Origin of the sequence: Pseudomonas retamae (genome assembly GCF_043496865.1) — a bacterium.
GTDB classification, from domain to species: Bacteria; Pseudomonadota; Gammaproteobacteria; order Pseudomonadales; family Pseudomonadaceae; genus Aquipseudomonas; species Aquipseudomonas retamae.
On record NZ_JBIEIL010000012.1, the window covers coordinates 56776 to 169425 of the forward strand.

Here is a 112650-nt window from a genome sequence, read left to right on the forward strand (position 1 = left end):
CTTTTTCGGCGCAGTAATAGGCTTCGGTTTCGATGATCCGCGCGCTCAGCCACAGATCGCCGACGCGATGGCGGATGACTTTGCCGAGCAGATCCTGCGCCAGCACTTGGGCGTCACGCTCGAAAAAACTGTCCGGCAGGCCCACGGGCAGACGTGCGGGCTCGGGGCGTTGGGGCTCGTTGGTCATGATGGGCAAGGCTGATCCAGGCTCAAGAGGTCGTGATGATAACAACGCTGAGCTTAATTACGTCTGAACGAAGGCTATTCGCAGCTCATTTTGACCATCCGCCCGTCACCGCTGTTAGTCCCGGGACGTGACAGCTATAATCTGCCGCTTTCCTCTTTGCCAAGACCCCAGCAGACCATGACTGAGTCCGTTCTTGACTACATGACCCGATTGGGTCGCGCCGCCCGCAGCGCTTCCCGGGTCATCGGCCGTGCCAGCACCGCGCAGAAAAACCGCGCCCTGCAGGCCACCGCCAATGCTCTGGACGCGGCGCGTGCCGAGCTGGCTGCCGCCAATGAACAGGATCTCGCTGCCGGCCGCGCCAATGGTCTGGAGCCCGCTCTGCTGGAGCGTCTGGAACTGACCCCGGCGCGCATCGACGGCATGATCGTTGGTTTGCGTCAGGTCGCTGCGCTGCCGGACCCGGTCGGTGCGATCCGCGACATGAGCTTCCGTCCGTCGGGCATTCAGGTCGGCAAGATGCGCGTGCCGCTGGGCGTGATCGGGATCATCTACGAGTCCCGGCCCAACGTGACCATCGACGCCGCCAGCCTGTGCCTGAAGTCCGGGAACGCAACGATCCTGCGCGGCGGCTCCGAAGCGATTCATTCCAACCGGGCGATTGCCGCGTGCATTCAGCGCGGTCTGGCCGAGGCCGAACTGCCGGCCGCCGTGGTGCAAGTGGTGGAAACCACCGACCGTGCCGCCGTCGGCGCGATGATCAGCATGCCCGAATACGTCGACGTGATCGTTCCCCGCGGTGGCCGTGGCCTGATCGAGCGCATCAGCCGCGATGCCCGCGTGCCGGTGATCAAGCATCTGGACGGCATCTGCCACGTTTATGTCAGCGAGCACGCCGATCTGGGCAAAGCCCAGCGCATTGCCTTCAACGCCAAGACGTATCGTTATGGCATCTGCGGGGCGATGGAGACCTTGCTGGTCGATCAGACGGTTGCGCAGGCTTTCCTGCCGGCGATGGCCGCGCAATTCCGCGAAAAAGGCGTTGAACTGCGTGGCTGCGAGCGTACGCGGGCGATCATCGAAGCCGTCGCGGCCACCGACGACGACTGGAGCAGCGAGTATCTGGCGCCGATTCTGTCGATCTGCGTGGTCGACGGGCTGGATCAGGCCATCGAACACATCAACCATTACGGCTCCCACCACACCGACTCGATCGTCAGCGAAAACCTCGCCGACACCCGGCGCTTCGTGGCGGAAGTCGACTCGGCCTCGGTGATGATCAACACGCCGACCTGCTTCGCCGATGGATTTGAATACGGATTGGGTGCCGAGATCGGCATTTCTACTGATAAGCTGCACGCCCGCGGCCCGGTGGGCCTCGAAGGTCTGACCTGCGAGAAGTACATTGTGGTCGGTGATGGCCAGCTGCGCGGCCAGGCGACGGTCTGACTTGACCAACCTCGACCTGACAGCGCCGCACACCGGCAGCGAGTCGCGCCCACGACGCATCGGCGTTCTGGGCGGTACGTTCGACCCGGTGCACATTGGCCATTTGCGCGGCGGGCTGGAAGTCGCCGAAGCGCTGGCGCTCGATGAGCTGCGCATGTTGCCCAGCGCGCGTCCGCCACATCGCGGTGCGCCGCAGGTGTCGGCGCAGGATCGGCTGGCCATGGTCGAGTGTGCGGTGGCCGGTTTGCCGCCGCTGATGGTGGATGCCCGCGAATTGCAGCGGGATAAGCCGTCATGGACCATTGATACCCTGGAGTCGCTGCGCGCCGAAATGCCCGCCGAGACCCAGGTTTTTCTGCTTTTGGGCTGGGACGCATTTTGCGGCCTGCCCACTTGGCACCGCTGGGAAGAGTTGCTCCAGCATTGCCACATCCTGGTGCTACAGCGCCCGGACGCCGACAGCGAACCGCCGGATGCCTTGCGCAACCTGCTGGCAGCGCGTTCGGTGAGCGACCCGCTGGCCCTGAACGGGCCGAGCGGACAGATTGCATTCGTCTGGCAGACACCGCTCGCGGTTTCCGCCACCCAGATCCGTCAACTGCTGGCCAGCGGTAAGTCGGTACGTTTCCTGGTGCCCGACGCGGTCCTGGCCTACATCGATGCGCACGGTCTGTACCGTGCGTCGAACTGAACAAGGCGTGCTTCACGGATACGAATCACCGTATCGCCAAGCCGCCGAATACATGAGCAAAACGAGTTTTATATGACTGACAAAGATCTACCGAAAGTAAAGCGCAAAGGCACCTTCAAGAGCGCGCCGCTGCCGGAAGTCGCCAGCACCAACGAACCGCTCAAGGGCGATGAACTGGTCAAGCTGGCCGTCGCCGCACTGGAAGACGTCAAGGCCCAGGATATCCAGGTCATCGATGTTCGCGACAAGCAGAGCATCACTGACTACATGATCATCGCCACCGGTACCTCCAACCGCCAGATCAACGCGATGCTCGACAAGGTTCGCGAAGAGGTCAAAAAGCAGGGCGCCAAGCCGCTGGGCGAAGAAGGCAAGGGCGACAGCGACTGGGTACTGCTCGACCTCGACCTGGTCATCGTGCACATGATGACTGCCTCGGCGCGTCAGTTCTACGACCTGGAACGCCTTTGGGCCGGTGCCGAGCAGAGCCGTGCGGCCGACGCCAGGCACCACAGCCCGGAGAACACCCACGAGCATTTCACCAAGCTCAACAAAGACCAGCTGTAAGGGATTGCTGTGCGACTGCGCCTGATCGCCGTCGGTTCACGCATGCCCAAGTGGGTGGAAGAAGGCTGGCATGAATATGCCAAGCGTCTTCCGTCCGAGCTGGCGCTGGAACTGGTGGAAATACCGCTCAATACCCGTGGCAAGAATGCCGACGTGGCCCGATTCATCCGCCAGGAAGGCGAAGCCATGCTGGCCAAGGTCGGGCAGAACGAGCGGATCGTCACGCTGGAAGTCCACGGCAAACCCTGGAGCACCGAGCAACTGGCGGTCGAACTCGATCGCTGGCGGCTGGACTCGCGCACGGTCAATTTCATGGTCGGTGGCCCCGAAGGGCTGGCGCCGGAAGTCTGCGCCCGTGCTGATCAGCGCTGGTCCTTGTCGCCGCTGACGTTGCCGCATCCGCTGGTGCGCATCCTCATCGGCGAACAGTTGTATCGTGCCTGGACCGTGTTGTCCGGTCACCCTTACCACAAGTAAGCCTGCCCTCATGTCTCAGCCGATCCGCATCAAGGACCACGAAAAGGACGCCCGTCTGGTGCGCAGCCGTGTCGTGTTCGGTGCCATCACGATCATGGTGCTGATCGGTGTGCTGATTGCGCGGCTGTATTACTTGCAGGTGATCCAGTACGAATATCATTCGACCTTGTCGGAAAACAACCGCGTCCATGTGCAGCCGATACCGCCCACGCGCGGGCTGATTTTCGACCGCAACGGCGTGGTGGTCGCGGACAACCGTCCAAGCTTCAGTCTGAGCATGACCCGCGAGCGCTCCGGCGACTGGCAGCAAGTGCTCGACGTCATTGTCGAGGTGCTGGAGCTGACGCCCGAGGACCGGGTGATCTTCGAGAAGCGCATGCGGCAGGGGCGCCGGCCGTTCGAACCGGTGCCGATCCTGTTCGAGCTGAGCGAAGAGCAGATTGCCCGCATCGCGGTAAACCAGTTCCGCCTGCCGGGCGTCGAAGTGGTCGCGCAACTGGTCCGTCACTATCCGCAGGGCGCGCATTTTGCGCACTCGGTGGGCTACATGGGGCGGATCAACGAGAAAGAGCTGAAGAGCCTCGATCCGGTCAATTACAGCGGCACCCACCACATCGGCAAAACCGGCATCGAGCGTTTCTACGAGCCGGAATTGCACGGCCAGGTCGGTTACGAGGAAGTCGAGACCAACGCCCGGGGCCGCGTATTGCGCGTGCTCAAGCGCACCGATCCGATTCCCGGCAAGGACATTGTCCTGAGTCTGGACATCAAGTTGCAGGAAGCCGCCGAGGCCGCGCTCGGCGGGCGGCGTGGCGCGGTGGTAGCGCTCGATCCGAAGACCGGTGAAGTGCTGGCGATGGTCAGTCAGCCGAGTTTCGACCCCAACCTGTTCGTCACCGGGATCAGCTTCAAGGCCTACGCCGAATTGCGCGATTCCATTGACCGGCCGCTGTTCAACCGCGTGCTGCGCGGTCTGTACCCGCCGGGCTCGACGATCAAGCCGGCGGTGGCGATTGCCGGTCTCGATGCCGGCGTGGTCACCGCTTCCAGTCGGGTGTTCGACCCGGGCTATTACATGCTGCCCAACTACGACCACAAGTACCGCAACTGGAACCGCACCGGGGACGGCTTCGTCGACCTCGACACGGCGATCATGCGGTCCAACGACACCTACTTCTATGACCTGGCGCACAAGCTCGGCATCGATCGGCTGTCGGCCTACATGAACAAGTTCGGCATCGGCCAGAAGGTCTCGCTGGACATGTTCGAAGAATCCCCCGGCCTGATGCCATCGCGTGAATGGAAGCGGGCGACACGCAAACAGGCATGGTTCCCCGGCGAGACCCTGATTCTCGGGATCGGCCAGGGCTACATGCAATCGACGCCGCTGCAACTGGCCCAGGCCACGGCGCTGGTCGCCAACAAGGGCATCTGGAACCGTCCGCATCTGGCCAAGTCCCTCGACGGGGTGAAGCCGGTGGACGACAACCCGATGCCGAACATCGTGCTGCGCGATCCGTCCGACTGGAACAAGGTCAACCATGGCATGCAGCAAGTGATGCACGGCGCCCGCGGCACCGCGCGCAAAGCGGCGATCGGCGCGCAATACCGCATTGCCGGCAAATCGGGTACCGCCCAGGTCGTGGCGATCAAACAGGGCGAGAAGTACGACCGCTCCAAGGTCCAGGAACGCCACCGCGACCACGCCTTGTTCGTCGGCTTCGCGCCGGCCGAGGATCCGAAAATCGTCGTCTCGGTGATGGTCGAGAACGGTGAATCCGGTTCCGGCGTCGCCGCGCCTGTGGTGCGTCAGGTGATGGACGCCTGGCTGCTCGACAAGGACGGACATTTGAAGGCCGAGTACGCCAGCCCAATCACTGCGGAGGCCACGGCCCGTGATGAATAACTTCGATCGCATGCTCTCCAGCGAGGATGTGATGCGTCGCCGCGCGACGTTGCTGCAAAGACTGCATATCGATGGCCCGCTGTTGATCCTGTTGCTGATCCTCGCCGCCGGCAGCCTGTTCGTGCTGTATTCAGCCAGCGGCAAGAGCTGGGATCTGCTGGGCAAGCAGGCGACGTCGTTCGGCATCGGCCTGGTGGCAATGATCGTCATCGCCCAGTTCGAGCCGCGCTTCATGGCGCGCTGGGTGCCGCTCGGTTACGTGATCGGCGTGGTCTTGCTGATCGTCGTCGATATCATGGGCCACAACGCCATGGGCGCCACGCGCTGGATCAACATTCCCGGGGTAATCCGCTTCCAGCCCTCTGAGTTCATGAAGATCCTGATGCCGGCGACCATCGCCTGGTATCTGTCCAAACGCACCTTGCCGCCGCAGCTTAAACACGTCGGCATTAGCCTGATGCTGATTGGCGTGCCGTTCATTCTGATCGTGCGCCAGCCGGATCTCGGTACTTCGCTGCTGATTCTGGCCGGTGGCGCCTTCGTGCTGTTCATGGGCGGCCTGCGCTGGCGCTGGATCCTCAGCGTGCTGGCCGCAGCGGTGCCGGTGTCGGTGGCGATGTGGTTTTTCGTCATGCACGACTACCAGAAGCAGCGCGTACTGACCTTCCTCGATCCGGAAAGCGATCCGCTGGGCACCGGCTGGAACATCATCCAGTCGAAAGCCGCGATCGGTTCCGGTGGTGTGTTCGGCAAGGGCTGGCTGCTCGGCACCCAGTCGCACCTGGACTTTCTCCCTGAAAGCCACACCGACTTCATCATTGCGGTACTCGGCGAAGAGTTTGGTCTGGTCGGCATTTGCGCGCTGTTGTTGATCTATCTGCTGCTAATCGGTCGCGGGCTGGTGATCACCGCCCAGGCGCAAACCCTGTTCGGGAAATTGCTCGCCGGGGCGTTGACCATGACATTTTTTGTTTACGTTTTCGTCAACATCGGTATGGTCAGTGGCCTGTTGCCGGTCGTGGGGGTGCCGTTGCCGTTCATTAGCTACGGAGGAACTTCGCTGGTGACACTGCTGTCAGCGTTTGGGGTTTTGATGTCGATCCATACCCATCGCAAGTGGATCGCACAGGTTTGAATAAGGTGAACAGTTCAATGCAAGTCATGCGTGGCTGGGCGACTCGATGCGCGCCGCTGGTTGGCCTGATGGGCCTGCTGGGCAGCGTTCAGGAAGCGCTGGCCGGCGAATACGAAGGCTCGCCGCAGGTGGCCGAATTCGTCGGTGAAATGACCCGCGACTACGGTTTCGCCGGTGAGCAGTTGATGGCGGTGTTCCGTGAGGCACAGCGCAAACAGGCGATTCTCGATGCCATTTCCAGGCCTGCCGAGCGGGTCAAGCAGTGGAACGAGTACCGGCCGATGTTCATCACCGACGCGCGCATCGCCCGCGGTGTCGACTTCTGGCGTCAGCACGAGGCAACTCTGGCGCGTGCCGAGCAGGAATACGGCGTACCGGCACAGGTCATCGTGTCGATCATCGGCGTTGAAACCTTTTTCGGACGTAATACCGGTAATTACCGGGTAATCGATGCGTTGTCGACGCTCGGTTTCGACTATCCTCCCCGTGCCGAATTTTTCCGCAAGGAACTGCGCGAGTTCTTGCTGCTGGCCCGTGAAGAGCAGGTCGATCCATTGACCCTCAAAGGCTCTTACGCCGGGGCGATGGGCCTGCCGCAATTCATGCCGAGCAGCTTTCGCGCCTATGCGGTGGATTTCGACGGTGACGGCCACATCAATATCTGGAACAACCCGGACGATGCGATCGGCAGCGTTGCCAGCTATTTCAAGCGTCACGGCTGGGTCGCCGGCGAGCCGGTGGTCAGCCGCGCCGATGTCAGCGGCGAACAGGTCGATGAAGGCCTGACCAGTGGTATCGAGCCGACGAAAACGGTCGCAGAGTTGCGGGCGCTGGGCTGGTCAAGTCATGATGCGCTGCGCGATGATATGCCGGTTACCGCATTTCGCCTCGAAGGCGACAACGGCCCGGAGTACTGGATGGGTCTGAAGAATTTCTACGCAATCACGCGTTATAACCGCAGCGTGATGTACGCCATGGCCGTACATCAACTGTCTGAACAGCTGGTACAAGCACGGGGCGTCAAGTAATGCAGGCATTGCCTAATCATAAACCCCTGAAGCTGGTGGCTTTCGCTGCGTTGGCAGTTCTGGTCGCCAGTTGCACGACCAGCCGCACCCCGACGCAGAAAACCCCGTCCACTGCTGTCCGCGCCCAACCGGGCCTGGACATCAACCGCGCGCATAAAGACGGCGCGCCGTGGTGGGATGTCGATGTTTCGCGCATCCCGGATGCGACGCCGACCCTGCACACCGGGCCGTACAAGGCCAACCCTTATACCGTGCTGGGCAAAACCTACTTTCCGCTGCAGGAATCCAAGACCTACGTCGCGTCCGGCACGGCGTCCTGGTACGGCACCAAGTTTCACGGGCAGAACACCGCCAACGGCGAGGTCTATGACCTGTACGGCATGAGTGCCGCACACAAGACGTTACCGTTGCCAAGTTACGTTCGGGTGACCAACCTGGACAACAACAAGACCGTGATCCTGCGGGTCAACGACCGCGGCCCGTTCTATTCCGATCGCATCATTGACTTGTCCTACGCGGCGGCGAAGAAACTCGGTTACGCCGAAACCGGCACCGCGCGGGTCAAGGTCGAGGGCATCGATCCGCAGCAATGGTGGGCCGCCAAGGGCCGTCCGGCGCCGCTGATGCTCAACGAGCCGCAAGTGGCGCAGACCAGCGCTCCGGTGATCACGGCTTCGGCCGGCACCGTCGAGCAATGGACTCCGCCGCCGCAGCAGCACGCCGCGGCCGTAGTGCCGGTGCAGATCGACGCAAAAAAAAACGCTTCTGCAACAGCGTCTGGCCAGTATCTGCAGGTGGGCGCGTTCGCCAACCCGGACGCTGCCGAACTGCTGAGGTCCAAGCTCAGCGGGATGGTGAGCGCTCCGGTGTTCATCAGCTCGATCGTGCGCAATCAGCAGACCCTGCACCGGGTACGCCTGGGGCCGATCGGCTCGCCGGGTGAAATCGCCCAGGTGCAGAACAGCGTGCGCCTGGCCAACCTGGGTTCGCCCAGCGTGGTCACCGAGTAATACGTAGAACTTGATTGACGGTTCACTTGCGGTATCGGGGGGTGAACCAGGTTGTTGGCTCGTCGAAGAACAAAAGCCCGGCAAGGGTGACTGGAGTGAGCAGCTGAACACGCGATGGCCCGTTAGAAGGCTGTCTGAATAAGTTTTGCCTTCGGGCAAGTTTCCATTAGCGATTTCGAGAGACGGATGAACATCACCACCTTTGCCAAACGCCTGTGTCTGCTAGTCCCGCTGCTCCTCTCGCCAGCCGCCTTCGCGGCCGAGATGATGCCGTCGCCACCGCAACTGGCCGCCAAGGCCTACGTTCTGATGGATGCCAGCAGCGGCAACGTGCTGGTCGAGAACAATGGCGACCAGCGTCTGCCACCGGCCAGCCTGACCAAGCTGATGACCGCGTACATCGCGACCCTGGAAATCCGTCGCGGCCAGATCGGTGAAAACGATCCGGTGACCGTCAGCGAAAACGCCTGGCGTACCGGCGGTTCGCGGATGTTCATCAAGGTCGGCTCGCAGGTCACGGTCAGCGACCTGCTGCACGGCATCATCATCCAGTCCGGCAACGACGCCAGCGTGGCGCTGGCCGAGCACATCGCCGGCAGCGAAGATGCGTTCGCCGACCTGATGAACAAGACCGTCACCGAACTGGGCATGACCAATACCCACTTCATGAACCCGACCGGTCTGCCGAACCCTGAGCACTATTCCTCGGCGCACGACATGGCGATTCTGGCCCGCGCGATCATCCACGAAGACCCGGCTCACTATGCGATCTACTCGCAGAAAGAGTTCTTCTGGAACGGCATCAAGCAGCCGAACCGCAACCTGCTGTTGTGGCGCGACAAGACCGTCGATGGTCTGAAAACCGGCCACACCGACGAAGCCGGCTACTGCATGGTGTCTTCGGCGGTGCGTGACGGTCAGCGTCTGATCGCCGTGGTGTTCGGCACCAACAGCGAAGTGGCCCGTGCTGCTGAAACCCAGAAGCTGCTGACTTACGGCTTCCGCTTCTTCGAAACCCAGACCTTCTATCAGAAGGGCACCGAACTGGCTCAAGCGCCGGTGTGGAAAGGTACTACCAATCAGGTCAAGGCCGGCCTGGCGCAAGACCTGACCATGACCCTGCCAAAAGGCCAGCTGAAGAAGCTCGCAGCCAGCATGACCATGAACCCGCAACTGACCGCGCCTATCGCCAAGGGCGATGTGATCGGTAAAGTCGAAGTCAAACTGGAAGACAAGGTCGTGCACAGCGCTGACCTGATCGCTCTGGACGGCGTCGAGGAGGGTGGTATCTTCCGCCGCATGTGGGATAGCATCCGTCTATTCTTCTACGGCTTGTTCAACTGATTTTGTGTTGACCTGCATGGCCCCGCCCCGATCCGGAGCGGGGCCATGTGCGTTACCACGGCTTGTGCTATTAGAGGCCGTTACGCCATGACCGATACCGAAGTAAAGGCGCCAAAGATCGAATTCCCTGTTACGGATTATCCCGTCAAGGTGATCAGCGATACGGGCGTCGGTCGCAAAGACCAGATCATTGAAATCGTCAAGAAACACGCGACCATCAACGACGAGCGCATCGACGAGCGGCAAAGCAGCACTGGCAAATACACCACCATTCAGCTGCACATCGTCGCCACCGATCAGGATCAGCTGTACAACATCAACAGCGAACTGCGGGCGACCGGTTTCGTGCACATGGTGTTGTGATGCCCGGCACGCTGGGCTTTCGTGAACTTGGCCGGATGGCTTACGAGCCGGTCTGGCATGCCATGCAGCGCTTCACCAATGAACGCGGCAGTGCTGCCGCCGACGAAATCTGGCTCGTCGAGCACCCGCCGGTGTTCACTCAGGGCCAGGCCGGCAAGGCCGAGCACTTGCTGCTGCCGGGAGATATCCCGGTGGTGCAGGTCGATCGCGGCGGCCAAGTGACTTATCATGGTCCCGGCCAACTGGTGGCGTATCTGCTGCTGGATGTACGCAAGCTGGGTTTCGGCGTACGAGATCTGGTCACACGCATGGAACAGTGCCTGATCGAACTGCTGGCCAGCTACGGGGTGACCGCAGCGGCCAAGCCGGATGCTCCCGGCGTTTACGTCGAAGGAGCGAAAATCGCGTCTCTGGGTTTGCGCATTCGCCACGGTTGTTCCTTTCATGGCCTGGCCCTGAACGTGGATATGGACCTGGAACCGTTTCGACGGATTAATCCCTGCGGCTACGCCGGGCTGGCGATGACCCAGCTGAGCGATCACGCAGGATCGATTGAATTTGCCGAGGTAAGTGCCCGGCTGCGTGCGCAGCTCGTCAAACACCTCGACTATGCTGAGCAGACGACCCTCACGGGCGGAATCGACTGATATGACTACTGATGCAGTGCAAACCATGATCCCGACGCTCGACGTGACCGAGCGCCCGGCCCCGCGTCCCAAGGTCGAAGCCGGCGTCAAGCTGCGCGGCGCCGAGAAGGTTGCACGCATCCCGGTGAAGATCATTCCGACCACCGAACTGCCGAAGAAGCCCGACTGGATTCGTGTGCGCATTCCGGTGTCGCCGGAAGTCGACCGGATCAAGAGCCTGCTGCGCAAGCACAAGCTGCACAGCGTCTGCGAAGAAGCCTCCTGCCCGAACCTCGGCGAATGCTTCTCCGGCGGCACCGCCACGTTCATGATCATGGGCGACATCTGCACCCGTCGCTGCCCGTTCTGCGACGTCGGCCACGGTCGTCCGAAGCCTTTGGACGTCAACGAGCCGGAAAGCCTGGCCATCGCCATCGCCGACCTCAAGCTCAAGTATGTGGTGATCACCTCGGTGGACCGCGACGACCTGCGTGACGGCGGTGCCCAGCACTTCGCCGACTGCATCCGCGAAATCCGCAAGCTGTCGCCGAACGTGCAACTCGAGACCCTGGTCCCGGACTACCGTGGCCGCATGGACATCGCTCTGGAAATCACCGCCGCCGAGCCGCCGGATGTGTTCAACCACAACCTGGAAACCGTACCGCGTCTGTACAAGGCCGCGCGTCCGGGTTCGGATTACCAGTGGTCGCTGACCCTGCTGCAGCGCTTCAAGCAGATGATGCCGCACATTCCGACCAAGTCTGGTCTGATGCTGGGTCTTGGCGAAACCGACGAAGAAGTCATCGAAGTGATGAAGCGCATGCGCGAACACGACATCGACATGCTGACCCTCGGTCAGTACTTGCAACCGTCGCGCAGCCACTTGCCGGTGCAGCGTTTCGTGCACCCGGACACCTTCGCCTGGTTCGCCGAGGAAGGTTACAAAATGGGCTTCAAGAACGTTGCCTCGGGCCCGCTGGTACGTTCCTCGTATCACGCCGACGAGCAGGCGAAGCTGGTCAAGGCCGAGCTGCTGGGTTCCTGATCCGCGGCTGAATGAAAATTGCCCGCCGAGGTTTTAACGCCCGGCGGGCATTTTTTTGCCCGTCTCACATCCGATGCTGACTTTTCCTGCAACTTGCGGCGGGGTCGACCCTCTTCTGTTTGCCCGCGTTCCTGACTACTGTGTGTGCATGAATTCATAGAGAGATCCAAGGATGACCATTCGACCGACTCACACGCTTTGCCCGCACCGAGCCGTACCCGCGCTGCCGGCAGAAGGGCTTATCGGCGTCATTGCGCCCGCCGGGCCTGGCGCTCTGGACACGGAAAAGGCGCTGCAATGGATGCGCGCCCGTGGCTATGGGCTGAAGGTGTTTCCTGGTGTTTACGAGAAGGACGGCTATCTGGCCGGTAGCGATGACGTGCGCCTGCGTGACCTGCATGCGGCGTTCGCTGACCCCGAAGTCGACGCGATCATTTGCCTGCGCGGCGGTTACGGCACGCCGCGGTTGCTTGACCGGATCGACTACGACTTGCTCAGCCGCCACGCCAAGCCCTTCGTTGGCTACAGCGACATCACCGCGCTGCACCTGGCGATCAGTCGCTATGCCGGCTTCGTAACCTTTCACGGGCCGTTGCTCAACGCCGATCTGCTGGGGGACAAGGAGCCGCCGACCGTCACTTCATTCTTCGCCATGTTGCGCGGGCAGTCGAAGGCGGGAAGTGTGCTCAGCCACCCAGTGGCGTATCCGTTGACCACCGTCGAGCCGGGCATCGCGCATGGGCGTTTGCTGGGCGGCAATCTGGCGATGATCGCCGCAACGCTGGGTACGCCTTATGAAATCGATGTCGAAGGCGTAATTCTGCTGATCGAGGACATCAACGAGCCGTTGTATCGCATCGACCGCTTGCTGACGCAGATGCGTCTGGCCGGCAAGTTGGCGAGATTGCGCGGGGTGTTGGTGGGGGATGTGGCGGGGGTCGATATGCAGGCCCTGAACGGCTTGCTCAAGCAGACCTTCGAGCCGCTGCGGATTCCGGTGCTGTCAGGCTGGCGCAGCGGGCATTGCGACCCCAACCTGACGCTGCCAATGGGCGCGCTGGTACGGCTGGATGCGGGGAAGCAGGAGTTGATGCTGGAGCAGGATGTGGTGATCAAGGTTTAGAAATCAGTCGCCTGACAGTAAGTCTTCGCGAGCAGGCTCGCTCCCACATTTGATTGGCGGCGCGCACATAACCACTGTGGGAGCGAGCCTGCTCGCGAAGGCGCCATCAGCCATACAACCTTCCCATTACTGGGCGCGCAGGCTTTCCAGCAATTTGTGCGTCGGATAACCATCCGCCGGCCAGCCCAGTGACTGCTGCGCGCTGCGAATCGCTTTGCGCGTGTTGGCGCCGATGATCCCGTCCGCGGTGCCGGCGTCGAAGTTGCGCGCACTCAGCAAGGTCTGCAATTCCATCCGTTCGGTGCGGCTCAACGGCAGGTCGTCCTTGGGCCAGGTTCCGTTGATCAAGCCACCGCCATTGAAACGCTCCGACAGCAGACTCACCGCCAACGCATACGACGAGGAGTTGTTGTACTTGAGGATTGCCCGGAAGTTGTCGAGGATCAGGAACGCCGGCCCGCGGTAACCGGCCGGCAGCAGCAGGGCGGCGGACAGTTGCTCGGAGCCGACCGGCACTTGCGCACCGTTCGGCAGGCTCACGCCCAATTGACGCCATTCGGCGACGCTTTTGCGAATCGTCCCATCGGCCAGGGTGTAATCGAATGTGCCCGGCAACTGCACTTCAAAGCCCCACGGCTGGCCTCGCTGCCAGCCCGAGCTCTGCAGATAGTGAGCAGTTGAGGCCAGCGCATCGGCGGGGCTGCCCCAGATATCGCGGCGGCCATCGCCGTCAAAGTCCACGGCGTGGGTGTTGTAGGTGGTCGGAATGAATTGGGTCTGCCCCATGGCGCCGGCCCAGGAACCGAGCATTTTCTCCGGTGTGATATCGCCCTGTTGCAGGATCTGCAGCGCAGCGATCAGTTGCGCATGGGCGAAGCCCGGGCGGCGGCCTTCGTAGGCGAGGGTGGCCAGCGAATTGATCACCGACTTGCTGCCCTGGAACTGGCCGAAGTTGCTTTCCATGCCCCACACCGACACCAGTGCCTGGCGATCAACGCCATAGCGTTGTTCGATGTCGCGCAGGATGTCGGCATATTGATTGACCAGCGTCTGGCCTTTGCGCACGCGCAGCGGCGACAGTGCGCCGTCGAGGTATTCCCACACCGGGCGGGAAAACTCCGGTTGACTGCGATCAGCGCGAATCACGCTGGCGTCGAAACTGACGTCGGCAAATGCACGATCGAACAGCTCAGGGCGAATGCCGGCGGCCACGGCATCCTTGCGGAAACCCGCCTGCCATTCGGTAAAGGTCTGGGTGGGTTGCAGATCGAGAGGGTCGGCGGACGGCACTACCGGCGGGATGATCGCTGGGGCCGTGGCGACAGGTGCGGCTTGCAGGGGTTGTGCATCGGCGGCGGTGGGTTTTTCCGCGCAGGCAACAAGCAGAATGAAGCTGGAGGCAGCGATCAGTTGGCGAACAGGCCAACGATTGGAAAGACTGAAGGGCATGCACGGTTCCAGGGAATACGAATCAGGTGCAGACCTTAACATGAGCGAGGGGTACTGCGCTTCAGGCAGCCAGAAAGTAAGAAGCCTCCCAGCTGTCAGACTGGAAGGCTTCGCGGCGGTAGCTGCCTTTGCCCTTGGAAGGTCGTTCCTGACGACTGCGGAACAAGGGCTGGGCGACGATGGATTTGGCCTTGTTGGGGCCATGCTTTGCTGGCTTTTTGCTCATGAGGATGCTCTCGGTAAGGTGGTTTTTGCGGGGGAAATAATCTGCCGATGTGGCGCGTCTGTCCAGTACCGCTTGTGTGCAAATGTGAAAGCGCTTTCGCGAGCAGGCTCGCTCCCACAGTGGACAGCGATCACCTGTGGGAGCGAGCCTGCTCGCGAATCGGACTATGCAATTGAAAGCCTTACTCGGCGGGGAGTGTCAGCCGCTGCCCGGCCATCAACAACGCCAGGCGGCTCAGGCTCATCCACGGCGAACCCGCGGCCTGCCCCTTGATCTGCGCATCAATACGCTGAGCTTCGAGCAACAGTTGCGCCCAGCGTTGCGCCGAGTAGCGTTGCAGGGCTTTGCTGACCAACGGCTTGCGCTTGTCCCAGACCGGCGGTTTCGACTGGCTGAAGCATTTGTCCAGCGGCGTGCCCTGGCTGTACTGCAAAGCAATGTTGGCCAGCAGCCGCAATTCACGGGCCAGCGCCCAGAGAATTACCGGCGGTTCGACCCCTTCGCCACGCAAGCCTTCAAGCATGCGCAGCGCATGGGCCGGCTCACCGTTGAGCACCGCGTCGGTCAGGCCGAATACATCGAAGCGGGCACTGTCCGCCACAGCGGCCTGCACGGTTTCGACGGTAATCTGACCACCCTCGGCCATCAGCTTGAGCTTTTCGATTTCCTGCGCGGCGGCGAGCAGGTTGCCCTCCACGCGCGCGGCGATCAGTTCGACAGCGTCCTGGCTGGCGGACAAGCCGGCCTGGGACAGACGCTGGCGAATCCAGCTCGGCAACTGATTGGCGTCTACCGGCCAGATCTGGATGAACTGGGTCTGCTGGCCTTCAACCAGGGCCTTGCCCCATTTGGTTTTCTGCGCACTGCCGTCGAGCTTGGGCAGGCTGATCAGCAGTACGGTGTCTTCCGCCGGGCGTGAGCAATATTCGATAAACGCGGCAGCACCCTTGTCACCGGGCTTGCCTGAAGGCAGGCGCAGTTCCAGCAGGCGTTTTTCCGCAAACAGCGACATGCTCGCGCCGGCCAGCAGCAACGTGCCCCAATCGAAATTGGCGTCGGCCGCAAACACCTGACGTTCGTCGAAACCTTGCTGGCGCGCAGCGCTGCGAATGGCGTCGGCGGCTTCCTGGCACAGCAACGGGTCATCGCCGCTGATGATGTAGACCGGCGCGAGTGCGCCTTGCAGGTGTTTGCCGAGTTGAGCGGGGGCGAGCTTCATAAGAAAAGTCGGACGGGGCGCGTGAGCGCCCCGAACGTCTTACGGCTGCGGTATTTCGAGCGGCGACTGACGCGGCGTTTCCGCTTCAGCTTTCTGCGCCGCTTCCAGCGCATCGGCTTCAGCCTTGGCGCGGTCATTAGCCGTCTGTTGCAATTGCTGCAGTTGGCCCGGCGTCAATTGCTGCAGACGCAGCATCATGCGTTGCACCAGCTCGCGGCGGGTTTCGCGACGGGCGTCGTTGGCTTCCTGATCGGAGCCGACGAGGTTGTTGCCGTCGTGAATGAACACCTTCTGCACTTCAAACTTGTCGCTCAGCAGTAGCAGGTTTTTATCGCCACGGATTTCGTAGCTCAGGATCGTGCTGACCTGATATTCACCGGTCCGGCCTGCGCCGGCATAGCTGAGAATGCGCTGGCTTTCCTGCTCGTCAGCCAGGAACAGCTTGTACGGCGCGCCGCTGTAGACCTTGACGCCGCTTGACTCAAGCACCTGACGCAGTTGCGTCACGGTTTCGCCGTAGCTGTTACGGGCGCTCAGGTCGAGTTCCTTGATCGACAGTTCGTTGGTGCCAGTACCGCGCAGCTGGAAGCCACAGGCGCTCAACAGAACGGCGAGGCCAATCACCAGCAGATTGCGTTTGATCATTGTGTTGCTCCCCTTGAAACCAGGTAGGCCGAGCGTGCGGCCCGAAAGGTTTTATCCGGCGTCAGGCGAACCTGACGCTCAATCCAATTAGCTGGCGACGATATTGACCAGTTTCCCCGGCACTACGATCACTTTGCGAATCGTCAGACCATCGACGAAGCGCAGCACGTTCTCGTTGGCGCGCGCAGCCGCTTCGACTTCTTCGCGGGTTGCGCTGGCCGGCATTTCGATCTGCCCGCGCAGTTTGCCGTTGACCTGGATCACCAGGGTCAGGCTGTCCTGCACCAGCGCCGATTCATCCACTGCCGGCCAGAGCGCGTCGATTACCGCACCCGCGTGACCAAGCTGATTCCACAACTCGTGGCTGATGTGCGGAGTGATTGGTGCCAGCAGCAACGTCACGGCTTCGAGACCTTCGTGAACCAGTGCACGATCCTGATCGGTGGCTTGTGCGGCTTTTTCCAGCACGTTCATCAGCGTCATCACCTGAGCGATGGCGGTGTTGAATTTGTGGTTCTGGCCGACGTCGTGGCTGGCCTGCTTGATCGCGAGGTGAATCGCGCGGCGCACGGCTTTCTGCTCGTCGTTCAGGCTGGCGGTGTCCAGTTTGCCCGGCAGGCCCTGAGTGACATGAGCCTGCGCCAGGCGCCAGACGCGCTTGAGGAAGCGGTGCGAGCCTTCCACGCCGGAGTCGGACCATTCGGCGCTCATGTCAGGCGGCGAAGCGAACATCATGAACAGGCGGCAGGTGTCGGCACCGAACTGGTCGATCATCGACTGTGGGTCAACGCCGTTGTTCTTCGACTTGGCCATTTTCTCGGTGCCACCGATTTCCACCGGCAGGCCGTCGGATTTCAGTTTGGCGCTGATGACCTTGGCTTTGCTGTCGCGCTCCAGTTCCACATCCGCCGGGTTGAACCAGGTGTAGGCACCGTTGGCTTCGCGACGGTAGTAGGTTTCGGCGATCACCATGCCTTGGGTCAGCAGGTTCTTGAACGGCTCGTTGGAGCTGACCAGGCCTTCGTCACGCATCAGCTTGTGGAAGAAGCGCGCGTAGAGCAGGTGCAGAATCGCGTGTTCGATGCCGCCGATGTACTGATCGACCGGCAGCCAGTGGTCGGCTGCGGACTTTTCCACCAGCCCGCCGGTGAAGTGCGGCGAGGCATAACGGGCGTAGTACCACGACGACTCGACGAAGGTGTCCATGGTGTCGGTTTCACGCTTGGCAGGCTGGCCGCATTTCGGGCAGCTGCACTCGTAAAACTCGGGCATGCGCGCCAGTGGCGAACCGGCGCCGTCCGGCACCACGTCTTCGGGCAGGACCACCGGCAGTTGATCTTCCGGCACCGGCACATCACCGCAGCTATCGCAGTGGATGATCGGGATCGGGCAGCCCCAGTAGCGCTGGCGGCTGATGCCCCAGTCGCGCAGGCGGAACTGGGTGCGCGAGGCGCCCAGTTGTTTCTTGATCAGGGCGACTTCCATGGCGTCGAACGCGCCGGCGAAATCGAGGCCGTCGAATTCACCGGAGTTGATCAGCGTGCCGTGCTCACCGTAGGCGTCTTGCCACGGGGCCGGGTTGCTTTCGCCGGAACTGGTGCGCACCACCGATTTCACCGGCAGGTCGTACTTGTGGGCAAATTCGAAATCGCGCTCGTCGTGCGCCGGTACCGCCATGACCGCGCCGTCGCCATAGTGCATGAGCACATAGTTGGCGACCCACACCGGAAGTTTTTCACCGGTCAGCGGGTGCTCGACGAACAGGCCGGTCGACAGGCCTTTTTTCTCCTGAGTGGCGACGTCGGCTTCGGCGACGCTGCCGCCCTTGCATTCAGCGATGAACGCTTGCAGCTCAGGATTGTTTTTCGCCGCCAGGGTGGCCAGCGGATGCTCAGCAGCAACGGCGACGTAGGTCGCGCCCATCAGGGTGTCCGGACGGGTAGTGAAGACTTTCAGGGTACCGGCTTCGCCGATCGAATCGACGTTGTACGGAAACTGCACTTCCATCCCGCGCGACTTGCCGATCCAGTTGCGCTGCATGGTCTTGACCTGTTCCGGCCAGCCATCCAGTTCATCCAGGCTTTCGAGCAGCTCATCGGCGTAGGCGGTGATCTTGAAGTAGTACATCGGGATTTCGCGCTTTTCGATCAGCGCGCCGGAACGCCAGCCACGGCCGTCGATCACCTGCTCGTTGGCCAGAACAGTCTGGTCGATCGGGTCCCAGTTGACGGTGCCGTTCTTGCGGTAGATCACGCCCTTTTCGAACAGGCGCGTGAACAGCCATTGTTCCCAGCGGTAGTAGTCAGGCTTGCAGGTGGTGACTTCGCGCGACCAGTCGACCGCCAGACCCAAGCTGCGCAGCTGGGTTTTCATGTAGGCGATGTTTTCGTAGGTCCATTTGGCCGGTGCGACGTTGTTCTTCATCGCGGCGTTTTCTGCCGGCATGCCGAACGCGTCCCAGCCCATCGGTTGCAGGACGTTCTTGCCAAGCATGCGCTGGTAGCGGGAGATCACGTCGCCGATGGTGTAGTTGCGCACGTGCCCCATGTGTAGCTTGCCGCTGGGGTAAGGGAACATCGACAGGCAGTAGTAGGTTTCCTTGCCTGGCTGTTCACTGACTTCAAAGGACTTTTGCTCGTCCCAGAACGACTGGGCGGCGGCTTCGATCTCACGGGGTTGATATTGTTCGTGCATGGCTACTTTTGTACTGGATAGGGGTGGCCTAATCCTCTTCGACGGCGGCAGGCGGGGTGGCCCGGATGCGCTGGAAGTGGAATGACAGGAAGCGCCGTAGCATACATGACCGCGCTTGGCCTAGGGAAACCCTGATTCAGCAGTTTGGCCCGGTCGATCCGGGGCGAGGGCCGTTTGTCGCGGCGTGCCGCCGGTTTGTGCAGCGAAGCTAAGCTCTAAGTGGGGAGTGAGTCTTATCTTCAATGAGGTGAGGGATGGTGGAGCAACGGCAGAAAAACGTGACGAAACCCGAGTTGTACGAAAGGTTGATCGATCGTCTGGGCATGGCCCTGGACGCTGTAAAAACCGCTGACCGGCTGCGCGACGAGCGCCCCCTGGAACTGGAATTGCGTGGCTTGAGTCCCGCCGAGTTCAAACTGGTCAAGGCTTATCTGGATCGCAGCGAGCGGGAAATGCAGGGTTGCCTGTCACAGGCCGTCAAGCAGCTCGATGCAGCACATTCGGCCAAGGTCATCTGGCTCAAGGACCGGGCGCCCGGCAAAGACACCGTCAAGGTTCGCACTTCGCGGGCCAGGTAATCGCATGGCAGGTCAGGAAACCGATCTTTTTCAACGGGATCCAGCCTATTGGTTGTAACGTATCAGCAACACTCTTAGGCTTCGGGCATCTGTGGAGATGCCCGATGCCATTTCGTTATCTGATCAAACAATTACTGTTGCCGCCCGGCATTCTCTTGCTGCTTTTACTGGCCGCCTGGTGGCTGCGCCGTTCGCGGCCGCGGCTCGCTGGCGCGTGTTTCGCTGTGGGCCTGGGCGGCCTGTGGCTGATGAGCCTGCCGGTGGTCGTGCAGTGGGGCGCGAAGGCGCTGGAGCGCGAGCCGCCGCTGGCCCGCGAGGCGTGGGCGACCCTGGCGCAGCGGGCCGATGCGATTGTCGTACTCGGTTCTGGTCGCGAGCGTGGCGATCTGGCATGGGGCGAGGATCAACCGACCGGTGTCGGGCTCGAGCGCCAGCGCTATGCGGCGCGTCTGGCCAAGGCCTCCGGGTTACCGATCCTGACCAGCGGCGGCTTGCACTACGGTACGCCGCCAACCGAGGCGAAGCTGATGGCGGATTCGCTGCGCGACGATTTCGGCGTGGCCGTGCGCTGGCAGGAGGGTGAAAGCCGTACCACGTGGGAAAACGCCAAACTCAGCGCTGACATTCTGTTGCCGCAGGGGATCAAACGCGTGGTTGTGGTCACTCAGGCCTGGCACATGCCGCGGGCGGTGTGGAGCTTCAAACAAGCGGGATTCGAGGTGGTACCGGCGCCGGTCGGCTTTCTGGGTACCGATAACGCCCGGCCGTTTGGCGGCTGGCTGCCGGAGTTCAAATCGATCTGGCAGAGCGGGCAGTTGCTGAACGAGGCGGTGGGGCAGGTGGGGTATTCGTTGTTCTACCGAGGTGATGTCAGTCCCGATTGATTGGCTGCTGATGTCCTCTTCGCGAGCAGGCTCGCTCCCACCTTGAAATGCGTTTCAGTGTGGGAGCGAGCCTGCTCGCGAAGCTTTTAAAGGGTTTTCGACATCCGGTTGGCCATCAGCGCCCAGCCGAACAGCAGCAGGCACAGGACGATCAACGGCCACGAACGCCATTGCAGATACGGCGTCAGGTCGTGCATCGGCACCACATCACCGTACAGCACACCCTGTTCGAACTGCGGGATCTGCGCGGTGATCTGGCCGAACGGGTTGATCAGCCCTGTCACGCCATTGTTGGTGGCGCGAATCATCCAGCGCCCCGCCTCAAGCGCGCGCATCTGCGCCATCTGCAGATGTTGCAGCGGGCCGATCGAGGTACCGAACCAGGTGTCGTTGCTGATCGTCAGCAGCAGATCGCTGCGTGCCGACAGCCCGGCCGCAAACTCCGGATACACCACTTCGTAACAGATGAACGGGGCGATCTGGTAACCCTTGGCTTGCAGCAGCGCCTGATCGGACGGGCCACGGGCGAAGTCGGACATCGGCAAGTCGAAGAATGCGATGAGCCCGCGCAAAATGTCCTGCAACGGCACGTATTCGCCGAATGGCACCAGTTTCTGCTTCAGGTAAGTGCCATCGCCTTCGCCGACCACGGTGATGCCGTTGAAGAAGCGTCTTTCGTTGTGTACGGTCTGGCGGATCGGCACCCCGGTAATCAGTGCTGACTTACGCTCGGCGGCAAAGTTACCCATCATGTTCAGGTAACCCTCGGCGGATTCCTTGAGCACCGGCACAGCGGTTTCCGGCCAGATCAGCAGATCGACCGGTTTCGAGCGAAAGCTCAAGTCTCGGTACAACGCCAGTTGCGCGTTGAGTTCGGCCGGGTCCCATTTCATGCTTTGGGCGACGTTGCCCTGAATCGCGGCGACGCTCAGTGGCGCACCCGACGGACTGGTCCAGGCATGGCCTTTGAGCGCAACACCTGCCACCCATGGCCCGACCAGCAGCAACAATCCAGCGGCCACAAAAGCTGTGCGACGAGTCTGCAGCAAGCGCCGCGCGTTATAGATCAGCGCGGCGGTCAGTGCCAGAACGAACGACACCAGCCACATGCCGCCGACCGGCGCGAGCCCGGCCAAGGGGCCGTCGAGCTGGCTGTAACCGGAGTACAACCACGGAAAACCGGTGAGGAACCAGCCACGAAATGCCTCCTGCCCGACCCACAGTGCAGCAAACGCCATGGCATCGGCCACTGGCGCCTCATTGCGGCGTAGCCAGCGCGCCCACAACCAGGCAGGCAAAGCGAAGAACCAGGCGATCGCTGCGGTGAACAGCAGCATCAGAAATCCGGCGAGCAGCACTGAAGCGCCGCCGAAATGGTGAATGCTGTAATAGATCCAGCTGGTGCCGGCGCCGAACAGGCCGAAGCCGAAGCACCAGCCACGGCCCAGCGCCTGCCGCGGGCTCAGCTCGCGCAACCCGGCATAGAACAAGCCGACCGCCAGCAAAGCCAGGGGCCAGATGTTGAACGGCGCAAGCGCGAAGGTGGTGATTGCACCGGCCGCCACGGCCAGCAGGTTACCGGGCCAGCCGGGGCGGGTAGTCCAGCGCATTTCTTTCCTTAATGGTTACCGAGCAATTGGCGTCAGACGCAGCAAATGAATCCGACGGCTGTCGGCGTTCAGGATGCGGAAACGATAGGCGCCGATTTCAGTGATTTCGTTGCGTTTTGGCAAGTGGCCGAACGCGCTCATCACCAGACCGCCGACCGTGTCGAATTCGTCGTCGGAGAATTCGCTGTCGAAGAACTCATTGAAGTTCTCGATCGGCGTCAACGCCTTGATCAGGAAGTCACCGCTGGGCAGCGGCTTGATGTAGCTGTCTTCTTCGACGTCGTGTTCGTCTTCGATATCGCCGACGATCTGTTCCAGCACGTCTTCGATCGTCACCAGACCGGCCACGCCGCCGTATTCGTCGATGACGATGGCCATGTGGTTGTGGTTGGCACGGAATTCACGCAGCAACACGTTCAGACGCTTGGACTCCGGCACGAAGGTGGCCGGGCGCAGCAGGTCCTTGATGTTGAAGCTGTCGCCGTTCTCCTTGAGGATCAGCGGCAGCAGATCCTTGGCCAGCAGCACGCCCATCACGTCGTCATGGCTTTCGCCGATGACCGGATAGCGCGAGTGGGCCGAGTCGACCACGGCAGGGAGAAATTCGCGGGGTGTCTGGGTCGCCTTGATGCTGATCATCTGCGAGCGCGGGACCATGATGTCGCGTACTTGCAGGTCAGCCACCTGAATGGCGCCTTCGACGATGGCCAGCGCTTCGCTGTCCAGCAATTTGTTCTGATGTGCATCACGCAGCAGCTCAAGGAGCTCCTGACGGTTCTTCGGCTCGTGGGCAAAAGCCTGGGTGAGCTTACCCAGCCATGACTTCTGCCCGTTGCTCGATCGATCTTCGCTCATAGCGATTACTCTGAATCCTTTGTTGTAACAGTAGGGGATGGTTCGGTTTCGTCGTCCGCGTACGGATCGGGAAAGCCGATTTCAGCAAGCAACTCGCGTTCCAGTGCTTCCATTTCTTCGGCTTCGTCATCTTCTATATGGTCGTAACCGAGCAGATGCAAGCAGCCGTGAATGACCAGATGTGCCCAGTGGGCGTTAAGTTCCTTGCCCTGTTCGGCAGCTTCGCGCTCGACCACGGCGACGCAGATCACCAGATCGCCGAGCAGCGGGATATCCAGCAGCTCGTCCGGGACATCGGCGGGGAACGACAGGACGTTGGTTGCATAGTCCTTGTGCCGCCAGGTGTGATTGAGCTCGCGACCTTCGTCCTCGTCGACCAGACGAATGGTCATTTCCGAGTCGGCGGTGCGCTGGCGCAGGGCCAATTCGCACCATTGGCGGAACTGGGCTTCACTCGGCGCCGACGCTTCGGTAGCGATTTGCAGATCGAGCTCAAGCATCGCGCGAAGCTTCCTTTGGCGCATCGGCGCGGCTTTCGAAGCGCTCGTAGGCTTCGACGATCCGCTGCACCAGAGGATGGCGCACCACGTCCTTGGGCTGGAAGTGCGTGAAGCTGATGCCCGGCACGTCTTTGAGCACTTCGATCACATGATGCAGGCCGGACTTGGTGCCGCGCGGCAAGTCGACCTGGGTGATGTCACCGGTGATGACCGCGGTCGAACCGAAACCGATGCGCGTCAGGAACATCTTCATCTGTTCGACGGTGGTGTTCTGGCTTTCGTCGAGAATGATGAAGCTGTTGTTCAGCGTGCGACCGCGCATGTAAGCCAGCGGTGCCACTTCGATCACCTGACGTTCGATCAGCTTGGCCACGTATTCGAAACCGAGCATTTCGTACAGCGCGTCATAGAGCGGGCGCAGGTACGGGTCGATCTTCTGCGACAGATCGCCGGGCAGGAAGCCGAGTTTTTCACCCGCTTCAACCGCCGGACGCACCAGCAGGATGCGCCGGATCTGCTCGCGTTCCAGCGCATCGACGGCGCAGGCCACAGCCAGATAGGTCTTGCCGGTACCGGCCGGGCCGATGCCGAAGTTGATGTCGTTGCCGAGGATTTCCTTCACGTAGCGCTGCTGATTCAAGCCGCGTGGGCGAATCATGCCTTTTTTGGTGCGCAGGGCGACGGACGGTTCGGCAGGGGCATGGTTGTCCAGTTGCTCGGCCGAAGATTCCTGCAGGAACAGGTGAACCATGTCCGGCGACAGCTCGGTCGCCTTGGTTTCCCGGTACAGACGGCGCAGCAGGTTTTCCGCAGACGTGGTGAGCTTGGGGTCGCCGATCAGTTCGAATTGATTGCCGCGGTTGCGGATCTCGATGGCCAGGCGCTGTTCGATCAAGCGCAGATGCTCGTCGAATTGCCCGCACAGATTGGCGAAGCGGCGAGCCTCGAAGGGCTCGAGAATGAAACGATGTGGTTCGATGGGTGCGTTCAAGGTCGTATTTAGCCGCCCTGGGGCAATTGAGGTGAAATCAAGGATAACGCCAGAGGCGTGGGGGCGAAAGCTCTTAAATCAGCTCAGCCGATAAGCGCCGCTGCGCTGTACCTGTGGGAGCCAGCCTGCTGGCGAAGGCGTCGTATCAGCCACTCTCTACTTTGCTGATACACCGTTTTCGCGAGCAGGCTCGCTCCCACAGGGGAGATGCGGTGTTACTGAACCAAAGAGCCACGCAACGAGTGCGGTTGCGCCGCGTCGATGTGCACGTCGGCAAACTGGCCGATCAGGGTCGGATTGTCGCAGCGGAAGTTGACGATACGGTTATTCTCGGTACGCCCCTGCAGCTCGCCGGGGTCTTTCTTCGAATAATCGGTGACCAGAATGCGCTGGATCGAGCCAACCATCTGTCGGCTGATTTCGAAGCCTTGCTGGTTCAGGCGATGTTGCAGCGCATTCAGGCGCTCTTTCTTCAATTCTTCCGGCGTGTCGTCGGCCAGGTCTGCCGCCGGGGTGCCGGGGCGCTGGCTGTAAACGAACGAGTAGGAGAAGTCGAAGCCGACATCGGCGATCAGCTTCATGGTCTGCTCGAAATCTTTCTCGGTCTCACCGGGGAAGCCCACAATAAAGTCCGAGCTGATGCAGATTCCCGGCACCGCCGCGCGCAGTTTGCGCAGTTTGGATTTGTATTCCAGTGCGGTGTGGTTGCGCTTCATCGCCGCGAGAATCCGGTCGGAACCCGACTGCACCGGCAAATGCAGATGTTTGACCAGCTCCGGCACCTCGGCGTGGGCCTGGATCAGGCTGTCGGAAAACTCCAGCGGGTGCGACGTGGTATAGCGAATGCGGTCGATGCCATCGACGGCCGCGACTACGCGGATCAGCTCGGCGAGATCGGCCATGCGCCCGTCATGGGTAGCGCCGCGGTAGCCGTTGACGTTCTGGCCCAGCAGGGTCACTTCACGCACGCCGTTTTCGGCCAGGTGAATGATCTCGGCGATCACGTCGTCGAACGGCCGGCTGACTTCTTCGCCACGGGTGTAAGGCACCACGCAGAAGGTGCAGTACTTGCTGCAACCTTCCATCACCGACACGTAAGCGCTCGGGCCATCGATGCGTGGCTCGGGCAGATGGTCGAATTTTTCGATTTCCGGGAACGACACATCGACCTGCGGCAGCTTGCTGCTGCGCGCGGCGTCGATCATTTCCGGCAGGCGGTGCAGGGTCTGCGGGCCGAAGACCACGTCGACATACGGTGCGCGGTCACGGATCGCCGCGCCTTCCTGGCTGGCGACGCAACCGCCGACCGCAATGACCATGTCCGGGTTGGCCAGCTTCAGTTCGCGCCAGCGCCCGAGCTGCGAGTACACCCGATCCTGGGCGCGCTCGCGGATCGAGCAGGTGTTGAGCAGAATCACGTCGGCGTCTTCCGCGCGAGCGGTGACTTCCAGGGCCTGATGTTCGCCCAGCAGATCGACCATGCGCGAGCTGTCGTACTCGTTCATCTGGCAACCGTGGGTTTCGATGTAAAGCTTCTTGGCCATGGATTAGTGTCGTCACGTGATTCGAAGAACCGCGCATTATAGGGAACAAGCCGTCAGGTTCCTACCGCTGTGCGTCCGGTGGCTATGCTATAGTTCGCGCCCCCATTTTTACCCCGATGTTATCCGCCCGCCATGACCAAACGCGAAGCTCCAATCTACAAGGTGATTTTCCTCAATCAGGGCCAGGTGTTCGAAATGTACGCCAAGCAGATCTATCAAAGTGATCTGTGGGGTTTTCTGGAAGTGGAAGAGTTCGTCTTTGGCGAGCGCACGCAAGTGGTCGTCGACCCGAGCGAAGAAAAGCTCAAGGCGCAGTTCGAAGGCGTGGTGCGCAGCTTTGTGCCGATGCATTCGATCGTACGCATCGACGAAGTAGAGCGCTTGGGTACACCGAAAATCAGCGAAGCCCGCGGCGCGGTCGGCAATGTCATGCCGTTTCCGATGCCGATGCCCGAGAAGTAAGACTCAAGACCGCGTCGCGCCCTTCGCGAGCAGGCTCGCTCCCACAGGAGATACATGTCCCGATGTGGGAGCGAGCCTGCTCGCGAAGGGGCCAGTCAGAACAACCCAAGAATCAGGGAAGCGGTGAAAAAGGCGTACGCCCATCGGCGCTCTGCAATTCCATCAGGTATTTGCGGAAGATCTGCCCGAGCACCTGGGTCGCGGTTTCAAGGTCTTCGCGGGACATGCTCTCAGAGACTTCATCGGCTGTGTCCAGCGCCTCTTCGGCACCGTTGACCGCCGCCATCTTCAGTACGATGTACGCCTGGATATTGTTGGCCTGCACGCCTTCGCCGTGGAAGAACATGGTGCCGAGCTTGAACTGTGCCTGAGCGTGGCCTTGCAGCGACGCCTTTTCGAAATAGCTCAGGGCTTGATTGAGGTCGCGCGGCGCGTTCTTGCCGTCGTAGTAGAACTCACCCAACTCGTATTGCGCTTGCGCATCCCCTTCATCCGCCGCTTTCTGGCAGGCGGCCAGTGCCTGCGTGACGTCTTGCGGCTGAGTATTGAGGGTGCAACGACCCATCGCCGGGATCAACAACGAGTTGCCGCCTGCTTGTGCATGCGCGAGCAGGGGCTGAAGGAGCAACAGGCAGCCCAATGCAAGGGTGCGGCCGGTGCGGTTCATGGGAATCGACTTACCTCTGAAGGGCGCGCGGACCCGTCGGGGGATCCAATAAGCGCGCATTATGAAATAAGCAGGGCCAACCTTACAAAGTCTTTACTCGTTTTTCTGCTGCGTGGGGGATTTATCGCCCACTTTCTACAAGATTTTTAGCAGCGGCGTGGGAAAAACGGCAGGGGTGTAGGTGAAAGCTGACGCTGGCGATAGCCAACGTCAGCGGTACGACGATTATTTCAGTGCGGCGAAGGCACGCTCGGCGGCGTCCAGCGTCAGTTGCAACTCGGCTTCGCCGTGGGCGATCGAGGTGAAACCGGCTTCGAAGGCGCTCGGTGCCAGATACACGCCACCTTCGAGCATCAGGTGGAAGAAGCGCCCGAACAGTGCCGCGTCGCTGGCCATCACGTCGTCAAAGGTGACAATGTCGTCGGCGCCGCTGAAATACAGACCGAACATGCCGCCGGCCTGTGTCGTCACGAACGGAATGCCGGCGGCATCGGCGCGTTGTTGCAGACCGTCAAGCAGGCGCGTGGTGTAGTCGGTCAGCTCGGCGTGGAAACCCGGACGGCTGATCAGGCGCAGGGTGGTCAGGCCGGCGGCCATCGCCAACGGGTTACCCGACAGCGTACCGGCCTGGTACACCGGGCCCAGCGGCGCGATACGTTCCATGATTGCGCGCTTGCCGCCAAAGCAGCCGACCGGCATGCCGCCACCGATGATCTTGCCGAACGTGGTCAGGTCCGGCGTGACGCCGTAGTAGGCCTGAGCACCGCCGAGGGCAACGCGGAAACCGGTCATCACTTCGTCGAAAATCAGCACCACGCCGTGCTTGTCGCACAGCGAACGCAGACCTTCGAGGAAACCCGGCGCCGGTGGCACGCAGTTCATGTTGCCGGCAACGGGCTCGACGATGATGCAGGCCACATCCTCACCGACTTCGGCGAGCATCGTTTCAACCGCCTCGATGTCGTTGAACGGCAGGGTCAGGGTGTGTTTGGCGAACGCCGCGGGTACGCCGGCCGAGCTCGGTACGCCTTGGGTCAGCGCGCCGGAACCGGCCTTGACCAGCAAGCTGTCGGAGTGGCCGTGGTAGCAGCCTTCGAATTTGATAATGCTGTCGCGGCCGGTGTAACCACGGGCCAGACGAATCGCGCTCATGGTCGCTTCGGTGCCGGAGCTGACCATGCGCACCATGTCCATCGACGGCACCAGCGAGCAGACCAGATCGGCCATCTCGGTTTCCATCGCGGTCGGCGCGCCGTAGGACAAACCATGTTGCAACTGATTGCGCACAGCATCGAGTACGTCCGGATGGCTGTGGCCAAGGATCATCGGACCCCACGAACCGACGTAATCGACATAACGCTTGTCGTCTTCGTCAGTGACGTAAGCGCCTTCGGCGTGTTTGAAGAACAGCGGCGTACCACCGACGCTTTTGAACGCGCGAACCGGCGAATTGACGCCGCCGGGGATGTGTTTCTGAGCATTGGCAAACAGGGTTTCGGAACGAGACATGATCGGGCTCTCAATCTTCAGGCTTTGAACAATTCATTGAACGCGCGGGCGCGGCGAGTCACTTCGGCGGTATTTTCGGCACCGAAGAGACCGTGGACCACCGCCAGCAGGTCGACCCCATGGGCCACCAGTGGCGCGGCGTTATCGAGGGTGATGCCGCCAATCGCGCAGACTGGCAGATGCAATGTGCGTTTGGCTTCGTCGAGCAGGTCGAAGCTGCAACTCGGCGCGCCGGGTTTGGTGCTGGAATTGAAGAAGCGGCCGAAGGCGACGTAACTCGCGCCTTCTTTGGCTGCTTGTTCAGCGAGGGCGAGCTGATCGTGACAGGTCGAACCGATGATCGCTTTCGAGCCGAGCAGGGCGCGGGTCGGCGACAGCGGGCCGTCGGTCTGGCCCAGATGCACGCCGACATTGAGGCGCGCGGCCAGTTCGGCATCATCATTGATGATCAACAGGGTCTTGTAGCGCTCGCACAGATTGCGCAGCGCTTCGGCCTCACGCAAGCGGCGGGCCTCGTCACTGCTTTTGTCGCGGTATTGCAGCAGGGTGACGCCGCCTTCCAGCGCCGCCTCCACGTAAGACAGAAACTTGCCGGCCAGCAGTGTGCTGTCGGTAATGGCATACAGGCCACGTAGTTTCATCGGGCAGACCTCACGAGGTTACGAGCAGAAATCCAGCGGCAGGCGACGCGGGACGAACTGGCCTTTGCCCAGTTGTTCGGCATCGCGCAGGGTGCGCCAAGTGTAATCCAGTGCGCTGCGCACAGCGCTGGCCAGGTGTTCGCCCTGGGCCAGGCGACCGGCGAGGGCGCTGGCCAGGGTGCAACCAGAACCGTGATAGCTGCCTGGCAGACGCTGGCAAATGAAGGTTTCACGCAGACCGTCGCGGCTGTACACGCGGTTGTGGATTTCAGTTTCGTCGCCATGGCCGCCGGTGATCAGCAAGTTCTTGACGAATGGCAGGAGTTTTTCAGCGCACTCGTCGGCGGTGCCATCAGGCAGTTCGGCGAGGATGCGCGCTTCGGGAAGGTTGGGGGTGGCAATGACCGACAGCGGCAGCAGCCGCTCACGCATCGCATAACCGACTTCGTCCTTGCCCAGGCGTCCGCCGCCGCCGGCGCGCAGCACCGGGTCACAGACCACCGGCAAATGCGGGTGCGCCGAGAGCAGTTCGACAACCGTGTCGACCATCTCCAGCGAACCGAGCATGCCCAGCTTCACCGCCGCGACTTCGGAATCGTTGAGCACGGCATTGGCCTGGGCCAGTACCCACTCACGATCGAGGACGCGAAAGTCAGTGACGTTGACCGTGTCTTGCACGGTCAGGGCGGTGACGGCCGGAGCCGCATGGCAACCCTGCGCGAGCAGGGCTTCGATATCTGCCTGCAGGCCGGCGCCACCACTGGGGTCGTGGCCGGAGAGACAGAGGACAACGGGGCGGGAGCTGTAGATATTCATGGGTCGCGAGCTTACCACCAAAGCTGATTTTCGGGTTCAGTGCCGTTGCGCCTGGCCGATATCCCGGACAGAGAATCCGCATATCTTGTGACAAGTTGACCGACTCAACAGCTCTAGGCCGCAGCTTTGCTCTGAAACGCCCGTTCTAGAGCCTTTGTAGGAAAAGTTTCGATGGTGCTTAATGGCCATCAACGGCTATGCTAGGCTGGATCCAAACCAATAACAGGTAATACCGGTTTTACGTCTACTCAAAGGGAATGGGGGGCTTCCTGACACAACCGGACGAGCCACGCTGGGGCTTCAATGCGCTATTTGCTGATGTTGCTGTTCTGCTTGCCCCTCATGGCGAGCGCTGTCGAATTCGACGAATACACCCAAAGCCTGCCGCTGGGCCGGTCGCTGCAAGTGTTCGAAGACCCGAGCGGTCAGGCGAGCCTCGCCGACGTTCGCGCTCAGGCCGCCGCCGGCCAGTTCAAGACGCACGACAAAGCCACGCTCAATGCCGGTTATTCGCGTTCGGCGTTCTGGCTGAAGATCGACCTGCATTATCGTCCGAGCAACCCCGCCGCCCAGCGCACCTGGCTGCTGGAGCTGGCCTATCCACCGCTCGATCATCTCGATTTGTACTTGCCCGACGCCGCCGGCGACTATCGCCTGGTGCGCCAGACTGGCGATGCCTTGCCGTTCGCCAGCCGCGAGATCCGCCAGAACAACTACCTGTTTGACCTGCCGTTCAAGCCCGATCAGCAACAGACGCTGTACCTGCGATTGGCCAGCGAAGGTTCGATCCAGGCACCGGTGACGTTGTGGTCGAGCACCGCTTACCTCGAAGACCAGCCCGTGCGCCTGTACGTGCTCGGCATCATTTATGGCGTGCTGCTCGGGATGCTGGTCTACAACCTGTTCATCTACCTGAGCGTGCGTGACACCAGTTACCTCTATTACATCTTCTACATCGGCTCGTTCGGCCTTTATCAGTTGTCGGTGAACGGTGCGGCGGTCGAATATTTCTGGCCGGACAACCCGTGGTGGGCCAACGCCGCAACACCATTCTTCATCGGCTGCGCCGGCCTGTTCGGCAGTCAGTTCGCCCGCAGCTTCCTGCAGACCCACACCCACAGTCGCTGGCTCGATCGCCTGCTGATCGGGCTGATTGCCTTCAGCGCCGTGGTGGTCGGGCTGTCGCTGATGACCAGCTATGCGCTGGCCTTGCGTCTGGCGACGACGCTGGCGCTGACTTTCACCGTGGTGATTTTTGCTGCGGGGATTCTCGCCTGGTGGCGCGGTCTGCGTGTGGCGCGTTATTTCATCATTGCCTGGTCGGCGTTTCTGCTCGGCGGCATCGTCAATACGTTGATGGTGCTGGGCCTGCTGCCGAACGTGTTCCTGACCATGTACGCCAGCCAGATCGGTTCGGCCATCGAAGTGGCGCTGCTCTCGCTGGCGCTGGCCGACCGCATCAACGCCATGCGTGAGCAGCAGGCGCAGACGCTGTACGACGCCGGGCAGAAGCTCGAAGTGCTCAACCAGCAACTGGCGCACAGCAACAAGCTCAAGGACGAATTCCTCGCCACGCTGACCCATGAATTGCGCACGCCCATGAACGGTGTGATCGGCTCGCTGGAATTGATGCAGACCGTCGAGATGGACCCGGAGCTTGAGCAATATCAGCAGACGGCCGCCGGTTCCGCACGGGACATGATGCGCATGGTCAACGGCATCCTCACGCTGACCGAATTGCAGGCGGGCAAGCTCAAGGCGTCCTCGGGTTCCTTCAGCCTGCGCGCCGTGATCGAGACACTGCGCGTGCAATTCGAGGGCAACGCGTCGAGCAAGTCGCTGGACTTCAAGGTCGATGTGTTGCCAACGCTGCCGGATCGCCTGCACGGCGACAGTGCCAAGCTTGCGCAGTGCCTGGAATGCCTGCTGGACAATGCGATCAAGTTCACTCGCGTCGGTGGTCTGGCCCTGCGCGTGACCGGCAAACCCTCGACGGATAACCGCCTGGCGTTGTCGTTTGCGGTGATCGACACCGGCATCGGCTTTAGCGATCTGGGCGAGGCGACCATGTATCAGCGCTTCTTCCAGCTCGACGGCTCGATGACCCGCGAATATGGCGGCCTCGGTGTTGGCCTGGCGATCTGTCGGCAACTGGTCGAATTGCTCGGCGGCAAGCTGACCCATCGCTCCGAGCCGGGGCGCGGCAGCCGCTTTCAACTGGACGTCGAGTTTGAACTGCCGCTGATCGAACCGGTGCCGGATTTCGCTTCCACCCAAGAGCGGATTCGTTTGCCGCAGGACTGCACGGTGTTGCTGGTGGACGACAACAGCGTCAACCAATTGGTCATGCGCGGCATGCTGCTCAAGCTAGGCTTTCGCGTGCGCACTGCCGACAACGCAGCGGCGGCACTGGCCTGTTTGCAGCGCGAGAGCGTCGACGCCGTGCTGATCGACTGCCAGTTGCCGGCCCATGACGGCGCCTCGCTGTGCTGCCAGATTCATGCGTTGCCAGGCTGCGCGCACCTGCCGGTGTTCCTGCTCGCTTTGCAGGCCGAGCGGGATCTGTGTGCTACCGGCGTGGCCATCGATTACCTGAACAAACCGGTGAAATTCGAAGAGTTGCAGTCCGCCCTGGAGCGTCGCGTGCTGTGCTGAAAGCAGGGTAAAAGCGCCGCAAATTCGGCGGATATGCCACTTTGATCGGCATGGGGGCGGTGCTTAACTGACTTCCTGCCGAATCAAGGAGCGCCGTGATGAATCTGCATCAGTTCGCCGAAACCCACGAAGTCACCAACCAGCCACCGTCGCTGGACGGCACCAATCTGTACCGCATCGACCTGCCGTTGCAGGAGTGGTCGCGGCGGTTTGGCGCCGGCTGGGCCGAGTCGCGGATCGATGCCTACGGTGCGCTCGCCGGTGGCCCGCTGATGGAGGCCGGCTTCCTTGCCAACCAGAACAAACCGGTGTTTGCCAGCCATGACCGCTATGGTCATCGCATCGATCTGGTGGAGTTTCATCCGGCGTATCACCAACTGATGCGCAGTGCGATCGAACACGGTCTTACCTCACTACCTTGGGCTCATCCGCAGGACGGCGCCCATGTTGCGCGCGCTTCGATGACTTATCTGCACAGCCAGGCCGAGGCCGGCAGCGGTTGCCCGTTGACCATGACCTTCGCCAGCGTGCCGGCCCTGCGCTTGCAGCCGGACCTGGCCGAGCAATGGCTGCCGAAAGTCCTCGCCACCGAATACGACCCACGCAACGTCGGCATGGCGCACAAGGCCGGCGTGACCATTGGCATGGCGATGACCGAGAAGCAGGGCGGCACCGACGTGCGCGCCAACACCACCAAGGCTTATCCGGTCGGCGCCAGCGGCCCGGGCCAGGCGTATGAGCTGGTCGGGCACAAGTGGTTCTGCTCGGCGCCGATGTGCGATGCCTTTCTCACCCTGGCGCAGACCGACAAGGGCTTGAGCTGCTTTCTACTGCCGCGCCATCGCCCGGACGACACGCGCAATCAGTTCTACATCCAGCGTCTGAAAAACAAACTCGGCAACCAGTCCAATGCCTCCAGCGAAGTCGAATTTCGCGGTGCGCTGGCGTGGATGATCGGCGAAGAAGGGCGCGGCGTGCCGACCATCATCGAGATGGTGGCGATGACCCGTTTCGATTGCATGGTCGGTTCCAGTTCGCTGATGCGCCAGGCACTGACCCAGGCCAGCCATCACTGCGCGCACCGCAAGGTCGGCGGCAAACTGCTCAGCGAGCAGCCGTTGATGCAGAACGTGTTGGCCGATCTGGCGCTGGAAAGCGAAGCCGCGCTGGCCCTGAGCCTGCGTATGGGCAAGGCGCTCGATCATCTGGATGATCGCCACGAAGCGCAGTTTGCGCGGCTGGTCACGGCGGTGGGCAAATACTGGATCTGCAAACGCGCGCCGGGAATGATCAACGAAGCCGCCGAATGCATGGGCGGTGCCGGTTATGTCGAGGACAGCATTCTGCCGCGGTTGTACCGCGAAGCCCCGGTGAACTCGACCTGGGAAGGTTCTGGCAACGTGCAATGCCTCGACGTGCTGCGCGCGTTATCGAAAGAGCCGGGTGTGCTGGATGTGTTGTTCAGTGAACTCGGTGATGGTCATGGCGACCAGCGTCTGGCCGCGCATATCCAGCAGTTGCAGGCGCAGTTCAAGGACACCAGTGACATTCAGTATCGGGCGCGGCAGTTGACCGAAGATATCGCCCTCGGTTTGCAGGCCAAACTGTTGCTCGAGGCCGGTAACGCGGCGGTCAGCGATGCGTTCATTGCCAGCCGTTTGGGCGGCGGCGGCCGAGTCTACGGCGCGTTGCCGCGAGGGCTGGATGTCGAGGCGATCGTCGCGCGCTCGACCCCGCAAGGTTTCTGAAACCGCACAAATCTCTCCTGTGGGAGCGAGCCTGCTCGCGAAAGCGGTGTGTCAGTCGACATCTTTATTGGATGATCCACCATATTCGCGAGCAGGCTCGCTCCCACAGGGGACATCACTGATCCGCAGATTTAAGTATCACCACAACGCCACTGTTCCCGTGACGCGACGATGCAGGCAAGATGAAGCTCTGCAAGTCAGAACACAGGAAGCTGATCGTGACCGAAGCGTTTATTGTCGTTCAAACCGCTGAACAAGCCGTGGATCGTCTGGCCGAGCTGCATGAGCGGGCCACCACTGCGTTGAATTCGGCGCTCAAGCGTTATCTCAAGGACCGCGTCGAACCCGACGCCGCACAGCGTGCCCTGTTTCGTTATCCCGAATTGCGTCTGACCTATCACTGCCAGGGCGAAGTCCCGCAGACCACTCGCGCCTACGCCAAGGTGCAGTTGCCCGGCACCTACAGCGTCACCGTCACTCATCCGGCGGCATTTCGCAAATACCTGCTCGAACAACTGACGCCGTTGATGCACGACTTCACCGTGACCGTCGAAGTCGGCGTCAGCCAGCAGAACATTCCGTACCCGTACGTGGTCGAGCAGGGCGATGAGCTGGCCGGTTCCGGCGTCACTGCTGCGGTGCTGGCGCGGGTGTTTCCGAGTACCGACCTGTCCGCGGCCACCGATGGCATCGCCGACGGTCTCTACGACTGGGAAAACACCGATCCGCTGCCGTTGGCGCTGTTCGACGCCGCGCGCGTGGATTTCTCGCTGCGCCGTCTGGTGCATTACACCGGCAGTGACTGGCGCCATGTGCAGCCGTGGATCCTGCTGACCAACTATCACCGCTACGTTGACCAGTTCATCGTTCATGGCCTGGAGCAACTGCGCAACGATCCGCGTTTCGTGCGCATGGTCCTGCCGGGCAACGTGATCATCGAGAAGGGCATGGACCACGGCGAAGCCTCGGCCATTGCCGCCGGTGTGGTCTGGCACCGTTATCAGATGCCGGCCTATCACCTGATCGCCAACGATGGCCACGGCGTGACGCTGGTCAACATCGGCGTCGGCCCGTCCAACGCCAAGAACATCACCGACCACCTCGCCGTGCTGCGCCCGCATTGCTGGCTGATGATCGGCCACTGCGGCGGCCTGCGTCAGTCGCAGACCATTGGCGATTACGTGCTGGCCCACGCGTATATGCGCCGCGACGGCATTCTCGATCGCGTAGTGCCGCCGAATATCCCGATCCCGGCGCTGGCCGAAGTGCAACTGGCACTGCAGCAGGCGGCGGCGAACGTCACCGGTGAGAAGGGCGACGACCTGAAAAAACGCCTGCGCACCGGCACCGTGCTGACCTACGACGACCGCAACTGGGAACTGCGCTGGGCCCAGGAACGGCCGTTGATCAACTTGTCCCGTGCTGTCGCTGTGGACATGGAAAGCGGCACGATTGCGGCGCAGGGGTATCGCTTGCGGGTGCCGTACGGCACGTTGCTTTGCGTCTCGGACAAACCGCTGCACAGCGAAATCAAGCTGCCGGGCTCGGCCAACGCTTTCTATGAGCGCGCGGTCAGCCAGCACTTGAAAATCGGCATCGAAGCGGTGGACCTGCTGCGCACCGAACTCAATTCGTTGCACTCGCGCAAACTGCGCAGCTTCGACGAGCCGCCGTTCCGTTAACGCTTAGTCGTGGTCATTTGGCGGTCGGGGCACTAGCATTAACAGCCCTGATCGCCAGATGTTGTTTTGCCCATGTCTCGTCCCCCGCGTCCACCTTCCCGCCGCCCTGGCGTGAAGCCTCAATCGTCCTCGCCGCGCCGTGTTGCCAAGGCACCACCGGCCGAGCCGAAACTGATCCTGTTCAACAAACCGTTCGATGTGCTGACGCAATTCAGCGACGGTGAGGGGCGGGCGACGCTCAAGGATTACATTGATGTGCCCGGCATTTACCCGGCCGGACGCCTTGATCGTGACAGCGAAGGTTTGTTGCTGCTGACCAATGACGGCCAGTTGCAGGCGCGCATTGCCGATCCGAAACACAAACTGGCGAAGACTTATTGGGTGCAGGTCGAAGGCGTGCCGACTGCCGAGCAGTTGCAGCGTTTGCGTGACGGTGTCGAGTTGAACGACGGCATGACCTTGCCCGCCGAAGCACGGCAACTGGACGAGCCGGACCTATGGCCGCGCAATCCACCGGTACGCTTTCGCGCGACCATACCGACTTCATGGCTGGAACTGGTGATTCGCGAGGGGCGCAATCGTCAGGTGCGGCGCATGACCGCTGCGGTCGGTTTGCCGACGTTGCGTCTGGTGCGCGTGAGGATTGGTGACTGGACGCTCGATGGGCTCGATCAGGGCCAGTGGAAAGAAGTGCCGGCGCGCTTATAGGGCGCCGGATTCGATCAGGCCGATCACCACACTCTTGATGATGAACGCGGCCACGCCCAGGCCCAGCACGAAAAACAGAATGAACGAGCCAAAGCGCCCTGCCTTGGACTTCTTCGCCAGATCCCAGACGATGAAACCCATGAAAATGATCAGGATGCTGACCAGGCCGGTCATCATCCATTCTTCTAACAGTGCTGGATCCATTGGCAATCTCCGGCGCGGGGCAGGCTGAAAGGGCGGCGGGGAGTATACGGCATGGTGGGCGGGGTGGCATTGATCTGGGTCGTGTGCCTTGATCAGTGTTGTTGATACTGGCCTCTTCGCGAGCAGGCTCGCTCCCACGGGGGAATGCGTTCCAATTGTGGGAGCGAGCCTGCTCGCGAAAGCGATTTCAGCTACGCAAATGGGTCAGAGGCAGTTCAGTGCTGTTCAGCACCTGATTCAGCACAAAACTCGACCGCACGCTGGTCACGCCTTCAATCCGGGTCAGATGTCCCAGCAACAGCTTCTGATAGTGATCCATATCCGGCACCACTACCTTCAACTGGTAATCCGCATCCACGCCCGTCACCAGACTGCACTCCAGCACTTGCGGCAACGTCCGGATCGCTGCTTCGAAATTCTCGAAACGCTCCGGTGTGTGCCGGTCCATGCCGATCAGCACGTAGGCCGTCAGGCTCAGTCCGAGCATCTTGCGATCAAGCAAAGCGACCTGGCGCGAGATATAGCCGTCGTCTTCCAGTTGCTTGACCCGACGCGAGCAAGGTGAGGGGGACAGACCGATGCGCTCGGCCAGTTCCTGGTTGGAGATGCGGGCGTCGCGTTGCAATTCCGCCAAAATACTCAGGTCGTAACGGTCGAGTTTGCTCATCAATCTGTCCTTGGCTGTAACTATTGCGGCGGATTATCTATCCAGGGTTAAAAATTGCGCAAGTGGTGTTTATTTGAGCAATCTTCGCAATCCTCTGTCGCAGCGTCCGGCCTATGCTTATCACCAGAATCACTGCTCGGTAACACAGTCCACGCGGCCCGCCCAATCCGGCCCGCCGCGGCCGCCACCCCCACCGGGGTTGTGCCGGCCCCCGAGCTGCACACTGTCCAGAAGACGGCGTGAGGTGAGCCGACGTCAAAAGCGTCGAGCCAGGACGCAATTCTCTAAAAGGGAGGCCGACGGGTCTCCCTTTTTCTTGCCGGCGATTTCATCTTGCCGCCTCAATAAATAAGTCGCGCGACTGATAACCTGTCGCAGAACCCGGTGGGCCTGTTGCGAGTCTTAGCAACAAGCCCTCCCAATGACAGGCTCCCCGCAGTGAGGAACAACATGAATTCGCGCATCTGGCGTCTGGCCGGTGTTGGTTTGCTGTGTGTGAGTGTGAGTGCGCAAGCACTGGCCGACGAGCCACAGAATCGCGGGCCTGATGGCGACGGTCGGAGCCAGCAGCATCAGGGCAACGGTCAGAGCCGTGGCGGTGATCAACGCGGGCCGGGCAATGCGCCGCAGAACAACGAAATCATTCGTGGCGACAACAGCCGCCAGTTCGAACACAACGGTAATGACCACGGTTGGCAGAACCGCGACCAGAACCGCCCGGCGTATAACCCCAATCCGGTGCGCCAGCCTCCGCCGCCGCCGCAACTGCCGGCCAACAGTCTGCCGATCCAGCCGCGTCCCGACACCGTGCGCCAGACCCAGGAACCGCGTCAGGGTTACTACCGCGACGAACGCCCGCAGAACGGTTACCACAATCAGCAATGGCAAACCGATCACCGGCCCAATGACAACCGCTGGCCGGGACGTCCGAATGGTCATGGCAATGGCTGGGGCCCGGGGCCGCAATATCGCCCGGGACATGTGATTGACCGTTTCCCGGATCGCGATTACCGCGTGCCGTATCGGGGTCAGGATTATTTCTATTCCGGTGGTTACTGGTATCGCCCGCAAGGCCCACGCTACATCGTCGTGCAGCCGCCGCGCGGGATTCGCATCCAGTATTTGCCGGATTATGCCCGCGAAGTGTGGATCGGCGGCTCGCTGCTGTTCCTCGCCGCCGGCTCCTATTACGCCTATCAGGAAGCGACGCAGGATTACGTGGTGGTCGAGCCGCCGGCACAGCAACCGCCGCAACCACAGGCGCAAGGTTATGATGTCGAAGCTTATCCAGCGAATGGCCAATCGCCGGAGCAGGTCCAGCAAGACGGCTATCAGTGCTACCAGTACGCCGTGCAGCAAAGCGGTTTCGACCCGCGCACCGCGACCTATCAGCCGGCGCCCGAAGTGGTTCAGGCGTACCGCCAGGCCCAGGGCAACTGCCTGAGCAGTCGCGGTTATCAAGTCAATTACTGAGCCCTGGCGGCCAGTACCACTTCCTGCGGATCGGCGTGCACCAGCACTTCGGCCCGTGGGTAGGCCTTGTGAATGGCATCGGCGGCTTGATCGCTGATGCCGTGAGCGACTGACAGGGTCAATTCTCCCGGCAACTCCAGATGCAACTGCACGAACCAGTGGTTGCCGGAGATGCGCGTGCGTAAGTCATGCGCGCCCAGTACGCCCGGCACGCTGCACGCCAGTTCGAGCATGTGCTGGCTGACGTCGGTCGGCAGTTCCTCGTCCATCAATACCGAAAAACTCTCGCGGGCGATCTGAATCGCGCTCCACAGGATGTACGCGGCAATGCCCAGACCGAACCACGCATCCAGTTGCTCGAAGCCAAACCCGGCCAACACCAGCGCCAGCAGGATGCTGCCGTTGAGCAGCATGTCCGAGCGATAGTGCAGCGAGTCGGCGCGCACGGCGTTGGAGCCGGTCTGCTTGATCACCCGGTGCTGCAACACCAGCAAGGCTGCAGTCAGCAGCAGCGAGAATACGATCACGCCGATACTTAGCCAGGGCGCACCGAGTGGCTGCGGCGTCTGCAAGCGTTCGTAGGCCTGGAACGCGATCAGCAGCGCACTGCCGCCGATGAACAACGCTTGCGCCATGCCCGCCAGGGATTCCGCTTTGCCGTGGCCATAACGGTGGTCGTCATCCGCCGGGCGCAGCGCGTAGTGCACCGCTAGCAGATTGAGCATCGAGGTGACGCCATCCAGCGCCGAGTCGGTGAGGCCGGCGAGCATGCTCACCGAACCGCTGAGCCACCAGGCGATGGCTTTGGCGATAATCAGCGTGCACGCCACCGCCACCGAGGCGCGGGTCGCCAGCCGCAGCAGGCGGGCGTGTTCGGGGCTGGAGGTCATCGATCTTCCTTTTTATGCCGCAGGTTGCAGGCCGAACATCGCCAGTTGCTGGGTGCTGCCCTTGTGCTGGATCAGGCGCGGGTCGTCGAGTGGAAAGTCTCTGCCCAACTCGCTCTCGAGAATCGCCTGCAACTTGTGCTTGTCGACCTGACCGTCCGCGCCGATGGCTGGCTTGAGCTTGGCCGGGTCGATCTGCGCGGTATGGCCCGGTTCGAAATAGATCGCGCCGGTAGCGAAGTCGACGGCAAACGCGATCAGCCCGGGGATGATGTAGAACAGCAGGCCGACAGCATCGAGCGCGGCAATTGCCGGGTCGATCTTGCCGTCGATCTGGCCGCGACGGTCCGGGTAGAAAATCGACCCGCACGCAGTGATCTGCGTGAGCAGGGTGGCGACCAGAACACCGCCGATCAGGCGAAAAGGTAAGCGCATGGGGAAATCTCCTGATTCATCTAAGAACGAAGCTTCGTCGAGTGAAGTTAAGACCCTGACGAACCGCTAGCAGTTCGCCGTTATACTCGCCGATCTGTTTGGGAGCCAGCATGATTTCTTTGCCGATCGACGATGTTTTACCTGCCCTGCGTGAAGCCCTCGCGTCACGCCACGAAGCCGTGCTCGAAGCGCCGCCCGGTGCCGGTAAAACCACCCGCGTGCCGCTGGCCTTGCTGGATGAAGCGTGGCTCGCCGGGCAGACCATTCTGATGCTTGAACCGCGCCGACTGGCCGCGCGTGCCGCTGCAGAACGTCTGGCCAGCGAGTTGGGCGAGCAGGTCGGGGAAACCGTCGGTTACCGCATTCGTCTGGACAGCAAGGTCGGCCCGAAGACGCGCATCGAAGTGGTCACCGAAGGCATTCTCACCCGCCGTCTGCAGGATGACCCGGCGCTGGAAGGCGTGGGTCTGCTGATTTTCGATGAGTTTCACGAACGCAGCCTCGACGCTGATCTGGCGCTGGCCCTGAGTCTGAACGGTCGCGAACTGTTTCGCGCTGAACAACCGCTGAAGATTCTGCTGATGTCGGCCACGCTCGAAGGCGAGCGTCTGGCCGGGTTGCTTGATGACGCGCCGATCCTGCGTAGCGAAGGGCGAATGTATCCGGTGACGATGCGCTGGGGCCGGCCGTTTCAGCCCGGCGAGTACATCGATCAGCGCGTCACGCAGACCGTGCTCGAAGCGCTCAACGATGAAACCGGCAGCCTGCTGGTGTTCTTGCCGGGGCAGGCGGAAATCCGTCGCGTGCATCAGCAATTGGCCGACGCCATCGGTGAGCGCAGCGATGTGTTGCTCTGCCCGCTGCATGGCGAACTCCACCTCAATGCCCAGCGTGCGGCGATCGATCCGGCGCCGCCCGGTCAGCGCAAAGTGGTGCTGGCGACCAACATCGCCGAGACCAGCCTGACCATCAATGGCGTGCGCGTGGTGATCGATGCCGGGCTGGCGCGAGTACCACGTTTCGATCCCGGCAGCGGCATGACCCGCCTCGACACCCAGCGCATTTCCAAGGCCAGCGCGACCCAGCGTGCCGGCCGCGCCGGACGACTCGAACCGGGCGTCTGCTACCGCTTGTGGTCGCAGGATCAGCACGAACAACTCGCCGCTTACGGCAGTGCGGAAATACTCTCGGCGGACCTCGCCAGCCTCGCCCTGCAATTGGGTCGCTGGGGCGTAACGCCGAATGAACTGGTGTGGCTGGATGTTCCGCCTGCGGCGGCGTATGCCCAGGCACAGGATTTGTTGCAGCGCCTCGGTGCGCTGGAAGGCGAGGCGCTGACCCCGCATGGCCAGGCCATGGCCGAACTGCCGGCGCATCCGCGTATCGGCCATTTGCTGTTGCGCGGTCAGGCGTTGGGCCTGGCGAACATGGCTTGCGATGTCGCAGCGCTGCTTGGCGAGCGCGACATCTTGCGCGGCGCCGGCGCGGACTTGCACAGTCGTCTGGCGATGCTTTCCGGTGAAGAACGTGCGGCGCGTGGTGCGCAGGGCGGGGTGCAGCGCGCACGGCAACTGGCGCGGCAATATCGCAGTTACCTGCGCGGCAAGGCCAGCACGCCGGTCAGCGATCCCGAGCATCCGCGCTGGCTTGGCGCCTTACTGGCATTGGCCTATCCGGATCGCGTCGCCCAGCAACGGCGTGCCGGCGGTGCGGAATATCGCCTGGCCAACGGTCGCGCCGCGCTGTTCGCCGAAGCCGACAGCCTGATGAAACAACCGTGGATCGTCATCGCTGACCTTGGCAGCCGTCAGGGACAGCGCGAGGAGCGGATTTATCTGGCGGCGGATTTCGATCCGGCGTTGTTCGATTCGGTATTGGCCGAACAGGTGCACAGTGTCGATCAACTCGATTGGGACGAGCGCGAAGGCGTGCTGCGTGCCGAGCGTCAGCGCAAGGTCGGCGAACTGATCCTCAGCCGCGAACCGCTAACCGGTCTGGATGAAAATGCGCGCAGTCAGGCGCTGGTCAATCTGGTCCGACGCAAAGGTCTCGAGCTGTTGCCGTGGACCCCGGAACTGCGCCAGTGGCAGGCGCGGGTGGCGCTGCTGCGCCAGCTCGATTTGAGTCATCACGACGACAGCCCGTGGCCGGATGTCAGTGACGCAATGCTGCTCGACACTCTGGAAGACTGGCTGATGCCGTATCTGGGCAAAGTCTCGCGACTCAGCCATTTTGCCAATCTCGACCTGTCGAGCATCGTGCGCAATCTGCTGCCGTGGCCGCTGCCGCAAAAGCTCGACGAATTGGCGCCGCACCATTTGAGCGTGCCGTCGGGCTCCTCGATTCGCCTGGATTACAGCGAGTCTCCGCCGATTCTCGCGGTGCGCTTGCAAGAGCTGTTCGGGCTCGCCGACACACCGCGAATTGCTGGCGGGCGGCAGGTGGTCAAGCTGCATCTGCTGTCGCCAGCGCGGCGACCGGTGCAGGTCACTCAGGATCTGGCCAACTTCTGGCGCAGTACCTATGCCGAGGTGAAGAAGGATCTGAAGGGACGCTATCCGAAACATTATTGGCCGGACGACCCTTTGGTCGCCGAAGCCACGGCGCGGGCAAAACCTCGGGGCACTTGACCCAGGATGGCAGCGCGCCATTAGCCCATCCGTGCTAATTGCCCTTGTTTGTGCAGGCTCGCAAAATCGCGGCCTGAACAATAACAAGTGTTGCTGCCTGGCAACTTGTGCCCAAGGAACGGAACTGCCCATGTCATCTTTCTTCAAGTTCAAGAAGTTGTTCTTCTTGTCGGCTGCGCTGCTGGCCGCCTCCAGTTCGGCAATGGCCGAAGAGCCCAATGCGATTGGCGATTGGTGGATTATCTACGGCAACGGCGTTGCCCAGAAAAACATCATGTACGTAGCGGATGCGACGTCGGTGGTCCCTTCGGAAAAAACCAAAGGCGCGACCATGGTCGCGGTGACTCTGGTGTATGAAGAACCGGGCAAACCGATGATCGACGTCTACAACCTCGAAGCGCAGTGCTCTACGGGCAAGGTGCGTTTTATCAACGGCCAGTCCATCGAGCGTCTCGCTTACACCATGCGTCATTTGAAAGTTGCCAATCAATGGCAGACCCCGAAAGAGTTCTGGGTTCAGCAGGCGCTTAAGTTTGCCTGCGAACCGGGCAGTCGCGCTAAAAACGACATGGCCGCCGTGGGCAAGATGGAATACCTGCAGATGATCGAGATGCTCCAGCAGATGTTCTTCAAGCTCGCGCCGATTCAGCAAAAGAGCCAGATGATGGACAACATCGACAGTTTGCTCGAATTGAAAAAATAAGCCGGGACTTCAAATGACTTACACACGCTTATTGCTGACAGTCCTGTTGGCGGGATTGTTCTTGACCGGCTGTTCGACCATTGCGCAAAGTCGTTGGGAAGGGCGCGATGCGCAGGAAGCGCTGGACCTGTTCGGTACACCCGATTCGATGCAAAAGGAGATCGGCCCGAACGGCGAACCCTTGGCCGTGCTGACCTGGTACAAGTCCGCGAGCTGGACCACCACCGAAGCGGCCGGGACCTCAATGACCCATACCGGTAATGGCATGGTGTACACCGAACACTATCAACAGGTCGGCCACAGTTCCGATTGCAAATTGCAGGCGAAGATCAACCAACAAAAGAAGATCGCGCAGTTTCTGATCGAAGATGGACGGATCCTGCATGGCAAGTGCACCAATGTCAGGTATGTCCCCGGTTATATTCCACCCGGAATGTGAGCGGTCTTCGCGGTCAGCTGTTCGCGGCAATAGTCAGCGAACAACTGCGCCGGTTTGGTCAGTTGCCCGCGCTTGAGCCAGGCGGCAACCAGACCTGAACCGGTGACGTCTTCGACAATGTCCACGCACACGACTTTCTTGCCGTCGTAGGTGCATTCCGAATGGGGTTTGGTCACCAGGATCGAGAAGCCGAAACCCTGGCCGACCATGCCGCGCACCATCTCGATCGACGGCGAGCTGAATTCGATGCGCGGGGTCAGGCCGAGTTCTTCGAACAGGCTGACAAAGTAGGTGCGGCTCGGTTGCACGTCGAGCAGGATCATCGGGTCAAGGCACAGGTCGCGCAGCGAAACCTGCTTGTACTGGGCGAAACGATGGTCGGCCGGCAACAGTGCATAGGGCCGTTGCGCCGGCATCAGTGGTTCGGTCTGAATGGTCGCGTCGAGTTCGTGTTCGTAGAGAATCACCAGATCGAACGCGCCCGAGGTCAGGCCCTGCACCAGTTCCTGTTGCTCGCCGTCGCGGATGCGGATTTTCACCCCCGGGTACAGCGCCGAGAACCCGGCGATCAGTTGCGGCAGGTACAGCGGCGCCACCGTTTCGAAACAGCCGATGTCGATCTGCCCGGCAACCACGTCGTTGTCGGCGAGGGCGTTCTGTTCGAACTCCTTGGCCATGCGCAGCAGTTCCTGAGCCTTGCGCAGAAAGCGTGCGCCACTCGGCGTGAGGGAGACCCCTTGCGCGTGATGACGGATCAGCAGTTGTACGGCGAAGCTGTCTTCCAGTGCCTTGATCGCGGTGGAGATCGCCGGCTGGGCGATGTACAGCTTGCGCGAAGCCTCGGCGACGCTGCCGCATTCGACGGTGGTGATGAAGTATTTCAACTGACGCAGATTGTAAGCGGCCACAACAAACCTCTGAACGAGCGGACTCGACTTCCAAGCAATTTGTGCGCCGCCACGTCCGTTGCGCGACGATGTTCTTGTGCTTCAACCATAGCCGCTCGCCGTTCATTTGGGCGAAGTGATTGCCCAGCGTTTTTATTGCCTGCGAAGATATTTTTACTGGTTTTAGCCCGCGCGGGGCTGCGCGACCATCGAGGCAAATCCCGCTCAAGGAGTCTGCGTCGTGTTCGAACTCGCACAGTGGCAGCGCCGCGCCGTTGCATTGAAATTCCCTAATCAGGCGGTGATCGATGGCCGACCTTGCCCAGCCCGGTCGGGGCAGACGTTTGCTGCGATCAACCCGGCGACCGGTGAGTGTCTGGCTAATGTCGCCGCTTGTGGCGAGGCGGATGTCGACACGGCGGTGCGCAATGCGCGGCAGGTGTTCAACGCCGGCGTCTGGTCGCAACGGCCGCCGACAGAGCGCAAGCAGGTGTTGCTGCGCCTGGCCGATCTGCTGCTTGAGCACCGTGAAGAGCTGGCTCTGCTCGACTCGCTGAACATGGGCAAACCGGTGATGGACGCCTACACCATCGACGTGCCGGGCGCCGCCGGAGTGTTTCGCTGGTACGCCGAAAGCCTCGACAAACTGTACGACCAGATCGCCCCGAGTGCGCCCAACGTGCTGGCGACCATCACCCGTGAAGCGCTCGGCGTGGTGGCGGCCGTGGTGCCGTGGAATTTCCCGTTGGACATGGCCGCGTGGAAGCTGGCGCCGGCGCTGGCGGCGGGTAACTCGGTGATTCTCAAACCGGCCGAGCAGTCACCGTTTTCGGCGTTGCGCCTGGCCGCACTGGCGCTGGAAGCGGGGTTGCCGCCAGGTGTGCTCAACGTGCTGCCGGGGCTTGGCGAGCAGGCCGGCAAAGCCTTAGGGTTGCACAACGATGTCGATTGTCTGGTATTCACCGGTTCGACGCAGGTCGGCAAATATTTCATGCAGTACGCTGCACAATCGAACCTCAAACAGGTGTGGCTGGAGTGCGGTGGCAAGAGTGCCAATCTGGTATTCGCCGATTGTCAGGATCTGGATCTGGCGGCGGAAAAAGCCGCCTTCGGCATCTTCTTCAATCAGGGCGAAGTGTGCTCCGCCAACTCGCGGCTGCTGGTGCAACGCTCGATTCATGACGAATTCGTCGCACGCCTCAAGGCCCAGGCCGAGCATTGGCTGCCGGGTGATCCGCTCGACCCGCAGAGCCGTGCCGGCGCGATTGTCGACGATCGGCAGACCGCCAGCATCCTGCGCAGCATTGGCGATGCCGAACAGGCGGGGGCGACGCGAGTGTGTGGCGGGCGGCAGCGACGGATCAACGGCTCGGACAATTTCATCGAGCCAACGATTTTCACCGGAGTCACGGCCGACATGCCGCTGTTTCGCGAGGAGGTCTTCGGCCCGGTGCTGGCGGTGTTGCCGTTCGATGACGAGGCCGAGGCGATTCAGCTGGCTAACGACAGCGACTATGCACTGGCCGCGTCGCTGTGGACCGATGACCTCAATCGCGCGCACCGGGTCGCGCGGCAATTGCGCGCGGGTACGGTGTCGGTCAACACCGTCGACGCGCTGGATGTGACCGTGCCGTTCGGCGGCGGCAAACAATCGGGTTTCGGCCGCGACCTGTCGCTGCATTCGTTCGACAAATACACCCAACTGAAAACCACCTGGTTTCAATTGCGCTGACACCGCTTCGGCCCTTTCGCGAGCAGGCTCGCTCCCACAGTGGACCGATGTCGCACCGAATATCCCTGTGGGAGCGAGCCTGCTCGCGAAAGCGCTGTGTCAGTTGAAAAAATCTGACTGACCCACCGCCATCGCTGGCAAGCCAGCTCCCACAGGTTTCAGTGGTGTTCACACCAAATGGGTGCGACGCAGACCCTTGTGGGAGCTGGCCTGCAGCTAAGACAATCCAGCCAGCACTGAAAATTCCGGATCTGCACCCACCTTGCGCATCCCCGCAATGCCCGCCCTTTAGCAGTGCGCACTACCCAGTTTTTTCATCATTTGCAGCCAACAATTTCCTGATTTTCCTCACCGCGCACATGGGCCACCATCGATCTTGCCCGGCCGAAGTTGCCCGCCCAAGTGTCCGTCAGAGACCAACGGCAGCAACTGCCCAACGGCCGGCGCGCGTACTGCCCATGACAAAACTAAATCAACAGCGTCGGGAGTGCTCCATGATCAAGTCCTTGTGTATTCGTCTTTCTCATCCTCTGGCAATCACCGCCCTCGCGGCTTCAGTCGCGAGCGGCGCGCAGGCCGGCACGCTGTCGATCGGCCACACCACGTGGGTCGGTTACGGCACGCTGTATCTGGCGCGGGACCTCGGCTACTTCAAGGAAAACGGCCTGACCGTCGAGCTGCCGGTGGTCGAAGAGGCTTCGATGTACATGGCCGCGCAAGCGTCCGGGCAACTCTCCGGCTCGGCCTCGACCATCGATGAAGTGCTCAAGTATCGTCCGCAGTTCTGCTTCAAGGCGGTCGCGGCATTGGACGACAGTCACGGCGGCGACGGCGTGCTGGTCGGCAAGGACGTCAACAGCTTGCAGGAACTCAAGGGCAAGTCCGTGGCCGTCAACGAGGGCTCGACTTCGCAGTTCTGGCTCTCGTATCTGCTGAAGAAAAACGGCATGAGCATGAGCGACATCACCGTGCAGAACATGACCGCCGACGACGCCGCCACCGCGTTCATCGCCGGTCGCGTGCCGGCTGCGGTGACTTGGGAGCCGCACCTGTCGATGGTGCGTAACAAGCAGCAGGGCAAGGTGTTGATCGACAGCAGCAGCACGCCAGGGGTAATCGTCGATGTGGTGGCGCTCAATTGCACAGTGATCGAGAAACAGCCGGACGACGTCAAGGCGCTGGTCGCCGGTTTGTACAAAGCGGTGCAGTACACCAAGGATCATCCCGAAGACGCCTACAAGATCATGGCCAAAGGCGTCGGCGGTTACCTGTCCGATCCGAAGGAACTGGCCGCCGCCGCGCAAGGCGTGCGGTTCTATGATCAGGCCATGAGCGAAAAACTCTTCGGCGCGCCGGGCAAATCGGGCGACAGCGCCGCGCTGATCAAACTGGCCAATGAGACTGCCAGTGAATTGCAGGGCAAACCCTACAACGTCAGCAACGACGACCTGATCGACAACCGCTTCGTCAGCCCGCGCTAGGAGGTGCTGTCATGTTCAAGCGCAAATCATGGCTGAGCCGCTGCCTGACGCCGAAAACCGCCTTGCCGGTGCAACTGGTGTGGAGCGCCAGCGGCCTGGCCTGGGTCTTGTTGGTCGGCCTGTGGGCCGGGTTGTCCTACGGCGGCATCGTGCCGGGCATGTTTCTGCCGACACCCGGGGCGGTAGTCGAAGCCGCCGTACGCCTGAGCCGCGACGGCACCCTGGGCCAGCATGTCTGGGCCAGCGTCGAAGTGGTGATGGTCGGTTTCATTCTGTCGTCGCTGGTGGCAGTGCCGCTGGGCTTGCTGATGGGCAGCTTTCGCATCGTTCAGGCGTTTCTCGAACCGCTGGTGAACTTCATTCGCTACCTGCCGGTGACTTCGTTCGTGCCGCTGTTCATTTTGTGGATCGGCATCGGTCTGGAGCAGCGCGTGTCGGTGATCATTTTCGGCGTGTTCTTTCAGCAACTGGTGATGATCGCTGACGTCTCGAAAGGCATTTCCAAAGACCTGATCAACGCCTCGTACACCTTGGGCTCGAGTCGCCGCGATGCGGTGTTGCATGTGATCGCGCCGGCCTCGGTGCCGGGCGTGCTCGACACCTTGCGCGTCACCATGGGCTGGGCCTGGACCTATCTGGTCGTGGCTGAGCTGGTCGCCGCGTCCAGCGGTCTGGGTTACCTGAGCCTGAAAGCCATGCGCGGTTTTCAGGTCGATGTGATTTTCCTCGCCATCGCGATCATCGGCCTGCTCGGGCTGGTTACCGATCAACTGTTTCGCTTTCTCCGTTTGAGGGTTGCCGCATGGGCTCAGTGACTGCTGCCAATCGTTTCATCGAACCCGTTGCGGCCACTGCGCAAGCAGCTCCGCGACTGCAGGTCGACAAGGTCAGCCTGCGCTATGAAAAGCCTGACGGCGGCACCTTCACCGCGCTGGAAGCAGTCTCCTTCGAAGTGCCGGACCAGCAATTCGCCGTGCTGGTCGGGCCGTCGGGTTGCGGCAAGTCCAGCCTGTTGTACCTGACCGCCGGCCTTGCCGAGCCGACCTCTGGCGAGATCTACGTTGGCGGCCAGCACGTGCAGGGGCCGGGGGCGGATCGCGGCATGGTCTTCCAGAGTTACACGCTGTTTCCGTGGCTGACCGTGCGCCAGAACGTCGAGTTCGGCCTCAAGCGTCGCGGCATGCCGGCGGCGCGGCGCAAGGAAATCGTCGATTACTACGTCCATGAAGTGGGGCTGAGCGGGTTCGCCGACAACTACGCCAAACAGCTGTCGGGCGGGATGATGCAGCGGGTGGCGATCGCCCGGGCGCTGGCCAACGATCCGCAGATTCTGCTGATGGACGAACCCTTCGGCGCGCTCGACAGCCAGACGCGTTTGCAGATGCAGCAGCTGTTGCTGCGCGTTTGGGGCCACAGCAAGAAAACCGTGCTGTTCGTCACCCACGATATCGACGAAGCGATCCTGCTCGGCGACCGCGTCTATGTCATGGGCGCGAAACCGGGGCGGATCAAGCAGATTCTCGACGTGCCGATCGACCGCCCGCGCTCGCTGGACATGGTCATGGAGCGCTCGTTCATCGACATGAAGCGGCAGATCTTCGGACTGCTGCATGATGATCTGGAAGAAGTGCATTGATTTGAACTTCAAACCGTACCCCTGTGGGAGCGGGCCTGCTCGCGAATGCGTCCTGTCAGTCAATACATCCACCAACTGATGCAACGCTTTCGCGAGCAGGCTCGCTCCCACCCAGGGCAAAAAACTTTCAGTCCGAAGCAAAAACCTTCTCGACCCAGCCCTGCAACGTGTACTTGCGGTAAACGTGCTCGGGCACATCGACATACGGCTCGCTGATGAAGCTTTGCGGAATCTGTGGATCGGCCTCGTCGATCACCAGAATGTTCGCCGGGTTGTAGAAGTCATAGTCGACCACGCCGGGGTTGGTGGTGATGACCTTCTTGCGCGCGGCCATGGCTTCGAAAAAACGGAAGCTCAACCCGGCCTGACCCGGTTTGGCGATGTCGAGAATGATCCGCGAGCGCTTGACCAGCGCGCCGACCGTATCCAGTGGCAGGCGCTGCTCGAAAAACGTGATCCCCGGATGCGCGTCCGGGATCGGTTTGCACTGCACCAGAAATTTGTAGTCGCTGACGCCGAGCTGGTCGAATGCTCGCGCCAGACCTTCGAGCGCCGGGACCCGATCCTTGCCGGCCATGACCACGAAGGCGCTGTAGTCGCCGTCGTCAGCGTCTGCGTCGTAATCGTCGTAAATGAAGTTGTGCAGTTTTTTCAGGCCGTAGCTGGCGGCGTTCTGCGGATCGAACGAGAACACCTCATCGTAGACGGCCAGCGCTTCGCGGCTCATTGGCCAGCGACTGAAACTGTCGTAAAGGTAGGCGATCTTGCGCGTGCAGACCTCGAAGGCGGCGGCCAATTGCTTCGCCTCGATCTGCGCCGGATTGATCACCAGCAGTACATCGAATTGCCCGTGCGTGCGCAGCGCTTTGTTGAACTGGTGCAGTTGCGCCCAGCGTTTCAGCGGCCGACGAATGATCTTCGGCGCTCGGGCAAAGCGCTCGGACAGCGAAGAGGTGTCGATGAAACAGACCTGATTGTCGCGCGCCAGAAAATCCGCCAGCTTGCGCGCATAACCGCCAATGTCCTTGCATACCAATAAGATTTTCATGGCTTTCCATGTCGTGAATTCGGGGCCTTCGACTACAGCGGTCGCGCGGTGGCGGCTAAGGCGCGGCGGGTAACAGGAAGCGCGCGATCACCGGCAAATGATCGGAAATGCGCAACGTATCGTCCTGGCGCACCCGCGCTTCGAGCCGTTTGATCTTCGGGCTGTAGAACAGGTAGTCGACGGTACGGTCCGGGCCATTCAGGCCGGGATCGTTGGGATAATGGGTCAGCCACTTGGCGCGGTCGATGCCGCCAGCTTCATTGTTGGTGGGAATCATCGGGTACTTGTCCCAGAGCAGATGCAGCTCGCTGTCGGCCGAGTAGGGCGTGCGCTGCTCGGTCGGGAGGCGCCGGTACTGGCCCAGCGGCAGCAGATTGAAGTCGCCGCCGATCAGCCACGGCAGACCCTGGCTTTCATACTTGTCGAGCACCTTGGCCACCGCGCTCACTTGCGCCTGCAAGGTCGCGTCCGGTTGGCTGGCGTGTTCCAGATGCGTATTGAAGACGGTCAATTGCCCGCCATCGCTCAGCGGCAGTTTGCTGGCCAGCAAGGCATCCTTGGGCTGGAACTGGCGGCTGATGAGATTGGCGTCGGCTACCGGCAACTGCAGGCGTTCGGCGTGTTCGATGCGATAGCGGCTGAGGGTCGCCAGTTGCCGGCCAACGCTGCCGAAAATCTGCGGCTCGGGGACGAAGTCGGCTTTCCAGTCGAACGCGCTGACGCTGCACGGATACAGATCGGCGACCCGTTCCTGCAACAGCTTGAGCTGGTTCTGGTAGTCGCTGGCCTTGGCGCCGTCGTCGAGTTCCTGGAGCAATACCACGTCGGGCTGCTCATCGCGGATCACCCGCGCCACTTCATCGAGGCTGAACGCCATGTCTTCGGCAGTCGGTGCTTCGTCGTTGCCTTGGGCCAGGTCGTTCCAGAACACATAACGTTTGCCGGCCAGGTATTGCACGTTCCAGGTCATGACCTTCAGCGCCTGGCCCGGCACCAGTGTCGGGGCCGTTGCGGTGCAACTGACCGGCAGGGTTTCGCGGGCGTCGGGGCGCCAGGTCAGGCTGAAGATCAGCGCGCCGATCACCACGATGGCCAGTACAACGAACAACAACGAGTAGCGCAGTAGACGGGTCATGGCTCGGCTTATAGCGTTACAGAAAGTGGCCCCGAGCATACCTGACGGGCGGCGCGAAGCCCAAGCGCTGCGCGGTCAGATCGTTCCGTCACGCTTGTCAGGCAATTCGCTGATCAGCATGAACAGGCGGAACAGGACGACACTGGTGAACAGTTGCAGGAAGCTGTGAGCGCTGTCGATCAGCACCGCGATCAGCGGGTTCTGCGGCTCGGGATAGACCGCCAGCGTTGCGCCTTTGAGCAGCCACAGCGGCGTCATCACGCAGAGAATGCACAGCAGGATCCGCCAGAAATGCCCACGCGTCAGGCGCAGGCTTTCCTTCATCGCCTGCAACGGGCCCAGGCCGCGCAGCACCAGCAGATACTCGCCGAACGCGAGCATGACCATCAGCATCAGGCCCGGCAGGAAGTACAACGACAGGCCAAGCAGAATCAGCAAGGTATTGAGTGCGGTAAGCAGGGCGAAGCGCGGCCACAGGGTCGCGGCCATTGCCAGCAAGTCGCGGTTGCGCGGCGACTCGCCACGGCTGCGGGCATCAAGAAACAGGATCAGTGCCGCGGTGTACAACGGGTAAACCAGCAGACCGACGATGATGCTGACCCCGGCGAAGGTGTCCGGCCCGCTGGCGTGATCGACCGCCTGCTGCAGGAAAGCTTCGACGATCACCAGCGGCAGGCACAACTGCACGATGCTGCCCAGATGGCGTTTGAAAAAATACAAAGAGTCGCGCAGTACTTCGAGGGCATTCATCAGTCGGTATCGCAGGTCGAAAACAGTGGCTCACTTTAACCGATGCAACGCGGGGCGACACAAACGTAAACATTCGGTAAAGGTCATTGAAACGTTTTGTCACTGTCTCCATTACAGGAGAGCACCACGCCCAGAGTGGGCGAGGGCATGTTATTACCGGCAATCTACGAGGTCGCCATGAACAGCGAAGAGCAAACCCTGATCGATGGACTGTTTTCCCGGCTGCAACAGGCCGAAACGGAGGCAGCCCCGCGTGACGCCCAGGCCGAGGCGCGGATCAAGGAACACCTGACGCGCCAGCCGGCGGCAGGCTATTTCATGACCCAGGCGATTCTGGTGCAAGAGGCGGCGCTCAAGAGCCTCAATGAACAGAACCAGCAACTGACTCAGCAGGTACAGCGGTTGCAGGCCGAGTTGCAGTCGGCCAAGGCGCAGAGCGGCGCACCGGCAGCGAGCGCTGGCGGTGGCTTCCTGTCGAGTATTTTTGGCGGCGGCAATTCCCGCCCGGCGCCTACGCAAACTGCCGCCCCGGCATCCACGGGCGGCTGGCGCGAACCGGCGCCGCAGCAGAGCTATCAGGCTGCGGCACCACAGCAGAACTTCGGCGCCGCGCCGCCCAACGTTGCGCAGCAGGCAGCCCCGGCGGGCAACAGCTTCCTCGGTGGCGCGCTGAAAACCGCTGCAGGCGTGGCCGGTGGTGTGATGTTGGCGCAGGGCATCAGCAGCCTGTTCCACCACAATCAGCAACCGGAAGAAATCGTTGAGGTGATCAAGGAAGAACCGGCGCAGGTCGCCGACCAGAGCAATGACGGCTGGGGCGATGACCAGCGCGTGGCGGACAACGGTTACTCGGGCAATGACCAGGGCGGTTTAAGCGACACCGATTACGGCAACGACAATTCGTCGTTCTTCGATGACGACGATTCCTTCGTCTGACTCCACCATTCGTCCGGAGCCCTGCGGGGCTTCGGGCCGATTATTCGCGGAACCCTCCTTCGGGCTGGCATACTGAGCGCCTTTTCGGGCCCTGGCGCCTGATCCCGCTTCGTGCGCGTGCGCACCCACAGGAACTCCGGTGAAAAAAATCGCAGTGTTCGCCGACGTGCAGAACCTCTACTACACCGTGCGTCAGGCCTATGGTTGCCATTTCAACTACGCCGCATTGTGGGCCGACATCAGCAAGGACGGACAGATCGTCGAGGCCTACGCCTACGCGATCGATCGCGGCGACAGCAAGCAGCAGCAGTTTCAGCAGATCCTGCGCAACCTCGGCTTCACCGTGAAACTCAAGCCCTACATCCAGCGCAGCGACGGCTCGGCCAAGGGCGACTGGGACGTGGGCATCACCCTCGACATCATGGACGCCGCCGACCACGTCGACGAAATCGTCCTGGCGTCCGGTGACGGCGATTTCGACATGCTGCTCGAACGCATCATCAGCAAACACGGGGTGCAGGCGGTGGCTTATGGTGTACCCGGCCTGACCGCCAACTCGCTGATCCGCGCCGCCAGCCGCTACGTGCCGATCGAAGGCGCGTTGCTGCTGAAGAATTAAGCTCAAGCATTGATTGAACGGAGTTGAACCCGGTTTGGAACGCATTGCAGTCATCGACTTTGAAACCACGGGCCTGGCGCCGAACAGCAACTGCCGCGCCACCGAAATCGCTGTGGTCATGCTGGAAAACGGCCGCATCGTCGAGCGTTATCAAAGCCTGATGAACGCCGGTGTGCGCGTCCCGGCGTTCATCGAACAACTGACCGGCATCAGCAACGCCATGCTGCGCAGCGCGCCGCCGGCCGATCGGGTGATGGAAGAGGTCAACGAATTTGTCGGCTGCACGCCATTGCTGGCGCACAACGCCTCGTTCGACCAGAAGTTCTGGGACTTTGAACTGGGACGGATCAAACGCACACGGTTGCAGAATTTCGCCTGTTCCTTGTTGCTGGCGCGGCGCCTGATGCCGGCGGCACCCAATCACAAACTCGGCACCCTCACCACCTTCGCCAGCCTGCCACACACCGGCCAGGCTCACCGGGCCATGGCCGACGCCGAAATGGCGGCCAACCTGATGGCGCATTTGGCCGACGAGTTGCGGCACAAACATGGCGTGCGCGAGCTGAACCATGACCTGTTGTGCAAATTGCAGAAAGTCCCGGCTGCCAAAGTGGGCGAGCATTTGCAGCGTTATCGCTGATCCCAGGCACGACACAGAACCCCTGTGGGAGCGAGCCTGCTCGCGAATACGGTTTTTCATTCAATATTGATGTTGTCTGATACACCGCCTTCGCGAGCAGGCTCGCTCCCACAAGGACCTTATTGGTCTCAGTTGCTTTCCTTCAAAAGTGTACCGGCGCGATAAACAGGTTTTGTAACTTATGTTTGCTGGCGCGCCTTTCTAGAATACGCAATTTCCTGACACTGACTGTCGAGCTGCCCATGCCTGCCCTGCGCCGTTTTTCCTTGCCGTTGATCGCCGCATTTTTTGCGTTGTACGTGATCTGGGGATCGACTTATCTGGTGATCCGCATCGGCGTTGAGTACTGGCCGCCGCTGATGCTGGGCGGGGTGCGCTTTGTGATTGCCGGCACGTTGATGTACGCCTTCCTGCGCTGGCGCGGGGCGCCGGCGCCGACCTGGGCGCAATGGAAGGCCGCGGGGCTGATCGGGATTTTGCTGCTCAGTTTCGGTAACGGCGCGGTGAGCGTGGCCGAACACACCGGTGTGGCTTCCGGCGTAGCGGCGCTGGCGGTGGCAACGGTGCCGCTGTTCACCTTGTTGTTTGGTTATTTCTGGGGCGCGCGCAATACGCGTCTGGAATGGGCCGGGGTGGCATTGGGGATTATCGGCATCGCCATGCTCAACATGGGCTCCAACCTGCAATCGAGTCCGCTGGGCGCCGCATTGTTGATTTTCGCCGCGGCGACCTGGGCGTTCGGTTCGGTGTGGAGTAAATATCTGCCGTTGCCGCAGGGGGCCATGGCCAGCGCGGTGGAGATGCTGGTCGGCGGTGCCGTGCTGCTGGTCGGCAGCGCGGTGAGCGGTGAACACCTGCAAGCGCTGCCACCGGTCGAAGGCTGGCTGGCGCTGGCCTATCTGATCTTCTTCGGCTCGATCATCGCCTTCAATTCGTACATGTACCTGCTCAAGCATGTGCGCCCGGCGGCGGCAACCAGTTATGCCTACGTCAACCCGGCCGTTGCAGTGTTGCTGGGGATCGTGTTTGTCGGCGAGACCATTGGTATCGAAGAAGCGCTGGCGATGCTGGTGATCATCAGCGCCGTATTGCTGATCAGCCTGCCGCAGTGGCGTCGACCGAAACAAGTGCCGGTCGAGGAGGCGCAAGCCGATCCGACGGAAGCGCGGACGAATTAGGGTAAACTGCGCGGCATTGCATCCCCGCGTCATTTTTTCCTACGGTACTCCCATGACTTTCGCCTCCCTTGGCCTGATCGAACCCTTGCTGCGCTCCCTCGAGACGCTCGGCTACCAGACCCCGACGCCGGTGCAGGCGCAAGCCATTCCGGCCGTGCTGGCCGGTCGCGACCTGATGGCGGCGGCCCAGACCGGCACCGGCAAGACCGCTGGTTTCGCCTTGCCGCTGTTGCAGTTGCTGGCCATGGAAGGGCCGAAAGTCACCGCCAACTCGGCGCGTGCGCTGATTCTGGTGCCGACCCGCGAGCTGGCCGAGCAGGTCCACGAAGCCGTACGCCAATACGCGGAAAATCTGCCGCTGCGCACTTATGCGGTGTACGGCGGTGTCAGCATCAACCCGCAGATGATGAAACTGCGCGGCGGCGTCGATGTGCTGGTCGCCACGCCCGGTCGCTTGATCGACCTGTTCCGCCAGAACGCGCTGAAGCTCAATCAGCTGCAAACGCTGGTGCTGGATGAAGCCGATCGTATGCTCGACCTGGGCTTCTCTGAAGAACTGGCGAACATCTATCGCATGCTGCCGAAAAAGCGCCAGACCCTGCTGTTCTCCGCAACCTTCTCCGATGACATCCGCGTGCTGGCCGGGCAGATGCTCAACGATCCGCTAACCGTCGAAGTCAGCCCGCGCAACGTGGCGGCCAACACGGTCAAGCAATGGATCGTCACGGTGGACAAGAAGCGCAAGGCCGAACTGTTCGTGCACCTGATGCGCAAGAACAAGTGGAAGCAGGTGCTGGTATTCGCCAAAACCCGCAACGGTGTCGATGCGCTGGTGGAAAAACTCCAGGGCCTGGGCGTCAACGCCGACGGTATCCACGGCGACAAACCACAGGCGACCCGCCAGCGTGCGCTGGACCGGTTCAAGCTTAGCGAAGTGCAGATTCTGGTGGCGACCGATGTGGCCGCTCGTGGTCTGGACATTGAGGATTTGCCGCTGGTGGTGAACTTCGATCTGCCGATCGTCGCCGAGGATTACATTCACCGTATCGGTCGTACCGGGCGTGCGGGCGCGACCGGTGAGGCGATCTCGCTGGTGTGTGCCGATGAAGTGAACATGTTGTCGGCGATTGAAATGCTCACGCGCCAGACCTTGAAGCGCCAGAACGAGCCGGATTTTGAACCTGAGCACCGCGTGCCGGATACCGATGCCAGCGGTCAGGTGATCAAGAAGCCGAAGAAACCGAAAAAGCCGAAAGCGTCCGGCGGTGGCGGTGGAAAACGTAATCTGGGCAAGTGGGTCGACAGCGGTGATACGCAAGCGCCGGAGCCGTCGATCAAGCCAGTGCGTAAAGTGCCGGTGTTCAATACCGGGCCGCGTAAGCGTAAGCCTTAAAGTCAAAAGCCCCTCACCCTAACCCTCTCCCAGGGGGAGAGGGGACTGATTGGGGGATATTCGGGAACTACGCCGACCTGATCCGACTGTTGTGAATCCACAATCGACAGAGCTTTCGCCAGACACTTCGGTCGGCTGACCTGATCCATAATCGACTCGGTGTTTCAGGTCGATGTGGGACGCCAGACACCGCGGTCGGCTCCCTCTCCCTCTGGGAGAGGGCTGGGGTGAGGGTTTAGCTTTCGAGCCACTGCACAATACCCAACCCCGCCGCCCGCCCGCTGGCAAAACACCCCGTCAGCAAATACCCGCCCGTTGGCGCTTCCCAATCAAGCATCTCCCCCGCACAGAACACCCCCGGCAGCGCCTTGAGCATCAAGCGCTCATCCATCGCCTCGAAGGTCACGCCGCCGGCGCTGCTGATCGCTTCGTCCAGCGGCCGGGTTTTTACCAGGGTCAGCGGCAACGCTTTGATCGCCCGTGCCAATAGCGCCGGGTCGGCGAACGTCTCGGCATCGGTCAACTCACGCAACAACGCCGCTTTCACCCCATCAATCCCGACCTGACTGTGCAGATGCTTGGCCATCGAGCGCGAGCCGCGTGGTTTGCTCAGCGCCATCTCTAATTTATCCACAGGGCGACCGGGCAGCAGATCGATGTGGATAACCGCCGCGCCATAGCGATTGATTGCCTCACGGATCGGCGCCGACAGGGCATAGATCAGGCTGCCTTCGATGCCGGTTGCGGTAATCACGCATTCGCCCAAGCGCGGAACGTCGTCGTCCAGGCCGATGGCGATGTTTTTCAGCGGTGCACCGGCGAATTTGTTCACCATCAATTCGCTCCAGGCCTGAACCTCGAAGCCGCAGTTACTCGGCTGCAACGGCGCCAGATCCACGCCGCGCTGCTCCAGCGGCAACATCCACGCGCCATCCGAACCAAGACGCGACCAACTGCCGCCGCCGAGGGCCAGCAGGGTCGCGTCCGGTGTTACACGGATCTCTCCGTCCGGGCTGTCGATGCGCAAGGCGCCGTGTTCATCCCAGCCGAGCCAGCGGTGCCGGGTGTGGATAACCACGCCGCTGTCGCGCAAGCGCTTGAGCCAGGCGCGTAGCAGCGGGGCGGCTTTCATGTCGGTGGGGAATACGCGGCCGGAGCTGCCGACAAAGGTTTCGATGCCCAGCGCATGAATCCACTGACACAACGCATCGGCGCCGAAACCGCGTAGCAGCGGGGCGATGTGCGGTGCGCGTTCGGCGTAGCGCGAGAGGAAGGCTGGGTAAGGTTCGGAGTGGGTGATGTTCATGCCGCCGACCCCGGCCAGCAGGAATTTGCGCCCCACCGAGGGCATGCCGTCGTACAGATCCACGCGGACTCCGGCCTGGCTCAGCACTTCGGCGGCCATCAGGCCGGCGGGGCCACCGCCGATGATGGCGACGTGTGTGTTGGCGGGGGCGGAGTTCTGGGTCATGGGCGGTGCGCTGCGGTATGGCGGGATAAGGCGCGCATTCTAACAGCGCCGCTCCTTGTGGTAGAGCCCATGTGGTAGCGAGCCTGCTCGCGAAGGCGGTGGGTCAGTCAATTTGATGTTGAATGTGCGGACGCTTTCGCGAGCAGGCTCGCTCCCACAGGTTCAGTGGTGAATTTCAGGCTGATCAAAAAACAAACAGTGCGCTGTACGCCACGGTCCATATGGCCTGCAACCCCTTTCACTCAGGTTATCCACAGGCAGTTCCACAGCGATTGTGGGTAACGCAGCACACCTCAGTGACAACCATGTGAATCCCACACCCTTTGCGCGCTGTGATGGAGGATGCCGTGGCGGCGGGCGAGGGCGTGGCGGTCCTTGCTGTAGCCGCCGCCGATCACGCCGACTACAGGGATGTCGCGGCCCAGACAATGGCGCATCACCTTTTCATCGCGGGCGGCCACGCCTTCGTCGGTCAGTTGCAGATAGCCGAGGGCGTCGTCCTTGTGCACATCGACACCGGCGTCGTACAGCACCAGATCCGGTTGATACAACGGCAACAGGTAATTGAGCGTGTCATCGACCACCTGCAGATAGTCGGCGTCGCCCATGCCCTTGGGCAGCGGAATGTCCCAGTCGCTGTCGGCCTTGCGTGCAGGAAAATTTTTCTCGCAGTGCAGGGAAACGGTAATCGCCTCCGGTGTGTCATGAAGAATCCGCGCCGTGCCGTCGCCCTGATGCACGTCGCAATCGAAGATCAGCACCCGATTGACCCGGCCGCTTTGCAGCAGGTACTGGCTGATGATCGCCAGGTCATTGAAGATGCAGAAACCCGCCGGATAATCGTAATGCGCGTGATGGGTGCCGCCCGCCAGGTGGCAGGCCAGGCCATGCTCCAAAGCTTTTTCCGCCGCGAGGATCGAACCACCGACCGCGCGCACCGTGCGCCGCGCCAGGGCTTCGTTCCACGGCAGGCCGAGACGCCGTTGGTCTTCGCGGGACAACTCGCCGCTCATGTAGCGTTCGATATAGCTGCGGTCATGGGCGAGGGCGAGGATGTCGTTAGGGCAGATCTGCGGCCGCAGCAGATCGGCATCGCGGGTCAGCCCCGTGTCGACCAGGTGATCGCGCAGCAGGCGGAACTTGTCCATCGGGAAGCGGTGATCCGCCGGGAACTCGGGGCTGTAGTCTTCGTGGTAGATCAGCGGCAAAGGCATGGTGATATCTGATATTGGCGGGTCATTCGGGAATTCGGCGCAGCGCTGACGATCCTACCAGCGATGTAGACTGGCGGCATGGAAATGGAGAAGACGATGGAGCCAATACTGGAACTGCAAAGCGCACGCTTGCTGATGCGACAGTGGCAGGACGAGGATTTGCCGGCCTTCGCGGCGATGTGTGCAGATCCGCAGGTGATGCGCTACTTTCCGGCACCCTTGACCCGGCTGGAAAGCGCGGCGGTGATCGGGCGCATACGCGGGCATTTTTCCGAGCATGGCTTTGGCCTGTGGGCGCTGGAGCGCAAGGACACCGGCGAATTCATTGGTTTCACCGGGCTTGGCGTGGTCGGCTTTGACGCGCCGTTCACCCCGGCGGTGGAAATCGGCTGGCGCCTGGCCAAGGAACATTGGGGGCTGGGTTATGCCAGTGAAGCGGCGTGGACCGCGTTGCGCGCCGGTTTCGACCAACTGAAGCTGGAAGAAATCGTCTCGTTCACCGCGCAAAGCAACCTGCCCTCGGAAAAGGTCATGCAGGCGATCGGCATGCACCACGATCCGCAGGATGACTTCGACCACCCCAAGCTTGCCGTCGACCATCCGTTGCGTCGGCATGTGCTGTACCGCATCAGCCGCGAACAATGGTTGCAAACCTTGCATGAATAAGCCGACACGGACGTTTACAATGGCCGCCATATCATTGGCCCGCGCCAGAATCTGAATCGGCCGCCGCAGCCAAGACTGCGCGGCACTGCTTTGTGTGAGGAGAGTCTGAATGAGCCAAGTGTTGGAAGATCTGGTCGACTTGCTGACCCTGGAACCGATCGAAGAAAACCTTTTCCGTGGCCGCAGCCAGGATCTGGGTTTCCGTCAGTTGTTCGGTGGTCAGGTGCTCGGCCAGTCGCTGTCGGCGGCCAGTCAGACCGTTGAAGAAGCGCGGCATGTGCATTCGATGCACGGCTATTTCCTGCGCCCGGGCGACGCCAAGTTGCCGGTGGTGTACTCGGTGGATCGCGTGCGCGATGGCGGCAGCTTCAGCACCCGCCGCGTCACGGCGATCCAGAAGGGCCACCCGATCTTCACCTGCAGCGCTTCGTTCCAGTACGACGAAAAAGGTTTCGAACACCAGAGCCAGATGCCCGTGGTGGTCGGCCCGGAGAACCTGCCCTCGGAGCTGGAACTGACCCAGCAACGCGCGCACCTGATCCCCGAGCACATGCGCGAAAAGCTGCTCTGCCCGAAACCCATCGAAGTGCGCCCGGTCACCGAAAAAGACCCGTACAACCCGCAGCCGGCCGATCCGATTAAATATGTCTGGTTCCGTGCCGATGGCGCCCTGGCCGATATCCCCGCACTGCACAAATACCTGCTGGCCTACGCCTCGGACTTCGGCCTGCTGACCACCTCGATGCTGCCCCACGGCAAATCGGTGTGGCAGAAAGACATGCAGGTCGCCAGCCTCGATCACGCGCTGTGGTTCCACAACGATTTGCGCGCCGATGACTGGCTGCTTTACGCCATGGACAGTCCGTGGGCCGGCAATTCCCGTGGTTTCTCTCGCGGCAGCGTGTACAACCGCGCCGGGCAACTGGTTGCCTCGGTGACGCAGGAAGGCCTGATCCGCCATCGCCAGGATTGGGCATGAGCCTGGCCGAGGTGCGTCATTGGGTGTTCGACATGGACGGCACCCTGACAGTCGCCGTGCACGACTTCGCCGCGATTCGCGTAGCGCTGGCGATTCCGCCGGAGGACGACATCCTCACCCACCTCGCCGCGTTGCCGGCCGCTGAAGCAGCGGCGAAGCACGCGTGGCTGCTCGAGCATGAGCGCGATCTGGCGCTGGGTTCGACCCCGGCCACCGGCGCGGTGGAACTGGTGCGCGACCTGCACGCACGCGGCTATCGCCTCGGCATCCTCACCCGCAACGCGCGGGAGCTGGCGCATGTAACGCTGGAGGCGATCGGTCTGGCCGACTGCTTCAATGTCGAGGATGTATTGGGCCGCGATGAAGCACCGCCAAAACCGCACCCCGGTGGCTTGCTGAAACTGGCGCAGGCCTGGGATGTGCCGGCCAGTGAAATGGTCATGGTCGGCGATTACCGCTTCGATCTCGATTGCGGGCGAGCGGCGGGGGCGCGGACGGTGCTGGTGAATCTGCCGGATAACCCGTGGCCGGAATTGACCGATTGGCATGCGCGCGATTGTGTGGAGTTGCGGCGGATGCTTCAGGCCTGAGCCCTTCATTGCCTGACTGGGCGCTTTCGCGAGCAGGCTCGCTCCCACAGTTGAAATGCATGCCCCTGTGGGAGCGAGCCTGCTCGCGAAGGGGGCGGCCCTTTCAGCAAAAACCTACTGATCGAACAACGCCTTCTGCCCCTCCGCCGAGGTCAACATCTCATCGCCGTTATGCCCGACCCCAGGCACTTCAACCAGCCGCTGATTGACGCCTTCCGGGTGCCGACGCAGCAAATACCCAAAATACAATTTCCCACGCATCAACCGATAAGCGCCTTGCGCCTCGGCGGCGCAGCTCTTGTCCAGCGCCGGGTGCTCGGGGTCGGTGTCCTGCTGGCCGAGCAGATAAATCACTTCGCGTTTGACGTATCGGCTTTCCACCTGCAACGGCGTTTGCCCGCCGGCGTACACCGGCATGTCGGCCAGGCCGTATTTCCAGCGATTGAAGCCCGGACACGCAGCGTGATCGAACGCCACCGGCCGCTGCTCGTTGAAATAGGCGTAGGAGGACGGATTGGCGACGACGTAACGCAAGCGGATGCCGTTGGTTTTCAGCGCCGGCTGATCCTTGGCGAGCAGAGCATAACGCTGCACCACCTGAGCGCCGCCGGAGTGGCCGAAGATCACCACCTGCTTAACATCGGGAAACTGCTTGCGATCACTGACGCGCGCGACGATTTCATCGAGGGCCGCGTACGAACTCAACGGATTCGGCCCGATCGACAAGCCGCCGCCCATCCAGTCGTTGCCCTGCCAGCGCAGCAATGTATCGGGCAGCGAATACAAGGCGACGTCGCTTTCATTGAGAAACTGCGGCGCGATTACCAGCGTGTGGCTGCTTTGCCCGGCCAGTTCGGTGGCGCTTTCGGCGCTCTTGCGATAGGTCTCGGCGTTACGCAAACGGCCGTGGACAACGATCACCACGCGCTCGATTTTCTCAGGCGCCGGGCCGATGCCCACCGCCATTTCCCCGGCCTTGAGTTGCAAGCGACCGGGGCTGATCGCGTCGACACCCGCTGCTTGCGCAGTGCCAGCAACGATCAGTAACGCTAAAAGCCATTTATGCATTTACAGGTTTTTCGCCGCGAAGGTGTCGCACTGGCCGACCTGGCCCTGCGCGAATCCGGTTTTGAACCAGCGCACCCTTTGCGCCGACGTGCCGTGGGTAAACGAGTCTGGCACCACACGGCCCTGACCCTGTTGTTGCAGGCGATCATCACCGATCGCATTGGCCGCGTTCAAGGCCTCTTCAATGTCGCCGGGTTCCAGCCAGTTGAGGCGTTTCTGCGCGCTGTAGGCCCAGACACCGGCGAGGCAGTCGGCCTGCAGTTCCTGCCGCACCAACAGGCCGCCATCACCTTCCATTTGTCGACCTTGCTGGCGCGCGGTCTGCATTTTCGCCGAGACGCCGAGCAGCGTTTGCACATGATGGCCGACTTCGTGCGCGATCACGTAGGCCTGGGCGAAGTCGCCGGCAGCTTTGAAGCGTTGCGACATTTCCTGGAAGAACGCCATGTCCAGATAGACCTTCTGGTCGGCGGGGCAATAAAACGGGCCGCTGGCCGAAGTCGCCATGCCGCAGGCGGAGTTCACTCGATTGCTGAACAGCACCAGGGTCGGGTCTTTGTATTGTCGACCGGCCTGCTGGAAAATCGCGCCCCAGGTGTCTTCTGTGTCGCCAAGGATGGAACGGACGAATTCGGCTTGCTCATCGTTGGCCGGCGGTGCCTGACGGGTTTGCGAGGTGGGCGCCGACTGCTCCATTTGCCCGGTCAACTGGCCGAGAATCTGCAACGGGTCCTGGCCGGTGATCCAGCCGATGCCGACGATCAACAGGATCGCCCCCAGGCTCAGGCCTTTGCCGCCGCCAAAACGCATACCGCCGCCACCGCCTGAGTCATCACCCCGGGCATCGACGACGTTGTCACTGCGTCGGCCTTTTTTCCATAGCATGTGGGAATCCTCTTTTACGGGTGATGAATCAGATGGTGATGAGTGTTGCCGCTGTGTGAGTGTGGCGCCAGTCCGGTCGTCCGTCCATTCACAAGCGCCCGCGTCGGGCGGCTTGTTATTGACGGTCGGCAGGGCGGCAAATTCAATCCACTGCAGAATTTCTCCGGGCATTTTCCTGAACTGGCACTTTAGACAGCAGTCTGTGATGGGGCGGGCCCGCTGTACGCCGACATGGCCGGAATCTTGCCTCACACTTTTGCTCAACGGCGGATTCCCGGCGTGGATTTTTCTGGCTCGGTTCGGCTCGCTGAAAGCTCGGCCAGCTATGATTGCCGAAGCCGATCGCCACCGTATTGTTTTCAGAGATTGCCAATGACCGTCAGCACTCCGCTCTCCGGCGTCAACCAGCCCTTCAAGGGGATCCTGCTGATTGTCGTGGCGACGTTTCTGTTCTCCAGCCACGACGCGTTGTCGAAATATCTCTCCGGTTTCTATCCGATCGTGATGGTGGTGTGGGCGCGTTATGTCGTACACACCTTGTTGATGGCGGGGATTTTTCTGCCGCAATCCGGGTTGCGCGTGCTGCGCACCAAAAAGCCGCTATGGCAACTGGCCCGGGCGCTGTGCCTGCTTGGCACCAGTCTGTTTTTCACCACGGCGCTGCTTTACATCCCGTTGGCGGAAGCCACGGCAGTCAACTTTCTTGCACCGGTATTGGTCACGGCGTTGTCGGTGCCACTGCTCAAAGAACGGGTCACGCGCGGGCAGTGGATTGCGGTGATCTGCGGTTTTATCGGCGTGCTGATCATCGTCCATCCCGGCGGTGAATTGTTCACTCCGGCGATCTTGTTACCGTTCTGCTCGGCGCTGTTCTTCTGCTTCTATCAACTGCTGACGCGCAAGCTCGCCGAAGTCGACAGCCCGACCACCAGCAACTTTTTCGCCGGGTTGTGCAATACCTTGGTGATGAGTGCGCTGGTGCCGTTCTTCTGGCAGGTGCCGACGCTGACGCATGCCGCGCTGATGCTGGCGCTGGGCAGCTGCGGGATGACCGCGCACCTGTTTCTGACCCAGGCATTCCGGCATGCCGCACCGGCGCTGCTGGCGCCGTTCGGTTATTGCCAGATCGTGTTTGCCGGGTTGCTGGGCTGGTTGCTGTTCAGTCACACGCCGAGTTTGCTGACGATCGTTGGCATCGCGGTGATCTGTTGCAGCGGGCTGGCGGCTGCGTGGCAGCAGAGCCGTCGCTGAAGAAACCGACATACCTGTGTGGGAGCGAGCCTGCTCGCGAAGACGGTGAGTCAGTCAACATTGATGTTGAATGAAAGTCCGCATTCGCGAGCAGGCTCGCTCCCACAGGAGGGGTTTGCACAGTGGGATTTGTGCCGGCAGGGTTATTCGCTGACAGTCGGAATCTTGCGCGGCGCCATGAAGTACATCCACGTCAGCGCAAGGAAATACATCGCCGGAATCAGGGTGAACAACACGGTGTAGTTGTTGTTGGTGACGGTGAGGATGTGGCCGACGATCTGGGTCATGAACATGCCGCCGATGGCCGCGCACATGCCGCCGAAACCGAACACCGTGCTCATCATGTGCTTCGGTGTGTAGTCCATCACCAGGCTCCAGATGTTCGCGGTCCAGGCCTGGTGGGCACCGATCGCCAGCGAGATCGCCGCCACCGCTACCCAAAGATTAGCCGAACCGGCAGCCATGACCACGCCGATGATGCAGCAGGCAAACAGCAACATCGACAGCAGCCGCGCCTTGATCGAGTTCATCCCGCGACCGATCAGGAAAGACGAGAGGATGCCGCCGCCGACACTGCCGAAGTCGGCCGTGACGTAGATGATGATCAGCGGAATACCCATCTGTGTAACGTTGATGCCCAGGTTGTACTGCTGATTAAGGAACGGCGGCAGCCAGTACAGGTAGAACCAGAACACCGGTGCGGTCAGCGAGTAGGCGAGGGCGAAGGCCCAGGTGCCGCGCATCCGCAGGATTTTCGAGAACGGCACGCGCGCCTGTTCCGGTTCGACTTCCTGCTGGATGTAGTCCAGCTCCGACTGTTTGACGCTCGGGTGATCTTCCGGGTTGAAATACTTCAAACCCCAGAACAGCAGCCAGATCCCGCCCAGTGCCGCCATGCACAGGAACGCCGCCTGCCAGCCCCAGACGTGCAGCACCAGCGGCAGCAGCATCGGCGTGAACATCGCGCCGACGTTGGTACCGGCGTTGAAGATCCCGGTAGCGACCGCACGTTCGCCGGCCGGGAACCACAGGCGTGTGGTTTTCACGCAGGCCGGGTAGTTCGCCGCTTCGGTCAGGCCGAGGACGAACCGGCAGACCATGAAGCCGACCGCTGACGTGGCCAGGCCGTGAGCGCCGGTGGCCAGGCTCCACAGCAGCACTGCGCAGAAGAACACGCGCTTGACGCCAACGCGGTCGATCAAGCGCCCTTGCAGGACGAAACCGATCGCGTAGCCGACCTGGAACCAGAAGTTGATGTTGGCGTAATCCATCGCCGTCCAGCTCATTTCCTTGGCGAGGATCGGCTGCATGACGCCGAGGGCGGCGCGGTCGATGTAGTTCAGGGTGGTGGCGAAAAACACCAGCGCCAGCATGCCCCAACGGGTCTTGCCGACGGCCATGGCGCCGCGGATCTTGTCGCCGATGCCACCGGTGGCAGTGCTCATGGCCGGAGCCATGCGGGAAGTCTGTGAAGGAATCATGTGTTCCACCCGTTTTTGGATTTGTTATTTGGTGTGCTTTTGTTTGCACGCTGCGACCGGTGGTTCAGATCCGGACTCAATGTGCGGTCGATGTTGGGCAGTGGACAAAAAATCGTCAATTCGCCAAACCGCCATTGTGTTCGATAATCGCACGCAAAACTAACCGGGTAGTACACTTTAAATTGCTGCCGGAAGGGATGCAGCCAATAATTTGCTCATCCTATAAAAGCGGCGCGGCTCACGCAGCCGCCGTCTCCAACGGGAGTTCATACATGCAGCGTTCCATTGCCACCGTTTCCTTGAGCGGCACCCTGCCGGAAAAACTCGAAGCCATCGCCGCCGCCGGGTTCGACGGGGTAGAGATTTTCGAAAACGACCTGCTGTATTACGACGGCAGCCCACGTGAAATTAAACAGATGTGTGCCGATCTGGGGATTGCCATCACGCTGTTTCAGCCGTTCCGTGATTTCGAAGGCTGCCGCCGTGATCGGCTGGCGCGCAATCTGGAACGCGCCGAGCGCAAGTTCGACTTGATGCAGGAACTGGGCACCGACCTGGTGCTGGTGTGCAGCAACGCCGCGGCCGACAGCGTCGGTGATCAGCAGATCCTCGTCGATGATCTGCGCCTGCTGGCCGAACGGGCCGGCGCGCGCGGTTTGCGCATCGGTTATGAAGCGCTGGCCTGGGGCCGCCACGTCAACACTTATCAACAGGTCTGGGACATCGTGCGTCAGGCCGATCACCCAAGCCTTGGCGTGCTGCTCGACAGCTTCCACACCTTGTCGCTCAAGGGCGATCCAGCGGCGATCGCCGAGATTCCCGGCGACAAGATCTTCTTCGTGCAAATGGCCGACGCGCCGATCCTGCAGATGGACGTGCTGGAGTGGAGCCGGCATTTCCGCTGCTTCCCGGGGCAGGGCGAATTCGATCTGCCAGGCTTCCTCGCACCGATCATCCAGAGCGGCTACAGCGGGCCGCTGTCGCTGGAAATTTTCAATGACGGCTTCCGCGCCGCACCGCCGCGAGCCAATGCCGCCGACGGTCTGCGCTCGCTGCTGTATCTGGAAGAGAAGACCCGCCAGCGTCTCGAGCAACAAGCCGAACCGGCGGCCAATCGCGAGATTCTGTTCGAAACGCCCAAGGCCAGCGAGTACAACGGCATCGAATTTCTCGAGTTCGCCGTCGACGAGGCGCTGGGCGCCAAGCTCAGCCATTGGCTGGAGCGCCTCGGTTTCGTCAAGGCCGGGCAGCATCGTTCCAAGAGCGTCAGCCTGCTGCGTCAGGGCGATATCAACCTGATCCTCAACTCCGAACCGTATTCCTTCGCCCACAGCTTTTTTGAAGCCCACGGCCCGTCGCTGTGCGCCACGGCGGTACGGGTCAATGACAGCGCCAGTGCGCTGGCCCGTGCCGTGGCCTATAAAGGTCAGCCTTATCGCGGGCTGGTCGGCCCCAACGAACCGGAGCTGGCGGCGGTGCGTGCGCCGGATGGCAGCCTGATTTATCTGGTGGATGAAGAGGCGGACGTCTACGGCACCGATTTCAATCTGCTCCCCGACGCGCAGGCCCGTGGCGGTCTCAAGCGCATCGATCACATGGCCATGGCGCTCCCGGCCGACAGCCTCGACAGCTGGGTGCTGTTCTATAAGAGCCTGCTGGACTTCGAAGCCGATGACGAAGTGGTGCTGCCTGACCCGTACGGCCTGGTGAAGAGCCGCGCCTTGCGCAGCCGCGACAGTTCGATCCGCTTGCCGCTGAACATCTCCGAGAACCGTAACACCGCAATTTCCCACGCGCTGTCGAGTTATCGCGGTTCTGGCGTGCATCACATTGCCTTCGATTGTGATGACATCTTCGCCGAAGTCAGTCGTGCCAAAGAAGCGGGCGTGCCGTTGCTGGACATTCCGCTCAACTATTACGACGACCTCGCCGCGCGTTTCGATTTCGATGACGAGTTTCTCAGCGAGCTGGCGTACTTCAATGTGCTGTACGACCGCGATGCACAGGGCGGCGAACTGTTCCACGTCTACACCGAACCGTTCGAGGGACGCTTCTTCTTCGAGATCATTCAGCGCAAGAACGGCTATGTCGGTTACGGCGCGGCCAACGTCGCCGTGCGTCTGGCGGCGATGGCCAAATCGCGCAGCGGCGCGGTACGCCAGGCAAAGTTGTAGGAAATTCGTAAACGCGGTGTTAAACGCAGGCTGCGCGGCTTCCTTCACTGTGTCGCGCGGCCCATAATCGGCGCTTGTGCAGTGATGGCCGTGAGCCCGCAATGACCGTGAATTCAGAACTGTCCGTCGCCCCGGACGCAGCCGCCGCAGAGCCGCGCAAGGGCCGCAAGAACAATCCGGAAAAGACCCGCGAAAACATTTTGCAGGAGGCGATCGTCGAGTTCGTCCAGCAAGGCTTGTCCGGTGCGCGCGTCGACGCGATCGCCGAACGCATCCACACCTCCAAGCGCATGATCTATTACTACTTCGGCAGCAAGGAGCAGTTGTACGTCGAGGTGCTGGAAAAGCTCTACGGCGATATCCGCAGCACCGAAAACCGGCTGCATCTGGACGAGCTGCCACCGGAAATGGCGATCCGCCGATTGGTGGAATTCACCTTTGATCACCATGATCACAACGTCGATTTCGTGCGCATTGTCAGCATCGAAAATATCCACAACGCCGAATACGTGAAACGCTCCGATGCGATCAAGGCGTTGAACAATACGATCCTCGATACCCTCGGCGCGATCTTGCAGCGCGGCGCTGACGAAGGGCTGTTCCGCCGCGGGATCAATGCGCTGGATGTGCATCTGCTGATCAGTTCGTTCTGCTTCTATCGCGTCTCGAACCGCCATACGCTGGGCGAAATTTTCCAGATCGACTTGCCCGATCCCCAGATCAAACAGCGCCACCGCGAGATGATTTGCGAATCGGTATTGCGTTACCTGCAGGCCTGACGCGATTTCCCTTGTGGGAGCGAGCCTGCTCGCGAAAGCGCTGCGTCAGTCGCCGGTTGATTGACTGGTCTGATGCCTTCGCGAGCAGGCTCGCTCCCACAGAAGCAGATTCGCTCTTCAGCCATTCATGCGCTGAAAATGCGCCAGCATGCGCTGCGCATCCGCCGCCACGCCGCTGAACAGTTCAAACGCTTTCACTGCCTGAAACACCGCCATGTTGCCGCCGTCCAGCGTGCGGCACCCGAGGGCGCGGGCGTTGCGCAGCAGTTCGGTTTCCAGCGGAAAGTAGACGATTTCGGCCACCCACAGGTCTGCGCGCAGCAGCTCGACCGGTACCGGCATGCCCGGCAGTTTGGCCATGCCCATCGGGGTGGTGTTGACCAGACCGTCGGCCAGACTCGTGGCGCTCGGCAGATCGCGCCCGGCCACGGCGCGACCGGCGCCGAAGTGTTGATTAAGGTTGTGTGCCAGGCTCTCGGCGCGCTCAACGTCAACGTCGAAAATGCTCAGTTGCTGTACGCCTTCGCTCAATAGCGCGTGCGCCACCGCTGCGCCAGCGCCACCGGCACCCATCTGCACCACACGTGCGCGAGACGCGTCCTTCAGACCCCGGCGAAAACCTTCGGCAAAACCAAGGCAATCGGTGTTGTGACCGACACGTTTACCGTCCTTCAACACCACCGTATTCACCGCGCCGATCCCGCGCGCTTCCGGCGACAGTTCATCGAGCAGCGGGATGATCGCCTGCTTGCACGGGAAAGTGATGTTCAGGCCGGTGTAGTTCATGCGCTCGGCAGCGAGCAGCAGGTCGGGCAGGGCGTTGCTGTCGAGGTGCAGTTGATCAAGATCGATCAACCGGTACAGGTAACGCAAACCTTGTGCATCACCTTCGTGTTCATGCAGCGCCGGCGTACGCGAAGCCTGAATGCCGGCGCCGATCAACCCGGCGAGTACCGTGTTAGCGCGCGCCATGTTTGGCCCCTTGCAACCGCTGGCTGAAATGCGCCAGCGCCAACCGGTAACCATGGCTGCCAAAACCGCAGAGTACCGCTGTGGCAATCGCCGAGACAAACGAGTGATGGCGGAACGGTTCGCGAGCATGCACGTTGGACAGGTGTACTTCGATCACCGGCAATTCACTGGCCACCAGCGCATCGCGAATCGCCACTGAGGTGTGCGTCCACGCCGCCGGATTGATCACGATCCCGGCGCAACGGCCGCGGGCCGCGTGAATCCAGTCAAGCAATTCGCCTTCGTGATTGGTCTGGCGAAACTCCACCGTCAAGCCGAACTCCTCGCCGGCACGCCCGCACAGCGCAGAAATGTCGGCCAGGGTTTCATGGCCATAAGTCGCCGGCTCACGGGTGCCGAGCAGGTTCAGGTTCGGGCCGTTGAGCACTAGAACGATAGGGGACATGGGGGCAAACTCCACTTATTGTTTTTGGCTTTGGCCGAGTGTTCCGGCCTGTGGAGATAAAATGTACTAGATGGTTACCATGGTCAATTGAACAAGAAATCCCTTGGCGTTATGTGTTCGGTGATCGCACAAAAGGATTATTCAAACGAGTGTTGATCAATATGTGACGACAGCTTTGCTTACGTTTTTGCGCAGCAACCAGCCGGCTGAAAGGTTTTTCCGAAGCTAGCCTCAAATCTGAAAAGGGGCCTGTGCTTGAACACCAGCTGTCGGATTTGAAATTAATTTCGCACCTGTAAAACCATTAACCTAACGGATGGGTTAGCATGAAGGTATGCAGCTACAAAGGATTGTCGATTGTGATCATGTTGCGAGATGAGCATTGCCCGCCGCACGTCCATGTGAACGCGGGCGCCTGGAGTGCCCGATTGGGATTCAGTTTCTGGCACAACGATATTCAGCTTTGGGATGTCGTTCCGCTCTCTCGGCGACCGCCGCTGGCCGTGTTGGAGGGCTTGTGTCGATCTTTGGAACAACCTGCTCATCTGCGAAGCGCTCGTCGTATCTGGTGGTCGAGATTGCAGACAGTCTGTCTCGACAATCAGTTGTGGGACAGCCATACAAACGAGGTGTTGGGGATGAAACTGGTCACTGACACGACTTACAGAGTAGCAACGGCGCGCTACTTGCCAGAGGAAGACAAGACTCTACTGACATTGACAGGCGCATCGGAAGGAGTGGAAATCCAATTATGAAAATCATCAAGGCAAAGCCTTCGGCACATCGCCCCCTGACGGAGGAAATGCTCGATGCGGCCATCAAGCTGGGTGAGGAGCGGCGCGCTGGCAGCTTCCATGCGGTGTCTGTCACCTTTGAAAAGCCCTGTCTGATCATCCGTTTTGAAGATGGCAGCGGTGTGGAACTGCCGATGGATCGCTATCCTGAGTTCGACGGCTTCGATGCACAGGATTACGAGGACCTGACGATTGGTTTCGGGGGCACTGCGCTCTGCCATGCTGGCAAGGACCTCGACGTCTCCATCGCCGGCATGATTTCAGCGAGTCCGTCGTTAATGCAGATGGCCGCCTCGGTAGTGGCTTCGCGTAACGGCCGTCAAAGCAGTGCGGCGAAGTCTGCTGCGGCACGAGCCAATGGGAAAAAGGGTGGGCGTCCCCGTAAGGCCGATCCTGCGTCATAAGCGGGCACAAAAAAGCCGTCAATCACGACGGCTTTTTCGTATCCGGCATCAGCATCACCGGCGGGTCAGCAACACACCCGATTCCATGTGATGGGTCCATGGGAACTGGTCGAACAGCGCGCAGCGGGTGATGCGGTGCGTGTCGTGCAACTGGGCGATGTTGGCGGCCAGGGTTTCCGGGTTGCAGGAGATGTACAGGATGTTGTCGAAGCGCCGGGTCAGCTCGCAGGTGTCCGGGTCCATGCCGGCGCGTGGCGGGTCGACGAAGACGCTGCCGAATTCGTAGCTTTTCAGGTCGATGCCGTGCAGGCGGCGGAACGGACGCACTTCGTTGAGGGCTTCGGTCAGTTCCTCGGCGGACAAGCGCACCAGAGTGACGTTATCCACAGCGTTTTCGCTGAGGTTGCTCAACGCGGCGTTGACCGAGGTCTTGCTGATTTCGGTGGCCAATACTTTGCGCACACGGGTGGCGAGCGGCAGGGTGAAGTTGCCGTTGCCGCAGTACAACTCCAGCAGATCGTCAGGGCGATCGCCCAGCGCTTCGTACGCCCAGTTGAGCATCTTCTGGTTCACCGTGCCGTTGGGCTGGGTGAACGCGCCTTCCGGCTGACGGTAGCTGAAGGTGCGGCCGCCGACGTCGAGTTTCTCAACCACATAATCGAGGCCCAGCACTTCGCGTTTGCCCTTCGAACGACCGATGATGCTGACGCCCAGATCCGCCGACAGCTGCGTTGCAGCGGCATGCCAGTGCTCATCCAGCGGGCGGTGATAACACAGGGTGATCATCGCATCGCCAGACAGCGTGGTGAGGAATTCCACCTGGAACAGCTTGTGGCTCAGCGCCGAACTGGCCCGCCACGCCGCTTTCAGTTGCGGCATCAACTGATTGATGCGCAGGCTGGCGATCGGGAATTCTTCGATGAGGATCGGTGTGCGTTTGTCGTCCTGGGAAAACATCGCGTAGTGCCGCTCACCGGCCTCGCGCCACAGACGGAATTCGGCGCGCAGACGGAAGTTCTGCAGCGGCGAATCGAATACCGCCGGCTCGGGAGCATCGAACGGCGCCAGCAGATCACGCAAACGCGTGACCTTGGCTTGAAGTTGTTCGGCGTAAGCCTGGGAATCGAAAGTCATGCGTTGAACCAACCCAACTTGATCACGAACAGAATCGACAGGATCACCAGTGCCGGGTTCAGCTCGCGAGCGCGGCCCGACAGCAGCTTGATCACGGTCCAGGAAATGAAGCCGAACGCGATGCCGTTGGCGATCGAGTAAGTGAACGGCATGGCCAGCGCGGTGACCACGACCGGCGCGGCGACGGTGATGTCGTCCCAGTCTATTTCCGCCAGGCCAGAAGTCATCAGCACGGCGACGAACAGCAGTGCCGGTGCGGTGGCGAATGCCGGAACGCTGGCCGCCAGCGGCGAGAAGAACAGCGCCAGCAGGAACAGGATCGCGACGACAATGGCGGTCAGACCTGTGCGGCCACCGGCACTCACGCCAGCGGCGGATTCGATGTAGCTGGTGGTGGTCGAGGTGCCCAGCAGCGAACCGGCCATGGCCGCGGTGCTGTCGGCGATCAGCGCACGACCCATTTTCGGCATGTGGCCGTCCTTGCCCATCAGGCCGGCGCGCTTGGCGACGCCGATCAGAGTGCCGGAGTTGTCGAACAGGTCGACGAACAGGAAGGCGAAGATCACGCTGACCAGACCGATGTCCAGTGCGCCTTTGATGTCCAGTTGCAGGAACGTCGGAGCCAGCGAAGGTGGCATCGAGGTGACGCCGCCGAACGGCGTGAAGCCCATGGCGATCGACACGATGGTCACCGCGAGAATGCCGATCAGCACGGCGCCACGCACTTTCAGTGCTTCAAGCCCGACGATCAGGGCGAAGCCGAGGGTAGCGAGGATCGGTGCCGGTGCTTTGAGGTCACCGAGGCCGACCATGGTTGCCGGATTGCTGACGACGATGCCGGCGTTGTGCAGGGCGATCAACGCGAGGAACAGGCCGATACCGGCCGCAATCGCCGAGCGCAATGGCAGCGGGATGCTGTTGATGATCCACTCACGGATGCGAAAGATCGACAGCAGGAAAAACAGCACGGCGGAGATGAACACCGCACCCAGCGCCACTTGCCAGGTATGGCCCATGTGCAGGACCACGGTGTAAGTGAAGAAGGCGTTCAGGCCCATGCCCGGAGCGAGGGCGATCGGGTAGTTGGCGATCAGGCCCATGACCGTCGAGCCGATGGCGGCCGCCAGACAGGTGGCAACGAACACCGCACCCTTGTCCATGCCGGTCTCGCCGAGAATGCTCGGGTTGACGAACAGAATGTAGGCCATGGCCAGAAACGTGGTGATGCCCGCGAGAATCTCGGTGCGCACGTTGGTGTTGTGTGCCTTGAGTTGAAACAGCCTTTCCAGCATGTCTGCTCCCCGTGGCGCGCGTGGCGCCGTGAATGTATCGACCTCAACAGCAAAGCACAGACCATCGCAAGCGCCTGGAAAATTGTGCTGGGCCGGAAAAAGCCGCGCATCATACCAGCAGCGTGAGCAATATGGCGGTTGTCGGTGTCGATCGTCGGCGAAGTTTTGCGCAGCGGACAACTGCGCCATACTGCGCGCTGAATTTTTCCGGGTGAGCACGCATGAGCAAGGGCGCGGTGGCAGGTTTGGGCTTGATGGTGGTGCTGATGGCTGCAGCTCCGATGACGTGGGCCGCTTCGGCGGCGGCGTTGACGCAGGTGAAAGTCATCAAGGTGCAATCGCCGGGCTGTGGTCTTGAAGATATCGCCGATAACCAGCCGCAGACTCAATGCAATCACAGCGGGCCGAACATCAAGGTCTATGTGCTGGAAATCGGTTACGGCCAGAACCAGCCGCACGCCACGCTGGACGGATTCGAAGTCAACGGCAGCCGTGCTCCGGTATGTGCGTTCGATAATGGCAATCTGACCGAATGCACGCCCGGGCGCAAAACCGTCGGTTCGCTGTATACCTTCGATCTGGCCGGCAAGCAGGACGGCACCTTCAGCTTCAGCAACACCTCGATCAACGCCCCGCGCAATACGATGTCGACCCAGCTTTACATCAAGTAACGGCTGGCACTGCGCGAACCGGGGGAAGCTGACTACGCTTGAAGGATCACCCTGTGGATAACGCCCATGACTTCAAGAGTGCTGATTACCCTCGCCGAGGGCATCGATGATCTGCAAAGCGTGACCCTGATCGATGTGCTGCGTCGCGCCGATATCGAAGTGGTCGCAGCCAGTATCGAAGGCCGACGCATGCTCACCTGCGCCCGCGGCACGCGCCTGACCGCCGACGGCATGCTGGTCGATGTGCTGGCGCAAACCTTCGATCTGATTGTCCTGCCCGGCGGTGCCGTCGGCTCCCGGCACCTGGCGGCGCATCAACCCTTGCAACAATTGCTCAAGGACCAAGCCAGCGCCGGACGCTTGTTCGCCGCCATCGGCGAATCCCCGGCCGTCGCCCTGCAAGCCTTCGGTGTGCTGCGCCAACGGCGCATGACCTGTCTGCCCGGCGCCAGTCATCAACTGTCGGGTTGTACGTTTGTTGATCAACCGGTGGTAGTCGACGGCAACTGCATCACCGCGCAGGGCTCCGGCGCCGCATTGGAGTTCGCCCTGACGCTGGTCGAGCAGCTTGGTGGCAAGGGGTTGCGGGCGAAAGTGGCCAGTGATTTGCGGGCTTGAAGTCGTCAGGCGTGGGCCGCGAGGCGCTCGATGGCTGGCTGCTCCCGATGCTCTGCTTGCCACAGATCATATTCAGTTTGAACGCCTAGCCACATGCGCGCCTTGCCAATGCCTGCACGCTCAAGTCGCACGGCCAGATCCGGGCTGATCGGCGCATGTCCATGCAATACACGCGAAAGATGTGGGCGCGCAAAGCCCAGATGCCGCGCCAATTCGGTAACGCTGATACCGAGTTCGGGTAAAACATCCATCAACAATGTTTCACCAGGGTGTGGCGGGTTGTGCATAGGCATAAGGTGATTTGGCCTGAGGTGCGAGTGTAAGGCGTTACATTACACTCGGTGCGGTAAATATGTACCGCACTCTATCGATTTATTTGTGCTTGTCGTGCTGAGGTTGTCGGTGAAATCAGACCTTTGTCTCTTCTACCGGCACATGCATCCGGTCCCGGTTGGCCAGGGTCGGGAACAACTTGATCCACGTCCCTGTCACCACCAGCGTGCCGATCCCGCCCATGACCACCGCCGGTACGGTGCCGAACCAGTGGGCGGTGAGGCCGGATTCGAATTCGCCGAGCTGGTTCGAGGCGCCGATGAACAGGCCGTTGACCGCGCTGACCCGGCCGCGCATTTCGTCGGGGGTTTCCAGTTGTACGAAGGAGGCGCGGATGACCATGCTGATCATGTCCGCCGCACCGAGCACCACCAGCACCGCCAGTGAGAACCAGAACGAGGTCGACAGGCCGAAGGCGATGGTCGCGACGCCGAACACGCCGACGGCGGTGAACATCACGCGGCCGACCTTGCGTTCCACGGCGAACCGCGCGAGGTACAGCGACATTGCCAGTGCGCCGACCGCCGGTGCCGAGCGCAGCAGGCCGAGGCCCCACGGGCCGGTGAGAAGGATGTCTTTGGCGAATACCGGCAACAGCGCCGTGGCGCCGCCGAGCAGAACTGCGAACAGATCCAGCGAAATCGCCCCGAGAATGTCCTGGCGGCTGCGAATGAAGCGAATGCCCGCGAGCAACGAATCCAGGGTGGCTTTGCCTTTGTTCAGCGGTGTCTGCCGCGCGGGCAGATTCAACATCAACGTGCAGGCGATCACATAGAGCAGCACGGTCGGGCCATACACCCAGACGCTGCCGAACGCGTAGAGCAAGCCGCCGAGGGCTGGCGCGATGATCGTCGCTGACTGTTGTGCCGACTGCGCGGCCGCCACTGCCCGCGGAAACAGCGCGCTGGGCACGATGCTTGGCAGCAATGCCTGGGTGGTCGGCATCTCGAACGAACGCGCCGCGCCGAGGAGGAAGGCGAGGATGAAGATCATTTCGCGGGTGACGTGATCGGTGGCGCTGCCGATCGCCAGTGCGAGGGCGATCATCGCCTGCAGCGACTGACAAAGCGCTGCGACCTTGCGCCGGTCATAGCGGTCGGCGACATGCCCGGTGTGCAGCATGAACAGCACGCGCGGGGCAAATTCGACCAGGCCGACCAGACCCAGGTCGAGGACGTTGCCGGTCAACTGATAAAGATTCCAGCCGATCGCCACGGTGAGCATCTGAAAACCGCTGGCGGTGAAAATCCGCGCGAACCAGAAAGCGAGAAACGGACGATGGTGACGTAACAGCAGGGGCTCTTGGCTGGGCATCTGAAGGCAGGTCTGGCTCGAGGGGAAACGCGAGATTATCACCAGTCTGTAACAGGAAGTTGCTACCTGCGAAAAATTTACTTAGCCAGACATCGAATTGTCCCGCCTGCCTGCGAAGCCACTGGGCAAATGCCCTGCCAACGCGCTGAGGCAACTTGTCACGCGGCAAACGACCACGCCGTTCAACGGCGAAAATGGGACTACTCTTTTAACGTTGCTTGATCCAGATCAACACCTCACGAGGGTTTGGTCTGGCGGCCAGTTGGCCAGACTCCCTGCGTAGCGATGGCTGTAAAAAAGAACGAATCCGAATTCGCCGCACTCCATATCCGTGGGGGCAGTGGTGCAGGCCCCCGGGTCTGCCACCCGTATTACCTGACAGAGGAAGCCATATGTTCGGTTTAGAGGCTCTCGATCTCGCCCGAATTCAGTTCGCGTTCACCATCTCGTTCCACATTCTGTTCCCGGCCATCACCATTGGCCTGGCGAGTTACCTGGCGGTGCTCGAAGGTCTGTGGCTGAAGACTCGAAACGACACTTACCGTGACCTTTACCACTTCTGGTCGAAGATCTTTGCCGTCAACTTCGGCATGGGCGTGGTCTCCGGTCTGGTCATGGCCTACCAGTTCGGCACCAACTGGAGTCGCTTCTCGGATTTCGCTGGCGCCGTCACCGGGCCGTTGCTGACCTATGAAGTGCTCACGGCGTTCTTCCTTGAGGCCGGTTTTCTCGGTGTCATGTTGTTTGGCTGGAACAAGGTTGGTCGTGGGCTGCACTTCTTTTCCACGGTCATGGTGGCGATCGGCACGCTGATCTCGACGTTCTGGATTCTCGCCTCCAACAGCTGGATGCAAACCCCGCAGGGCTTCGAAATCGTCAACGGTCAGGTGATCCCCACCGACTGGCTGGCCATCGTCTTCAACCCTTCGTTCCCGTATCGCTTGCTGCACATGGCGACCGCCGCGTTCATCGCTACGGCGTTCTTCGTCGGCTCGTCAGCGGCCTGGCATTTGCTGCGCGGCCGGGATAATCCGGCGATTCGCACCATGCTCTCGATGGCCATGTGGATGGCGCTGATCGTTGCGCCGATCCAGGCGGTCATTGGTGACTTCCACGGTCTGAATACGCTCAAGCATCAGCCGGCGAAAATCGCTGCCATTGAAGGTCACTGGGAAAACCACGGTGACGAAGCGACGCCGCTGATTCTGTTCGGCTGGCCGGACATGAAAGAAGAACGCACTAAATTTGCCTTGGAGATTCCCTACCTCGGGAGCCTGATCCTGACCCACTCGCTGGACAAGCAAGTACCGGCACTCAAGGAGTTTCCGCCCGAAGACCGGCCGAATTCGACCATCGTGTTCTGGTCGTTCCGGGTCATGGTCGGCCTCGGCTTCCTGATGATCTTCACCGGTCTGTGGAGTTTGTGGCTGCGCAAGCGTGACTCGCTGTATACCTCGCGGCCGTTCCTGCATCTGGCACTGTGGATGGGCCCGTCCGGCCTGATTGCGATTCTCGCGGGCTGGTTCACCACTGAAATCGGTCGCCAGCCGTGGGTAGTCTACGGCTTGATGCGCACCGCGGACGCATCCTCCAACCACAGCTTCCTGCAGATGAGCATCACCCTGATCATGTTCGTCGTGGTGTATTTCGCCCTGTTCGGCGCCGGCCTCGGCTACATGATGCGCCTGGTGCGCAAAGGTCCGAAGTTCAGCGAGGGCACCGACACACCGGACGGTGGTCCGGGCAAGAAGCGCACCCCGGCGCGTCCGTTGTCCGCTGCCGACGATCCGGGCGAAGGCGAACACGAAGACAACACTCGCTTGACCAAGGAGATTTGAGCCATGGGTATTGATCTTCCGCTGATCTGGGCCGTGATCATCATCTTCGGGATCATGATGTACGTGGTCATGGACGGTTTCGACCTGGGCATCGGGATTCTTTTCCCGTTCGTTCCGGGCAAGACCGACCGTGACGTGATGATGAACACCGTCGCCCCGGTCTGGGACGGCAACGAAACCTGGCTGGTCCTCGGCGGCGCCGCATTATTCGGCGCTTTTCCGCTGGCCTATTCGGTGGTGCTCTCAGCGCTGTACCTGCCGCTGATCTTCATGCTGATGGGGCTGATCTTTCGCGGCGTGGCCTTTGAGTTCCGCTTCAAGGCCAAGGATGAAAAACGTCATCTGTGGGACAAGGCGTTCATCGGCGGCTCGATCGCGGCGACGTTCTTTCAGGGCGTGGCGCTGGGGGCGTTCATCGACGGCTTGCCGGTAGTCAACCGCCAGTTCGCCGGCGGCTCGATGGATTGGCTGACCCCGTTCACGCTGTTCTGCGGCGCCGCCCTGGTGGTCGCCTATGCCTTGCTCGGCTGCACCTGGCTGATCATGAAGACCGAAGGCAAGCTGCAAGAGCAGATGCACGATCTGGCGCGGCCATTGGCCTTCGTGCTGCTGGCGGTGATCGGCGTGGTCAGCCTGTGGACGCCGCTGGCGCATCCGGAAATCGCTTCGCGCTGGTTCACCATGCCGAATCTGTTCTGGTTCATGCCGGTGCCGATTCTGGTGCTGGTGACACTGTATGGCTTGATCCGCGCTGTGGCGCGTAACGCCAACTACACGCCGTTTCTGCTGACGCTGGTGCTGATCTTCCTCGGCTACAGCGGCCTGGGTATCAGCTTGTGGCCGAACATCGTGCCGCCATCGATTTCGATCTGGGACGCCGCAGCACCACCGCAAAGTCAGGGTTTCATGCTGGTGGGCACGCTGTTCATCATTCCGTTCATCCTGGGTTACACCTTCTGGAGCTACTACGTGTTCCGCGGCAAGGTCACCCATGAAGACGGTTATCACTAGTCTGCTGCTGGGCTTTCTCTAGCGAGAGCGAGCCTGCTCGAGAAGGCGTCCGCAGTGACGCCTTGGCTTAATGGAGATCGATGCAATGACCGGCAAACATTCCCTGCACGACATTGAAGAAGCCGAAAAAAGGCCGCTGTGGCAGCGGCTCGGCTGGCTGGCCCTGATCTGGGTCGGTAGCGTGGGTGTGCTGTTTATCGCCGCCAGCCTGATGCGTATATTCATGAACGCAGCAGGCCTGACCACGCACTGAAATCATCCCGAACCGGCGCCCTCGGGTACGGTTTTGCCAACCCTCCTTGCGGAGGGTTTCTTTTGCCTGCGGGTTTATTTGCGCGCTTTGAGGATGACGAATTTCGGTGTGGCCGCCACTTGCTCAACGCCACGGAACAACCGCGCCAGTTTGCTGTGGTAGCCCAGATGGCGGTTGCCGACGATGTACAGTGCACCGCCGACCACCAGCGCTTCGCGCGCCTGCTGGAACATGCGCCAGGCGAGGAAGTCGCCAACCACCTGCTGTTGGTGGAACGGTGGGTTGCACAGCACCACATCCAGCGATTGCGCCTCTTGCCCGGCCAGGCCATCGGCGGCACGCACGATCACCTCGCGCTCGCCCAGTGCGGCGCGCCAGTTTTCCAGGGCCGATTGCACCGCCATATACGATTCATCGACCAGCGTGTAATGCGCATCCCGGTTCTGCAAAGCGCTGGCGATGGCCAGCACGCCGTTGCCACAGCCCAGATCGGCGACTCGGGCCTGACCGAGGTTTTTCGGTAAATGCGGGAGGAAGGCCCGGGTGCCAACGTCCAGCCCTTCGCGGCAGAACACGTTGGCGTGGTTGAGCAATTCGATCGGCGGCTCATCGAGGCGATAGCGCGTAGGGTAGGGCGAGAAGGTGGCAGCCTTGGCTTGCGGCGTGGCAATCAACAGGCGCGCCTTTTTCACCGCCAGCGAGGCCTGCACCGGACCGATGTAACGTTCGAGTAGATCACCGGCGGCACGCGGCAGGTGCTTGACCATCGCGGCGGCGATCACTTCGGCGCCGGGCGCGAGTTGCCCTTGCAGACGGATCAGTTGTTCTTCCAGCAGCGCGAGGGTTTTCGGCACCCGGATCAGGACCCGATCGAACGGCCCGACCAATGGCTCGCTGGCCGGGATACCGCGCACCGCATCGAAAGCCTGGCCGTTGCGCAGCAGGTTTTTTTCCAGTCCCTGAAAAGCGAGAAACGAGTCGCCGCTGCTGCTGACCTTGACCTTGCCGAGCAGGCTGGCGGCCAGCGCCCCGAAGCTGTCGTTGAGCACCAGCACGCGGGTGTCCGCCGTCGTTTGCTGCGCCGCGAGATGGTTGAGCAGGTATTCGTCGGCGGCATCGAAAGCTTGCAGCGGTTCGTTCTGCTGTTCGGGCTGGCGGATCAGGTCAAGTTGGGCGAATGGCGTTTCAAGCAAAGGCATGGGGCGGGACTCAGGGATGATCAACGGATATTCCGCAGCCCTGGCGTGCGGCGGAACCGACCGAGTGTAAGGCAACGCGTTCTGCTGGCGTTATCACTCAGGAAGGTTACGAATGTTACGTTTATTTCTTGGGCATTACTCGCGTGTTTATAAGGAAAGCGAGGTTGAGCGATCAGATGATGCCGGCCCTGGCGGCTGCAATAACGGCGGAGATCTTGTTGCAGACGTTGAGCTTTATGATCAGGTTCTGCACGTGGTAATTCACAGTGCGTTCGCTGAGGCTGAGGATTTTTGAAATTTCATAGGCGGTCTTGCCAACGGCTGAGAGCTTCAGGACCTGCAGCTCTCGAGTCGAGAGGTGAGGGTGGCGGGGCTTGAGTGCTTCCGGCGGCAGGGTTCGGGCAAACAGCTCACTCAAGTGGCTGCTGGCGTAAAACATGTATCCGAAATGCTCATACAGCTCCAATGGACTGATTGAGCAGTGTCTGCGTGCCAGGCTAATGATGCTGCACAAACCGCTCGCTTCATGATGAAAAGACTGCGACCAGCCATTTTGCAATCCATGCTTTTGCAAACCCTGCCATATGTCATGGGATTCGCCAAACAATGATTCGGCCCAGACTATGGGGGACATGGAATGATTGCAGTGTGATATCAATGGGTCTGTTTTTATGTAACTGTTCTGTTCATATTGACTGTTCCACTCTTCAGGATAGTTATTGATTTGCAAGGGCTTGAGCTGCATGTCGCGATGCAATGGAACCACTGAAATTGCACAAAAATTAAATCCAAGATTTTCGGCAAATCGCAATAATATCGGATAAGCAGCATCGATGCCCTTGGCAAACGTCAGTTGTTTCAACTGTGATTCCTTCCACGTTTCCATTGTGACCACTCCGTGACGTTGCGGGGGCGCCAAATGGATCCAAAAGATCCGGCACGCAACGAAGTGTAGGACGTTTCATACACCGGGCTTTAAATTATTTAGGTATTGAGCAAGTGGATATATTGATAAAGCGTTCTTAATACATCGGAGTATTAAATTGGTGTTGTCATCTTAAGTAATTACTCAAATTCTGACCTGATGATCACGTTTAATGAATCTCCCATTCGCCGCAGGCTCAATACCATTATCAATCGTCGGTGTTTAACTGCGTCCATTTGCGCGAAACTGGCAGCAACCGTTCAATGGAGCAACCCATGACCGCCAGCGCAGACAAGTACACCACGCAAACCTTGCTCGACGTCACACCACTGACCCCGAACCTGTTTACCTTGCGTACCACCCGCGATGCCGGGTTTCGTTTCCGCGCCGGACAGTTCGCCCGCCTGGGTGTGACCAAGGCCGATGGCAGTACTGTCTGGCGCGCCTATTCAATGGTTTCCTCACCGTTTGACGAGTTTCTCGAGTTCTTCTCGATCGTCGTGCCGGGCGGTGAGTTCACCAGCGAACTTAGCGGGTTGCAGGTCGGCGATACCTTGCTGGTTGAGCGCCAGGCGTTCGGCTACCTGACCCTTGATCGTTTCGTCGATGGCCGCGATCTCTGGCTGCTGTCGACGGGCACCGGGGTGGCGCCGTTCCTGTCGATCCTGCAGGATTTCGAAGTGTGGGAAAAATTCGAGCGCATCATTCTGGTGTACAGCGTGCGCGAGGCGCGCGAGCTGGCGTATCAGGAACTGATTGCCGGCCTGAACGAACGAGACTACCTCAGCGAATACGCGCACAAGTTGCGGTTCATCGCGACGGTGACGCGTGAGGCGCATCAGGGGGCTCTGCAGGGGCGCATTACTACGCTGATCGAAAACGGTGAGCTGGAGCGTGCAGCAGGTGTGGAGCTGTCGGCGCAGCACTCACGGGTCATGCTCTGCGGCAATCCGCAGATGATCGACGAGACCCGCGCGTTGCTTAAACAGAGGGACATGCGCCTGAGCCTGACGCGCCGGCCCGGCCAGGTCGCTGTGGAAAATTACTGGTAAGGAAAACGGCACCCGCAAGTGCCGTTTTTTATTCGAACTGATGACTCAGGGCCGCTCGTTCTGCGCCTTGAGCAGATCACGGATTTCGCCCAGCAGTTGCTCTTCCTTACTCGGGATCGGCGGTGCAGTCGGGGCCACGGCTTCTTCACGCTTGAGGCGGTTGATGGCTTTGACGCCCATGAAAATCGCGAAAGCGACAATGATGAAGTCCAGCACCGTCTGGATGAATTTGCCGTAGGCCAGCATCACCGCAGGGGTATTGCCCTCGGCGGCCTTGAGCGTGATGGCCAGATCACTGAAGTCCACCCCGCCGATCAACAGGCCGATTGGCGGCATGATCACATCACCGACAAACGACGAAACAATCTTGCCGAACGCCGCGCCAATGATGATACCGACGGCCATGTCGACCACATTGCCTTTGACCGCGAAGGCCTTGAACTCGCTAAGCACGCCCATAGTTATTTCCTTGTTACAGATGAGTTTGGTGAAGGCAGTGTAAATCAGCGAAACGCGTCCTGCGCGAAACACCTTCTTACAATCCCCGTTTTTATCGACACATCAATAGACGATTAGTTTGCAAAGTGCCAGCAATCGCGCGCGAAATAGCGCGTAACTCGCTGACCGGAAAGCCAATTTTCTCAATCATGGCGTTACGTTCTTTCTATTTATGTTCACCGCCGCAGGCCTCTAGCCTTGGGATGGCGCACCTGGATGCGCCGCAAAAACAACCAGAGGATCCTGATATGACTTCCGCATTTGGACTGGGGGCTTTTCCCCGTCGCCGCACGCTTGGTGTACTGACCGCCGGCCTGCTGAGTTTCTCCGTGAATGCAGCACCACTGACTCGCGATAACGGCGCGGCCGTCGGCGATAATCAGAACTCGCAGACGGCCGGCGCCACCGGCCCGGTACTGCTGCAGGACGTACAACTCATTCAGAAACTGCAACGTTTCGATCGCGAGCGCATTCCCGAGCGTGTGGTTCACGCCCGCGGTACCGGTGCTCACGGCACATTCACGGTGAGCAACGACCTCAGCGACCTGAGCAAGGCCAAGGTGTTTGCCGCGGGCCAGACCACACCAGTCTTCGTGCGCTTCTCGGCAGTGGTTCACGGTAATCACTCGCCGGAAACCCTGCGTGACCCGCGCGGCTTCGCCACCAAGTTCTACACCGCTGATGGCAACTGGGATCTGGTGGGCAACAACTTCCCGACCTTCTTCATTCGCGACGCGATCAAATTCCCCGACATGGTCCACGCGTTCAAGCCTGATCCGCGAACCAACCTCGACGATGACTCGCGCCGGTTCGACTTCTTCTCGCATGTACCGGAAGCCACGCGTACGCTGACCGAGTTGTATTCCAACGCGGGCACTCCGGCCAGTTATCGGGAAATGGACGGTAATGGTGTACACGCTTATAAGTTGATCAACGCCAAAGGTGAAGTTCACTACGTCAAGTTTCACTGGAAGAGCCTGCAAGGGCTCAATAACCTGACGCCAAAACAAGTCGCCAAAGTTCAGGGTCAGGATTACAGCCACATGACCAATGATCTGGTGAGCAACATCAATAAGGGTAACTTCCCGAAGTGGGACTTGTACGTTCAAGTTCTGAAACCGCAGGATTTGTCCAAGTTTGATTTTGATCCATTGGATGCCACCAAGATCTGGCCGGGTATTGCAGAGCGGAAAGTTGGACAAATGGTCTTGAACCGTAATCCGGCGAATGTCTTTCAAGAAACCGAACAAGTAGCCATGGCGCCGGCGAATGTGGTTCCGGGTATCGAACCCTCCGAAGACCGGTTATTGCAGGGCCGAGTGTTCTCCTATGCCGATACACAAATGTATCGCCTGGGTGCCAATGCGCTGCAATTGCCCATCAACGCGCCGAAAGTTGCGGTGAACAATGGCAATCAGGACGGTGCGATGAACGTTGGTGCCAGCAACAGCGGGGTGAATTACCAGCCTAGCCGTCTGCAACCGCGTGAAGAGACGTCGAGCGCGCGTTACAGCCAACTGGCGCTGTCGGGCAGCACTCAGCAGGCGAAGATCCAGCGCGAGCAGAACTTCAAGCAGGCCGGCGATCTGTATCGCTCGTTCAGCAAGAAAGAGCGTCGCGACCTGATCGACAGCTTCGGTGGCTCGCTGGCCACCACCGACGATGAAAGCAAGCACATCATCCTGTCGTTCCTGTACAAGGCCGATCCGGAATACGGCACCGGCGTGACGGAAGTTGCCAAGGGTGACTTGAGCCGGGTCAAGACCCTGGCGGCGAAACTGGTCGACTGACAGTGCGATAACACCAGCGGGGCCTGCATCAGGCCCCGTTCCGTTGAAGGAGACTGCTGATGCGAACCTGTCTTTTCCTATTGGCCGCGTGCCTGTCGCTCACCGCATGGTCGGCACCGATAGAACAGAGTCCCGAGGCGATCCAGGCACAATTGCGCGATTACTATTTCGACGCGGCGCGGCGCGGTGATGTGCCGATGCTCGAGACGTTCATCGAATCGGGCTATTCCCTCGATACCCGGGACAGCAAGGGATACACCGCGCTGATCCTCGCCGCTTATCACGGTCAGGCGCCTGCCGTGGAGCGCTTGCTTGCGGCCGGCGCCGACGCCTGCGCCCAGGATCAGCGCGGCAATACGGCGCTGATGGGCGCGATTTTCAAAGGCGAAGTGCAGATCGCCCGGCGCCTGATGGCCACTGACTGCAGCCCCGATCAACGCAACGGCGCCGGGCAGACGGCGGCGATGTATGCCGGGTTGTTCAAGCGTCTGGAACTGCTCGATGCGCTGAAAGCCAAGGGTGCCGACCTGAATGCCGAAGACCCGCTGGGCAACAGCGCCGCACGTCTGGCCAGCGGCGAAATCCGTAATCCGGCGCCGCGCTGATCGCGGGCCTGTAGGTTATCATCGCGGTTTTTGTCGGGGATTCTGATGGCCAAGGCCAAGCGCATGTACGGCTGCACCGAGTGCGGCGCAACCTTTCCCAAGTGGGCCGGCCAGTGCGGTGAATGCGGCGCCTGGAACACGCTGACCGAAACCATGATCGAGAGCGGCGGCGCCACGGCACCCACCGGGCGCACCGGTTGGGCCGGGCAACAAGCGCAGATCAAGACCCTGGCCGAAGTCAGCATCGAAGAAATCCCGCGTTTTTCTACAGCCTCCGGTGAACTCGATCGCGTGCTCGGCGGCGGCCTGGTCGACGGTTCGGTGGTGCTGATCGGCGGTGATCCGGGCATCGGCAAGTCGACGATTCTGCTGCAAACCCTGTGCAACCTCGCCAAGAGCATGCCGGCGCTGTACGTCACCGGCGAAGAGTCCCAGCAGCAAGTGGCCATGCGCGCTCGCCGCCTCGGCTTGCCGCAGGACCAATTGCGGGTGATGACCGAAACCTGCATCGAAACCATCATCGCCACCGCCCGCCAGGAAAAACCCAAGGTGATGGTGATCGACTCGATCCAGACGATTTTCACCGAACAACTGCAATCGGCACCCGGCGGCGTTTCCCAGGTGCGCGAAAGTGCGGCGCTGCTGGTGCGTTACGCCAAGCAGAGCGGTACGGCGATTTTCCTGGTCGGCCACGTCACCAAGGAGGGCGCACTGGCTGGCCCGCGCGTGCTTGAGCACATGGTCGATACCGTGCTGTATTTCGAAGGCGAGTCCGATGGGCGCTTGCGCTTGCTGCGCGCGGTAAAGAACCGTTTTGGCGCGGTCAACGAGCTGGGCGTGTTCGGCATGACCGACAAGGGTTTGAAGGAAGTCTCCAACCCTTCGGCGATTTTCCTCACGCGCGCCCAGGAAGAAGTCCCCGGCAGCGTGGTCATGGCGACGTGGGAGGGCACCCGGCCGATGCTGGTGGAAGTGCAGGCGCTGGTCGATGACAGCCATCTGGCCAATCCGCGTCGAGTGACGCTGGGGCTGGATCAGAACCGCCTGGCGATGTTACTCGCGGTTCTGCACCGCCACGGCGGGATTCCGACCCACGATCAGGACGTTTTTCTCAATGTGGTCGGCGGGGTCAAGGTGCTGGAAACCGCTTCCGATCTGGCACTCATGGCGGCGGTCATGTCGAGCTTGCGCAATCGGCCGTTGCCGCATGATCTGTTGGTGTTCGGCGAGGTCGGCCTGTCCGGCGAAGTGCGCCCGGTGCCGAGCGGGCAGGAGCGCTTGAAGGAAGCGGCCAAGCATGGTTTCAAACGCGCGATCGTGCCCAAGGGCAATGCGCCGAAGGAATCGCCGGCAGGCTTGCAGATTATTGCTGTTACCCGCCTCGAACAGGCTCTCGACGCATTGTTTGAGTGAACTGCGAACCTGTGGGAGCGAGCCTGCTCGCGAAGGGGCCGTGTCAGTCGGCATCATTGTTCAATGACACACCGTCTTCGCGAGCAGGCTCGCTCCCACAGGAGGATTTGTAGTGATGGCTAGATTTCGATCAGGGCGCCCAATTCGCGCTCAAGCTCGGCCGCGTCCGCCAGATTCAGCTCGATCAACCGCCGCAAGCGCTGGATCGACTCCAGGCTGATATGTCGACAAATGAACCCCAAATGGCCGTTTTCCTCATGGGCCAATTGCACGTCCATCTCAATGTCGACGTCTTCGCTCAGATGAATGTCGACGAAAAAATCCTTTTCCCGATCACCGAGCCACGGCTCCGGCCGTTCGACCAGCAAACCCTTGAGTGACAGGTCGATCAGTTTGACCTGCCAGATGTACTCGCCCTGACTCAGCTCGGTTCTGGCATCGAACGCAATACGTTTGAAGCGACGACGGTTGTCTGAAGGCTCGTTCATGGGGCAATCCTCCGAAGGTTCGCTGACTATAGACCCGCCTTGTCCGAGCGTGCCAGCGCGACAGGGCTCAGATAGACCTATGTCGGGGTATGGCCTTTGGCACCGTTAGCGCTAAACTCGGGGTGGCTGTCTTTCTTGTCCACCCTGGCTGGAATAAAAAAATGAAAAATAATAATAGCCTGCTACGCCACTTACCCTGGCTAGTGCTGGCAATCGTAGGAGCGTGCGCCCTGGGCGTAGTGGCATTGCGCCGCGGCGAGGCGATCAACGCCTTGTGGATCGTGGTCGCTGCCGTGGCCATTTATCTGGTTGCGTACCGTTACTACAGTCTGTTCATCGCCAACAACGTGATGCAACTCGACGCGCGACGGGCCACCCCCGCCGTGCTCAACAACGACGGTCTGGACTATGTGCCGACCAACAAACACATTCTTTTCGGTCACCACTTCGCGGCCATCGCTGGCGCGGGGCCGCTGGTCGGCCCGGTATTGGCAGCGCAGATGGGCTACCTGCCCGGTACGCTCTGGCTGATTGCCGGTGTGGTGCTGGCGGGCGCGGTGCAGGACTTCATGGTCCTGTTCATGTCGACCCGACGCAACGGCCGTTCCCTGGGCGACATGGTCCGCGAAGAAATGGGCCGGATTCCCGGAACCATCGCGCTGTTCGGCTGCTTCCTGATCATGATCATCATCCTTGCGGTGCTGGCGCTGATCGTGGTCAAGGCCCTGGCGGAAAGCCCGTGGGGCATCTTCACCGTGATGGCGACCATCCCGATCGCGATGTTCATGGGCATCTACATGCGCTACATCCGCCCGGGCCGCATCGGCGAGATCTCCGTAGTCGGCGTATTGCTGCTGCTCGGTTCGATCTGGCTCGGTGGGCAGATTGCTGCCGATCCGGTCTGGGCCAAAGCCTTCACCTTCACCGGCGTGCAGATTACCTGGATGCTGGTCGGTTACGGTTTTGTCGCCGCGTCGCTGCCGGTCTGGCTGATTCTCGCGCCGCGTGACTACCTGTCGACCTTCCTCAAGATCGGTACCATCGTCGCGCTGGCGATCGGTATTCTGGTGACCATGCCCGAGCTGAAAATGCCGGCACTGACCCAGTTCGTCGACGGCACCGGGCCGGTGTGGAAGGGCGGTCTGTTCCCGTTCCTGTTCATCACCATCGCCTGCGGTGCGGTATCGGGTTTCCACGCGCTGATCTCCTCGGGCACCACGCCCAAGCTGCTGGATAACGAAACCAACGCCCGCTATATCGGTTACGGCGGCATGCTGATGGAATCGTTCGTAGCGATCATGGCCATGGTTGCCGCTTCGGTGATCGAGCCGGGCGTGTACTTCGCCATGAACAGCCCGGCCGCCGTGGTGGGCAGTGATGCTGCGTCAGTGGCGCAGATGGTCACCAGCTGGGGCTTTGCGATCACGCCTGAAGCGTTGCAAGCGGTTGCCCATGACATCGGTGAAACCACCATTCTGGCCCGTGCCGGCGGCGCGCCGACCCTGGCGGTGGGTATTGCGCAGATCCTGCACAGTGTCCTGCCGGGTGAAAACACCATGGCGTTCTGGTACCACTTCGCGATCCTGTTCGAAGCGCTGTTCATTCTGACCGCAGTCGACGCCGGTACCCGTGCCGGTCGTTTCATGCTGCAGGACCTGCTCGGCTCGTTCGTTCCGGCGCTGAAACGCACCGAATCGTGGGGCGCCAACCTGATCGCCACCGCCGGCTGTGTGGCGATGTGGGGCTGGTTGCTGTATCAGGGCGTGGTCGATCCACTGGGCGGCATCAACACCCTGTGGCCACTGTTCGGCATCTCCAACCAGATGCTCGCCGGTATTGCGCTGATGCTCGGCACCGTGGTCCTGATCAAGATGAAGCGCCAGCGCTACATCTGGGTCACCCTGCTGCCTGCTACCTGGCTGTTGATCTGCACCACGACCGCAGGCTTCATCAAGCTGTTCGACGCCAACCCGGCGATCGGCTTTCTGTCGCTGGCCAAGAAGTACAGCGATGCGCTGGCCAATGGTCAGGTGCTGGCACCGGCAAAAAGCGTCGAGCAGATGCAGCATGTGATCTTCAACGCCTACACCAACGCCACACTCACCGCGCTGTTCCTGTTCGTGGTGTTCAGCATCCTGTTCTATGCACTCAAGGTCGGCATCGCCGCCTGGGGCAAAAAAGAGCGTACGGATAAAGAATCGCCATTCCAGGCCCTGCCGGATGCGTAACCAGAGGATTGCAGCATGTTCAATGACCTGAGTCGCCTCGGTAAATACCTCGGTCAGGCCGCACGCCTGATGGTCGGCATGCCCGACTACGACACCTACGTCGAGCATATGCAAACCAAACACCCGGACAAACCGGTGATGAGCTACGAGATGTTCTTTCGCGAACGTCAGGAGGCGCGTTACGGTGGCAAGGGTGGGCCGAAGTGCTGTTGAGCTGACAGCCAGAGGCCAGTGCTAACCCTGTGGGAGCGAGCCTGCTCGCGAATACGGAGTGTCAGTTGATGAATAGTTGACTGGCACACCGCTTTCGCGAGCAGGCTCGCTCCCACAGTTGTTTTTGTGTTGTTCATTCATTTTGTGAAGGAGATCGAGTTTTGTCCTCTCCCATTCCGGTCACGGTACTCAGCGGTTTCCTCGGCGCTGGCAAGACCACTTTGCTGCGCCATTTATTGAAAGCCGAGCACGGCCTGAAAATCGCCGTGATCGAAAACGAATTCAGCGACGCCGGCATCGACACGCAGTTGCTCGGCGACGAGCCAGTGCAAGTCATGACCCTGGCCAACGGCTGCGTCTGCTGCACCATTCACACCGACCTGACCAAGGCGCTGTACCTGCTGCTCGAACGGCTGGACAGCGGCGAGATCGCCTTTGATCGTCTGGTCATCGAGTGCACCGGCCTTGCCGATCCAGCCCCGGTAGCGCAGACCTTTTTCATCGATGAAGAGCTGCGCGAGCGTTACCTGCTCGACGGCATCATCACCCTGGTCGATGCCGCGCATGCCAACGTGCATCTGAGCCAGACCATCGCCCAGGCGCAGATCGGTTTCGCCGACCGCCTGCTGGTGAGCAAAACCGATCTGGTCGACGAAGCCACCTTCACCGCGCTGAGCGAGCGGCTGACGCGGATCAACCGCCGTGCGCCAGTCCGCGTGGTCGAGCATGGCAACATTGATCTGGCGGAACTGCTGGATGTGCGCGGCTTTAACCTGAACGCCGATCTCGGCGGCGGCTTGAGCCTGCGTCCGGTGGGCAAGGCGCCTTCGATCGATCGGATTTCCAGCCTGGTGCTACGCACCGATCAGCCGCTGGATATCGATCAGCTCAGCGAGTTCATGAACGAACTGCTGGAGGAACACGGCAAGCAATTGTTGCGTTACAAAGGTGTGTTGAACATCGCCGGCGAGGATCGGCGGCTGGTGTTTCAGGGGGTGCTGAAACTTTACGGTTTCGACTGGGACACTGAATGGGCCGAGGGTGAGAAGCGCGAAAGTGTGATGGTGTTTATTGCCGATGATTTGCCCCAGGAGAAGATTCGGGCGGGGTTTGCCAGGGTAGCTTCTGCCTGATGATTTTTCGGTGTCAGAGCTGACGTCATCGCGGGCTTGCCCGCGATGACGATTTAACTCACAACACAATGTTGAAAGGTTGTCCCCAGCAGTGTCTGCTCAAGATGATCCAGATGCCGATTCATCAGCATCCCGGCCTTGGAAGCATCACCTCGCTCCACAACTTCAACCAACGCCAAATGCTCTTGCGATGCGCAACAGCTTCGCGTCGAACATTGATTTCGCGCAATGGCCAACGACGTCAACGGCACCAGACTGCGCAGAAAATGCGTCAGCGGCACATTCCCCGCCATCCGTGCCAACTGCAAATGAAACTCCCCCGACAACCGAATCGCCGCCCCGCGCCGATCCTGCTCGATGGCGCGCTTCCCGCGCTCTATCAACGTGCGCAAGCATTCCAAATCGTCTGGCTGCGGACTCTGACAGGCCAATCTGACCAGCGTGTTCTCAGCCAGCCGTCGCGCATGCAAGGTCTGCCGGATCAGATCCCGATCAGGCGCGGCCACTCGCGGTCGATGATTGGCGCGCAATACTACGATCTGCTCATGGGACAACTGCGTCAGCACCCGTCGTACATCAGCGCGGCCGGCGCTGAACATCGCCTGCAGGCTGTCCTCGGTAAAACGGCTGGCCGGCGTGATTCGCTGCTCCAGAATCGCCTCGAGCAGGCGCGGGTACAGATCGTTCACCGCGCCGCGCAGGCGAGTGAAGGGCAGTGGGGCGCCTGCAGAGTGAGCGTGCGGCGTTGCGGCGACACTGTTCATGGCCGGTCTCCAAAAAGTAATTCAGTTAGGCAGGTTGTCTTCCGGGATATTCAGCTCGACGCCCATGCGCTGGCCTTCTCGCAGAATGTGCCGACGCATTTCGGCGCTGGCCTGCGCGCTGTTCTTGCTGCGGATCGCGCGAACCACCGCTTCGTTTTCTTCCAGACGTTCGGCCAGGTGCTCGGGAGAATTGCGCAGCACTTCGGCGCTTTGCTTGAGCGCGTTGCTGGTCTGCTGTACGACACTTTGGAAAATCGGGTTCGAGGTCAGGGTGAACAGTTCCTCGTGGAAAGCGATATAGGCGCTGACCCCGGCTTCGCTGTCGCCCGCTTCGAGGGCTTCGCGCATGTCCATCAGGGTCAGGCGCAACTGCCCGACTTCCTTGCTGCTGATCGATTGCGCGACGAGGCCGACAATGAACGGCTCGAGGGTGTAGCGCAGTTGCAGCACGTCTTCGAGGCTGGCACCGGCGACGGCACTGTCGTGGTTCGGGTTGTCGCTCAGTTGCGCGTCGAGCACCACCACACCTTTGCCCGGCATTGAACGCACCAGACCAAGGGTTTCCAGAACGATCACCGCTTCGCGCAGGCTCGGCCGGCTGATGCCCAATTGTTCGGCCAGTTCACGCTGGCCCGGCAGCATTTCACCGCAGCGCCACTGACCGCGGGCCAGTGCCGCGCGGAGCTTTTCCACCACTGAGTTGACGACGGTTGAAGTTGTAATCACGTATTGGCTCCTGCGCCGTGCCTGCCGAGCAGCAGGCACGGCGATCGATCAAAATTCTTTGGCCGCCGCCTGGGCGACGGTTTTTCTCGGCTGGAAGTCATAGCCCTGTTCGCCGTTGAGCACCTTGTTGGCCCGTTGCACGTCGATGTCCCTTTCCCAGCGGGCGATGGCGACGGTGGCGACGCAGTTGCCGATCAGGTTGGTCAGCGCGCGGCCGATGCCCATGAACCAGTCCACCGCGAGCACCAGCACCAGACCGACCACCGGGATCGCCGGAATAGCGGTCAGCGTTGCCGCCAGAATCACCAGCGCCGAACCGGGAATGCCGTGGGCGCCTTTGGAAGTGATCAGCGACACCAGCAGAATCGTCAGCAGGTCGGTCATCGCCAGCGGTGTACCCGTGGCGTTGGCGATGAACACGATGGCCAGCGTCAGATAAATCGAAAAACCGTCGAGGTTGAACGAGTACCCGGTCGGAATCACCAGCCCGACGGTGGAACTGCCGATGCCCAGGTGTTCAAGCTTGCGCATGATCTGCGGCAGCACGGCGTCGGAGGAGGCGGTGCCCATGACAATCAGCAATTCTTCGCGCAGGTACTTGAGCAGCGGCCACATGCGCAGGCCGGAAGCACGCATCACCAGACCAAGAATCACGCTGACAAACGCGATGCAGGTCAGATAAAACAGGCCGACCAGGCTGCCCAGATGCTGCAGCGAATCCAGGCCATATTTGCTGGTAGTGAAGGCGATGGCGCCAAACACGCCGATCGGTGCCAGGCGCACGATCATGCCCATGATGCGGAAGATCACATGGCTCAGTTCGTTGATCAGCCGCGAAATCCCCGACGCCGCTTCGCCGACCAGATTCAACGCGCTGCCGAACAGCACCGAGAACAGCAGCACTTGCAGAATGTTGTTGTCGGCGAAGGCACCGATCACCGAGGTCGGGATCAGGTCCATCAGAAATTGCGTGGTGGTGTGCATGTGCTGCCCGCGTTCGGCGAGGTCGCCCATGTCAGCGCGGGACAGTTGCTCCAGATGAATATTCGCGCCGCTGCCGATGCCGGTGCTGAAGGCGAACACCAGGCCGATCACCAGAGCGATAGTGGTCAGCACTTCGAAGTAGATCACCGACTTGAGGCCGATGCGCCCGACCTTCTTCAGATCGCCCGCGCCACTGATGCCGCTGACCACCACGCAAAACACGATCAGGCCGATGAGCATCTTGATCAGTTTGATGAAACCGTCGCCGAGCGGTTTGAGCTGGGCCGAGTATTCAGGGAGGGGCAGCCCGCAGACGATGCCGAGCATCAGTCCGAGAACCACTTGGAGGAAGATTGAACGCGAGCACCATCTGAGCATGGGAGGAATCCTGGGTCGGTGTCCTGGCTGCCGCACGCTTGGCGCATCGGATTCAGGACTTAATTATTGTGGTCTTACCGGTATGTCCAGTGCAGGCGCAGTCTAGGCGCTGTTTTTTACTGATCGCAAGTTAAAAATGACGAATTGGCATGACCGGTCTGACCAGTTGTGCGGCAAGCCCCATGCTTGAGCGGTTCATGCGTTTGAAAAAATACGGGCGAAAAAAAACCGGCCAATCACATGGCCGGTTTTTCCTGCTGCGGGTTTGACGTCGCGATTTACGCGCCGTATACCGGCAGTTTCTTGCAGATGGCTTTGACTTTTTCACGCACGGCGTCGATCACCGCTTCGTTGTTCAGGTCTGCCAGGATGTCGCAGATCCAGCCGGCCAGCTCTTTGCACTCAGCCTCTTTGAAGCCGCGAGTGGTCACTGCCGGAGTACCGAAACGCAGACCGGAGGTGACGAACGGCGAACGTGGGTCGTTAGGCACGGAGTTCTTGTTCACGGTGATGAACGCTTTGCCCAGAGCGGCGTCGGCGTCTTTACCGGAGATTTCCTGCTTGATCAGCGACAGCAGGAACAGGTGGTTTTCAGTACCGCCCGAAACCACGTCGAAACCGCGCTCGATGAATACGCTGGCCATGGCCTGGGCGTTTTTCACCACTTGTTGCTGGTAGACCTTGAACTCAGGCTGCAGCGCTTCCTTGAAGCAGATCGCCTTGGCAGCGATCACGTGCTCCAGTGGGCCACCCTGGGCGCCCGGGAAAACGGCAGAGTTGAGCTTCTTCTCGATGTCGGCGTTGGCGCGCGCCAGGATCAGACCGCCACGTGGACCGCGCAGGGTCTTGTGCGTGGTGGTGGTGACGACGTCAGCGAACGGCACCGGGTTCGGGTAGACGCCAGCGGCGACCAGACCGGCCACGTGGGCCATGTCGACGAACAGATAGGCGCCGACTTTGTCGGCGATGGCGCGGAAGCGTGGGAAGTCGAGGATCTGCGAGTAGGCAGAGAAACCGGCCACGATCATTTTCGGCTTGTGCTCGACCGCCAGGCGCTCGACTTCGTCGTAGTCGATCAGGCCGTTGGCGTCGATGCCGTACTGCACGGCGTTGTACAGCTTGCCCGAGGAGGAAACGCTGGCGCCGTGGGTCAGGTGACCGCCGTGGGCCAGGCTCATGCCCAGAATGGTGTCACCCGCCGACAGCAGGGCCAGGTAGACCGCGGCGTTGGCTTGGGAACCGGCGTGCGGTTGAACGTTGGCGTAATCGGCGCCGAACAGTTCCTTGGCACGGTCGATGGCCAGTTGCTCGACCACGTCGACGTATTCGCAACCACCGTAGTAGCGCTTGCCCGGGTAGCCTTCGGCGTACTTGTTGGTCAGGACCGAGCCTTGAGCTTCCATCACCGCTGGGCTGGTGTAGTTTTCCGAAGCGATCAGCTCAATGTGTTCTTCCTGACGCTGAGCTTCTTGCTCCATGGCGGCAAAAAGGTCGGCGTCGTACTTGGCAATAGTCAAATCACGGCTGAACATGGCGGTCCTCAAGGATCGGGGGGGCAGAAAAGGGGGGCATTCTAACCCAACCGCTTTTGGATGGCATATGAAACGGCATCATGTCGCAGACAAGTGGCGTTCATGACAGATGTGCGGCGCTTTTGCCGGCCCCATCGCGAGCAGGCTCACTTCTACAGGGGGAGTGGACTTGATCGTTCCCACGCTCTGCGTGGGAATGCAGCCCGTGACGCTCCGCGTCACTTGCCGAAGCGGACGCAGAGCGTCCAGTGAGGCATTCCCACGCGGAGCGTGGGAACGATCAATACTGATCCATTGCCAATCCCTGTGGGAGCTGGCTTGCCAGCGATGGCCGCGCCTCAGGACCTCAGTCGAACATGAACAGCGCGTCATTGCTGAACTGCGCCTCGAACCGTCCCGCCGGCATCGGCCGGCCGAACAGGTAGCCCTGCACTTCGTCGCAACCGTGCTCGCGCAGGAAGTCCAGTTGCTCGTGGGTTTCCACGCCCTCGGCGATCACCGCCAGGTTCAGGCTGTGGGCCATGGCGATGATCGCCCGGGCGATTTGCGCGTCCTGCTCGCCGGAGGGCAGGCCATCGACGAAGGTGCGGTCGATCTTCAGCACGTCGATCGGGAATTGCTTGAGGTAATTCAGCGATGAATAACCGGTGCCGAAGTCATCGACCGCGATGCTCAGACCGAGGTTCTTCAGACCGGCAAGAATCTGCATCGCCTCGCTGACCTCGCGCATCAGGATACTTTCGGTCAGTTCCAGTTCCAGACACGCCGGCGGCAGGCCGGTTTCGCGCAGGATCGTGGCGATGCGCGTGCCGAGCTGGCCATCGGAGAATTGCCGCGCCGAGATGTTCACCGAAACCTTTGGCACGCGCACGCGTTGCTGGTGCCAGGTTTTCAACTGGCGGCAGGCTTCGCTGATCACCCAGTCGCCCACATCGACCACCAGCCCGAGCTCTTCCAGTACCGGAATGAAATCCCCCGGCGGCACCAGCCCGCGACGCGGATGGCGCCAGCGCAACAGCGCCTCGGCGCCGGTCAGGCGTTTGCCGTCGCCGCTGAACTGCGGCTGGTAATACAGGACGAATTCGTTCTGCTCCAGGGCGTGACGCAAGTCGCTTTCCAGCTCCAGACGCTCCAGCGCACTGGCGTTCATGTCAGCCTGATAGAACTGGAAGTTGTTCTTGCCGCGCTCCTTGGCGTGGTACATCGCCGTGTCGGCGTTCTTCATCAACTGGCTGAGCTCGTTGCCGTCCTGCGGACTGAGGGCGATGCCGATACTCGCGGTGACAAAGAACTCGCGCCCTTCGAGGACGAACGGCCGCACCAGACTGCCAAGGATCTGCTCGGCGACGTGAATTGCCCGGTTCAAGGCCAGTTCGCGGCTGGAACGATGCTGCAACAGCAGGGTGAATTCATCGCCGCCCATGCGCGCCACGGTGTCGTCTTCACCGACGCAGGCCAGCAGGCGCGTGGCCATGTCCTTGAGCATGCGATCGCCAGCGGCGTGGCCGAGGGAGTCATTGATGGGTTTGAACCGGTCCAGATCAAGAAACATCAGCACCACCCACGACTTCTGCCGTTCGGCCGCTTGCAGCGCGGTGTGCAGGCGATCCTGGAACAGCGTGCGGTTGGGCAGGTGGGTCAGGGCGTCGTAGTAGGCGAGGCGGTGAATGCGCTGTTCGCTGGCCTTGCGCTCGCTGATGTCGCTGAAGAAACACACGTAGCTGGCCAGATCACCCTCGTCGTCGAGCACTGCGGTAATCCCGACCCACGCCGGATAATGCTCGCCGTTACGGCGTTTCATCCAGACTTCGCCTTCCCAGGTGCTGTGCTCATGCAGCTGTTTGAGCACGTAGCGCAGGTGCGCGTCTTGCTGCTCGTCGACGGTGAGCATGTTCGGCAATTGGTCGAGCACTTCGCCCACCGCGTAGCCACTGACGCGGCTGAACGCTTCGTTGGCCTGGACGATGTAGCCGGCCGGGTCGGTGATCAGGATCGCCGAGGTCGAGTGCTCGAAGACCGTGGCGGCCATGCGCAGGTCTTTTTCGGCGCGGCGCTGCTGGCTGATGTCGCGGCCGACGCCCAGCACGCCTTCGAAGGCGCCATGCTCGTCCCAGACCAGCACCAGGCGCAGTTCGATCGGGATCTTGCGGCCATCGGCGCGCAGGCAGTCGAACAGGAACAGTTGCGTCTGTACCTGATTGCGCAGCAGGGCCAGTTGTTCGGGTTTGTCCAGAGCTTTGCTGACACGATCCATGAGCGTGTAGATGCCGCTCAATTGCTGCGGGTTGGCGATGGTCGATTGCCAGCCATTCTGGAAAATCCACTCGGCGTTGTAACCCAGCACCGCTTGCACCGACGGGCTGACGTAGTTCAGCGAGAGCTTGCTGTCGGTGGAGAAAATCACGTCGCTGATGCTTTCGGCGAGCATTCGGTAACGCTGCTCGCTGTCGCGCAGGGATTCGCTGGCCTCGATCTGCTCGGTGATGTCCTTGGCCACGCCGATGATCCGCGTGACCTGATCGTGTTTGTCCCGCGCCAGTGCCTGTTCGCGAATGTCGAAACGCCGCCATTTGCCGTCGCGATGGCGGAAGCGCAGCTGGCATTGCAGCAACTGGCTGTAACCGGCGTGGCGCTGTAACTGCCGCGAGCGATGGTAGTAGTCGGCATCTTCCGGGTGCAGGAGGATTTCCCAGAAGTATTCGCCCATCTGGTGCAGTTCACTGCGGCTGTAGCCCAGCGTCTGGCCGAGGTGGTGGTTGCTGAAAATCATCCGCTGGCTGATCACGTCCTGCACATACAGATGATCCGGCACGGTGCGCACCACGTCCGACCAGAAACCCTCGCGCTCGAGCAACGACAGTTCGATCAGCTTGCGGCTGGTGATGTCGTTGATGCTGAGGATCACCGCTTTGTAGTCGTCTTGCTCGTTGGGCAGGCGCAGCACCATCCACAGATGTTGGTCGCGACCGTTGCCGTCCGGCAGTTTGATTTCCAGTTCCAGTTGATCCTGTTGCATCAAGACCGCATCGAGAATTTGCTGGCCGATGACGCAGTGCTGATGCGGTTGGCCGGCGATCAGCAGTTGCCAGGCGTCTTCGCAGGAATGGACGTTGAGCAGTTGCAGTGCGACCTGATTGACCTCGGTGACACGCAGTTCCTGAAGCAATTGCTGGCGTTGCTGCGGCTGATCGAGCCAGGCCTTGAGCTGGTCGCTGCTCTGGATCTGCGCGTTGTCGAACGCCTGCTTGAGCCCCGACAGATCGAGTACGCACAGCGCCACCCCGGTGCCTTCGAAGATGTCCTGATAGCGCCGGCGCCCTTCATGCAACTGGCGCTGGCGCCGACGCATGTTCAGCAGCGCGATCACCGGCAACATCGAAAACGCCAGGCCCAGCAGGCATTTGCCGATGAACGCCGGCAACAACTCTTCGAGCACCCGCTGGCGGTCGAACAGCCCGCGCAACTGCCAGTCGCTGCTGCTCAGCGGCACGGTTAGCACGGTGTTGGCCAGGTCGTCCGGGGTCAGTACGCCGGGTTTGGTCGACGGCTGGGCTTTGTCGCGGCTGATGATCTGATGGTTGATGCGATTTTCCACCAGCCACAGCGGACGCAGGCCGGCTTCACCCTGTTTGGTCAGTGAATCGAAAAACGTCGGGGTCAGGCGCAGCGCCCAGTAGCCGCGGGTGCTGCCGCTGGCCTGGTGCAACAACAGGTGCACCACCGAGCCATCGTCGGCGTTGCTGAAATAATGCGCCTGGGCACGGCTGCGCCGGACCAGTTCGGTGAGGTAGTCGGCGTCTTCGCTGTTCGCGGCGCTGTCGCTGATGATCCGCCCGGACGGGCTGAGCAAGGCCATGCTGCGCAGATCGGGCAGCGATTGCTGAAGCTTGCGCAACAGCGCCTGCTGTTCGTCGGCTGATTGCGGTTGTTCGACGATCGGTAGCAGATTGAGGGCGATTTGCGCGTTCAGCGCCATGTTCAGGCTGACCTGCGCGGCGAGGTCGGCGGTGTAGTCGATGGTGTACTGGCGCTGGTTTTTCTGGGTTTCACGCAGTTGATCGAGCAGTTGCCAGAACAGCAGCGCCAGCAATAAAAGCACGAGCGTCGCCAGCGCACCCTTCAATGTGCCGCGCAGGGACGAGCCGGGCGCCGCTGGGGTGCTGCTCACAGAAGCTGGCGGAGTGACGTTGGACAAGCTGTGATCCTGCGGTTTGGCTGGACTGGCGCGACGTGCACTATAAGCCGGACGCCCAAAGGGCGGCTAGCATGCCTTGACTCGTGGCGAAGTGCCAGCCCCTCGCGGCTGGACTGCCTGTGAGCATTCAGGTAGCTTTGCCGGTTAGACCGGGGGCGTTCCAGCCCCTACAATCAGACTTTTTCCAGCGCGCACGCATTGATCGCGATCACGTGAACGACGCGCACAGTCTGGCCAGGCATCGCCTGCGCTCCAATCATTCATCTGTCACTGACCCAAGGTTCTCCATGGCTCAATACGTCTTCACCATGCATCGGCTGGGCAAAGTTGTTCCGCCGAAGCGGGAAATCCTCAAAAACATTTCGCTGTCCTTCTTCCCCGGCGCCAAGATCGGCGTGCTCGGCCTCAACGGTTCGGGTAAGTCCACGCTGCTGAAAATCATGGCCGGCGTCGACACCGAGTTCGAAGGCGAAGCGCGTCCGATGCCGGACCTGAACATCGGTTACCTGCCGCAAGAGCCGCAACTCGATCCGACCAAGACCGTGCGTGAAGTGGTCGAAGAAGCGGTGAGCGTGATCAAGGATGCGCAAGCGCGTCTGGACGAGGTCTACGCCGCTTACGCCGATCCGGATGCCGATTTCGACAAACTGGCCGCCGAGCAGGCCAAGCTTGAAGCGATCCTGCAGGCCAGCGATGGTCATAACCTGGAGCGCCAACTGGAAGTCGCCGCCGATGCGCTGCGTCTGCCAGCCTGGGATGCGAAAGTAGAACATCTGTCCGGTGGTGAAAAGCGTCGTGTGGCCCTGTGTCGTCTGCTGCTGTCGGCGCCGGACATGCTGCTGCTCGACGAACCGACCAACCACCTGGATGCCGATTCCGTGGCCTGGCTGGAGCATTTCCTCCACGACTTCCCGGGCACTGTGGTTGCGATCACGCACGACCGTTACTTCCTCGACAACGTCGCCGGCTGGATTCTCGAACTCGACCGCGGCGCGGGCATTCCTTACGAGGGCAACTATTCGGGTTGGCTCGAAGCCAAGTCCGATCGTCTGGCCGCTGAATCCAAGCAGCAGTCGGCCCACGAAAAAGCCATGAAGGAAGAACTGGAGTGGGTGCGCAAAGGCGCGAAAGCCCGCCAGTCGAAATCCAAGGCCCGTCTGCAACGCTTCGAAGAAATGCAGTCGCAGGAATTCCAGAAGCGCAGCGAAACCAACGAGATCTATATCCCGGCCGGTCCGCGCCTGGGCGACAAGGTCATCGAATTCAAGAACGTCACCAAGGGCTACGGCGATCGCGTGCTGATCGACAACCTGTCGTTCTCGATGCCCAAGGGCGCCATCGTCGGCGTGATCGGTGGTAACGGTGCCGGTAAGTCGACCCTGTTCCGCATGCTGATGGGCAAGGAAACCCCGGATTCCGGCACCATCGAAGTCGGCGAAACCGTGCAACTGGCCTGCGTTGATCAGAGCCGCGAAGACCTGGACGGCAGCAAGACCGTGTTCCAGCAGATCTCCGACGGTTCCGACCAGATCCGCATCGGCAACTACGAGATTCCGTCGCGTACCTACGTCGGTCGCTTCAACTTCAAGGGCGGCGACCAGCAGAAGTTCGTCAAGGACCTGTCCGGTGGTGAGCGCGGTCGCCTGCACCTGGCGCTGACCCTGAAGGAGGGCGGCAACGTCCTGCTGCTCGACGAACCGTCCAACGACCTCGACGTGGAAACCCTGCGTTCGCTGGAAGAAGCGCTGCTGGACTTCCCGGGCGCCGCCATTGTGATCTCTCACGATCGCTGGTTCCTTGACCGTGTCGCCACACACATCCTGGCGTACGAAGACGACTCGCAAGCGGTGTTCTTCGAAGGCAACTACACCGAGTACGAAGCCGATCGTAAAAAGCGCCTCGGTGAAGCCGCGGCCCAGCCACATCGGGTACGCCACAAGAAACTGGCCTGATTCGGCTGGTTGCATGACAAAGCGGAGCCTTCGGGCTCCGTTTTTTTTGCCTGGGTTTTTCCTGATAAACCGAGTTGCGGCTTTCGCGAGCAGGCTCGCTCCCACAGGGGTAACGCATTCCAAATGTGGGAGCGAGCCTGCTCGCGAAGATGGTGTAACTGTTGGTGCAAGTTTTGAATCTGTGCTCCCCACTCAGGTGCAAAAATGGATCAAAAAACCCTTGGATTTATATCCTGCGCACCATTTAATTTCATAACTGCGACATTTTGCTCTGTTCCTGTGCGCAATCGGTTTGTTACAGTCCGGCCCAATCTCCTCCAACGACAATAAATTTGCCGAGACTTTTCCCATGACCGAATCCGTCGAATCCTTCCTCGCACGCCTGAAAAAACGCGACCCCGATCAACCGGAATTCCACCAGGCTGTCGAAGAAGTGCTGCGCAGTCTGTGGCCCTTTCTCGAAGCCAACCCGCGTTACCTGACTTCGGGGATTCTGGAGCGCATCTGCGAGCCGGAGCGTGCGGTGGTGTTTCGCGTATCGTGGGTCGACGATCAGGGCAAGGTTCAGGTCAATCGCGGTTTCCGCATCCAGATGAACAGCGCCATCGGCCCGTACAAGGGCGGTCTGCGTTTCCATCCATCGGTGAACATGGGCGTGCTGAAATTCCTCGCCTTCGAACAGACCTTCAAGAACTCGTTGACGTCGTTGCCGATGGGCGGTGGCAAGGGCGGTTCGGACTTCGATCCAAAGGGCAAAAGCGATGCCGAGGTCATGCGCTTCTGTCAGGCATTCATGAGCGAGTTGTATCGCCACATCGGTGCGGATGTGGACGTGCCGGCCGGCGATATTGGCGTGGGTGCGCGGGAGATCGGTTTTCTGTTCGGTCAGTACAAACGCTTGAGCAACCAGTTCGCCAGCGTCCTGACCGGCAAAGGCATGACGTACGGCGGCAGCCTGATTCGCCCGGAGGCCACCGGTTTCGGTTGCGTGTACTTCGCCGAAGAAATGCTCAAGCGCCGCGGGCAAGGTGTCGAGGGCAAGCGCGTGGCGATCTCCGGCTCCGGCAACGTCGCCCAGTACGCGGCGCGCAAAGTGATGGATCTGGGCGGCAAGGTGATTTCCTTGTCCGACTCCGAGGGCACGCTGTTCTGCGAGGCGGGCCTGAGCGAAGAACAATGGCAGGCGCTGCTGGAATTGAAAAACGTCAAACGCGGGCGCATCAGCGAACTGGCGGCTGTGTTCGGTCTGGAGTTCCGCGCCGGTCAGTTGCCGTGGTCGCTGCCGTGCGACATCGCGCTGCCCTGCGCCACGCAAAACGAACTCGACGCCGAAGCGGCGCGCACGCTGCTGCGTAATGGCTGTGCGTGCGTGGCCGAGGGCGCGAACATGCCGACCACGCTGGAGGCTGTGGATATCTTTATCGAGGCGGGCATTCTGTTCGCCCCGGGGAAGGCTTCGAATGCGGGGGGTGTGGCCGTAAGCGGTCTCGAGATGTCGCAGAACGCCATGCGCTTGCTGTGGACGGCCGGAGAGGTGGACAGCAAGCTGCACGCGATCATGCAATCGATCCACCACGCTTGCGTGCATTACGGCGAGGAGAACGGCCAGGTCAATTACGTCAAAGGCGCGAACATCGCCGGCTTCGTCAAAGTCGCCGATGCGATGTTGGCGCAGGGCGTGGTTTAAGCCGGTTCGATGCGGATCACTTCGATCATCTGATCACCGGCGGGGCGCTGCCACAGCACCTCGTCGTTGAGCCGTGCGCCCAGCAGCGCTCGGCCCAGCGGCGAGGCCCAATTGATCAGCCCCTGACTCGCATCGGCCTGATCTTCGCCGACCAGTTGCACGCGGTGTTCGGTGTCGTGCTCGTCGGCATAGGTCACCCAGCTACCGATCTGCACTTTGTCGGTGGACATCGCGGCGACAGCCACTTGCGCGCTGCTCAGGCGTTGATTGAAGTAACGCAGATCCCTTTGCAGATCCGCCAGACGCTGCTTGTCGGCCTGTTCACCCTTGGCCGATTGTTCGGCATGCAGGGTTTGCAGCTCGGCGACTTTCGCCTGCAACTGCGCCAGACCTTGCGGCGTCACGTAATTGGGCTGTGTGCTGACTTGCCGCTCGACTGGCTGATCGGCCTGTGCGGCGGCGTTGTCCTCGTTGACGAATGCGCGACTCATGGTGTCCTCCTCTAAAGGATTTGGGCCATGTTCGCCGGCATTTGGTTTCACTGGATGTCTGCAAGCGACCTATTGCGAGCGATAGGCCCGCCCAGCGTCCTGGTCTTTCTGTTGCTGCCAGGCGCGCTCGCGTTCATCCCAATGTTCGTTGCGATAGTCTTCGCGGCTCTTGTTTTCCAGCATCGCCTGACACTGGCGGAAACCGTCGGTCCAGCCATCGGCGTACTGCCTGTCCTTGAGATAGCGCGGCACGTTCTTGCGAAACTCGCCGCTGATCGAACCGGCGGCTTGCCGGCCGCTGACGCAACCGTCATCGAACCCGTCGGCGAAGGCCGGCGGATAACCCTTGGCAATCAGATCCTCATGGGTCGACTGACAACCGCCCAGCACCAGCAACACGCCCAGCAAACCCGCACACCGCCACATTGCACTCTCCCGCGCCGATACTCGGCTCATAGGGAAAGTCTAGAAGGGGATTTGTCGGGCGTTGGTCAAAGGCATGTGAGTAATTCATTAACCAGTGGAGATCCTTGTGGGAGCGAGCCGGCTCGCGAAGGCGGTGTGTCAGACGACTTGATTGCGACTGACTCCCCGCTTTCGCGAGCAGGCTCGCTCCCACAATGGTTTTGTGAAGAGTTCGGGATCAGTAGTGATACCACTTCACTTCGAGCATGACTTCGGTTTCCGGTGTAGCGAGATGGCTGAATTCACGCTGCGCACTCAAGCGCAAACCTAGATTGCGCGACAGCTCCCACTGCTGATTGAGGCTCAGACTGCGGCGCACTTCGCCGTTGAAGAAGTAATCGCCCTTGGCTTCGAGACTGAGGTTGCCCAGCGGGTTTTTCCACAGCACACCGGTATTGAAACCGCCGGCCGGGGACACGAACTCGGCGAAGTCATTGTTGTGCTCCACGCGCACGGTGCCGAGTGCAAAGCCCAGCACATCCTCACCCAACTGCCACGTGCCACCGCCGCCACCGTTGACGTGGCTGACCAGCGTCTCGTCGTCATGCTTGCCCGGCACCCGCTCAAGGCCACCGGTAACTTGCCATGACAATGGCTGCAGCAGCTCATTGCGCGGTGTCAGCGAGCGAATCGTTGCCAGGTCCAGTTGCTGCAATTGCCAGTCATTGCCTTCGTACTGGCGTAGCTTCAGTTGCAGGATCTCGATCTGCGCACCGAGCGGAAAGCTTTCGGCGTTGTCATTGAGATCGTGGTAGGCCATGCGCAAACCGTATTCGCCGAATGCGCGATCGCCGCGCGTGCCGAGGCCGGCCTGCCAGGTACGGGACTCGTGGCCATCTTCGGGCAGGCCCGGTTGCGGGATGTTCAGCTCCGGAGCCGGATTCTTGTTGATCGCCCGCAGCAGTTCGAAACTGCGCTGTGCCCTTTGCGGATCACGTTCCTGACCGTTGGCGCGGTAGCGCTCCAGGCGATAGGCCGCATCGACGATCAGCGCCTGACGGTCGCGCGGCAGCGCCTTGAATGTCGGCTCTTGCAACACCTGTTGATCGGCACTGACTTTCAGTACCCATTGCTGTTCGTCATCGCTCAGCGGTTCGGCGCGGCTGAGTAATTCGCGCTCGCGGGACGGGCGGTATTCGATGTGCTCGACCAGCCCGGCTTCCTTCACCGCTTTTACGGTGTCGGTGGGGATGGCAGTCAGCGGGAATTGTTCGGTCAGGCGCAGGCTCGGCCGCGCGACTTGCAGCAACTCGAGCAAGCGATAGGAGCAGTTTTCGTCGAAGAAGAAATAGTCGAATTGGATCTGCTTGAGCTCCCAGACATGCTCGACCATGCGTGCGGTTTCTTCCTGCGTCAGGTTCAACCGGTATTCCCACAGATCGCGGTTCTCGAGGCTGCGGTATTCAGAGAGTTTTTCCTGATACGGCACCAGCGCGAACAGCCCCGGATAGCCGCCCATCAAGCCTTTCCAAGCGTAGAGAATGCTGTTGTCGGAGCCTTCGATGTAGGCGCCGAAGTTGATCGCGTAGCTGAGCAGCGAGGTCTTGTCGGCCTGCACGTCGGCCTGATCGATGCGCAACAGGGTGTGGCCGAACATTGACGACGGGCTGTTGAGGTAGGCGGCCGGGAAAATCATCACCGCACTGTGCGGCGAGACATCCTTGAACCACTGTTTGTACTCGGCGCACTCCGGCGTCGGCAGATCGTTGAGGTTGAGCTGGGCTTTCAGCCAGCGTGTGCGCGCCGGGTACACACACTGTGCGTGCTGCTCGCCAAGGCTGGCCGGCGCATACAGCGCCTGCACGGTCGCGGCCAGTTCACGGTCGGGGTGTTCGTTGCCATCGGGCGCGAGAAAGAACTTCTTGTCGCTGACATAGCTGCGCCAGCCGCCGAGCTTGGCAGTTTCGTAATGACCGAGGGAAATCCAGAAGCGGTCGTTGGCCAGTTGCTGCAAACGTTGAGGGTCGATGTGAGGCGCGGCGGACAGCGGGGCGCAGACACAGAGCGCCAGCCAGGCAAGGCGTTTGAGCATAGTCGGCAACTTGAACAGGAAAGAAATAAAAGACCCAAAGAGGGGCGGGCCAAAAAAACAAAACCCGCTTCCCGAAAGAAGCGGGTGGGGTCGAGCTTAAGCCTGAGTCGCGTACTTGGCCAGACGTGGGTCCGATTTCAGTACCGCCAGGGTGTTGGTATGCACGTCTTCTGCGGTCACGTCAGCCTTGCTGAAGATCTGCTGGAAGTGCTCGTGAGTGACAGCGGCAAAATGCGCGCGATCTTCTGGTGCCACGCCCAGTACCACAGCGTAAGTCGTCAGCGCTTCGCCGTTGCCTTTGGCCATGTCTTCGGACAGCTCGTTCATCATGCCATTCATGGCGAACCAGGATTTGCCGCCGTAGGTCAGCGACGCGTTGGTCGAGCAACCGTTGGTACCGGAGGTCATACCGAAGGTAGCGTTACCGGAAGTGCCGTTGGTGGTGGAAGCGAGGAAGTGAGCCGGGGTGCCACGCTGACCTTCGAACAGCATGTTGCCCCAACCGCAATCCGGGCCGCCTGGAGCTTGCGCCATTGCGTTGATGGATACAGCGGTGAAGAGAGTACCGAGAAGAATCCGTTTCATAGCTTTTTTCTCTTTATGTGCATACCAATGGACAGGGTTCTGACTTTCCGGTGCTGCGTGAAACAGCGCCGAATATAGCCAGTGGGCCAGTATTAGTTCCAGCCGCGCAGTTTGGAGTTTAGGCACGTTCCGAGGGTTCCGTGGTTTTTTACAAAATATTTGGAATAAACCCCGGTTTTACGAGGCGCGCCGCCGGGCTGTCCGGTTGTCTATGCTTTGTCATGTGGCGCGCCTTGCCAGTGGGGCACGGGCAGCGCCAGAATGCCGCTATCTGCCCCGCCCGATTGTTAAGGAAGCCCGATGCCTGATCCTGTTGCTGCCAGCTTGCGTCTCGCGCCCGAAGCGCTGACCCGTCCGTTTTCCGCTGAACAGTTCAGCTTCACTACCACCAATGATCTGGAGCCCTTTCGCGGTGTGCTCGGCCAGGAACGCGCGGTCGAAGCCTTGCAGTTCGGTGTGGCCATGCCACGCCCCGGTTACAACGTGTTCGTCATGGGCGAGCCCGGCACCGGGCGTTTCTCGTTCGTCAAACGCTACCTGAAGGCCGAAGGCAAACGCCTGCAGACTCCGGCAGATTGGGTCTACGTCAACAATTTCGATGAGCCGCGCGAGCCGCGTGCGCTGGAATTGCCATCGGGCACCGCCGGCGCCTTCATCGGTGACATCAACGGCTTGATCGACAACCTGCTGGCGACTTTTCCGGCCGTGTTCGAACACCCGTCCTACCAGCAGAAGAAAAGCGCCATCGACCGCGCCTTCAACCAGCGCTACGACAAGGCCCTCGACATCATCGAGCGCCTGGCCCTGGAAAAGGACGTTGCCCTGTATCGCGACAGCAGCAACATCGCCTTCACGCCAATGCTCGACGGCAAAGCGCTCGACGAAGCCGAATTCGCCCAGTTGCCGGAAGCCGAGCGCGAGCGCTTCCACGATGATATTTCCGGCCTCGAAGAACGCCTGAACGAAGAACTCGCCAGCCTTCCGCAGTGGAAGCGCGAATCGAACAATCAACTGCGCCAGCTCAACGAAGAAACCATCACCCTGGCCTTGCAGCCATTGCTGGCGCCGTTGTCGGAGAAGTACGCGGAAAACGCCGCAGTCTGCGGTTATCTGCAAGCGATGCAGGTGTACCTGCTAAAAACCGTGGTCGAGCAACTGGTCGACGACAGCAAGACCGACGCCGTCGCGCGCAAACTGCTCGAAGAGCAATACGCGCCGAGCCTGGTGGTCGGTCATCCGGCCAGCGGCGGGGCGCCGGTGGTGTTCGAGCCGCACCCGACTTACGAAAACCTGTTCGGCCGTATCGAATACACCACCGATCAGGGCGCGCTCTACACCACTTATCGGCAGTTGCGCCCGGGCGCTTTGCACCGCGCCAACGGCGGTTTCCTGATCCTTGAAGCGGAAAAAATGCTCAGCGAGCCGTTCGTATGGGACGCGCTCAAGCGCGCCCTGCAATCGCGCAAGCTGAAAATGGAATCGCCGCTGGGCGAGATGGGCCGTTTCGCCACGGTGACCCTGAACCCGCAGCACATTCCGCTGCAGGTCAAAGTCATCATCATCGGTGCGCGGCAGCTGTACTACACCCTGCAGGACCTCGATCCGGACTTCCAGGAAATGTTCCGCGTGCTGGTCGACTTCGACGAAGACATCCCGATGGTCGACGAGAGCCTGGAGCAATTCGCCCAGCTGTTGAAAACCCGTACTTCGGAAGAAGGCATGGCGCCGCTCACCGCCGACGCGGTGGCACGTCTGGCGACCTACAGTGCGCGGCTGGCCGAACACCAGGGGCGTTTGTCGGCGCGTATCGGCGATCTGTTCCAACTGGTCAGCGAAGCGGACTTCATCCGTCATCTGGCCGGCGATGAAATGACCGATGCCGGGCACATCGAACGGGCCCTGAAAGCCAAGGCCACCCGCACCGGCCGCGTGTCGGCGCGAATTCTCGACGACATGCTCGCCGGAATCATCCTGATCGACACCGATGGCGCGGCCGTCGGCAAATGCAACGGGCTGACCGTGCTTGAAGTCGGCGACTCGGCGTTCGGCGTGCCGGCGCGGATTTCTGCCACGGTGTACCCGGGCGGCAGCGGCATCGTCGACATCGAGCGTGAGGTCAACCTCGGTCAGCCGATTCACTCCAAGGGCGTGATGATCCTCACCGGCTATCTGGGCAGCCGTTACGCGCAGGAATTCCCGTTGGCGATTTCCGCGAGCATCGCGCTGGAGCAATCCTACGGTTACGTCGATGGCGACAGTGCGTCACTGGGCGAAGCCTGCACGCTGATTTCGGCGCTGTCGAAAACCCCGCTCAAGCAGTGTTTTGCGATCACCGGTTCGATCAACCAGTTCGGTGAAGTGCAGGCGGTCGGCGGGGTCAACGAGAAGATCGAAGGCTTCTTCCGCCTCTGCGAAGCGCGCGGACTGACCGGCGAGCAGGGTGCGATCATTCCACAGGCCAACGTCGCCACGTTGATGCTCGACGAAAAAGTCCTCGCGGCGGTGCGGGCCGGGCAGTTCCACGTTTACGCGGTGCGTCAGGCCGACGAGGCGCTGAGCCTGCTGGTCGGCGAACCCGCCGGCGAGCCGAATGCCGAAGGGCAATTCCCGGAAGGCAGCATCAATGCGCGGGTGGTGGAGCGTCTGCGTGATATTGCCGAGATGATCAGCGAAGAGGATCTCAAAGAAGCCGAGAAGGAGCTGGCGCAGGAAGCGCTCGCCGAAGCCAAACCCGCTTAAGAGGCATACAGCTAAACCTGTGGGAGCGAGCCTGCTCGCGAAAGCGCTGTATCAGTCGACACTGAGTCGGCTGACACTCCGCATTCGCGAGCAGGCTCGCTCCCGCAGTGGTTTTTCAGCATTAGAATTTGCAGCGATCTTCGGCAAATGTGTCACGACTCTGACGTCAATATTCACACAATGACCATTCGGCGCCTTCTGGTTCCATTCGGCTTGCGAAGGACACTTTTCTTCTATTCTCAGGTCAAGGATATCGACAGTATCACTGGATCGAGCCAGTCCTCTCGTGGGGGCTGAATACCGGCTTTACCGAGGGTCGCCGCCATGTCGCGCAACCTCTGCCTTACCCGTCAATGCCTGGGTCTCGTGACCCGGATCGAATGCGCCGTCAAACCGCTGGCCGGCGATACCGGCATGTGGACATTGCTCTTCGCCGCCGGCATGGCGGGCGAACAACCTTCTGCGATCAAAGCCCAAGGCCCGTTTCACGGCCCGGTGGCGGCCGAGTCGATTCTCGACACGATCGTTGAAAGCCTGACCTTGCACGGTTATGAGCTGGCCGACGATCCGCAGATCTGGAGCCTGCATCTGCAGGCCCAGTTGCGCCAGATCAACGGCGGCCGTGGGCGCAGCCTCAACAGCTAAGGCGCGGTTGGCGGCAATGGCGCCTTGTCGAGCTTGACCTCGAAACCGTATTGCACGGTGCTCAGGTCGGTTCGCTGATAGGTCTCCACGTGCGTCGGCCGGCCATAGAAATAATGCACGCCGAACAGTGCCGGGCCTTCCGCGCTCGCATCGTGGCTGACCGAGAGAATCCGCTTCAGGTAATGTCCGCTGGCGTCCTTGACGTAAAAGCGCCATTCATTCGGGGCGAACAGTTTCTGATCGACCACCAGCGTGTTGTCCTTGATCTGCAGGCCCTTGGGCAAAGACCTGGCGTCGTAACTCTGCTTGTTCACCGTGGCGAGAAACAGCGGCATTGAGCCGACCGCAATGGCCGGTGTCTCCGGAAACAGGTTGAGATCGTAAGTG

105 protein-coding genes (2 of these 105 cut by a window edge) are annotated in these 112650 nt (G+C 61.0%); 57 read left to right on the forward strand and 48 right to left on the reverse strand.

From position 1 onward, the window contains the following. A protein-coding gene (locus ACGSLL_RS21870) for a DNA-3-methyladenine glycosylase (protein ID WP_394507898.1) crosses the window boundary here: on the reverse strand, positions 1-187 show its start. The gene continues 539 nt to the left of window position 1, outside the view; 187 of the gene's 726 nt are visible here — the first part of the coding sequence; its start codon is at positions 185-187; the stop codon falls past the left edge of the window. Positions 188-364: 177 nt separating this feature from the next. Between ACGSLL_RS21870 and ACGSLL_RS21875 the strand changes: the two genes are divergently transcribed. The 13 genes from ACGSLL_RS21875 to ACGSLL_RS21935 all read left to right on the forward strand — a co-directional run bounded on the left by ACGSLL_RS21875 (position 365) and on the right by ACGSLL_RS21935 (position 12951). Then, positions 365-1636 (forward strand): glutamate-5-semialdehyde dehydrogenase, encoded by a 1272-nt coding sequence (locus tag ACGSLL_RS21875; protein ID WP_394507899.1) that lies wholly within the window; start codon positions 365-367, stop codon positions 1634-1636. Next, on the forward strand, positions 1605-2327 hold the full coding sequence (nadD, locus tag ACGSLL_RS21880; protein ID WP_394507900.1) for a nicotinate-nucleotide adenylyltransferase: 723 nt from the start codon (positions 1605-1607) through the stop codon (positions 2325-2327). The genes ACGSLL_RS21875 and nadD overlap by 32 nt, the downstream gene beginning before the upstream one ends. 72 nt (positions 2328-2399) lie before the next feature. Further along, the gene (gene rsfS, locus ACGSLL_RS21885) at positions 2400-2894 is read left to right on the forward strand and encodes a ribosome silencing factor (RefSeq protein WP_090286619.1); all 495 of its coding nucleotides are present in this window, start codon (positions 2400-2402) and stop codon (positions 2892-2894) included. Between the two features lie 9 nt (positions 2895-2903). Further along, positions 2904-3371, forward strand: a complete 468-nt coding sequence (gene rlmH / locus ACGSLL_RS21890) for a 23S rRNA (pseudouridine(1915)-N(3))-methyltransferase RlmH (RefSeq protein WP_009051038.1) — start codon at positions 2904-2906, stop codon at positions 3369-3371. 10 nt (positions 3372-3381) lie between these two features. Continuing rightward, positions 3382-5277, forward strand: a complete 1896-nt coding sequence (gene mrdA, locus ACGSLL_RS21895) for a penicillin-binding protein 2 (protein ID WP_394507901.1) — start codon at positions 3382-3384, stop codon at positions 5275-5277. A 31-nt stretch (positions 5278-5308) separates the two neighbouring features. After that, on the forward strand, positions 5309-6412 hold the full coding sequence (rodA, locus tag ACGSLL_RS21900; RefSeq protein ID WP_051600793.1) for a rod shape-determining protein RodA: 1104 nt from the start codon (positions 5309-5311) through the stop codon (positions 6410-6412). Between the two features lie 17 nt (positions 6413-6429). Further along, positions 6430-7440 (forward strand): lytic murein transglycosylase B, encoded by a 1011-nt coding sequence (gene mltB / locus ACGSLL_RS21905; RefSeq protein ID WP_394507902.1) that lies wholly within the window; start codon positions 6430-6432, stop codon positions 7438-7440. Continuing rightward, positions 7440-8450, forward strand: a complete 1011-nt coding sequence (locus tag ACGSLL_RS21910) for a septal ring lytic transglycosylase RlpA family protein (RefSeq protein WP_090286611.1) — start codon at positions 7440-7442, stop codon at positions 8448-8450. The genes mltB and ACGSLL_RS21910 overlap by 1 nt, the downstream gene beginning before the upstream one ends. A gap of 186 nt (positions 8451-8636) precedes the next feature. Continuing rightward, entirely contained in the window at positions 8637-9794 is a 1158-nt protein-coding gene (locus tag ACGSLL_RS21915; protein WP_206415588.1) for a D-alanyl-D-alanine carboxypeptidase family protein, read from the forward strand. 87 nt (positions 9795-9881) lie between these two features. Beyond that, a complete protein-coding gene (locus ACGSLL_RS21920; RefSeq protein WP_093098020.1) occupies positions 9882-10157 on the forward strand; it encodes a DUF493 domain-containing protein in 276 nt (91 codons plus the stop codon). Next, a complete protein-coding gene (gene lipB, locus ACGSLL_RS21925; RefSeq protein WP_090286605.1) occupies positions 10157-10804 on the forward strand; it encodes a lipoyl(octanoyl) transferase LipB in 648 nt (215 codons plus the stop codon). Before ACGSLL_RS21920 ends, lipB begins: the two co-directional genes overlap by 1 nt. A gap of 25 nt (positions 10805-10829) precedes the next feature. Continuing rightward, a complete protein-coding gene (gene lipA / locus ACGSLL_RS21930; RefSeq protein WP_160768663.1) occupies positions 10830-11828 on the forward strand; it encodes a lipoyl synthase in 999 nt (332 codons plus the stop codon). Positions 11829-12000: 172 nt separating this feature from the next. Next, positions 12001-12951: a S66 peptidase family protein gene (locus ACGSLL_RS21935; RefSeq protein WP_394507903.1), complete on the forward strand. Its 951-nt coding sequence runs from the start codon at positions 12001-12003 to the stop codon at positions 12949-12951. Between the two features lie 126 nt (positions 12952-13077). Here the strand turns inward: ACGSLL_RS21935 and ACGSLL_RS21940 are convergent, their stop codons facing one another. The 5 genes from ACGSLL_RS21940 to leuS form a co-directional block, all read right to left on the reverse strand. Further along, a complete protein-coding gene (locus ACGSLL_RS21940) occupies positions 13078-14400 on the reverse strand; it encodes a lytic murein transglycosylase (protein ID WP_394507904.1) in 1323 nt (440 codons plus the stop codon). Between the two features lie 61 nt (positions 14401-14461). Beyond that, on the reverse strand, positions 14462-14626 hold the full coding sequence (arfA, locus tag ACGSLL_RS21945) for an alternative ribosome rescue factor ArfA (protein ID WP_090286599.1): 165 nt from the start codon (positions 14624-14626) through the stop codon (positions 14462-14464). A 181-nt stretch (positions 14627-14807) separates the two neighbouring features. After that, positions 14808-15845 (reverse strand): DNA polymerase III subunit delta, encoded by a 1038-nt coding sequence (gene holA, locus ACGSLL_RS21950; protein ID WP_394507905.1) that lies wholly within the window; start codon positions 15843-15845, stop codon positions 14808-14810. A gap of 39 nt (positions 15846-15884) precedes the next feature. Further along, positions 15885-16490 (reverse strand): LPS-assembly lipoprotein LptE, encoded by a 606-nt coding sequence (locus ACGSLL_RS21955; protein WP_394507906.1) that lies wholly within the window; start codon positions 16488-16490, stop codon positions 15885-15887. Between the two features lie 87 nt (positions 16491-16577). Beyond that, the gene (gene leuS / locus ACGSLL_RS21960) at positions 16578-19184 is read right to left on the reverse strand and encodes a leucine--tRNA ligase (protein ID WP_394507907.1); all 2607 of its coding nucleotides are present in this window, start codon (positions 19182-19184) and stop codon (positions 16578-16580) included. 254 nt (positions 19185-19438) lie between these two features. Here leuS and ACGSLL_RS21965 point away from each other — a divergent pair, with 254 nt between their 5' ends. Then, positions 19439-19762 carry a hypothetical protein gene (locus tag ACGSLL_RS21965; RefSeq protein ID WP_208939640.1) on the forward strand — a complete coding sequence of 108 codons (324 nt, stop codon included), beginning with the start codon at positions 19439-19441 and terminating at the stop codon, positions 19760-19762. Positions 19763-19866: 104 nt separating this feature from the next. Then, entirely contained in the window at positions 19867-20646 is a 780-nt protein-coding gene (locus ACGSLL_RS21970) for a YdcF family protein (RefSeq protein ID WP_394507908.1), read from the forward strand. Positions 20647-20732: 86 nt separating this feature from the next. Here the strand turns inward: ACGSLL_RS21970 and lnt are convergent, their stop codons facing one another. From lnt to miaB, 5 genes are all read right to left on the reverse strand, one after another. Beyond that, positions 20733-22256, reverse strand: a complete 1524-nt coding sequence (lnt, locus tag ACGSLL_RS21975; RefSeq protein ID WP_394507909.1) for an apolipoprotein N-acyltransferase — start codon at positions 22254-22256, stop codon at positions 20733-20735. Positions 22257-22271: 15 nt separating this feature from the next. After that, positions 22272-23111: an HlyC/CorC family transporter gene (locus tag ACGSLL_RS21980; protein WP_007909641.1), complete on the reverse strand. Its 840-nt coding sequence runs from the start codon at positions 23109-23111 to the stop codon at positions 22272-22274. Between the two features lie 5 nt (positions 23112-23116). After that, a complete protein-coding gene (gene ybeY, locus ACGSLL_RS21985) occupies positions 23117-23611 on the reverse strand; it encodes an rRNA maturation RNase YbeY (protein ID WP_394507910.1) in 495 nt (164 codons plus the stop codon). Continuing rightward, positions 23604-24602, reverse strand: a complete 999-nt coding sequence (locus tag ACGSLL_RS21990; RefSeq protein ID WP_394507911.1) for a PhoH family protein — start codon at positions 24600-24602, stop codon at positions 23604-23606. Before ACGSLL_RS21990 ends, ybeY begins: the two co-directional genes overlap by 8 nt. Before the next feature lie 215 nt (positions 24603-24817). Continuing rightward, the gene (gene miaB, locus ACGSLL_RS21995) at positions 24818-26146 is read right to left on the reverse strand and encodes a tRNA (N6-isopentenyl adenosine(37)-C2)-methylthiotransferase MiaB (protein ID WP_394507912.1); all 1329 of its coding nucleotides are present in this window, start codon (positions 26144-26146) and stop codon (positions 24818-24820) included. A 132-nt stretch (positions 26147-26278) separates the two neighbouring features. Here miaB and ACGSLL_RS22000 point away from each other — a divergent pair, with 132 nt between their 5' ends. Further along, positions 26279-26608 carry a DUF1820 family protein gene (locus ACGSLL_RS22000; protein ID WP_003185742.1) on the forward strand — a complete coding sequence of 110 codons (330 nt, stop codon included), beginning with the start codon at positions 26279-26281 and terminating at the stop codon, positions 26606-26608. Positions 26609-26720: 112 nt separating this feature from the next. On the opposite strand, the gene ACGSLL_RS22005 is transcribed toward ACGSLL_RS22000, so the two are convergent. The 4 genes from ACGSLL_RS22005 to ACGSLL_RS22020 all read right to left on the reverse strand — a co-directional run bounded on the left by ACGSLL_RS22005 (position 26721) and on the right by ACGSLL_RS22020 (position 30241). Beyond that, positions 26721-27275 carry a tetratricopeptide repeat protein gene (locus tag ACGSLL_RS22005; RefSeq protein ID WP_394507913.1) on the reverse strand — a complete coding sequence of 185 codons (555 nt, stop codon included), beginning with the start codon at positions 27273-27275 and terminating at the stop codon, positions 26721-26723. Between the two features lie 225 nt (positions 27276-27500). Then, complete coding sequence (gene hemL / locus ACGSLL_RS22010; protein WP_394507914.1) at positions 27501-28784, reverse strand: glutamate-1-semialdehyde 2,1-aminomutase; 1284 nt, start codon at positions 28782-28784, stop codon at positions 27501-27503. 17 nt (positions 28785-28801) lie between these two features. Then, complete coding sequence (thiE, locus tag ACGSLL_RS22015; RefSeq protein ID WP_394507915.1) at positions 28802-29425, reverse strand: thiamine phosphate synthase; 624 nt, start codon at positions 29423-29425, stop codon at positions 28802-28804. 18 nt (positions 29426-29443) lie between these two features. Continuing rightward, positions 29444-30241: a hydroxymethylpyrimidine/phosphomethylpyrimidine kinase gene (locus ACGSLL_RS22020; RefSeq protein WP_394507916.1), complete on the reverse strand. Its 798-nt coding sequence runs from the start codon at positions 30239-30241 to the stop codon at positions 29444-29446. Between the two features lie 303 nt (positions 30242-30544). Here ACGSLL_RS22020 and ACGSLL_RS22025 point away from each other — a divergent pair, with 303 nt between their 5' ends. The 4 genes from ACGSLL_RS22025 to ACGSLL_RS22040 all read left to right on the forward strand — a co-directional run bounded on the left by ACGSLL_RS22025 (position 30545) and on the right by ACGSLL_RS22040 (position 37034). Then, complete coding sequence (locus ACGSLL_RS22025; protein WP_394507917.1) at positions 30545-32896, forward strand: 7TM diverse intracellular signaling domain-containing protein; 2352 nt, start codon at positions 30545-30547, stop codon at positions 32894-32896. A gap of 98 nt (positions 32897-32994) precedes the next feature. Then, on the forward strand, positions 32995-34644 hold the full coding sequence (locus ACGSLL_RS22030) for an acyl-CoA dehydrogenase family protein (protein ID WP_394507918.1): 1650 nt from the start codon (positions 32995-32997) through the stop codon (positions 34642-34644). 182 nt (positions 34645-34826) lie between these two features. Further along, positions 34827-36326, forward strand: coding sequence for an AMP nucleosidase (gene amn / locus ACGSLL_RS22035; RefSeq protein WP_208939649.1), 1500 nt, complete (start codon positions 34827-34829; stop codon positions 36324-36326). A 72-nt stretch (positions 36327-36398) separates the two neighbouring features. Beyond that, positions 36399-37034 (forward strand): pseudouridine synthase, encoded by a 636-nt coding sequence (locus tag ACGSLL_RS22040; protein ID WP_394507919.1) that lies wholly within the window; start codon positions 36399-36401, stop codon positions 37032-37034. Here the strand turns inward: ACGSLL_RS22040 and ACGSLL_RS22045 are convergent. Further along, entirely contained in the window at positions 37029-37238 is a 210-nt protein-coding gene (locus ACGSLL_RS22045; RefSeq protein WP_007909655.1) for a DUF2788 domain-containing protein, read from the reverse strand. The two genes, ACGSLL_RS22040 and ACGSLL_RS22045, sit on opposite strands and share 6 nt — an antisense overlap. Positions 37239-37425: 187 nt before the next feature. Further along, complete coding sequence (locus ACGSLL_RS22050) at positions 37426-37905, reverse strand: Lrp/AsnC family transcriptional regulator (RefSeq protein ID WP_007909658.1); 480 nt, start codon at positions 37903-37905, stop codon at positions 37426-37428. A 450-nt stretch (positions 37906-38355) separates the two neighbouring features. On the opposite strand from ACGSLL_RS22050, the gene ACGSLL_RS22055 reads away from it, so the two are divergent. Beyond that, on the forward strand, positions 38356-39378 hold the full coding sequence (locus tag ACGSLL_RS22055) for a DUF6515 family protein (protein WP_394507920.1): 1023 nt from the start codon (positions 38356-38358) through the stop codon (positions 39376-39378). Here ACGSLL_RS22055 and ACGSLL_RS22060 read toward each other — a convergent pair. Further along, a complete protein-coding gene (locus tag ACGSLL_RS22060) occupies positions 39372-40268 on the reverse strand; it encodes a cation diffusion facilitator family transporter (RefSeq protein WP_394507921.1) in 897 nt (298 codons plus the stop codon). The two genes, ACGSLL_RS22055 and ACGSLL_RS22060, sit on opposite strands and share 7 nt — an antisense overlap. A 12-nt stretch (positions 40269-40280) precedes the next feature. Beyond that, on the reverse strand, positions 40281-40700 hold the full coding sequence (locus ACGSLL_RS22065) for a polyribonucleotide nucleotidyltransferase (RefSeq protein ID WP_332768372.1): 420 nt from the start codon (positions 40698-40700) through the stop codon (positions 40281-40283). Positions 40701-40810: 110 nt separating this feature from the next. Here ACGSLL_RS22065 and hrpB point away from each other — a divergent pair, with 110 nt between their 5' ends. From hrpB to ACGSLL_RS22080, 3 genes are all read left to right on the forward strand, one after another. After that, positions 40811-43330 (forward strand): ATP-dependent helicase HrpB, encoded by a 2520-nt coding sequence (gene hrpB / locus ACGSLL_RS22070; protein ID WP_394507922.1) that lies wholly within the window; start codon positions 40811-40813, stop codon positions 43328-43330. Between the two features lie 130 nt (positions 43331-43460). Continuing rightward, positions 43461-44033, forward strand: coding sequence for a hypothetical protein (locus ACGSLL_RS22075; RefSeq protein ID WP_394507923.1), 573 nt, complete (start codon positions 43461-43463; stop codon positions 44031-44033). 13 nt (positions 44034-44046) lie between these two features. After that, positions 44047-44472 carry a hypothetical protein gene (locus ACGSLL_RS22080; protein WP_394507924.1) on the forward strand — a complete coding sequence of 142 codons (426 nt, stop codon included), beginning with the start codon at positions 44047-44049 and terminating at the stop codon, positions 44470-44472. On the opposite strand, the gene ACGSLL_RS22085 is transcribed toward ACGSLL_RS22080, so the two are convergent. Next, a complete protein-coding gene (locus ACGSLL_RS22085) occupies positions 44451-45380 on the reverse strand; it encodes a LysR substrate-binding domain-containing protein (RefSeq protein ID WP_208939657.1) in 930 nt (309 codons plus the stop codon). The genes ACGSLL_RS22080 and ACGSLL_RS22085 overlap by 22 nt on opposite strands. Before the next feature lie 220 nt (positions 45381-45600). Here ACGSLL_RS22085 and ACGSLL_RS22090 point away from each other — a divergent pair, with 220 nt between their 5' ends. From ACGSLL_RS22090 to ACGSLL_RS22105, 4 genes are all read left to right on the forward strand, one after another. Continuing rightward, entirely contained in the window at positions 45601-47091 is a 1491-nt protein-coding gene (locus ACGSLL_RS22090; RefSeq protein ID WP_394507925.1) for an aldehyde dehydrogenase, read from the forward strand. A 494-nt stretch (positions 47092-47585) separates the two neighbouring features. Then, positions 47586-48572, forward strand: coding sequence for an ABC transporter substrate-binding protein (locus ACGSLL_RS22095; protein WP_394507926.1), 987 nt, complete (start codon positions 47586-47588; stop codon positions 48570-48572). A gap of 11 nt (positions 48573-48583) precedes the next feature. After that, the gene (locus tag ACGSLL_RS22100) at positions 48584-49387 is read left to right on the forward strand and encodes an ABC transporter permease (protein WP_208939660.1); all 804 of its coding nucleotides are present in this window, start codon (positions 48584-48586) and stop codon (positions 49385-49387) included. Then, entirely contained in the window at positions 49375-50208 is an 834-nt protein-coding gene (locus ACGSLL_RS22105; RefSeq protein ID WP_394507927.1) for an ABC transporter ATP-binding protein, read from the forward strand. The genes ACGSLL_RS22100 and ACGSLL_RS22105 overlap by 13 nt, the downstream gene beginning before the upstream one ends. Before the next feature lie 127 nt (positions 50209-50335). Here ACGSLL_RS22105 and ACGSLL_RS22110 read toward each other — a convergent pair whose 3' ends face one another. The 3 genes from ACGSLL_RS22110 to ACGSLL_RS22120 all read right to left on the reverse strand — a co-directional run bounded on the left by ACGSLL_RS22110 (position 50336) and on the right by ACGSLL_RS22120 (position 53141). After that, positions 50336-51256 carry a hypothetical protein gene (locus tag ACGSLL_RS22110; protein ID WP_394507928.1) on the reverse strand — a complete coding sequence of 307 codons (921 nt, stop codon included), beginning with the start codon at positions 51254-51256 and terminating at the stop codon, positions 50336-50338. Between the two features lie 55 nt (positions 51257-51311). Next, on the reverse strand, positions 51312-52391 hold the full coding sequence (locus ACGSLL_RS22115; RefSeq protein ID WP_394507929.1) for an endonuclease/exonuclease/phosphatase family protein: 1080 nt from the start codon (positions 52389-52391) through the stop codon (positions 51312-51314). Between the two features lie 75 nt (positions 52392-52466). Continuing rightward, complete coding sequence (locus ACGSLL_RS22120) at positions 52467-53141, reverse strand: YciC family protein (RefSeq protein ID WP_208939664.1); 675 nt, start codon at positions 53139-53141, stop codon at positions 52467-52469. A 177-nt stretch (positions 53142-53318) separates the two neighbouring features. Between ACGSLL_RS22120 and ACGSLL_RS22125 the strand changes: the two genes are divergently transcribed. The 5 genes from ACGSLL_RS22125 (at position 53319) to ACGSLL_RS22145 (ending at position 57907) form a co-directional block, all read left to right on the forward strand. Next, the gene (locus tag ACGSLL_RS22125; protein ID WP_394507930.1) at positions 53319-54077 is read left to right on the forward strand and encodes a DUF2076 domain-containing protein; all 759 of its coding nucleotides are present in this window, start codon (positions 53319-53321) and stop codon (positions 54075-54077) included. A 139-nt stretch (positions 54078-54216) separates the two neighbouring features. Beyond that, positions 54217-54696, forward strand: a complete 480-nt coding sequence (locus ACGSLL_RS22130) for a LabA-like NYN domain-containing protein (protein ID WP_007949802.1) — start codon at positions 54217-54219, stop codon at positions 54694-54696. 34 nt (positions 54697-54730) lie between these two features. Further along, the gene (locus ACGSLL_RS22135) at positions 54731-55336 is read left to right on the forward strand and encodes a 3'-5' exonuclease (protein WP_394507931.1); all 606 of its coding nucleotides are present in this window, start codon (positions 54731-54733) and stop codon (positions 55334-55336) included. A 242-nt stretch (positions 55337-55578) separates the two neighbouring features. After that, positions 55579-56514: a drug/metabolite exporter YedA gene (yedA, locus tag ACGSLL_RS22140; protein ID WP_394507932.1), complete on the forward strand. Its 936-nt coding sequence runs from the start codon at positions 55579-55581 to the stop codon at positions 56512-56514. Positions 56515-56566: 52 nt separating this feature from the next. Beyond that, complete coding sequence (locus ACGSLL_RS22145) at positions 56567-57907, forward strand: DEAD/DEAH box helicase (protein ID WP_394507933.1); 1341 nt, start codon at positions 56567-56569, stop codon at positions 57905-57907. 235 nt (positions 57908-58142) lie between these two features. Here ACGSLL_RS22145 and ACGSLL_RS22150 read toward each other — a convergent pair whose 3' ends face one another. Together ACGSLL_RS22150 and ACGSLL_RS22155 are read right to left on the reverse strand one after the other, a co-directional pair. Continuing rightward, positions 58143-59378, reverse strand: coding sequence for a TIGR03862 family flavoprotein (locus ACGSLL_RS22150; RefSeq protein ID WP_394507934.1), 1236 nt, complete (start codon positions 59376-59378; stop codon positions 58143-58145). 293 nt (positions 59379-59671) lie between these two features. After that, positions 59672-60592, reverse strand: coding sequence for a histone deacetylase family protein (locus ACGSLL_RS22155; protein ID WP_394507935.1), 921 nt, complete (start codon positions 60590-60592; stop codon positions 59672-59674). A 96-nt stretch (positions 60593-60688) separates the two neighbouring features. Between ACGSLL_RS22155 and ACGSLL_RS22160 the strand changes: the two genes are divergently transcribed. From ACGSLL_RS22160 to ACGSLL_RS22170, 3 genes are all read left to right on the forward strand, one after another. Continuing rightward, positions 60689-61258 (forward strand): GNAT family N-acetyltransferase, encoded by a 570-nt coding sequence (locus ACGSLL_RS22160; RefSeq protein WP_394507936.1) that lies wholly within the window; start codon positions 60689-60691, stop codon positions 61256-61258. A 109-nt stretch (positions 61259-61367) separates the two neighbouring features. Further along, entirely contained in the window at positions 61368-62237 is an 870-nt protein-coding gene (tesB, locus tag ACGSLL_RS22165; RefSeq protein ID WP_090286532.1) for an acyl-CoA thioesterase II, read from the forward strand. Further along, on the forward strand, positions 62234-62827 hold the full coding sequence (locus ACGSLL_RS22170) for an HAD family hydrolase (RefSeq protein WP_394507937.1): 594 nt from the start codon (positions 62234-62236) through the stop codon (positions 62825-62827). Before tesB ends, ACGSLL_RS22170 begins: the two co-directional genes overlap by 4 nt. A 114-nt stretch (positions 62828-62941) precedes the next feature. On the opposite strand, the gene ACGSLL_RS22175 is transcribed toward ACGSLL_RS22170, so the two are convergent. After that, positions 62942-63895 carry an alpha/beta fold hydrolase gene (locus tag ACGSLL_RS22175; protein WP_394507938.1) on the reverse strand — a complete coding sequence of 318 codons (954 nt, stop codon included), beginning with the start codon at positions 63893-63895 and terminating at the stop codon, positions 62942-62944. Then, complete coding sequence (ypfJ, locus tag ACGSLL_RS22180; RefSeq protein WP_258447935.1) at positions 63896-64780, reverse strand: KPN_02809 family neutral zinc metallopeptidase; 885 nt, start codon at positions 64778-64780, stop codon at positions 63896-63898. Between the two features lie 372 nt (positions 64781-65152). Here ypfJ and ACGSLL_RS22185 point away from each other — a divergent pair, with 372 nt between their 5' ends. Beyond that, entirely contained in the window at positions 65153-66031 is an 879-nt protein-coding gene (locus ACGSLL_RS22185) for a DMT family transporter (RefSeq protein ID WP_208939675.1), read from the forward strand. 143 nt (positions 66032-66174) lie between these two features. Here ACGSLL_RS22185 and ACGSLL_RS22190 read toward each other — a convergent pair whose 3' ends face one another. Beyond that, positions 66175-67512, reverse strand: a complete 1338-nt coding sequence (locus tag ACGSLL_RS22190) for an MFS transporter (RefSeq protein ID WP_394507939.1) — start codon at positions 67510-67512, stop codon at positions 66175-66177. Positions 67513-67784: 272 nt separating this feature from the next. On the opposite strand from ACGSLL_RS22190, the gene quiC reads away from it, so the two are divergent. Together quiC and ACGSLL_RS22200 are read left to right on the forward strand one after the other, a co-directional pair. Continuing rightward, positions 67785-69686, forward strand: coding sequence for a 3-dehydroshikimate dehydratase QuiC (gene quiC / locus ACGSLL_RS22195; RefSeq protein ID WP_394507940.1), 1902 nt, complete (start codon positions 67785-67787; stop codon positions 69684-69686). A gap of 101 nt (positions 69687-69787) precedes the next feature. Further along, positions 69788-70465, forward strand: a complete 678-nt coding sequence (locus ACGSLL_RS22200; protein WP_208939678.1) for a TetR/AcrR family transcriptional regulator — start codon at positions 69788-69790, stop codon at positions 70463-70465. A gap of 117 nt (positions 70466-70582) precedes the next feature. Here the strand turns inward: ACGSLL_RS22200 and ACGSLL_RS22205 are convergent, their stop codons facing one another. Then, positions 70583-71437, reverse strand: coding sequence for a shikimate dehydrogenase (locus ACGSLL_RS22205; RefSeq protein ID WP_394507941.1), 855 nt, complete (start codon positions 71435-71437; stop codon positions 70583-70585). Further along, a complete protein-coding gene (gene aroQ, locus ACGSLL_RS22210) occupies positions 71424-71882 on the reverse strand; it encodes a type II 3-dehydroquinate dehydratase (protein WP_394507942.1) in 459 nt (152 codons plus the stop codon). Before aroQ ends, ACGSLL_RS22205 begins: the two co-directional genes overlap by 14 nt. Before the next feature lie 326 nt (positions 71883-72208). Between aroQ and ACGSLL_RS22215 the strand changes: the two genes are divergently transcribed. Next, positions 72209-72637: a DUF4160 domain-containing protein gene (locus tag ACGSLL_RS22215; protein ID WP_394507943.1), complete on the forward strand. Its 429-nt coding sequence runs from the start codon at positions 72209-72211 to the stop codon at positions 72635-72637. After that, positions 72634-73080 carry a DUF2442 domain-containing protein gene (locus tag ACGSLL_RS22220; RefSeq protein ID WP_394507944.1) on the forward strand — a complete coding sequence of 149 codons (447 nt, stop codon included), beginning with the start codon at positions 72634-72636 and terminating at the stop codon, positions 73078-73080. The genes ACGSLL_RS22215 and ACGSLL_RS22220 overlap by 4 nt, the downstream gene beginning before the upstream one ends. Before the next feature lie 54 nt (positions 73081-73134). On the opposite strand, the gene trmA is transcribed toward ACGSLL_RS22220, so the two are convergent. Both trmA and ACGSLL_RS22230 read right to left on the reverse strand, forming a co-directional pair. Beyond that, positions 73135-74214 carry a tRNA (uridine(54)-C5)-methyltransferase TrmA gene (trmA, locus tag ACGSLL_RS22225; RefSeq protein ID WP_394507945.1) on the reverse strand — a complete coding sequence of 360 codons (1080 nt, stop codon included), beginning with the start codon at positions 74212-74214 and terminating at the stop codon, positions 73135-73137. Beyond that, positions 74211-75506: an NCS2 family permease gene (locus tag ACGSLL_RS22230; RefSeq protein ID WP_090286510.1), complete on the reverse strand. Its 1296-nt coding sequence runs from the start codon at positions 75504-75506 to the stop codon at positions 74211-74213. The genes trmA and ACGSLL_RS22230 overlap by 4 nt, the downstream gene beginning before the upstream one ends. A gap of 221 nt (positions 75507-75727) precedes the next feature. Here ACGSLL_RS22230 and ACGSLL_RS22235 point away from each other — a divergent pair, with 221 nt between their 5' ends. Then, the gene (locus ACGSLL_RS22235; RefSeq protein WP_394507946.1) at positions 75728-76177 is read left to right on the forward strand and encodes a DUF4879 domain-containing protein; all 450 of its coding nucleotides are present in this window, start codon (positions 75728-75730) and stop codon (positions 76175-76177) included. 66 nt (positions 76178-76243) lie between these two features. Beyond that, the gene (locus ACGSLL_RS22240; protein ID WP_394507947.1) at positions 76244-76795 is read left to right on the forward strand and encodes a DJ-1 family glyoxalase III; all 552 of its coding nucleotides are present in this window, start codon (positions 76244-76246) and stop codon (positions 76793-76795) included. 5 nt (positions 76796-76800) lie between these two features. On the opposite strand, the gene ACGSLL_RS22245 is transcribed toward ACGSLL_RS22240, so the two are convergent. Continuing rightward, positions 76801-77088, reverse strand: a complete 288-nt coding sequence (locus ACGSLL_RS22245; protein ID WP_394507948.1) for a HigA family addiction module antitoxin — start codon at positions 77086-77088, stop codon at positions 76801-76803. A gap of 115 nt (positions 77089-77203) precedes the next feature. Next, complete coding sequence (locus tag ACGSLL_RS22250) at positions 77204-78442, reverse strand: MFS transporter (RefSeq protein ID WP_208939684.1); 1239 nt, start codon at positions 78440-78442, stop codon at positions 77204-77206. Between the two features lie 392 nt (positions 78443-78834). Between ACGSLL_RS22250 and ACGSLL_RS22255 the strand changes: the two genes are divergently transcribed. The 3 genes from ACGSLL_RS22255 to ACGSLL_RS22265 all read left to right on the forward strand — a co-directional run bounded on the left by ACGSLL_RS22255 (position 78835) and on the right by ACGSLL_RS22265 (position 81544). Further along, entirely contained in the window at positions 78835-80280 is a 1446-nt protein-coding gene (locus ACGSLL_RS22255; RefSeq protein ID WP_394507949.1) for a cytochrome ubiquinol oxidase subunit I, read from the forward strand. A gap of 3 nt (positions 80281-80283) precedes the next feature. Beyond that, positions 80284-81291: a cytochrome d ubiquinol oxidase subunit II gene (gene cydB, locus ACGSLL_RS22260; RefSeq protein ID WP_208939686.1), complete on the forward strand. Its 1008-nt coding sequence runs from the start codon at positions 80284-80286 to the stop codon at positions 81289-81291. 85 nt (positions 81292-81376) lie between these two features. Further along, positions 81377-81544, forward strand: a complete 168-nt coding sequence (locus ACGSLL_RS22265; protein WP_394507950.1) for a DUF2474 domain-containing protein — start codon at positions 81377-81379, stop codon at positions 81542-81544. A gap of 74 nt (positions 81545-81618) precedes the next feature. On the opposite strand, the gene ACGSLL_RS22270 is transcribed toward ACGSLL_RS22265, so the two are convergent. Next, the gene (locus ACGSLL_RS22270; RefSeq protein ID WP_394507951.1) at positions 81619-82743 is read right to left on the reverse strand and encodes a methyltransferase; all 1125 of its coding nucleotides are present in this window, start codon (positions 82741-82743) and stop codon (positions 81619-81621) included. Positions 82744-82915: 172 nt separating this feature from the next. Beyond that, on the reverse strand, positions 82916-83629 hold the full coding sequence (locus ACGSLL_RS22275; protein WP_394507952.1) for an autoinducer binding domain-containing protein: 714 nt from the start codon (positions 83627-83629) through the stop codon (positions 82916-82918). Positions 83630-83943: 314 nt separating this feature from the next. On the opposite strand from ACGSLL_RS22275, the gene ACGSLL_RS22280 reads away from it, so the two are divergent. Continuing rightward, on the forward strand, positions 83944-84720 hold the full coding sequence (locus ACGSLL_RS22280; protein ID WP_394507953.1) for a ferredoxin--NADP reductase: 777 nt from the start codon (positions 83944-83946) through the stop codon (positions 84718-84720). A gap of 45 nt (positions 84721-84765) precedes the next feature. On the opposite strand, the gene mscL is transcribed toward ACGSLL_RS22280, so the two are convergent. Then, positions 84766-85179 (reverse strand): large-conductance mechanosensitive channel protein MscL, encoded by a 414-nt coding sequence (mscL, locus tag ACGSLL_RS22285; protein WP_203419572.1) that lies wholly within the window; start codon positions 85177-85179, stop codon positions 84766-84768. A gap of 287 nt (positions 85180-85466) precedes the next feature. Between mscL and katB the strand changes: the two genes are divergently transcribed. Genes katB through radA form a run of 3 tightly spaced genes read left to right on the forward strand, consistent with a single transcriptional unit; the run spans position 85467 to position 89026 of the window. Then, on the forward strand, positions 85467-87008 hold the full coding sequence (gene katB / locus ACGSLL_RS22290) for a catalase KatB (RefSeq protein WP_394507954.1): 1542 nt from the start codon (positions 85467-85469) through the stop codon (positions 87006-87008). A gap of 59 nt (positions 87009-87067) precedes the next feature. After that, positions 87068-87613 (forward strand): ankyrin repeat domain-containing protein, encoded by a 546-nt coding sequence (locus ACGSLL_RS22295; protein ID WP_394507955.1) that lies wholly within the window; start codon positions 87068-87070, stop codon positions 87611-87613. A 45-nt stretch (positions 87614-87658) separates the two neighbouring features. After that, a complete protein-coding gene (gene radA / locus ACGSLL_RS22300; RefSeq protein ID WP_095181861.1) occupies positions 87659-89026 on the forward strand; it encodes a DNA repair protein RadA in 1368 nt (455 codons plus the stop codon). Between the two features lie 119 nt (positions 89027-89145). Here radA and ACGSLL_RS22305 read toward each other — a convergent pair whose 3' ends face one another. Next, positions 89146-89514: a PilZ domain-containing protein gene (locus tag ACGSLL_RS22305; protein WP_394507956.1), complete on the reverse strand. Its 369-nt coding sequence runs from the start codon at positions 89512-89514 to the stop codon at positions 89146-89148. Between the two features lie 161 nt (positions 89515-89675). On the opposite strand from ACGSLL_RS22305, the gene ACGSLL_RS22310 reads away from it, so the two are divergent. From ACGSLL_RS22310 to yjiA, 3 genes are all read left to right on the forward strand, one after another. Beyond that, positions 89676-91742, forward strand: coding sequence for a carbon starvation CstA family protein (locus ACGSLL_RS22310; RefSeq protein WP_394507957.1), 2067 nt, complete (start codon positions 89676-89678; stop codon positions 91740-91742). Positions 91743-91757: 15 nt separating this feature from the next. Further along, positions 91758-91955, forward strand: coding sequence for a YbdD/YjiX family protein (locus ACGSLL_RS22315; protein ID WP_003228401.1), 198 nt, complete (start codon positions 91758-91760; stop codon positions 91953-91955). Positions 91956-92116: 161 nt separating this feature from the next. Further along, entirely contained in the window at positions 92117-93088 is a 972-nt protein-coding gene (yjiA, locus tag ACGSLL_RS22320) for a GTPase (RefSeq protein ID WP_394507958.1), read from the forward strand. A 53-nt stretch (positions 93089-93141) separates the two neighbouring features. Here the strand turns inward: yjiA and ACGSLL_RS22325 are convergent, their stop codons facing one another. The 5 genes from ACGSLL_RS22325 to morA form a co-directional block, all read right to left on the reverse strand. Continuing rightward, positions 93142-93852 (reverse strand): GntR family transcriptional regulator, encoded by a 711-nt coding sequence (locus tag ACGSLL_RS22325; protein ID WP_394507959.1) that lies wholly within the window; start codon positions 93850-93852, stop codon positions 93142-93144. 21 nt (positions 93853-93873) lie between these two features. Further along, positions 93874-94578 carry a FadR/GntR family transcriptional regulator gene (locus ACGSLL_RS22330; RefSeq protein ID WP_394507960.1) on the reverse strand — a complete coding sequence of 235 codons (705 nt, stop codon included), beginning with the start codon at positions 94576-94578 and terminating at the stop codon, positions 93874-93876. A 48-nt stretch (positions 94579-94626) separates the two neighbouring features. Then, entirely contained in the window at positions 94627-95940 is a 1314-nt protein-coding gene (locus tag ACGSLL_RS22335) for a C4-dicarboxylate transporter DctA (RefSeq protein WP_394507961.1), read from the reverse strand. Between the two features lie 278 nt (positions 95941-96218). Beyond that, entirely contained in the window at positions 96219-97472 is a 1254-nt protein-coding gene (gene glyA, locus ACGSLL_RS22340; protein ID WP_090286474.1) for a serine hydroxymethyltransferase, read from the reverse strand. Positions 97473-97818: 346 nt separating this feature from the next. Further along, positions 97819-101667: a cyclic di-GMP receptor MorA gene (gene morA, locus ACGSLL_RS22345; protein WP_394507962.1), complete on the reverse strand. Its 3849-nt coding sequence runs from the start codon at positions 101665-101667 to the stop codon at positions 97819-97821. A 287-nt stretch (positions 101668-101954) separates the two neighbouring features. Between morA and ettA the strand changes: the two genes are divergently transcribed. Beyond that, entirely contained in the window at positions 101955-103619 is a 1665-nt protein-coding gene (gene ettA / locus ACGSLL_RS22350; protein WP_003228391.1) for an energy-dependent translational throttle protein EttA, read from the forward strand. Positions 103620-103968: 349 nt separating this feature from the next. Continuing rightward, positions 103969-105306 carry an NADP-specific glutamate dehydrogenase gene (gdhA, locus tag ACGSLL_RS22355; RefSeq protein ID WP_394507963.1) on the forward strand — a complete coding sequence of 446 codons (1338 nt, stop codon included), beginning with the start codon at positions 103969-103971 and terminating at the stop codon, positions 105304-105306. Here the strand turns inward: gdhA and ACGSLL_RS22360 are convergent. The 4 genes from ACGSLL_RS22360 to ACGSLL_RS22375 all read right to left on the reverse strand — a co-directional run bounded on the left by ACGSLL_RS22360 (position 105303) and on the right by ACGSLL_RS22375 (position 108879). After that, positions 105303-105797: a GreA/GreB family elongation factor gene (locus tag ACGSLL_RS22360; RefSeq protein WP_394507964.1), complete on the reverse strand. Its 495-nt coding sequence runs from the start codon at positions 105795-105797 to the stop codon at positions 105303-105305. The two genes, gdhA and ACGSLL_RS22360, sit on opposite strands and share 4 nt — an antisense overlap. Before the next feature lie 69 nt (positions 105798-105866). Continuing rightward, on the reverse strand, positions 105867-106223 hold the full coding sequence (locus ACGSLL_RS22365; RefSeq protein ID WP_394507965.1) for a hypothetical protein: 357 nt from the start codon (positions 106221-106223) through the stop codon (positions 105867-105869). Positions 106224-106440: 217 nt separating this feature from the next. Next, positions 106441-108294, reverse strand: coding sequence for an Lnb N-terminal periplasmic domain-containing protein (locus ACGSLL_RS22370; protein ID WP_394507966.1), 1854 nt, complete (start codon positions 108292-108294; stop codon positions 106441-106443). Between the two features lie 96 nt (positions 108295-108390). Continuing rightward, a complete protein-coding gene (locus tag ACGSLL_RS22375) occupies positions 108391-108879 on the reverse strand; it encodes a DUF3015 domain-containing protein (RefSeq protein ID WP_007909797.1) in 489 nt (162 codons plus the stop codon). Between the two features lie 300 nt (positions 108880-109179). On the opposite strand from ACGSLL_RS22375, the gene ACGSLL_RS22380 reads away from it, so the two are divergent. Then, positions 109180-111618, forward strand: a complete 2439-nt coding sequence (locus tag ACGSLL_RS22380; RefSeq protein WP_394507967.1) for a Lon protease family protein — start codon at positions 109180-109182, stop codon at positions 111616-111618. Positions 111619-111942: 324 nt separating this feature from the next. Continuing rightward, complete coding sequence (locus ACGSLL_RS22385) at positions 111943-112263, forward strand: PA4575 family protein (protein WP_394507968.1); 321 nt, start codon at positions 111943-111945, stop codon at positions 112261-112263. On the opposite strand, the gene ACGSLL_RS22390 is transcribed toward ACGSLL_RS22385, so the two are convergent. Continuing rightward, on the reverse strand, positions 112260-112650 hold the end of the coding sequence (locus ACGSLL_RS22390; RefSeq protein ID WP_394507969.1) for a hypothetical protein. It continues 1439 nt past the right edge of the window; the window shows 391 of its 1830 coding nt (coding positions 1440-1830); its start codon lies off the right edge, out of view; the stop codon is at positions 112260-112262. The genes ACGSLL_RS22385 and ACGSLL_RS22390 overlap by 4 nt on opposite strands.

Bases quoted from the DNA above. Each gene is read 5' to 3' on its own strand.
- ACGSLL_RS21875 (WP_394507899.1), top strand. From the start codon at position 365: ATGACTGAGTCCGTTCTTGACTACATGACCCGATTGGGTCGCGCCGCC.
- nadD (WP_394507900.1), top strand. From the start codon at position 1,605: ATGGCCAGCTGCGCGGCCAGGCGACGGTCTGACTTGACCAACCTCGAC.
- rsfS (WP_090286619.1), top strand. From the start codon at position 2,400: ATGACTGACAAAGATCTACCGAAAGTAAAGCGCAAAGGCACCTTCAAG.
- mrdA (WP_394507901.1), top strand. From the start codon at position 3,382: ATGTCTCAGCCGATCCGCATCAAGGACCACGAAAAGGACGCCCGTCTG.
- rodA (WP_051600793.1), top strand. From the start codon at position 5,309: ATGCGTCGCCGCGCGACGTTGCTGCAAAGACTGCATATCGATGGCCCG.
- mltB (WP_394507902.1), top strand. From the start codon at position 6,430: ATGCAAGTCATGCGTGGCTGGGCGACTCGATGCGCGCCGCTGGTTGGC.
- ACGSLL_RS21910 (WP_090286611.1), top strand. From the start codon at position 7,440: ATGCAGGCATTGCCTAATCATAAACCCCTGAAGCTGGTGGCTTTCGCT.
- ACGSLL_RS21915 (WP_206415588.1), top strand. From the start codon at position 8,637: ATGAACATCACCACCTTTGCCAAACGCCTGTGTCTGCTAGTCCCGCTG.
- ACGSLL_RS21920 (WP_093098020.1), top strand. From the start codon at position 9,882: ATGACCGATACCGAAGTAAAGGCGCCAAAGATCGAATTCCCTGTTACG.
- lipB (WP_090286605.1), top strand. From the start codon at position 10,157: ATGCCCGGCACGCTGGGCTTTCGTGAACTTGGCCGGATGGCTTACGAG.
- lipA (WP_160768663.1), top strand. From the start codon at position 10,830: ATGATCCCGACGCTCGACGTGACCGAGCGCCCGGCCCCGCGTCCCAAG.
- ACGSLL_RS21935 (WP_394507903.1), top strand. From the start codon at position 12,001: ATGACCATTCGACCGACTCACACGCTTTGCCCGCACCGAGCCGTACCC.
- ACGSLL_RS21940 (WP_394507904.1), bottom strand. From the start codon at position 14,400: ATGCCCTTCAGTCTTTCCAATCGTTGGCCTGTTCGCCAACTGATCGCT.
- arfA (WP_090286599.1), bottom strand. From the start codon at position 14,626: ATGAGCAAAAAGCCAGCAAAGCATGGCCCCAACAAGGCCAAATCCATC.
- holA (WP_394507905.1), bottom strand. From the start codon at position 15,845: ATGAAGCTCGCCCCCGCTCAACTCGGCAAACACCTGCAAGGCGCACTC.
- ACGSLL_RS21955 (WP_394507906.1), bottom strand. From the start codon at position 16,490: ATGATCAAACGCAATCTGCTGGTGATTGGCCTCGCCGTTCTGTTGAGC.
- leuS (WP_394507907.1), bottom strand. From the start codon at position 19,184: ATGCACGAACAATATCAACCCCGTGAGATCGAAGCCGCCGCCCAGTCG.
- ACGSLL_RS21965 (WP_208939640.1), top strand. From the start codon at position 19,439: ATGGTGGAGCAACGGCAGAAAAACGTGACGAAACCCGAGTTGTACGAA.
- ACGSLL_RS21970 (WP_394507908.1), top strand. From the start codon at position 19,867: ATGCCATTTCGTTATCTGATCAAACAATTACTGTTGCCGCCCGGCATT.
- lnt (WP_394507909.1), bottom strand. From the start codon at position 22,256: ATGCGCTGGACTACCCGCCCCGGCTGGCCCGGTAACCTGCTGGCCGTG.
- ACGSLL_RS21980 (WP_007909641.1), bottom strand. From the start codon at position 23,111: ATGAGCGAAGATCGATCGAGCAACGGGCAGAAGTCATGGCTGGGTAAG.
- ybeY (WP_394507910.1), bottom strand. From the start codon at position 23,611: ATGCTTGAGCTCGATCTGCAAATCGCTACCGAAGCGTCGGCGCCGAGT.
- miaB (WP_394507912.1), bottom strand. From the start codon at position 26,146: ATGGCCAAGAAGCTTTACATCGAAACCCACGGTTGCCAGATGAACGAG.
- ACGSLL_RS22000 (WP_003185742.1), top strand. From the start codon at position 26,279: ATGACCAAACGCGAAGCTCCAATCTACAAGGTGATTTTCCTCAATCAG.
- ACGSLL_RS22005 (WP_394507913.1), bottom strand. From the start codon at position 27,275: ATGAACCGCACCGGCCGCACCCTTGCATTGGGCTGCCTGTTGCTCCTT.
- hemL (WP_394507914.1), bottom strand. From the start codon at position 28,784: ATGTCTCGTTCCGAAACCCTGTTTGCCAATGCTCAGAAACACATCCCC.
- thiE (WP_394507915.1), bottom strand. From the start codon at position 29,425: ATGAAACTACGTGGCCTGTATGCCATTACCGACAGCACACTGCTGGCC.
- ACGSLL_RS22020 (WP_394507916.1), bottom strand. From the start codon at position 30,241: ATGAATATCTACAGCTCCCGCCCCGTTGTCCTCTGTCTCTCCGGCCAC.
- ACGSLL_RS22025 (WP_394507917.1), top strand. From the start codon at position 30,545: ATGCGCTATTTGCTGATGTTGCTGTTCTGCTTGCCCCTCATGGCGAGC.
- ACGSLL_RS22030 (WP_394507918.1), top strand. From the start codon at position 32,995: ATGAATCTGCATCAGTTCGCCGAAACCCACGAAGTCACCAACCAGCCA.
- amn (WP_208939649.1), top strand. From the start codon at position 34,827: ATGAAGCTCTGCAAGTCAGAACACAGGAAGCTGATCGTGACCGAAGCG.
- ACGSLL_RS22040 (WP_394507919.1), top strand. From the start codon at position 36,399: ATGTCTCGTCCCCCGCGTCCACCTTCCCGCCGCCCTGGCGTGAAGCCT.
- ACGSLL_RS22045 (WP_007909655.1), bottom strand. From the start codon at position 37,238: ATGGATCCAGCACTGTTAGAAGAATGGATGATGACCGGCCTGGTCAGC.
- ACGSLL_RS22050 (WP_007909658.1), bottom strand. From the start codon at position 37,905: ATGAGCAAACTCGACCGTTACGACCTGAGTATTTTGGCGGAATTGCAA.
- ACGSLL_RS22055 (WP_394507920.1), top strand. From the start codon at position 38,356: ATGAATTCGCGCATCTGGCGTCTGGCCGGTGTTGGTTTGCTGTGTGTG.
- ACGSLL_RS22060 (WP_394507921.1), bottom strand. From the start codon at position 40,268: ATGACCTCCAGCCCCGAACACGCCCGCCTGCTGCGGCTGGCGACCCGC.
- ACGSLL_RS22065 (WP_332768372.1), bottom strand. From the start codon at position 40,700: ATGCGCTTACCTTTTCGCCTGATCGGCGGTGTTCTGGTCGCCACCCTG.
- hrpB (WP_394507922.1), top strand. From the start codon at position 40,811: ATGATTTCTTTGCCGATCGACGATGTTTTACCTGCCCTGCGTGAAGCC.
- ACGSLL_RS22075 (WP_394507923.1), top strand. From the start codon at position 43,461: ATGTCATCTTTCTTCAAGTTCAAGAAGTTGTTCTTCTTGTCGGCTGCG.
- ACGSLL_RS22080 (WP_394507924.1), top strand. From the start codon at position 44,047: ATGACTTACACACGCTTATTGCTGACAGTCCTGTTGGCGGGATTGTTC.
- ACGSLL_RS22095 (WP_394507926.1), top strand. From the start codon at position 47,586: ATGATCAAGTCCTTGTGTATTCGTCTTTCTCATCCTCTGGCAATCACC.
- ACGSLL_RS22100 (WP_208939660.1), top strand. From the start codon at position 48,584: ATGTTCAAGCGCAAATCATGGCTGAGCCGCTGCCTGACGCCGAAAACC.
- ACGSLL_RS22105 (WP_394507927.1), top strand. From the start codon at position 49,375: ATGGGCTCAGTGACTGCTGCCAATCGTTTCATCGAACCCGTTGCGGCC.
- ACGSLL_RS22110 (WP_394507928.1), bottom strand. From the start codon at position 51,256: ATGAAAATCTTATTGGTATGCAAGGACATTGGCGGTTATGCGCGCAAG.
- ACGSLL_RS22115 (WP_394507929.1), bottom strand. From the start codon at position 52,391: ATGACCCGTCTACTGCGCTACTCGTTGTTGTTCGTTGTACTGGCCATC.
- ACGSLL_RS22120 (WP_208939664.1), bottom strand. From the start codon at position 53,141: ATGAATGCCCTCGAAGTACTGCGCGACTCTTTGTATTTTTTCAAACGC.
- ACGSLL_RS22125 (WP_394507930.1), top strand. From the start codon at position 53,319: ATGAACAGCGAAGAGCAAACCCTGATCGATGGACTGTTTTCCCGGCTG.
- yedA (WP_394507932.1), top strand. From the start codon at position 55,579: ATGCCTGCCCTGCGCCGTTTTTCCTTGCCGTTGATCGCCGCATTTTTT.
- ACGSLL_RS22145 (WP_394507933.1), top strand. From the start codon at position 56,567: ATGACTTTCGCCTCCCTTGGCCTGATCGAACCCTTGCTGCGCTCCCTC.
- ACGSLL_RS22150 (WP_394507934.1), bottom strand. From the start codon at position 59,378: ATGACCCAGAACTCCGCCCCCGCCAACACACACGTCGCCATCATCGGC.
- ACGSLL_RS22155 (WP_394507935.1), bottom strand. From the start codon at position 60,592: ATGCCTTTGCCGCTGATCTACCACGAAGACTACAGCCCCGAGTTCCCG.
- ACGSLL_RS22160 (WP_394507936.1), top strand. From the start codon at position 60,689: ATGGAGCCAATACTGGAACTGCAAAGCGCACGCTTGCTGATGCGACAG.
- tesB (WP_090286532.1), top strand. From the start codon at position 61,368: ATGAGCCAAGTGTTGGAAGATCTGGTCGACTTGCTGACCCTGGAACCG.
- ACGSLL_RS22170 (WP_394507937.1), top strand. From the start codon at position 62,234: ATGAGCCTGGCCGAGGTGCGTCATTGGGTGTTCGACATGGACGGCACC.
- ACGSLL_RS22175 (WP_394507938.1), bottom strand. From the start codon at position 63,895: ATGCATAAATGGCTTTTAGCGTTACTGATCGTTGCTGGCACTGCGCAA.
- ypfJ (WP_258447935.1), bottom strand. From the start codon at position 64,780: ATGCTATGGAAAAAAGGCCGACGCAGTGACAACGTCGTCGATGCCCGG.
- ACGSLL_RS22185 (WP_208939675.1), top strand. From the start codon at position 65,153: ATGACCGTCAGCACTCCGCTCTCCGGCGTCAACCAGCCCTTCAAGGGG.
- ACGSLL_RS22190 (WP_394507939.1), bottom strand. From the start codon at position 67,512: ATGATTCCTTCACAGACTTCCCGCATGGCTCCGGCCATGAGCACTGCC.
- quiC (WP_394507940.1), top strand. From the start codon at position 67,785: ATGCAGCGTTCCATTGCCACCGTTTCCTTGAGCGGCACCCTGCCGGAA.
- ACGSLL_RS22200 (WP_208939678.1), top strand. From the start codon at position 69,788: ATGACCGTGAATTCAGAACTGTCCGTCGCCCCGGACGCAGCCGCCGCA.
- ACGSLL_RS22205 (WP_394507941.1), bottom strand. From the start codon at position 71,437: ATGGCGCGCGCTAACACGGTACTCGCCGGGTTGATCGGCGCCGGCATT.
- aroQ (WP_394507942.1), bottom strand. From the start codon at position 71,882: ATGTCCCCTATCGTTCTAGTGCTCAACGGCCCGAACCTGAACCTGCTC.
- ACGSLL_RS22215 (WP_394507943.1), top strand. From the start codon at position 72,209: ATGAAGGTATGCAGCTACAAAGGATTGTCGATTGTGATCATGTTGCGA.
- ACGSLL_RS22220 (WP_394507944.1), top strand. From the start codon at position 72,634: ATGAAAATCATCAAGGCAAAGCCTTCGGCACATCGCCCCCTGACGGAG.
- trmA (WP_394507945.1), bottom strand. From the start codon at position 74,214: ATGACTTTCGATTCCCAGGCTTACGCCGAACAACTTCAAGCCAAGGTC.
- ACGSLL_RS22230 (WP_090286510.1), bottom strand. From the start codon at position 75,506: ATGCTGGAAAGGCTGTTTCAACTCAAGGCACACAACACCAACGTGCGC.
- ACGSLL_RS22235 (WP_394507946.1), top strand. From the start codon at position 75,728: ATGAGCAAGGGCGCGGTGGCAGGTTTGGGCTTGATGGTGGTGCTGATG.
- ACGSLL_RS22240 (WP_394507947.1), top strand. From the start codon at position 76,244: ATGACTTCAAGAGTGCTGATTACCCTCGCCGAGGGCATCGATGATCTG.
- ACGSLL_RS22245 (WP_394507948.1), bottom strand. From the start codon at position 77,088: ATGCCTATGCACAACCCGCCACACCCTGGTGAAACATTGTTGATGGAT.
- ACGSLL_RS22250 (WP_208939684.1), bottom strand. From the start codon at position 78,442: ATGCCCAGCCAAGAGCCCCTGCTGTTACGTCACCATCGTCCGTTTCTC.
- ACGSLL_RS22255 (WP_394507949.1), top strand. From the start codon at position 78,835: ATGTTCGGTTTAGAGGCTCTCGATCTCGCCCGAATTCAGTTCGCGTTC.
- cydB (WP_208939686.1), top strand. From the start codon at position 80,284: ATGGGTATTGATCTTCCGCTGATCTGGGCCGTGATCATCATCTTCGGG.
- ACGSLL_RS22265 (WP_394507950.1), top strand. From the start codon at position 81,377: ATGACCGGCAAACATTCCCTGCACGACATTGAAGAAGCCGAAAAAAGG.
- ACGSLL_RS22270 (WP_394507951.1), bottom strand. From the start codon at position 82,743: ATGCCTTTGCTTGAAACGCCATTCGCCCAACTTGACCTGATCCGCCAG.
- ACGSLL_RS22275 (WP_394507952.1), bottom strand. From the start codon at position 83,629: ATGGAAACGTGGAAGGAATCACAGTTGAAACAACTGACGTTTGCCAAG.
- ACGSLL_RS22280 (WP_394507953.1), top strand. From the start codon at position 83,944: ATGACCGCCAGCGCAGACAAGTACACCACGCAAACCTTGCTCGACGTC.
- mscL (WP_203419572.1), bottom strand. From the start codon at position 85,179: ATGGGCGTGCTTAGCGAGTTCAAGGCCTTCGCGGTCAAAGGCAATGTG.
- katB (WP_394507954.1), top strand. From the start codon at position 85,467: ATGACTTCCGCATTTGGACTGGGGGCTTTTCCCCGTCGCCGCACGCTT.
- ACGSLL_RS22295 (WP_394507955.1), top strand. From the start codon at position 87,068: ATGCGAACCTGTCTTTTCCTATTGGCCGCGTGCCTGTCGCTCACCGCA.
- radA (WP_095181861.1), top strand. From the start codon at position 87,659: ATGGCCAAGGCCAAGCGCATGTACGGCTGCACCGAGTGCGGCGCAACC.
- ACGSLL_RS22305 (WP_394507956.1), bottom strand. From the start codon at position 89,514: ATGAACGAGCCTTCAGACAACCGTCGTCGCTTCAAACGTATTGCGTTC.
- ACGSLL_RS22310 (WP_394507957.1), top strand. From the start codon at position 89,676: ATGAAAAATAATAATAGCCTGCTACGCCACTTACCCTGGCTAGTGCTG.
- ACGSLL_RS22315 (WP_003228401.1), top strand. From the start codon at position 91,758: ATGTTCAATGACCTGAGTCGCCTCGGTAAATACCTCGGTCAGGCCGCA.
- ACGSLL_RS22325 (WP_394507959.1), bottom strand. From the start codon at position 93,852: ATGAACAGTGTCGCCGCAACGCCGCACGCTCACTCTGCAGGCGCCCCA.
- ACGSLL_RS22335 (WP_394507961.1), bottom strand. From the start codon at position 95,940: ATGCTCAGATGGTGCTCGCGTTCAATCTTCCTCCAAGTGGTTCTCGGA.
- glyA (WP_090286474.1), bottom strand. From the start codon at position 97,472: ATGTTCAGCCGTGATTTGACTATTGCCAAGTACGACGCCGACCTTTTT.
- ettA (WP_003228391.1), top strand. From the start codon at position 101,955: ATGGCTCAATACGTCTTCACCATGCATCGGCTGGGCAAAGTTGTTCCG.
- gdhA (WP_394507963.1), top strand. From the start codon at position 103,969: ATGACCGAATCCGTCGAATCCTTCCTCGCACGCCTGAAAAAACGCGAC.
- ACGSLL_RS22360 (WP_394507964.1), bottom strand. From the start codon at position 105,797: ATGAGTCGCGCATTCGTCAACGAGGACAACGCCGCCGCACAGGCCGAT.
- ACGSLL_RS22365 (WP_394507965.1), bottom strand. From the start codon at position 106,223: ATGTGGCGGTGTGCGGGTTTGCTGGGCGTGTTGCTGGTGCTGGGCGGT.
- ACGSLL_RS22370 (WP_394507966.1), bottom strand. From the start codon at position 108,294: ATGCTCAAACGCCTTGCCTGGCTGGCGCTCTGTGTCTGCGCCCCGCTG.
- ACGSLL_RS22375 (WP_007909797.1), bottom strand. From the start codon at position 108,879: ATGAAACGGATTCTTCTCGGTACTCTCTTCACCGCTGTATCCATCAAC.
- ACGSLL_RS22380 (WP_394507967.1), top strand. From the start codon at position 109,180: ATGCCTGATCCTGTTGCTGCCAGCTTGCGTCTCGCGCCCGAAGCGCTG.
- ACGSLL_RS22385 (WP_394507968.1), top strand. From the start codon at position 111,943: ATGTCGCGCAACCTCTGCCTTACCCGTCAATGCCTGGGTCTCGTGACC.